We start from the raw sequence: 115,343 nt of genomic DNA on the forward strand, positions 1-115,343 counted from the left end.
CCTGGCCGCCCCACTCGCCGCGCCACCGCCCCCGCCCGGCCGCCGGCTGCGGCTCGGGCCGCCCGGCGGCCACCCCCTGCCCGTCGTGCACCGCGCGCCCACCCGCGACAAGGTCGTCTTCCTCACCTACGACGACGGCGCCGAGAAGGACCCCCGCTTCGTCGACATGGTCCGTGAACTACGGCTGCCCGTCAGCATGTTCCTCACGGACAGCGTGGTGGGCCCGGGCTACGGCCACTTCGCGCGCCTGCGCTCGGTGGGCGCGTCGATCCAGAACCACACCCTCGACCACGCCGCCCTGCGCGGCCTGCCGTACGCCGGCCAGCGCGCCGAGATCTGCGGCCAGCAGAACAAGCTCCGCGCCCGCTTCGGCATCCGCCCCCGCCTCTTCCGCCCGCCCTACGGCACGTACGACACGACCACGCTCCGTGCCGCGGCCCACTGCGGGGTGACGGCGGTCGTGCTGTGGCGGGCGGCGATGGAGGGCGACGGCGAACTGACGTACGCGCACGGCCCCCGCCGCCTGCGCGCCGGGGACATCGTGTCCGTCCCCTCGGGCGAGCCGGCCGGGCTCACGCTGAGAGAGCGGACGACGAGGCTGCTCCGGGAGATCCAGGGGCGGGGGCTGACGGTGGGCCGGTTGGAGGACTACATCTGAGGGCCAGGCGTCTGAGGGATCCTTTTCGGCGCCGGTCCAGGCAAATTCAGCCCGTCCGGCTTTGAGGACGAGGCCGTTCAGGCCGATGGCGGGGTCTGGGGGCGGCAGCCCCCAGGCGCCACGGCAACACCGGTCACCGGCAGCGCCGCTCACCGCCGGCGCCAGTCACCCGAACGCGGCTCGGCCAGCGCAGCGAATTAGCAGTCCGCTTGACCGAGTGCTAATCGCGGTCATAGTCTCGGGTCTGGCACTCCCCACTGGAGAGTGCCAACTACGCGACGGGCAGGTCCGGCACCCGCGACGACGGATCCACCTGGTCGCCACCTCAGACAGTTAACCCCGTGAGATCTCCGAAGGGGGAGGTCGGATCGTGACGACCACCAGCTCCAAGGTTGCCATCAAGCCGCTCGAGGACCGCATTGTGGTCCAGCCGCTCGACGCCGAGCAGACCACCGCCTCTGGCCTGGTCATCCCGGACACCGCCAAGGAGAAGCCCCAGGAGGGCGTCGTCCTGGCCGTGGGCCCGGGCCGCTTCGAGAACGGCGAGCGCCTGCCGCTCGACGTCAAGACCGGCGACATCGTGCTGTACAGCAAGTACGGCGGCACCGAGGTGAAGTACAACGGCGAGGAGTACCTCGTCCTCTCGGCTCGCGACGTGCTCGCGATCATCGAGAAGTAATTCACTTCAAGCACTTTTGCTTGTGAGCTGCGCCCCGGGCCCCCGCGACCTTATGAAGCCGGGCGTCCGGGGCGCAGTTCGTTTCACCCACGTTTTCCGAGAGGGCTGAACCGCTCCCATGGCGAAGATCCTGAAGTTCGACGAGGACGCCCGTCGCGCCCTTGAGCGCGGCGTCAACAAGCTGGCCGACACGGTCAAGGTGACGATCGGCCCCAAGGGCCGCAACGTCGTCATCGACAAGAAGTTCGGCGCGCCCACCATCACCAACGACGGCGTCACCATCGCCCGTGAGGTCGAGGTCGAGGACCCGTACGAGAACCTCGGCGCCCAGCTGGTGAAGGAGGTGGCGACCAAGACCAACGACATCGCGGGTGACGGTACGACCACCGCCACCGTGCTCGCCCAGGCGCTGGTGCGCGAGGGCCTGAAGAACGTCGCCGCGGGTGCTTCCCCGGCGCTGCTGAAGAAGGGCATCGACGCGGCCGTGGCCGCGGTCTCCGAGGAGCTCCTCGCGACCGCCCGCCCGATCGACGAGAAGTCCGACATCGCCGCCGTCGCCGGTCTGTCGGCCCAGGACACGCAGGTCGGCGAGCTCATCGCCGAGGCGATGGACAAGGTCGGCAAGGACGGTGTCATCACCGTCGAGGAGTCCAACACCTTCGGTCTGGAGCTGGACTTCACCGAGGGCATGGCCTTCGACAAGGGCTACCTGTCGCCGTACTTCGTGACGGACCAGGAGCGCATGGAGGCCGTCCTGGAGGACCCGTACGTCCTCATCAACCAGGGCAAGATCTCCTCCATCGCGGACCTGCTGCCGCTGCTGGAGAAGGTCATCCAGGCCGGTGCCTCGAAGCCGCTGCTGATCATCGCCGAGGACGTCGACGGCGAGGCTCTGTCGACCCTGGTCGTGAACAAGATCCGCGGCACCTTCAACGCGGTCGCGGTCAAGGCCCCCGGCTTCGGTGACCGCCGCAAGGCGATGCTGCAGGACATGGCGACCCTCACCGGCGCCACGGTCATCTCCGAGGAGGTCGGCCTCAAGCTCGACCAGGTCGGCCTGGAGGTGCTCGGTTCCGCTCGCCGGATCACCGTCACCAAGGACGACACCACGATCGTCGACGGCGCCGGCAAGTCCGAGGACGTGCAGGGCCGCGTCGCCCAGATCAAGGCCGAGATCGAGAACACCGACTCCGACTGGGACCGCGAGAAGCTCCAGGAGCGCCTCGCGAAGCTGGCCGGCGGCGTGTGCGTGATCAAGGTCGGCGCCGCCACCGAGGTGGAGCTGAAGGAGAAGAAGCACCGTCTGGAGGACGCCATCTCCGCGACCCGCGCCGCGGTCGAGGAGGGCATCGTCTCCGGTGGTGGCTCCGCTCTGGTCCACGCCGTGAAGGTCCTCGAGGGCAACCTCGACAAGACCGGCGACGAGGCCACCGGTGTCGCGGTCGTCCGCAAGGCCGCCGTCGAGCCGCTGCGCTGGATCGCCGAGAACGCCGGCCTGGAGGGCTACGTCATCACCTCCAAGGTCGCCGAGCTCGACAAGGGCCAGGGCTTCAACGCCGCGACCGGCGAGTACGGCGACCTGGTCAAGGCCGGCGTCATCGACCCGGTCAAGGTCACCCGCTCCGCCCTGGAGAACGCCGCCTCCATCGCCTCCCTCCTCCTGACGACCGAGACCCTGGTCGTCGAGAAGAAGGAAGAGGAGGAGCCGGCGGCCGGTGGCCACGGCCACGGGCACGCCCACTGAGCCCAGCAGCTCACGCGCGCTGAGCCCAGCAGCTCACGCGCGCTGAGCCCAGCAGCTCACGCGCGCTGAGCCCAGCGGCTCATCCGCACGCAGAAGGCCCCGGTCCCGCACTCTCGCGCGGGACCGGGGCCTTCCCCTTCGCGGGCTTCACTCGCCGAGTACCCCCAGTTGCTCCAGCAGACCCGCCCGGTCGTAGAGCCAGCGGCTCTCGCAGATCCTGCCGTCCCTGAACCGCTGCCAGGTCATGCCCTGCATGGCAACGTCCTGCCCGGTCGGCAGGATCCCCAGGAACTCGCCCTTGTGCCGCGCGACCCACATCCACCGCGTGCACACCTGGTCGTCCTGGGCCATCTGGTCGTCGATCCGGAAGGTGAAGTCGAAGGCGCCCCGCCACCCCGCATACACCTCGCGCATGCCGTCGACGCCCTGCACCGGCCGCGGATACGACGGATCGTGATCCACATAGTCGTCCGTGAGGTGCTCACCGATCCGCTCCGGCGCCATCCTGCCCATGGCCTCGAAGAAGGTCCGCGCGGCCAGGACGTTCAGCTGCTCGTCGCGCACCACGTCCAGATCGGTGAAGACGGGCGGCTCGTCGCAGAGCGCCACCATCTCCTGGAAGATCCTGTCGGTCTCGGGCAGCTCGGAGTTCCGCATGGCCTCGTCGTACGACGGAAACTCCACGATCTCGATGAAGTGCGACGCGTCGGACCGGTCCTTCCCGATGACGTCGTGCGTCGCCGTCCGCTTCCCCTTGGTCTGCTCGACCCACCTGTCCATCAGCCGGTTCATCTCGTCGAAACGGCTGGTCCTGCAGTCGATGAGCTGTACGAAGGTCATGGCGTCGTGGCCTCCCGGTCATGCTGGGTGCGGCTGGACACCACCATTTTCCCACCGCGACGGCCCGGGCGCCCAGCCCTCGCCAACGCGCCTACTGCGGCCCGTACTTCCGCCCCGTCCGCGAGCTGATCCCCCCGAGCACCCCTCGCGGCACCAGCTTCGCCGCGCCCAGCAGGACCTTGTAGCGGGGGTCGGGAATCGACACCGTCTTGCCCTTCGCCAGATCGTGGAGCGCAGCCGCCACCAGCTTGTCGGCGTCCAGCCACATCCACCCCGGGATGTTGTCCGTGCCCATCCCGGCCCGCTCATGGAACTCGGTCCGCACGAACCCGGGGCACAGCGCCATCAGCCGCACCCCGCTCCCGGCCAGATCCCGCGCCGCGCCCTGCGTGAACTGCACGACCCACGCCTTGGACGCGCCGTAGGTGCCGCGCGGTACGAAGGCCGCCACGGAGGCGACGTTCACGACACCCCCCCGCCCCCGCTCCCGCATCGCCTCCGACGCCGCCGACGTCAGGCGCAGTACCGCCTCGCAGTGCACCTTGAGCATCTTCAGCTCGTCGGCCATGGAGACGTCGAGGTAGCGGCCCTTGTTGCCGAAGCCGGCGTTGTTGATCAGCAGGTCGACCGGGTTCCTGCGGTCGCCGAGGCGGGCGGCGACCGTCTCGATGCCGGTGTCCTCGGCGAGGTCGGCCGTCAGGACCTCCGCCTCGATGCCGTGCCGGTCGTGCAGTTCGGTCGCCTGCTCCCGCAGCCGCTTGGTGTCCCGGGCCACGAGCACCAGGTTGTGTCCGTCGGCGGCCAGCCGCCGTGCGAAGGCCGCGCCGATGCCCGCGGTCGATCCCGTGATGAGAGCCGTTGTCATGGCGCAAGGTTAATGACCCGGAGTCTGCGCGTCCGCTCTCTGCACAGGGCCTCCCAGTCGGTGAAGCCCTGGCGAATACCCGGCAGGTGAGCCGCGGTCAGACCCCGTGCTGGGACACATACTTCCGGGCCGCCGCCAACGACTCCGGATGCAGCGCCGCACCGGCCGCCAGCAGCCGCGGCAGCAGCTTCCGCTCCGTCGTGACCGCCCGGAACTGCAGGGCCACCGTCACGTCGTGATCCGGGCGGTGGATGATCTCCATCGCGTCGCCCGCCCGTATCTCACCCGGCTCGATCACCCGCAGGTAAGCGCCCGGCGCGGCCTTCGCCGTGAAACGCTTCACCCACTGCGTCTCACCCAGATGGCCCTGAAAGGTACGACAGGGAATCCGGCCGCACGTCACCTCCAGCACCACCTCGGGCCCGATCCGCCAGCGCTCTCCGATCAGGGCACCGGACACGTCCAGGCCGGACGTCGTGAGGTTCTCGCCGAACACGCCGTTCGCCAGCGACCGCCCGAGCTCGCGCTCCCAGTCGTCGAGGTCCTCGCGCGCGACCGCGTACACGGCCTGGTCGTCGCCGCCGTGGTGCCGCTTCTCGCACACCGTGTCCCCGGCCAGCCCGCTCCCCCCGACGCCCTTCGGCCCGGGGGCCGCCACCAGGACCGGCCCCGCCGCAGGCTGCTTGTCGATGCCGGTCACGCCGTCGGCGTGATCCGTGTACGGCACCGCCTTCGCGCGGCCCAGATTCACAGACAGAAGCTTCATGACGGCACGGTAGGCGACGTACGTCCAAAGTGTCGTCGCATTATTCGGCGCGTACCCCAAGGTTCGCTTATGCTCGATTCCGTGCTCGAAGCCCGTCACCTCCGCGTCCTGCGCGCCGTCGCCACCACCGGTTCCTTCTCCGCGGCGGGGCGCGAACTGGGCTGCACCCAGCCCGCCGTCAGCCAGCAGATGAAGGCCCTGGAGGCATCCGTCGGCACACCCCTGCTGATCCGCAGCGGACGCGAGATGCGGCTCACCCAGGCCGGCGAGGCGCTGGTGCGGCACGCCGCCGGGATCCTGGCGGGACTCACCGCCGCCGAGGAGGAGGTCGCCGCCATCGCCGGGCTGCGGGCCGGGCGCGTGCGGCTCGTCTCCTTCCCCAGCGGCAGCTCCACCCTCGTCCCGACCGCCCTCGCCGCCCTGCGCGCCGCACACCCCGGGACCCGGGTCTCCCTGGAGGAGGCCGAGCCGCCGAAGTCCGTCGAGCTGCTGCGCGAGGGCGACTGCGACGTGGCCCTCGCCTTCCGCTACGAGGGCGCGGCCCAGGAAGGGGAGTGGGACGACCTCGTCGTACGCCCGCTGCTGACGGACCGTCTCGTCGGCCTCGTACCCGAACGGCACCGGCTCGCGCGCACCGCGTCCTCCGGATCGGTCGCCATCGGGGAGCTCGCGTCCGAGCCCTGGATCGCCGGATGCCCGCGCTGCCGAGGGCAGTTGATCGAGGTGTGCGAGAGCGCCGGCTTCACTCCCCGTATCGACTTCGCCACCGACGACTATCCGGCAGTCGTCGGCCTGGTCGGCGCCGGCCTGGGCGTGGCCGTCCTGCCCCAGCTCGCCGTCGAGTCCGTACGGCCGCGGGGAGCGCGCATGGTGACGCTGGAACCGGCGGTCCGGCGGGAGATCGTCGCGCTCACCTTGCCCGACCTGGCGCAGGTGCCGGCCGTCGCGGCGACGCTGGAACAGCTGGCGCGGGCCGCCGCCCGCTAGGGCCGGAAAAAGGGCACGCCTGTGCGTGCCCTTAGATGCAGAAACGTTCCTTCAGGTGTGTGAGCCGGATTCGCTGCCGGCCGTCGAGGCCGACACCAGCCGGTTGCGTGCCCGCCCCATGAGTTCCTCGCGCTCGTCCTCGGTCAAGCCGCCCCAGACGCCATACGGTTCGCGCACCGCCAGCGCATGTGCCGCGCACTGCGCGCGCACGGGGCACCTCATGCAGACCTCCTTGGCCGAGTTCTCTCGAGCACTCCGAGCCGCACCGCGCTCGCCCTCCGGATGAAAGAAGAGCGAGCTGTCCACCCCGCGGCATGCAGCCAGCAGCTGCCAGTCCCACAGGTCCGCGTTCGGTCCGGGAAGGCGGGAGAAATCTGCCATTGCGTGACCCCTTGTAGCCGTTCTGGGCGGATACGGTGTCTACGACCGTACATCTACGATCTAAGAAGATGAAAATATGACTCATTGCGAATCTAGCCCCAAACGCCATGAAACGGGAAGAAAAAGGGCTGAATGGGGCATGGGTTGTGATGAAACATTGAGGGTCCGTCGTGCATGTCTGCCTCGTGTCCGCCCCCTCACGTAGAGTGCCGAAGACGGCACATGCCCCCGTAACTCTTTCGAGTGACCGTCGTTGAGAGGGCGGAGGCGGTTGAAGGAACAAGCGCTCGGGCACGCGTCCGAGGCGGTCGACCGCACAGGTGACGATTTCGTACCAGCCTGGAGGCTCAAGGTGACGTGCATCAGCTGCGGAGGGCGGCCATGACATCCGTCCTCGTCTGCGACGACTCCCCGCTTGCCCGAGAGGCGCTCCGCCGCGCGGTCGCGACCGTGCCCGGTGTCGAGCGCGTGACGACGGCGGCCAACGGCGAGGAAGTCCTCCGCCGCTGGGGCGCCGACCGCTCGGACCTGATCCTGATGGACGTACGCATGCCCGGTCTGGGCGGCGTCGAGACGGTGCGGCGGCTGCTGTCCGCCGACCCCGGTGCGCGCATCATCATGCTCACCGTCGCCGAGGACCTGGACGGCGTGGCCCTCGCGGTCGCCGCCGGTGCCCGCGGCTATCTGCACAAGGACGCCTCGCGTGCGGAGTTGCGCGCCACGGTGACGCAGGCGCTGGCCGACCCCACGTGGCGGCTCGCCCCGCGGCGGCTGCGGTCCGCCGAGATGGGTGCGGCGCCGACGCTCACGGCGCGTGAGATCCAGGTGCTCGAGGGTATGAGCCATGGTCGTTCCAACGCGGAGATCGGTCGGGAGCTGTTCCTGTCCGAGGACACCGTGAAGACGCACGCCCGGCGGCTGTTCAAGAAGCTCGGCGCGTCGGACCGGGCGCACGCCGTGGCGCTCGGGTTCCGGTGGGGTCTGGTTCGCTGAGAGCTCGGTCCTGCGGACCGTTGCTGTGTGCGGGTCGTTTTGTGGCTGGCCGCGCAGTTTCCCCGCGCCCCTTTGGGGGCGCGGTTGCGAGGCCGGTCAAGGGGCCCTGTCGGCGCCCGGTGCTCGTTTCGCCGCGGATGCCGCATCCTTGAGAATGTGGAGTCTCTCGGGGACGAGTCGGTCGAGCGGAAGGGGAGGGCGCAGGGGATGAGTTCTGCCGCACCTGCTCATAACGCTTCGGTGCACAACGTCGGACACGATGCCACGGACCAAACGGCCGCAAGGCACCATGGACCGATGCGCGAGGACGAGGCGGCTCATGCCCACGGGGCGATCGGAGCGCTCGTCCATCGCGCCGTGGACGGGGACGAGCAGGCCACGCACGATCTGCTCGCGCACGTCCACCCCCTGGCCCTGCGCTACTGCCGCACCAGGCTGTCCCGTCTTCCGGGCGACGCCCGTCACTTCGTCGAGGACCTCGCCCAGGAGGTCTGCGTCGCCGTCCTCCTCGCGCTGCCGCGCTACAAGGACACCGGCCGTCCCTTCGAGGCGTTCGTCTTCGCCATCGCCGCGCACAAGGTCGCGGACCTGCAGCGGGCGGCGATGCGGCATCCGGGTTCCACCGCGGTCCCGTCCGACGAGATGCCGGAACGCCCGGACGACTCCCTCGGCCCCGAGGAGCGGGCGCTGCTCAGCAGCGACGCCGAGTGGGCCAAGAAACTGCTGGCCAACCTGCCCGAGAACCAGCGGGAGCTGTTGCTGCTGAGGATCGCGGTGGGGTTGACCGCGGAAGAGACGGGTCAGATGTTGGGAATGTCACCCGGCGCCGTCCGGGTCGCCCAGCACAGGGCGCTGAGCAGGCTGCGCGCGCTGGCCGAGCAGTAGCGCTCCGTCAGTGCTCCCTTGAGTGCGTCCCAAAATGAACAAGGCTCACTCCGGTTCCGTACGAACATACGAAGCCCAAGGTCGGCCGCAGCCGTGGAATTTGCGCCCCATGCTTCCCGTTAGCATGGACATCCGCACCGATCAAGGCCATTTGGGGAAGGTGTCATGACTGCCAACGTCGACGGAGTGCCCGGTAAATTCGCAACCCTCGGGCTGACCTACGACGACGTGCTGCTGCTGCCGGGCGCATCCGAGGTGCTCCCCAACGCGGTCGACACCTCGTCCCGCATCTCCCGCAACGTCCGTGTGAACATCCCGCTGCTCTCGGCGGCCATGGACAAGGTGACCGAGTCCCGCATGGCGATCGCCATGGCCCGCCTGGGCGGCGTCGGCGTGCTGCACCGCAACCTGTCCGTCGAGGACCAGGTCAACCAGGTCGACCTGGTGAAACGGTCCGAGTCCGGCATGGTCACCGACCCCATCACGGTGCACCCCGAGGCGACCCTCGCCGAGGCCGACGCCCTGTGCGCCAAGTTCCGCATCAGCGGTGTCCCGGTCACCGACCCGGCCGGCAAGCTGCTCGGCATCGTCACCAACCGCGACATGGCCTTCGAGACGGACCGCGACCGTCAGGTGCGCGAGGTCATGACGCCGATGCCGCTGGTCACGGGCCATGTCGGCATCTCCGGCAGCGAGGCGATGGAGCTGCTGCGCCGCCACAAGATCGAGAAGCTTCCCCTGATCGACGAGGCCGGCGTCCTCAAGGGCCTCATCACGGTCAAGGACTTCGTCAAGGCCGAGAAGTACCCCAATGCCGCCAAGGACGGCGAGGGCCGGCTCCTCGTCGGTGCCGCCGTCGGCGCCAGCCCCGAGGCCCTGGAGCGGGCCCAGGCACTCGCCGGGGCCGGTGTGGACTTCCTGGTCGTCGATACCTCGCACGGTCACAGCAGCAACGCCCTCAGCTGGATGTCGAAGATCAAGTCGAGCGTGGACGTCGACGTGATCGGCGGCAACGTCGCCACCCGCGACGGCGCCCAAGCGCTGATCGACGCCGGTGTCGACGGCATCAAGGTCGGTGTCGGACCGGGTTCCATCTGCACCACCCGCGTCGTCGCCGGCATCGGCGTCCCGCAGGTCACCGCCATCTACGAGGCCTCCCTGGCCGCGCGCGCCGCGGGTATCCCGCTGATCGGCGACGGCGGCCTGCAGTACTCCGGTGACATCGGCAAGGCGCTCGCCGCCGGCGCCGACACCGTGATGCTGGGCTCGCTGCTGGCGGGCTGCGAGGAGTCTCCGGGCGAGCTGCTGTTCATCAACGGCAAGCAGTTCAAGTCGTACCGCGGCATGGGCTCGCTCGGGGCCATGCAGTCCCGCGGCCAGGGCCGGTCGTACTCCAAGGACCGCTACTTCCAGGCCGAGGTGTCCTCCGACGACAAGCTCGTGCCCGAGGGCATCGAGGGCCAGGTGCCCTACCGCGGCCCGCTGGCCAACGTGCTGCACCAGCTCGTCGGCGGGCTGCGCCAGACCATGGGCTATGTGGGCGCCGCCACCATCGAGGAGATGGAGTCCAAGGGCCGCTTCGTGCGGATCACCTCCGCCGGCCTCAAGGAGAGCCACCCGCACGACATCCAGATGACGGTCGAGGCGCCGAACTACAGCCGTAAGTAGTCGGCAGCTTCCTTCGAGGGCGGTCCCGGGTGCACCGGGGCCGCCCTTGTCGTACCCGTCGGCGATACTGGAAGACGCTGAACGCATCAGGGAAAGGCCACAGACGTGACTGAGATCGAGATCGGGCGCGGCAAGCGCGGGCGCAGGGCGTACGCCTTCGACGACATCGCCGTCGTCCCCAGCCGCCGTACGCGGGACCCGAAGGAGGTCTCGATCGCCTGGCAGATCGACGCCTACCGCTTCGAGCTGCCCTTCCTGGCCGCCCCCATGGACTCGGTCGTCTCCCCGGCCACCGCGATCCGCATCGGCGAGCTCGGCGGCCTCGGCGTGCTGAACCTCGAGGGCCTGTGGACGCGGTACGAGGACCCGCAGCCGCTGCTCGACGAGATCGCCGAGCTGCCCACCGAGGCCGCCACGCGCCGGCTCCAGGAGGTCTACGCCGCTCCCATCAAGGAGGAGCTGATCGGGCAGCGCATCAAGGAGGTGCGCGACGCGGGCGTGGTCACGGCCGCGGCGCTCTCCCCGCAGCGCACGGCCCAGTTCTCCAAGGCGGTCGTCGACGCGGGCGTGGACATCTTCGTCATCCGCGGTACGACGGTCTCTGCGGAGCACGTCTCCGGTTCGCACGAGCCGCTGAACCTGAAGCAGTTCATCTACGAGCTCGACGTCCCGGTGATCGTCGGCGGCTGTGCCACGTACACCGCGGCCCTGCACCTGATGCGCACCGGCGCGGCGGGCGTCCTGGTCGGCTTCGGCGGCGGCGCCGCGCACACCACGCGCAACGTCCTGGGCATCCGGGTGCCGATGGCGACGGCGGTCGCGGACGTGGCGGCGGCCCGCCGTGACTACATGGACGAGTCCGGCGGCCGGTATGTGCACGTGATCGCCGACGGCGGCGTCGGCTGGTCCGGCGACCTGCCCAAGGCGGTCGCCTGCGGCGCGGACGCCGTGATGATGGGCTCCCCGCTCGCCCGCGCGACCGACGCGCCGGGCCGGGGCCACCACTGGGGCATGGAGGCGGTGAACGAGGAGCTGCCGCGCGGCAAGAAGGTCGACCTCGGCACGGTCGGCACGATCGAGGAGGTCCTGACGGGGCCGTCCCACACTCCGGACGGCTCGATGAACTTCTTCGGTGCGCTGCGGCGGGCGATGGCCACGACCGGGTACAGCGAGCTGAAGGAGTTCCAGCGGGTCGAGGTCACGGTCGCGGACTCGCAGCACCAGCGCTAGCCGCCACGCGGTTACGTCCACGTCAGGGAAGGGCCGATCACTCCGAGTGGGGTGACCGGCCCTTTTGCATGTCCCGTCACAGCCGATGCGCCGCCCCCGTGGGCGCCGCGCCCCGCGTGTCCAGCAGCAGCTGTGCCTTCACGGACAGGCCCTGCAGGTCGTACGTCCGATGCTGCTGGAGCAAGATCGTCAGGTCGGCGTCCGCGACAGCCTCGTACAGGGCGTCCGCGCGCGGGACCGGGCGGTCCAGGACGTTCCAGGACGGGATGTGCGGGTCGTGGTAGCTGACGCAGGCGCCCAGCTCCATCAGGCGGATCGCGACCTCCTGGGCGGGCGTGGACTGCTGGTCGGCCAGGTCGGGCTTGTAGGTGACGCCGAGCAGGAGGATGCGGGCGCCGCGCGCGGACTTGCCGTGCTCGTTGAGCAGGGTGGCGGCGCGCTGGACGACGTAGCGGGGCATCTGGCTGTTCACCTGCTGAGCCAGTTCGACCATGCGCAGGGTGCGGCCGGCGGGGCCGGTGAGGTCCTGGGGAACGGCGTGGCCGCCGACGCCCGGGCCGGGGCGGAAGGCATGGAAGCCGAACGGCTTGGTCTCCGCGCAACGGATGACGTCCCACAGGTCGACGCCCAAGTCGTGGCAGAGGACGGCCATTTCGTTGACCAGGGCGATGTTGACATGCCGGAAGTTGGTCTCCAGCACTTGCACCGTCTCCGCCTCGCGCAGTCCACGCGCGCGTACCACCTTGTCGGTGAGACGGCCGTAGAAGGCCGCGGCCGACTCGGTGCACGCGGGTGTGAGGCCGCCGATCACCTTGGGGGTGTTTGCGGGCGTGAAATCGCGGTTGCCGGGGTCGACGCGGCTGGGGGAGTAAGCCAGGTGGAAGTCGCGGCCGGCGCGCAGTCCGGAGACTTCTTCCAGCAGTGGGCGCAGGACGTTCTCGGTGGTGCCCGGGGGCACGGGCGACTCCAGGATGACGGTGGTGTGCGGGCGCAGCCGCGCGGCCAGGGTGCGGGCTGCCCCCTCCACCTGGCTCAGGTCCAGCCCGCCGTCCGCGCCGCGCGGGGTCTGCGCGCAGATGACGGCGGTGCGCACGCGGCCGAGCTCGGCGGGGCTGGTGGCGTGCCGGAAGCCCCCCGAGAGCATCCGGCGAAGTTCGGCGGGGCTGAGGGAGCCGGCCTCGGGCCCGGTCCGGTAACCGAGCGTGGGGATGCCGGCCGCGACGGCGGCCTTCGCCAGGGGCAGGCCGTGCAGGCCAAGTCCGATGACGGCGAGATCTGAGGGCATGGCGTGGGCCGTCCTTCCCAGTAACCGAAGCGGGGCAGGTGCGCAAGCCCTGTGGACAGATCGAGGGAGCGCAATGTCAGACTAGGAGTAAATATGACCGATTTGCGGCATTGAATGATCGCGTTTCCGTGAGTGTTGTCCACAGGCTGGGGGCGAGTGGTGGCTGAGGCCGGGCAACCCGGTCAGAATTTGGGCATGAGGGGGTATGAACCGGGCTTCGCCCGACGGGTGCGGCCTACGCGATGATGAGCGGGAGGCAGCGGTGAGGACAGCGACACTGGGGCCGGCGGAGCGCGCCGAGTCACTCGCATCAATGGCCGAGCGGGAGCTGGACCTCCTGGTCGTGGGCGCCGGCGTGGTGGGCGCAGGCACCGCTCTCGACGCGGCGACCCGCGGACTGTCCACCGGCCTGGTCGAGGCACGTGACTGGGCGTCCGGCACCTCCAGCCGGTCCAGCAAGCTGATCCACGGCGGCCTGCGCTATCTGGAGATGCTCGACTTCGCGCTCGTGCGCGAGGCCCTGAAGGAGCGCGGCCTGCTGCTGGAGCGGCTGGCGCCGCACCTGGTCAAGCCGGTGCCGTTCCTGTACCCGCTGCAGTACAAGGGCTGGGAGCGCCTGTACGCCGGCTGCGGCGTCCTGCTCTACGACGTGATGTCGATGGCCCGCACACATGGCCGGGGCCTGCCCATGCACCGCCACCTGAGCCGCGGCAACGCCCTGCGCGTCGCCCCCGCCCTGAAGAAGGACGCGCTGGTGGGCGCGCTGCAGTACTACGACGCGCAGATGGACGACGCCCGCTATGTCGCCACCCTCGTGCGTACGGCGGCGTCCTACGGCGCGAAAGTCGCCAACCGCGCGCGCGTGGCCGGCTTTCTGCGCGAGGGTGAACGCGTCGTCGGGGCCCGCGTGCAGGACGTCGAGGGGGGCGGCGAGTACGAGATCCGCGCCAAGCAGATCGTCAACGCGACCGGTGTGTGGACCGACGACACCCAGTCGATGGTGGGGGAGCGCGGACAGTTCCACGTACGCGCCTCCAAGGGCATCCACCTCGTCGTGCCCAAGGACCGCATCCACTCCTCGACGGGCCTGATCCTGCGCACCGAGAAGTCCGTGCTGTTCGTCATCCCGTGGGGCCGGCACTGGATCGTCGGCACCACCGACACCGACTGGGACCTCGACAAGGCCCACCCGGCCGCGTCCAGCGCGGACATCGACTACCTGCTGGAACACGTGAACTCGGTGCTGGCGGTGCCGCTGACGCGGGACGACGTGGAGGGCGTGTACGCGGGACTGCGGCCCCTGCTCGCCGGAGAGTCGGACGCCACCAGCAAGCTCTCGCGCGAGCACACCGTGGCCCACCCCGTGCCCGGGCTGGTCGTCGTGGCCGGCGGTAAGTACACGACGTACCGGGTGATGGCCAAGGACGCGGTGGACGCGGCCGTGCACGGGCTCGACATGCGGGTCGCCGAGTGCGTCACCGAGGACATTCCGCTGCTGGGCGCGGAGGGATACCGGGCGATGTGGAACGCACGTGCCCGGATCGCGGCGCACACGGGGATCCATGTGGTGCGGGTGGAGCACCTGTTGAACCGGTACGGGTCGCTGGCCGAGGAGGTGCTCGAGCTCATCGCCGCGGATCCCGCGCTGGGCGAGCCGCTGCAGTCCGCCGACGACTATCTGCGCGCCGAGATCGTGTACGCCGCCTCGCACGAGGGGGCCAGGCATCTGGACGACGTGCTGACGCGGCGCACGCGCATCTCGATCGAGACGTTCGACCGGGGGACGCGGTGCGCGCGCGACGCGGCCGAGCTGATGGCGTCGGTGCTGGGCTGGGACAAGGAACACATCGAGCGCGAGGTCCAGCACTACGAGAAGCGGGTGGAGGCCGAGCGGGAGTCGCAGCGGCAGCCGGACGACCTGACGGCGGACGCGGCGCGGTTGGGGGCGCCGGACATCGTGCCGCAGTAGCAGCACTCCGGCGTAGGGGCCGGCGGCGGTCGAGGGGAGCCGGCGCCGCGAACGGTGCCGACGGGTCGGCGGGCCGCTCCTCGGGCGCGGCCCCACGCAGCCGGATCGTCGGTGAGGGCGCAGGACGTCACCCGAACGGGCTACAGGGGTCGGGATCTCTGCTCGAACCTCGACCGTTCTGTCAGGTGCGAGGGCAGAACTCGGCGGTGAGCAGCCGGCGTTCGAGACCGGGATCTGCGATCGCCGTCGTGTTCACCCGGAAGGTCAGGACGCGATGCCCGCCGACGGTGGCCGCGGAGCGCACGTAGCTGCCGGATATGCGCCCGTTGTGCCCCCATACGACGGTGCCGCACGGCAGCTTCACAGGGAAGAGTCCCATGCCGTACGAGCCATGCGCGGCACGGGTGTCGAGCATCTCGCGCAGTCGGCGCGGGGGCAGCAGGCGGCCGTCGAGCAGCGCGGCGTAGAAGCGGTCGAGGTCGGCGAGCGTGGTCACCAGCTCGCCGGCCGCGCCTGCCACGCGCGGGTCGAGTGCGGTGACATCGGTCCCGTCGGCTGCGTAGGCGCGGCCGTGCGGGGAGGGGAGCGAGGTGCGGGAGCCGGGGAAGGAGGTGCCGGTCAGACCCAGCGGAGCGATGACGCGGCGTTCGGTCTCGGCGGCGTAGGAGCGGCCGGTGACCTGCTTGATGACCAGGCCGAGCAGGACGTAGTTGGTGTTCGAGTAGGCGTAACCGCCGGAGTGGGCAGGGGGGTGGGTGAGGGCGATGCGGACGGCCTGAAGGGGAGTGACGGGGACGGTGCCCCCGGAGGCGGCGGCGAAGTCGTACAGGCCGCTGGTGTGGGTCAGCAGGGCACGAAGGGTCAGCGCGCGCCCGTCGTTGCCCGCCCCGCGCACCAGGCCCGGCAGGTGCTGCTCCACCGTGTCGGACAGGGACAGGCGCCGCTCGGCGGCCAGTTGGAGGACGACCGTCGCGATGAAGGTCTTCGTGATGCTGCCGGCGCGAAAGTGGTCGGTGCGGGCGATGCCCTGCCCGGCCCGGGCATAGCGGGTGCCGCCGTCCTCGCGGGCCAGCAGGGCCGCGGCGGGGGCCTTGCCCCGGGTGACCAGCAGGGACAGCAGGGCGTTTGTCGCCGGTGCCGTGGAGGTCGACGAGGCGGTGCGTGCCGACGAGGAGGTCGAGGAGGTCGGGGACAGGCCGAGAAGGGCCGGGGACACGAGGCAGAGGACGGTGAGGGACACAGGTATGGCCAGTAGTGTCCGAAGCAGTGGCATCGCCGTTCGCGCCATGCGGGGTCCTTCCCTTGTCGCGGGTCATCATGCCGGGCAAGCGGAACCCGTTATTCACCGGGCCTCGGGTGTGCGGTGCCCGGGCGGCTCGGGCCGTGCGGTCGGGTGGCGACGCGTGAGGCACCCTGGGCGTCGGGCACTTGTCGGGTGAGAGACAATGGAGGCTCTGTCAGGGCGGGTTGTATGAGGGGACGCATGTCGGAGGCGGAGCGGGCGGGGACATCTCGTCAGGACACTCGTCAGGACGACCGTGAGCGTCTCCTCGCGGGGCGGTACCGGCTGGGAGGAGTGCTCGGCCGGGGCGGCATGGGCACGGTGTGGCGTGCCGTGGACGAGACTTTGGGGCGGACCGTCGCCGTCAAGGAGTTGCGGTTCCCGTCGAACATCGACGAGGAGGAGAAGCGGCGGCTGATCACGCGCACCCTGCGTGAGGCAAAAGCGATCGCCCGGATCCGCAACAACAGCGCGGTCACGGTGTTCGACGTGGTCGACGAGGACGACCGGCCGTGGATCGTGATGGAGCTCGTCGAGGGCAAGTCGCTCGCCGAGGTCATCCGCGAGGACGGCCTCCTGGAGCCCAAGCGGGCCGCCGAGGTGGGCCTGGCCGTCCTCGACGTGCTGCGCTCCGCGCACCGCGAGGGCATTCTGCACCGCGACGTGAAGCCGTCGAACGTCCTGCTGGAGTCCGACACCGAGCGGGTCGTGCTCACCGACTTCGGCATCGCCCAGGTCGAGGGCGACCCCTCCATCACCTCGACCGGCATGCTCGTCGGCGCGCCGTCCTACATCTCCCCGGAGCGGGCCCGCGGCCACAAGCCGGGCCCCGCGGCCGACCTGTGGTCGCTGGGCGGGCTGCTGTACGCGTCGGTCGAGGGTGTGCCGCCGTACGACAAGGGCTCCGCGATCGCGACGCTCACGGCGGTGATGACGGAGCCGCTGGAGGAGCCGAAGAACGCGGGACCGCTGAAGGACGTCATCTACGGTTTGCTCACCAAGGACCCCGCCAAGCGGCTCGACGACGCCGGTGCGCGGGCGATGCTCAACGCCGTCATCCATGCGCCGGCGCCCAAGTCCGAGCCTGCGGACGCGACGAAGGTCGTGCCACTGCCGCCGCAGCCCGACGCGCCGGAGAGCAAGGGCCGTTCGGGTGCCGGGGCCGGTAAGCGGGGCGAGGAGGCCGGGGAGCGGTTGCGCGGGGCGCTGCGTTCCGTGCGCAAGGCCGCGGTGAGTGCGGGGGCGGCCGGGGCGGCTGCCGCCCGTAGCAAGTCCGGGAGTGAGACGGCCGCTTCGGGGTCCGACGGGGCGGCGGCCGGTGGGTCGTCCACGGGAGTGGGCGGGGCCGGGGCGTCGTCGAAGGCCGGGGATTCCGGCCGGGCTTCCGGTGCCGGGGCCTCCGGTGCCGGGGCTGCCGGCGTGGGTGCCGGGTCGACTGGCGGTGACCGTGCCGGTGCTGATGCCCGTGACCGATCCGGTGCCGGTGACCGTGCCGGTGAGCGGGACGGACAGGCGGCGAACAGGCAGGGTGCGGGCGGCAGTTCGGGGTGGCCCAAGATGGCGCCGCCGGATCTGCCGGCGCGGCCCGCGCCGAGGGCGCCGCTCACCGATGTGGTGCCGAAGCGGACCTTGGCGATCATCGCGGTGGCCGTGGTGGTTGCCGTGATCGGTGTGGTGCTTGCCCTCACGCTCGGCGACGACGACTCGAACGGTGCGGCGAGCGGTGGCGGTGCCAAGGCATCCGCCAAGGCGAGCGCGAGTTCCGACACCAAGAAGGACGACAGCGACAAGACCCGTACGGACCGGGAGAAGTCGGCGTCGGCCGGGTCGGGTTCCGGGGCGGAGAGCGGGACCACGCCCGGTGCCGGGGCGAGCGCGACCGGCGGGAGCGGTGACGGGGCGGGATCCGGGGGCGGGAGCAAGGCCGCGTCGACGCACAACGGGAGCCAGGGGTACGCGCTCGGGCTGCCCGAGGGATGGAAGTTCCAGTCCACGGGGTCGGCGGGCGACCGGTTCACCGGGCCCGACGGGCAGAAGCTGCTCGTTGCCTGGACGTCCACGCCGAAGGGCGACCCGGTGGCGGACTGGAAGGACCAGGAGCAGTACATGCAGCGCTCCGAGTACAAGAAGATCCGGATAGAGGAGGTGGACTACCGCGGTTGGAACACGGCCGACTGGGAGTTCACCTATGCCGAGGGCGGGACGGAGTACCGGACGATCGACCGAGGGTTCGTGGTGAACGAGCAACTCGGATACGCGCTGATGTACACCGCGAAAGCCGCCAACTGGGACAGTGACCTGCGTAAGGACACGTGGCAGACGCTGACGGACTCGTTCAAGCCGAAGTCGTGAAGTGAGCGAATTTCGGTTTGGGCTCGCCAAGGGCGCGATTGGGCCGTGAGATCCGGCAACCCCTCTTTGCGAGTTGCCTCCGGCACGTATCGTGAGTGCTTGCGGACCGTACGCATCCAGTCGTGCGTCCGGAACGGGACGCAAGGCGAGCGAAATTGACCAACCGGACGGCCGGGGGAGGCAACGTGGACGACTATGCGGGTCGGGTACTGGCCGACCGCTACCGCCTGCCGCTGCCGCCGTCCGACGAGTACGAACTCACCGAGACGCGCGCCTTCGACACCTACAGCGGGCAGGAAGTCCTGGTCCGGCAGGTGCCGTTGCCGGAGGTCGTCGAGGCAGAGGTGCTCGACGCCGAGGGGTTGCCCGACGGTTTCACGGCGCGTGACGCGCGCGAGCGCGGGCCCGGGCGACGGCCCTCGGCGCGTTCGAGCCCGCGGCGGCCCAGCGATCCCGCCGTGCGGCGGGCGGTCGAGGCGGCACAGGCCGCGGCGCGGATCCCCGACCATCCGCGGCTGGACCAGGTCTTCGACGTGTTCGCCGAGGGCGGTTCGCTGTGGATAGTGAGTGAGTTGGTGGGTGCGCGCCCGCTGGCCGCGCTGCTCGCCGAGAAGCCGCTGACGCCGTACCGGGCGGCCGAGGTCGCCTCCGACGTCCTCATGGCGCTGCGGGTGCTGCACGCGCACGGCTGGGTCCACCGGAACATCACCGCCCGCACGGTGCTCGTCTGCGACGACGGCCGGGTGATGCTGACCGGGCTCGCGGTCGGGGCCGCGGAGGAGGCGCTGTGCGGGTATGACCCCGTGCCGGTCGAGGACGGTGCCGGGGACGGCGCCGTCGGGACCTTCGGCGGCGGGGCGGCTTCGGGCGGAGAGTTCGGCGGCCCGGGCGGTCTCGGGTCACCCGGCCAGCACGCCGGGGGAACCGGGGCCGGCGTGGACCCCGAGGCTGCCCGGCGTGCCGCCATAGAGGCACGCGCCACCGAGGGGTTGCCGCTGCCGGCGGCCGAGACGGGCCCCGGGGCGGAAGCCTCGGGCGCCGCACCGGGTGGCGCCCTCGAAACCGGTGGGGACATCAGGGCCGCGCGGGCCGGAGCCATCGCCGCGTATCGGGCGGGCGCCCGTGCGGCGGCCCGGGTGCAGGAGGCGCAGAACGGACGGGCGGCGTTGCCCGCAGGGTTCCCGGCAGCCGAAGGCGACCGCGCCGCCCAGGCCAACGGCTCGGCGCAGCAGCCGTACCACTCCGGCAACGGCATCACCACGCCTCAGGGCCAGATCGCCGACCCGTACGGCACGCGGGCCACGCCCTGGCACGGCGCCGCGCCGCGGAGCGGGGCCGGTGGGGCCGCGCCGGACGAGGGCCGGGACCGTACCGCACTTCCGCAGGCGGGGCCGGGCGCGCAGCCCGGGGCCCCCGGCGCCCCGTATGACACAGGTGTGCCCGCGCCCGGCGTCGGTGGGTACGCGGCGGGCGGCAGGTCCGCTCCGGGGCGTGAGCCGTCCCCTGCTGCGGGTGCCCCCGCTCCCGCTCGCGGCGGCAGCGGCTATCCCGCGCGGGGCCTGCCCGCGCCCGGTGTCGGCGGTTTTCCCGCGCAGGGCACTCCTGCCCCCGGTAGCCCGGGCTCGGCCGCCGCCCGGGGCGTGCCCGTCACTCCTGGCGCGCCCACCCCGCCGCCCGTCGGCGACTCCGCCCACCCCGCGACCCGCTGGGGCGACCTGGTGGCCGGTACTCCGGCCCATCGAGGGCCCACCACCGCGCTCGCCGCGGAGCGGGCACGGCAGGCGCGGATGGCTGTGGTCGGGCCCGTGACCGAGCGGTGGGCGCCGGAACAGGCCGGGCCGGTGCACGAGAACTGGCAGCTGGCGGCGCCGATCGGGCCCGCGACCGACCTGTGGGCGCTGGGGGCGCTGCTCTTCCGGGCCGTACAGGGGCATGCGCCGTATCCGGAGGAGTCGACGGCCGAGTTGGTGCAGATGGTGTGCGCGGAGCCGCCCGCCTTCGCCGAGGAGTGCGGACCGCTCAGGCCGGTCGTGGAGTCGTTGCTGCGTCAGGACCCCACCGAGCGCCTCGACTTCGAGGAAGTGCGCGGCTGGCTGCGTTCGCTCGTGCGGTCCGCGCCCGAGCCGGAGGCCGGTGCGCATGTCGTCGCCGCCCCGCCGGTCGACCCGAACCGGCTGCCGATCGTGCGGCGCCGGGGCGAGCTGGTGCGCAGGCGGCGGGCCGGGCTGCCCGCGCATCACGGGCGGCACAAGCGGGCCAAGCAGGAGGCGGCGCACTCGCCGCGCAGGCTCGGGCGTACGTTGCTGGTGCTCGTGCTGCTCGGCATGGCCGCGGCGATCGCGTACGCCATGCTGTTCATGCCGAAGGCCGACCAGGGCGACGGCGCCACTGCGGACGCCGATCGCACCGGCGCGGCGGGACAGACGAGCGAGGCGCCCGACCAGTCCGCCGACGCGAGCAGCGAGCCGCGTCCCGACCAGACCTCCCCGCCGTCCGACAACAGCCCCTCGGAGTCTGCCGGTTCGACCGAGACGCAGACCAACGGCCCCGAGGTCCCCGACGGCTTCACCCTGCGCAAGGACACGGCCGGGTTCCAGCTCGCCGTGGCCAACGGCTGGGACCGCACGCCGCAGAACGGGCGCGGGCAGGTGGTGTACGCGCACGGTGACTTCGACCTCATCGTCGTACCGGGCCGGGACACCACGGCGCAGTACGGCAGCGACCCCATGGTCTACCAGCGGGAGCACGAGCGGGAGTTGCAGCCCTACCGCGACTCCAGCTGGGCCTCCTCCAGTGGGCTGAAGACCATTCAGGTGGGGGAGCGGACCATGGCCGAGGGGCAGTTCACCTGGACCGACGACCAGGGGCGCGAGATTTTCGTGCGCAATGTCGCGATCCTGATCGACGGGAAGTACCACGTCGTGCAGGTGCGCGGCCCGGAGGCCGAGCGGGACGAGGTGACGCGGTTGTTCGAGCAGGCGTCGGCGACCTATCAGGTCACCGGCTGATTTCTGGTGCAAACCCTGTGTGACAAAGGGTTGATGGTTGCTTCGCCGCGGCGAAAGCGACAACCATCACAGTGGGGTCTCCTTGGCACCCCCGTGGTTCCCGTCGAGTCGACCGGTCCTTAACCTGACCCTGTCAAGAGCATTGCGGGGCAACGTGAATCAGATGCAGGGCCAGCTCATTTCGGGCCGCTACCGGCTCGCCGACGCGATCGGCAGCGGCGGCATGGGCCGGGTGTGGCGTGCGCATGACGAGGTGCTGCATCGGGCCGTCGCGATCAAGGAACTGACCGCCGCACTCTACGTTTCCGAGAGCGACCAGGAGCGGCTGCTCGCCCGCACCCGTGCCGAGGCGCGTGCCGCCGCGCGCATCAACCACTCCGCCGTCGTCACCGTGCACGACGTGCTGGAGCACGACGGCCGTCCGTGGATCGTGATGGAGCTGGTCGAGGGGCACTCCCTGGCCGACGCGGTCAAGGAGAACGGACGCGTCGAGCCGACCGAGGCCGCCCGGATCGGCCTGTGGGTGCTGCGGGCGCTGCGCGCCGCGCACTCCGCCGGTGTCCTGCATCGCGACGTCAAGCCCGGCAACGTCCTGCTCTCCGAGGACGGCCGCGTCCTGCTGACCGACTTCGGCATCGCCCAGATCGAGGGCGACTCCACCATCACGCGCACCGGAGAGGTCGTCGGCTCCGTCGACTACCTCGCCCCCGAGCGCGTCCGCGGCCACGACCCGGGCCCCTCCTCCGACCTGTGGGCGCTCGCCGCGACGCTCTACACGGCCGTGGAGGGCCGCTCGCCCTTCCGCCGGACCTCGCCGCTGGGCACCATGCAGGCGGTGGTCGAGGAGGAGGCCGCCGATCCGCAGCACGCCGGCGCGCTGGCGCCTGTGATCAGCGCCCTGCTGCGCAAGGATCCGGCCACCCGGCCCGGCGCCGCCGAGGCCGAGCAGATGCTGGCCGAGGCGGCGGAGGGACGGCGGCCCAGCGCGGCGCAGGTGTACGTCCCCACGCAGCACACGCGGTACGAGCCGGAGGCGCGCACGGGGTCCGGGCACGCCGGGGCGCCCGTGCCCACCGGGGCGCAGACTTCGGTGACCGGTACGCCGTACCCGCCGATGAACGGGCCCACGACGATCGGCCCGCGGTACGCCACCGCAGGCACCGGCACGGGTGCCGCCCCCACCCGGCCGTCGCGCAGACGCCGTCGGCTGCGCACGGTCGCCCTCGTCGTCGCGATCGCCGCGATCATCGGCGGGGGCACCGCCGTGGTGCTGCACAGGTGGGGTCCGGGGAGCGGTGGCACGCCCGCTGCTTCCTCGCCCGGCTCCACGTCGAGCGAGACGGCGCGCCCGGAGGCCGGCGTTCCGTCGTCCTGGAAGCGCTACGAGGACCCCCTCGGATTCAGCCTCTATCTGCCCGAGGGCTGGGAGCGGGAGGTGGTCGGCAAGGAGGTCGACGGCCTCCAGCAGGTCGACTACACCCCCGACGGCGGCGAGCACTTCGTCCGCATCGCCGTCGACACCTCGCCCGACTTCGCGAACGCCTACGACCACCTGGCCGACCTGGAGCAGCAGGTGGGGGAGCGGCTGGTGTCGTACGAGACGGTGTCCCTGAAGCGGAACCTCTATCGCGACCGCGACGGCTCCCTGTGGGAGTACACGTGGGACGCACAGGCCAAGGACACGCCCTTCCCCGGCCCGCGCCGCGCCATCGACCAGGCGTACATCGACCGGGACGGCACGGAGTACGCGATCTACATGTCCTCGCCCGAGCCGGACTGGGCAACGGCACGCAAGCAGTTCACGGCAGTGCTGCAGGGGTGGCAGGCGAGCGGCGCGGGTAGCTCCTGAGCGGCCCGGGGCCTTGCGGCCGGGAGCTCCGGCGGGCTTGCGGTGCTGCTCGTTGTGGGCGGCCCAGTGGTTCTTGAGGTGCGGGGTGCTCGATGCTTTCGCGGCGTGCCTCCGGTGCCTCGCTGAGTGCGTGGCTGGGGGCGCCTGGGGGCGGGGCCCGAGGCCTCGGGGCACCCTGCTCCCGAGGTTCCTCGCGGCGCGCGGCTCCCGAACTCTGCCGCCGCCGGGGCCCCGAGGGCCCGACACGGCACCCGGCCCCGAGGCCCTCCCGGCACCGGGTACCGAGCCCGTCAAAGCACCCCGCGCCGACCCCACCCGTCAGCCCGGCCCCCAAGCCTCCCGCCCTCCCCGCGAGCATCCCGCGGCTTTTGGAACCCTTTGCTGCTTTGCATAGTTGGCCGATCGGCGCCCCGGAGTCGATCCGTCCGGTGCTGCATGATGGGGCGCATGGGGACCGAGGGAGCCAACTTCCGTGTGATCGCGGGGCGTTATCGCCTCGAGGCGAGGCTCGGTCGCGGCGGCATGGGTGTCGTATGGCAGGCGACCGATCAGTTGCTCGGACGAAGGGTGGCCGTAAAGGAGCTCCCCCTCGACGAGACGCTCTCCGCGGCCGAGGCCCGGCGAGCCCGTGAGCGCACGTTGCGCGAGGCGCAGGCGGTGGCGCAGCTGAGCCACCCGCACGTCATCGTCGTCCACGACATCCTGGAGGACGACGAACGCCCCTACATCGTGATGGAGTTGGTGGACGGCGACTCCCTCGCCGACCGGATGGCGGCGCACGGCCCCGTCGACGCGCCGGAGGCCGCCCGGATCGGCGCCGACCTGCTGAGCGCGTTGCAGACGGCCCACGCGGCCGGCGTCCTGCATCGCGACATCACCCCGGCCAACGTGCTCATCGAGAACGGCACCGACCGCGTCGTCCTCACCGACTTCGGCATCGCCCAGGTGGCCGGCTCGACCACGCTCACCGAGTCCGGGTCCTTCGTCGGCTCGCCCGAGTACACCGCGCCGGAGCGGATGTCCGACTCCAGGACCGGGCCCGCATCCGACCTGTGGTCGGTGGGCGCGCTGCTGTGCGCGGCCCTGAGCGGTGAATCTCCCTTCCGGCGCGACTCGTTGAGCGGCATCGTGCTCGCCGTCGTGTCCGACGAGATCTGTCCGCCCGCGCAGGCGGCGCCGATCCTGCCCGTCGTTCAGGGGCTGCTGGAGCGGGACCCGGCGCTGCGGCTGGACGCGGAGGCAGCCGAGCGGATGCTGCGGGAGTTCCTGGACACGGGGCGCGTGCCTGCGGAGAAACGGTTCGGCAGGTCTGTCGTGCGCCCGGTCGGCGGTGGGGAGAGCTCGTACTCGACGCGCAGCAAACTGGCCACCGTCGTGCTGGTCGCCGCGATGGCGGTCGCGGGGGTGTCGGCCGCGGCCCTGCTGGTGAGCCGGGGCGGGGACGGGGGCGTGGTGCCGCCCAGCTCAACACCGGGGACGTCGGCCGGACCGACCGGACCGACCGGGACACCGAGCGCTTCCAGTCGACCCGGTACGCCGAGTGCCTCCGGCGGACCCGGTACGGCAAGCCCCTCCGGCAGACCGGACACGGCGAGCCCCTCCACCAAGCCCGGCACGGTCACCCCCTCCGGCGCACCGCGCCCCCGCCCCTCCAGTGCTCCCAGCACCCCCACCGCCCCCCTCTCACCCCTCGCGCCGACCAACCTCGGATAAAGCGGAGATAAGTTGCGAGCTGAGTCACGGCTCTGTGACCGGAAAGCATTCCCGCTGGATACCGAGGCGCTTACCGCGATATGGATGGACGTATGAGCAGCAACGGGGGAGCCCCTTACAGGTCCGACGAGCCGACGAGTTTCGAACTGCAACCACCGCAGCCGAACCCGCCCGGCCCCGTTCCTCACCCGGGCAACCCCTACGCGTCGCCCACTCAGGCCGTACCGCAGCAAGCCGTACCGCAGCAGGGTGCGCCCCACCAGCCCGGGCCCCACCAGCCCGCACCCACCGGGCCCGCCCCCTCCGCCCACTCCACCACGCCGCCCACCCCGGACCCCGGCACCGGACGCTTGATAGCCGGCCGTTACCGGCTGCTCGCCAAGCTCGGGCACGGCGGGATGGGTACCGTCTGGCGGGCCAAGGACGAGACGGTGGACCGCGAAGTCGCCGTCAAGGAGCCCCGCGTACCGGATCACCTTCCCGATCGCGAACGCGCCAATGCCTTCGAGCGGATGCGCCGCGAGGCCCGTGCCGCGGCCCGGCTCGACCACCCGGCGGTCGTGAACGTGCATGACGTCGCCGTCGTGGACGGCCAGCCGTGGATCGTGATGGAGCTGGTGCAGGGCCGCACGCTGGGCGACGCCCTGCAGGAAGGCACCCTCGGCGCCCGGGACGCGGCGAGAATCGGCCTCGAAGTGCTCGGCGCGCTGGAGGCCGCGCACGCGGCGGGCATCCTGCACCGCGACGTGAAGCCGGACAACGTCCTCCTCGGCCGCCACGACCGCGTCGTCCTCACCGACTTCGGCATCGCCCAGATCGAGGGCGAGACCAACCTGACCGACACCGGCGGCTTCGTCGGCTCGCCCGAGTACATCGCGCCGGAGCGGGTGCTGGGCCAGCGGCCGGGACCGGCGAGCGACCTGTGGTCCCTGGGCGTCGTCCTGTACGCGGCGACGGAGGGCGTCTCGCCGTTCCGCCGCAGCAACACCCCGGCGACCCTCCAGTCGGTTCTCAACGCCACGCCCGCGCCGCCCGCCTCCGCGCAGGGCCCGCTCGCCGAGGCCATCAACGGCCTGCTCCAGAAGGACCCGGCCCGCCGCCCGAACGCCGCGCAGACGCGTGCGCTGCTGGAGCAGACGGCCAACCCGCCGGCGCCGGCTCCGACGACGCCGATCGTGCGGGTCGCGGAAGGGGCCAAGGGGGGCATCCTCCTGGGGCGCAAGGCGCTGCTCGGCATCGGGGCGGCCATCGTCGCGGGCGCGGTGGCGGCGTACCTGGTGATCGCGGATCCGTTCGCGGGGTCCACGCCGGACGGCTGGACGCAGCGGGCGCACCCGAAGCTGGGTGTGACCCTGAAGGTGCCCGCGACCTACCAGGTCGCCAGACCGGACGCCGACGACACGGACAAGAACTGGGTCACCTACTCCGACTGGAGCGGCAGTATCTGGATCGGTGTGAAACTCGCCCGCAAGTCCGAGGACACCTCGAACCAGATCAAGAACTCCGCGGCGGCCGAGATGTACGCCGACAATGAGGAGTTCAAGGAGCAGGGCAGCTACGACCTCGACATGCCCGAAGGCCCCGAGACCGACACGCAGCAGACCACGTACCAGGGCAAGCAGTCCGCCGAGAACACGGTCGAGTACACCACCGACGACACCGAGAACCCCCGCCCCCGCGAGCTGAAGATCTTCTACTACAAGACCACGGCGGGCGACATGTACAAGGTGACGATCAGCTACCCGGGCAAGGGCGACTTCACGGACCGCGGACGCGAGGTGGCGCGGACGACCATCGCGAACCTGGAGATCGGCAAGCTCTGAACTGGCGAAGTGCCCACCCCGCAAGGTAGGCATGGGACATGAGCGAAGACGGTGGCCGCACCGGACCCAACGGGCGTGTGATCGGCGGGCGTTACCGCCTGGTCCAACGCATCGGCTCCGGCGGGATGGGCACCGTCTGGCGGGCACTCGACGAGCTGGTGGACCGTGAAGTCGCCGTCAAGCAGCCGAGGTTGCCCGGGCACCCGGAGGACGCGGGCCATCAGCGGGCGGCCCACCGCCTCTACCGCGAGGCCCGCGCCGCGGCTCGCGTCGACCATCCGGCCGCCGTCTCGATCCATGACGTCGTCGTGGAGGACGGACTGCCCTGGATCGTCATGGAGCTGGTGCGCGGCGAGTCCCTGCACGAGGTCCTCCAGCGCGGCCCGGTGGAGGCCGCCGAGGCCGCCCGTATCGGCGTCGCCGTCCTCGGTGCCCTGCGTGCCGCGCACGCCGTCGGCATCGTCCACCGCGACGTCAAGCCCGCCAACGTGCTGCTCGGCGCCCACCGCCGCGTCGTCCTCACCGACTTCGGCATCGCCCACATCCAGGGCGAGGAATCCCTCACCGTCAGCGGCGAGTTCGTCGGCTCCCTGGAGTTCATCGCCCCCGAGCGGATGTCCGGCCGCGGCGCCGGCCCCGCCTCCGACCTGTGGTCGCTGGGCGTGCTCCTGTACGCCGCCGTGGAGGGCTGGTCGCCCTTCCGCCGTACGACCCTGGAGTCGACGCTCGCCGCGATCCTCGCCGCCGACCCGCCCGAGCCGAAACAGGCGGGGCCGCTGGGGTCGCTGATCGTGCGGCTGCTGGGGAAGGATCCCGAGCTGCGCCCCGACGCGGAGGATGTCGGCGCCGTGCTGGAGGCGGTCGCGCAGGGGTGGCCGGTGCCGGAGCCCGTCGGGAGTTCGGCGGGGGAGGGGCCGCAGGATGCTTCGGGGCTGCGGGAGTTCACGGAGGATGCGGGGACGATACGGCTCTCAGGCGCGGCGGCTTCCGAACGGGCGGGCTCCGAACGGGCGGGCTCCGAACGGGCGGGCTCCGAACCGGCGGGCTCCGAACCGGCGGGCTCCGAACCGGCACCTTCCGAACCGGCGGCGTCCGAATCGGCGGGCGAGCAGGGGCTGCCGGACTCTGAAGCGGCGCCCGGAGCAACCCCGGACGCGCCCCCGGAAGCAGCACCTGAACCGGCAACCGCCTCCATGACCCCCTCCAGGCCCAAGGGCCGCCCCTGGCTGCGCCCCCTTCCGGTCGCCCTCCTGGGCGTCCTCCTCGTGGCCGGCACCTGGTTCACCACCTCCTCCTTCCTCGTCGACAAGGGCGACGACCCCAAGGAGATGAACCCCGTCCACTCCTCGGCCCCCCTGGCGCCGAGCACCTCGAGCCCCCGCCCCAGCTCCACCCCCACCGCCGGCGCCTGGATCGCGCACCGGGAGAAGGAGATGGACGCCGTGCTGTCCCTCCCGGCCGAGTACAAGGAGATGGCGCGGGAAGGCAGCACCGCCGACCAGCCCCGCCTCGTCGTCTACGACATCGGCCTCGTCCAGGTCCGCCTCACCCTGTGGGACAGGTCGCCCCGCCCATTGCTGGACCAGGCGCAGAACGCGCTCGACACCTGGGACAGCTACAACCACGACGCCAGTGGCCAGTCCACCCGCACCACCTTCAAGGGCTTCGACGCCGTCCAGTCCGACATCACCTACAACAAGGAGGAATCGCCGACCCGCGTCATGCAGCTGTTCGTGGTCACAGGCGACGACCGCATGTACGAGCTGCGCGTCGACATGCCCAAGGGCACGCCCACGGAGAAGAAGGGCACCGCGGTCTTCAAGGGCGCCCGTGACCGACTTGAGATCGGACCGGACCGAGCGCCACCTCCTCGTCCTCGCGCAACGTCCTGATCAGCGCGTTTACTGCCAGTGGACACTGGCAGCATGTGAGCACTCGGTGAATCCCCGTTACCGACGGGTACACAAAGCCTCCGTCGCGGCATACTCTGCGGCTCATGACGGACGCGCAGGCCCCGGCCAAGACCGGCACGAACCCCCTCGCCCCCGCCCCGGAGGGCGCCCGTACCGCCGCCGACGTGGTGACCCCCGAGCTGGTGGCCCAGCTCACCAAGGGCGTGGCCGGCTCCGGCCGTACCGCGAACCACACGCCGTTCACCGGCGAGAAGCTGGCCGACCTGCCCGAATCCACGCCCGAGGACGTGCAGAAGGCCTTCGAATCGGCCCGTAAGGCCCAGGCTGTGTGGGCTCAGGTCCCCGTACGGCAGCGTGCCGCGGTCCTGCTCCGCTTCCACGACCTGGTGCTCGAACGCCAGGCCGAGGTCCTCGACCTCATCCAGCTGGAGACCGGCAAGGCCCGCCTGCACGCCCATGAGGAGGTGCAGGCCGTAGCCGTCGCGGCCCGCCACTACGGCCGCAAGGCACCCTCCTATCTGAAGCCGAAGCGGCACGCGGGCGCCATGCCCACGCTGACCAAGGTCACCGAACTGCGCCACCCGCGCGGTGTCGTCGGCCAGATCGCGCCCTGGAACTACCCGCTGGAGCTGTCCGTCGGCGACGCGCTCCCGGCGTTCGTCGCGGGCAACGCGGTCGTGATGAAGCCCGACACCGAGACCTGCCTGACGGCCCTGTGGGCCCGTGACCTGCTCATAGAGGCGGGACTGCCCGCCGACGTCTTCCAGGTCGTGCTCGGCGAGGGCCCGGTCATCGGCCCCGAGGTCGTCAAGCACGCCGACTACGTCTCCTTCACCGGCTCCACCCGAACCGGCCGCGAGGTCGCCCAGGGCGCCGCCGCCCGTCTGGTCGGCGTCTCGCTCGAACTCGGCGGCAAGAACGCGATGCTGGTCCTTCAGGACGCCGACGTGGAGAAGGCCGCCGCCGGCGCCGTCCGCGCCTGCTTCTCCTCCGCCGGCCAACTGTGCATCTCCATCGAGCGCCTGTACGTCCACGAGTCCGTCGCGGACGCCTTCGTGGAGCGCTTCGCCGCCCGCACCAAGGCGATGCGGCTCGGCAAGTCCCTCGCGTACGGCGCCGACATGGGCTCCCTGGTCGGAGAGCGCCAGCTGGAGACGGTCACCCGGCACGTGGAGGAGGCCGTCGCCAAGGGCGCCAAGCTCGTCGCCGGCGGCACCGCGCGCCCCGACATCGGCCCGTACTTCTTCGAGCCGACGATCCTCGACGGCGTCGAGGCGCCGATGGCCGTCTGCTCCGAGGAGACCTTCGGCCCGGTCGTCTCCATCTACCGTTTCAAGACCGAGGAGGAGGCGATCTACCTCGCCAACTCCACGCCGTACGGCCTCAACTCGTCGGTCTGGACGAAGGACGGCAGCCGCGGCCGTGCGGTGGCCGCCCGCCTGCGCACCGGCACGGTCAACGTCAACGAGGGCTACGCCCCCGCATACGGCAGCGTCCAGTCGCCCATGGGCGGCATGAAGGACTCCGGCCTCGGCCGCCGCCACGGCTCCGAGGGCATCCTCAAGTACACGGAGGCCCAGACGGTCGCCCAGCAGCGGCTGCTGCCGATGGCGCCGTCGCTGGGGATGGACGACGAGAAGTACGCGCAGTTCATGAGCCGGAGCCTGCGGCTGATGAAGGCGTTCCGCTTCCGCTAGATCCCGCTCGACCGCACCGCCGCTGCACCGCTTCACCGCTTTCAATGAGGAGAGCCAGTGCCACAGGAGAACTCTGCCCAGAAACAGGACGACGGCTCCGGATACGACTATGACGTCATCGTCGTCGGGTCGGGGTTCGGCGGGTCCGTAACGGCGCTGCGCCTGACGGAGAAGGGCTACCGCGTCGGTGTCCTCGAAGCCGGCCGCCGCTGGACCCGCGAGACCCTTCCCAAGAACTCCTGGGACCTGAAGAACTACCTGTGGGCCCCCAAGCTCGGCATGTACGGCATCCAGCGCATCCACCTGCTGGGCAACGTCATGGTGCTGGCGGGAGCGGGCGTCGGCGGCGGCTCACTGAACTACGCCAACACCCTCTACGTACCGCCGAAGGCCTTCTTCGACGACCCCCAGTGGCGTGACATCACCGACTGGCAGGAGGAGTTGAAGCCCTACTACGACCAGGCACAGCGCATGCTCGGCGTACGGATCAACCCGACGATGACCCCGTCGGACGTCCACCTGAAGGCGGCTGCCGAGCGGATGGGCGTCGGCGACAGCTTCCACATGGCGCCGGTCGGCGTGTTCTTCGGCGACGGCAAGGACGCCGCGGGGGAGTCGCAGGCCGAGCCCGGTCAAGAGGTGTCCGACCCGTACTTCGGCGGGGCGGGCCCGGCGCGCAAGGCGTGCACCGAGTGCGGTGAGTGCATGACCGGCTGCCGGCACGGCGCGAAGAACACCCTCAACGAGAACTACCTCTACCTGGCCGAGAAGGCGGGCGCGGTGGTCCACCCCCTGACGACGGTCGTCTCGGTCACGGACGACTCGCAGGGCGGCTTCGCGGTGGCGACCCTGCCGACCGACCGTGGGAAGAAGGGCGAGGGCAGGCTGTTCAAGGCCCGCAAGGTGGTTCTCGCCGCGGGTACCTACGGCACCCAGACCCTGCTGCACCGGATGAAGGCCGGCGGTCAACTGCCGCACCTCTCGGCGAAGCTGGGCGAGCTGACCCGCACCAACTCGGAGGCCCTGGTCGGCGCGCAGACCGACAACCGGCGCTACCGCAGGGCGACGGGGCAGCCGAAGGTCGACTTCACTCGCGGAGTCGCCATCACGTCCTCGATCCACCCCGACGAGAACACCCACATCGAGCCGGTCCGCTACGGCAGGGGCTCCAACTCGATGGGCGGCCTGTCGATCCTGCAAGTGCCCTACGTGGACGGCCGTTCACGGGTCGGCGCCTGGCTGGCGAACGCGGCCCGTCATCCCCTCCTCGTCCTGCGCTCCCTGTCCAACCGCCGCTGGTCGGAGCGGACCATCATCGGTCTGGTGATGCAGTCGCTGGACAACTCGCTGACGACGTATCTGAAGCCGGACGGCGTGGGCAAGGGCCTGCTGACCGCCCGCCAGGGCCACGGCGCCCCCAACCCCAAGCAGATCAGGGCCGCCTCGGAGGCCGCCTCGGTGATCGCGGCCGACATCAACGGCTTCGCCGGTTCCAACGTCGGCGAGTTGATGGGCACCCCGCTCACCGCCCACTTCCTCGGCGGCTGCCCGATCGGCGACTCGCCCGAGACCGGCGTACTCGACCCGTATCACCGTCTGTACGGCCACCCCGGCATCTCGGTCGTCGACGGAGCGGCGGTGTCCGCCAACCTCGGCGTCAACCCCTCCCTGACGATCACCGCGCAGGCCGAGCGGGCGATGTCGTACTGGCCCAACAACGGCGAGGCGGATCAGCGCCCGGCGCAGGGAGCGGCGTACGAACGCCTCAAGCCCGTCGAGCCGAAGTCCCCGGTGGTCCCGGCGGAGGCCTTCGGGGCCCTGAAGCTGCCGTTCCTCGGGATGCCGGCGGTGCCGCCGAAGAAGTAGCGGCCGGCGACGCGACAACCGACAACAGAGAAGGACCTGCGCCCCCCTCCGAGCGCAGGTCCTTCTCCGTCTTGCGTAGAGCTTCGGTGAGGCTTAGGCCTCCGCACCGACCTTGCGGCGCTTCATGGCGAACACGACGCCCGCACCGGCGAGGATGGCGACGCCACCGATGGTGCCGATGACCGGGAGGTTGGAGTCGGCGCCGGTCTCGGCGAGGTTGCCGGTGACCTCCTGGACCTCGCCCTGCGGCTTCTTGCCGTCGACGCCCGAGGGCTTCTCACCGTTCGGCTTGGCCGGGTCGACGTCACCCGGGTTGCTGCCCGCGGCGAGCACGGTGAACTCGTAGAACTCACCGTTGCCGTAGCACGCGGCGTCGTCACCCGCGTAGATCGCCTGGCTCAGCGCGAAGGACGAACCGGCCGGGGCGGACGACTTCACGCGCACGCGCAGGTCGAGCGTGGAGGAGGAGTTCGCCTCCAGCTTGTCCAGGGAGGCGACGAAGCTGCCGGTGAAGACGACCTCGCCGTCCTCGTCCTTGTAGAAGTCCTGGTAGCTGCTGGTCCACTTGCCGTCCTGCTTGACCTGGATCTCGGCCATGTCCAGGTACAGCGACTCGTCGACGTTCTCCTCCGCGTACTCGGTGAACGCCTCGATCCAGACGTTCTCCAGGTCCTTGTCGGAGTTGTTCGTGGCGACGAACTCGAAGTTGTGCCAGCCCGAACCCGCGACGATCTTGCTCGGCAGGCCGGAGATCTCGGCCTTGAGGTTGTCGTCGAGGTCGAAGGTCTCGCAGTCCTCGTACGGGTTCCAGGACGGGTCGTCCTCGGGGGTGCTCTCCTCCGGGGCCGGCGTGCTCTCCTCGGCGGCCGGCGTCGACTCCTCCGCGGCCGGCGTGCTCTCCTCGGCCGCGGGGGTGCTCTCCTCCGCGGCGGGCGTGCTCTCCTCGGCGGCCGGCGTCGACTCCTCCGCGGCGGGGGTGCTCTCCTCGGCCGCGGGGGTGCTCTCCTCGGCGGCGGGCGTGCTCTCCGACGCCGTCGGCGTCGCAGTGTCGTCCGTGGCAAACGCAGCCGGCGCGGACAGCAGTGCGATCGGCGATATGACTGCCGTCGCGGCCGCAGCGGCCAGGGCACGGCGAAGCTTCATGAAGACCTCGAAAGTCCGGAGTGCTGCGATGTCGCAGCACGCGCATACAGGGAGGCCTCCGCGTGTGGGGCGCGGGAGTGGCCCTTGGTACGCACGGTTTGATCAGTGACGGCTGTGAATGGTTGCACTGTCACTAACAAGTTTCTTATGTGGCCTGCATCACATGGCCTGCGTCACATTGGGGGCCTCTGCTCGGTGATCCACAGCTGACGTACGCTCAGCCGGCCCACAGCCCGCTGAGAGGAAGAGCGCACCACCGTGACCGACAAGCCGTCCGAGGGACCGAGACCCGCCACCGCCCCGAACAAGCTGTGGAAGACCCTCGGTGCGGCCGTCGCCGTCGCCGTGGTCGCGGTGGGAGTGTGGCCGTCGCTGCTGCCGGGCGACCCTTTGGCCATGGGTGGCCCCGGGACCGCCCCGACGTCGCCGCTCCCGGCGGAGTCCACCGCCCCGAGCGCCGCACCAGCCGGCACCCCCGGCACCCCCACACGCTCCCGGCCCTTCGCGGGCTCCCCGGCCGGGAAGTGGGCCGCCGGCGCGGCCGCCATCGAGGTGCCGAAGGCCAAGGCCGTCGGCGGGGTCTCCGCGGCGCGGATCGAGACGGCGCTGCGGCTGACGAAGGAGTTCCTGGTCGCCTCGAACCTCGATCGCGAGGTGCTGTACGGCGCCGAGCCCAAGAAGGCGCTGGCGCTCATCGACCCCTTGCAGAACGACTACCTCGCCCAGTTGCGGTCCGAGTTGCGCCGTCCCACGGCCGACGCCGATCCCAAGTGGACCTTCACCCGCTTCGACCCGAAGGAGGTAGAGCTCGTGGGCGGAGACGTGCGGCTCCGCGGCCGCATGACGGTCGCACCCGGGGACGGCGCCGGCAAGGCGCTCATCCGGGCCGATTACACCTTTGTGTATGCGGCGGTCAGGGTCGGTGGCGGTGACGAGGTGGCCCGCACGATCGTGCGCCGGGTCGTCACGGTGGACGTATCCGATCCCGTCAAGTACCAGGGAACCGAGGGCCGCATCTGGGTGTTCGACCTCGACGGCGAGATAGCCAACGACGACTGCGAGCGAAGCGATGGGCTGATCCACCCCATGTTCCTGGCCGATCTGTACGACGGACCCACGCCGTCCGGAGCGGCCCGTGATCCGTACGACCGCAGCTTGGGGCTGGAGGAGGGCGAACCCGAGACGGAGTGCGGCACCGTGACCCGCACCTGACAGGGCCCCGGGGGCGCCCGGCGGACATGAGAAGGGCCCCGCGGGACGGAGCCGCGGGGCCCTTCTTTCGTCAGCACCGACGTCAGGGCAGCGTCGGTGCCTGGGGAGCGGCGCCGGGGGGGGGGGTGCGCCGCTGGTCCTGTGGGTCTCGACCTCTGGCAGTGCGTCAGCGCACGGCCGGGCCGAGGAGTTGCTGGTGTCCATGGAGGGACTTGGAGCTTTCTACGCATCGTGCTGGACGGGCTCGGCCGCCGCAACCGCTCGATCCCGGCGTTACTCCTTCTTGCCCTTTCCGCCGGCCGGCCCCGGGCGTCCCCGGAGCCGACCGTTCTCTTGGGTGACCGGGCTGCTGTCCCCTGCCGTCCGGTCACTTTCCTGGAGCGAGGTCCCACGACGCACGGGACGATCCGTACGCCACATCGCTCCAGCGAGCCACGCGTGGTTCTTTCGGGCCCGCCCCTGGCTGGCACGGACACCGGTACCAACGAAGGGGTCCGGGCGGCGTCACGCTCCGACCGGGTGAGAGGGGGCCCGAACTCAGATGCGACCCCGGCACAGTTCGAGCAGCGTCATGGCGAGGGCCGTGCCCGGCTTGCCCAGCGCGTCCCTGTAGTGGCCGAGGACCTCCATCTCCCGGGAGAGGTTCACGCGCCGGCCGCCTGAGGTGATCCGCGCCTCCTGGATCACCGCGGACACGGCCATCCGTTCCTGGATCAGACCGATGATCCGGTCGTCCAGTGCGTCGATGCGCTCTCGGGCGCCGGTGATCACATCGGCCGCCTCGGGGGTGCGGGCGCCGGTCACGTCGATCGCGGTCATTGGGGGCTCCTCGTCTGTTTCAGCCGTCTCAGCCCGTGTCGGTCCGATTCGGCGGGAGGTGCCCCGGAGCGGCATGATCCGCAAACGCCAGGCGCCCCGGACCTTGTCGGCCCGGGGCGCCTGGGAAGTCGCTTGTCAGTTGCTCAAGCAGCACGACCATGGCAGCCGGTGGGCCGGTTGCCATAGGTAAAGAGGAAGGTCGGGTGCGTGAGCATGGGGTCAGTATGCCGTGCCGCTCGGGGGAGTCCAAGGCGGTTCGCATCCTGAGACGGGGCTTGCCCCGGGAGTGGCCCCGCGGACCCCGGTAGACTCGGCTCCACACACACCTCGCTCACCGCCGGAAGGCAACCCGTGTCATCAGCGAACCCCGCAGCCGCCCCCGACACCGTCCTGGTCGTCGACTTCGGTGCGCAGTACGCCCAGCTCATCGCCCGTCGCGTCCGCGAGGCCCGGGTCTACAGCGAGATCGTGCCGAGCACCATGCCGGTCGCCGAGATGCTCGCCAGGAACCCGGCGGCGATCATCCTCTCCGGCGGCCCCTCGTCCGTGTACGAGGAGGGCGCCCCCCGCCTCGACCGCGCGCTCTTCGAGGCAGGCGTCCCCGTCTTCGGCATGTGCTACGGCTTCCAGCTGATGGCGCAGAGCCTGGGCGGGACGGTCGACAACACCGGCTCCCGCGAGTACGGCCGTACCGATCTCCATGTCTCGAAGTCGTCCTCCACCCTCTTCGAGGGCACCCCGGCCGAGCAGCACGTGTGGATGTCGCACGGCGACGCCTGCTCCGCCGCCCCCGAGGGCTTCACGGTGACGGCCTCCACGGACGTCGTCCCGGTCGCCGCCTTCGAGAACGACGGGCTGAAGCTTTACGGCGTCCAGTACCACCCCGAGGTCATGCACTCCACGCACGGCCAGCAGGTGCTGGAGCACTTCCTGTACCGCGGCGCGGGCCTGAAGCCGGACTGGACCACCGGCAACGTCATCGAGGAGCAGGTCGCGGCCATCCGCGAGCAGGTCGGCGACCGGCGCGCCATCTGCGGGCTGTCCGGCGGCGTGGACTCCGCGGTCGCGGCGGCGCTGGTCCAGAAGGCCATCGGCTCCCAGCTGACCTGCGTGTATGTCGACCACGGCCTGATGCGCAAGGGTGAGACCGAGCAGGTCGAGAAGGACTTCGTGGCCGCGACCGGCGTACAGCTGAAGGTCGTGGACGCGGAGGAGCGGTTCCTCAAGGCGCTCGCCGGGGTCTCGGACCCCGAGGAGAAGCGGAAGATCATCGGCCGCGAGTTCATCCGGGTCTTCGAGCAGGCACAGGCCGAGATCATCGCGGACGAGGGCCCGGCGGTGGAGTTCCTCGTCCAGGGCACGCTCTACCCGGATGTGGTCGAGTCCGGCGGCGGCACCGGCACCGCCAACATCAAGTCCCACCACAACGTCGGCGGCCTCCCCGAGGACCTCGAGTTCCAGCTGATCGAGCCGCTGCGCAAGCTGTTCAAGGACGAGGTCCGGATGGTCGGCCGGGAGCTCGGCCTGCCGGACGAGATCGTCCAGCGCCAGCCGTTCCCGGGCCCGGGCCTGGGTATCCGCATCGTCGGCGAGGTGACCAAGGAGCGTCTCGACCTGCTGCGCGAGGCCGACGCCATCGCCCGCGAGGAGCTCACGGCCGCCGGCCTCGACCGTGACATCTGGCAGTGCCCGGTGGTCCTGCTCGCGGACGTCCGCAGCGTGGGCGTGCAGGGTGACGGCCGGACCTACGGCCACCCGATCGTCCTGCGGCCGGTGTCGAGCGAGGACGCCATGACCGCCGACTGGTCGAGGCTGCCGTACGACGTGCTGGCGAAGATCTCGACGCGGATCACCAACGAGGTGCGGGACGTCAACCGCGTGGTCCTCGACGTGACCTCGAAGCCGCCGGGCACCATCGAGTGGGAGTAGACGAGTAGGCCCTAGGTGCGCTTGATCGTGCGCAGGGGCCGGCCGGGCTGCCAGATCTGGACGACGAGGTACTTGTCGTCCTCGATGTAGGTCCTCACGACCTCGGTGAGTTCGGTACGGAAGAGGTGGAACGGCTCCGGCGGTTCCACCTCTTCGCCGTATGCGGCCTTCGTCCCGGGGTCCTCGACCTCGATCGCCCGCCCGGCGATCCGTACGTCACCTCCGCCCATGGACTGCCCCTCCCCGGGGTTCGCCTGGAGCGCGAAGCGCGGGTCGCGGCGCAGGTCGAGGGCCTTGAGCGAGTCCGGCATCATGCCGAGCCACAGCTCACCGTTCAGGAAGCGGACCTCCAGGCCGGTGGTGCGCGGCGAGCCGTCCTTGCGGAGGGTGGCGAGGACGTGGTGCGTGAAGGCGCCGAAGCGCTCCTCCGCGATGCGGGCGAGGTCCGGCTCGGCCGCGGTGAAGGTTGCCCAGTTCGCTGTCATACGGTGAGTGTGGCGCTGATACCTGACATCTGCTGTCGGGTATGCGTCCAACCGGCTCCCGCGGGCGTTGCGTGCGTCATCTTTACAGAACAACTCTGTTTTCCTGCGCTGACCGACGGTAACTTCCGCCTCGTAAGCAACCCAGTGCTGGAGGACAGATGCACGGGACGCCCCTCGGGCCCACCCCGCCCTCGCCCCTGCCGACCGACCGCCTGCAGTTCGCGATGCCGCCCATGCACGAGTCGGTCGAGGACGAGCGCCGGCACCGCAAGGAGCGGCTCGCGGGCGCGCTGCGGATCTTCGGGCGGCTCGGGTTCGAGGACGGAGTCTCCGGGCACATCACCGCGCGCGATCCGGAGTTCAGCGACTGCTTCTGGGTCAACCCGTTCGGGATGCCGTTCAGGCACGTCACCGTCAGCGACCTGGTCCTCGCCAACTCCGAGGGGCAGGTGATCGAGGGCCGCTACCACGTCAACCAGGCCGCGTTCACCGTGCACTCCCAGGTCCACGCCGCCCGCCCGGACGTCGTCGCGGTCGCCCACTGCCACTCGGTGCACGGGCGGGCCCTCGCGGCGCTCGGCGAGCTCCTCGACCCGATCACACAGGAGAGCTGCGCCTTCTACGAGGACCACGCCCTCTACGACGCCTACTCGGGCGTGGCAGTCGACGCCCTGGAGGGCCGGCGCATCGCGACCGCGCTGGGCACGCGCAAGGCCCTCGTGCTGCGCAACCACGGGCTGCTGACCGTCGGCGACTCGGTGGACGCGGCGGCCTGGTGGTTCCTGTCGATGGAACGCTCCAGCCAGGTGCAGCTGACGGCCAGGGCGGCGGGCCGTCCGGTCCTCATCGAGCATCGGCAGGCGGTGGCCACGCGGGAGCAACTGGGCGGGGACCTGGTGGCGTGGATCAACTATCAGCCGCTGTGGCAGGACGTCAGCCGGAGTGAGCCGGACCTGTTGAGCTGACGGTTCGGGAAGTCGTTGAGCTGAGGGTTCAGGGGGGACAGGGGCCTTCCGCGGTCAGCGGTGCCGTGGTCGGTGGGCCGTGATCAGAAGCTCCGGAGGACGACCGCCTTCGTCATCGCGAACTCCTCGTCCGTGAGCACCCCGTCCCGGTGCAGCTCGCCCAACTCCCGCAGCCTGCGCAGGAGTACGTCGTGATGGTCGGCCCGGGGCGGGACGGACGCCGCAAGCTGCGGGCGGTCGGTGGGGTCCGCGACGCCGGGGCGGGTGGACGGGTGCGGCAGACGGGCGGTGACCGCGGTGGCGACCAGGGCGGTGAGCAGGTCGCGGCGTGCGCTGCCCCACAGGTCGAGGGCGTACGGATCCTTCTCCGGCGGCAGCTTGGAGAACACCGTCTCCCGCGTCACGAAGCGCAGGAAGCCGTCCTCGTAGCCGGAGTTGGGCAGCCATTCGACCTGGACCAGGTCGCCTACGTTGATGATGCGCGGGCCGGTCGCCCGCTTGACCCGCTCGGAGGTGTCGGACCAGTCGATCCGCACCTGGACGCCGTCGAAGGACACCGTGCCGTCGGAGGAACGCACGGAGACCGGGACCGGTGGGCCGGGGAGGAGATAGGCCTTGGTCGGTTCCTTGGGGATCTGGTCCAGCAGCAGCGCGCGGCGGATCTCCTCGGCGACGTACTCGGCGACCCCGGCACGGTCGATGTCCACCGTCAGCCGATAGGGGTCGGCGGGCTCGGGGAGCCGGCCGCCGGTCGCCTGGAGGAGCGGGTCGGCGCCCTCGCGCAGCCGCATGCGCAGCCGTCCGCGCTTGCGCTCGGGCTCGAAGCCGATGCTTGCGACGGCTTCCAGGGGTACGGCGATCTCCCCGTACGTCTGCCGGAACAGCGGCACGGAGCGGTGGAGTCCCGGCGTGATCCGGACCGTTGTGCCGTCGAAGGCCCAGGTCCCGTCGCGCTGGATGATCTCGGCCATGGAGAAATTCTCGCAGCCGGGTCAACACGGTGGCCTTGTCTTCACTCGCGCCGACCGGACCTGCCGGGTGGGGCGCGGGCCGGGTGCGGGACAATTCGCTGTCGCGGCGCGGGAGTTGTCGGTCGTTCGGCGGTGGTGCGGCGGTGGTAGGGCGGTGTGCGGATATGGCCGAGGACAGCGATGTCCGAAAACGGTGATGGCCGGTATCTGAGATCGGGCTGCCGATCGGTGGGCCATGCGGCTATAAGGCCATGAGGGTTGTCGGGCCTGTGAAGGGCGTAGCGCCCTGAGGGTCGTGAGTTCGTGAATTCGTGAGTTCGTAAGGGTTGTCGGGAAGGCGGGCGTCGGGCGTGGCGGTGCAGGAGGCTGGGCATGGGGGCGCGGTGGTGGGCGCGCATGGGGGCGGCTGCACCTGTGGGGACTGTCCGCACGGGGCGCGGGCGGGGCATCGGCGTGCGGTCGCCGAGTTCCTGCTGAAGCGGGACGAGTTCGCGGCCGGGCAGGGACTGCCGGCGGCCGTGGCCCACTCGGCCTCCGCCTCCCGGCAGTGGGTCTCCGAGGAGTTGACGCAGTCCGCAGAACTCGTCGCCCAGCGGGGGCGTGCCGAGGGGGAGGCTTGGCTGGCGCGGCTGTGGTCGCGTACGGCGTGCGTGGTCTGGGCACTGGTCGTGGCGTTGCTCCTGGGGCAGGCGTTCACGGCGATCGGCGCGGGCTGGACGGCCGCGCGTACGGCCGGACTGCTGGCCGCGCTGGTGACCGCCGGGGCGCTGACCGCGGCGTCCTGGTTCCACCGGGCGCGGGGTGGGGCGCTGGCGCCGGTCATCGGTGAGGACAACCGGCTGTCCACGTCGCGTGCGGTGGCCGGGGCGTGGGTGCTGTTCGTCGCCTACGCCGTGCTCGTGCTGGTGGGGCAGCTGGCGATGGCGTCCGGCCACGCGGAGCGCGACGCGCTGATCGCCGGCCTTGAGCTGGAGCGTGGCGCGGGTGTCGTGACCGTGCTCGCCGTGGTGTGCGCGATCGCGGTGCTCGTGCGGCGGGTCGTCGGGGTGCGGGTGCTGGGGCAGCGGCTCCAGAAGCTGCGGGCGGATCGGCCTAGGGCGGCGGATCTGCTGACGGATGACGCGGGGCGGGGGACGTTCGCCGACATCCAGTACGTCGTGATCGGTGGGGTTGCGCTGCTGTTCGCGGCGGTGCGGTTGGGGCGGCGGCCGGATCAGTTGCCGGATCTGCCGTGGGGGCTGGCGGTGGTGGTGCTGATCTCGGCGGCCACCTACCTGGCCGGGAAGTATGCGGAAGGGGGGCGGCCGGTGATCCTTTCCGTCGTGCGGGCGCGGGAGGCGGGGGACCTGGACGCGCCTATCCGTACGGGCGACGACATCGAGATTCGGGGGGTCGGGTTCGTGCCGCCGGGCGCGCAGGGAGCGGAACGGTTGTCGCGGATGGTGGTGCGGGTCGGGGCGGTGCATGTGCATGTGCCGTTGGTGCCGGTGAGCGGGGGGTTCAGCAATCCGACGGATGCGGTGCTGACTGTGCCTGTGCCGGTGGAGGTGGAGCCTGGGCGGGTGGAGGTGCAGGTGGTTACTGCGGCGGGGGTGGAGACCAACCGGTATGCGATTGATGTCACTGACTGACGGGGCCTGGGCCTCCGGCGGTTGGGCGGGGGTGCCTGCGGCGGCCTGTGCGGGTTGCGTGGGGGTTCGCGTAGCGCCTGCCGGTGCGTTGTGTGTCGGGGCCGTGCTGGGGGGCGTCCTCGGACCGGCGGTCGGGGGCGGGCAGGGAAGTGTCGTTTCTTGACGCCGGCCACTGCGGGCGAACATCCCCGGCACGTCCCCTTCGCGCCGTACGCCGGTGCGGCGCCGCGAGGGTACGCCACCAGCCACTCCGCGGGGTCGGCGAAAGCGGTGTCTGGGGGGCGACGCAGGGTTTCCTTCGGGCGGGGCAGGTCCCAGAATTCGGGTTGAGCGGCGCAGCCACTGCGTACGTATCGTTTTTTGAGGGGTCACGGCACGGCGGGCGAGAGGCGGCTACGGGCGATGACTCACGGTATGCATACGGACACGCACCCCCCTTACCTCGACGGCGACCGGAACTGGCGGGATACCGCCACCCGCTACGCACTGCTCCCGCTCCGCGTCTTCCTCGGCGTCACCTTCATCTACGCCGGCCTGGACAAACTCACCGACAGCGCCTTCATGAAGGACTCCGGCGCGGGCTCGGTCGGCGACATGATGCGGGCCGTTCGGGACTCCTCGGCGATTCCGGCCATGGTCGACATGGCCCTGGAGAGTCCCGTCGGGTTCGGCTATGCCATTGCCTTCGGTGAGCTGGCCGTCGGGATCGGCACGCTGATCGGGCTGTTCGCCCGTTTGGCGGCGCTCGGTGGGGCGCTCATCTCGCTGAGTCTGTGGTTGACGGTGAGCTGGGCATCCGATCCTTACTACTACGGCAATGACCTGGCCTATCTGATGGCCTGGCTGCCTCTCGTACTGGCGGGCGCCCCCATGTTCTCGGTGGATGCCGGACTTCACAGGCGGCGACGGCAGCGGGACGGGGGCTATCGGTAGCTCGCGCAGTCCTCAGTGGGGTGCTTCCCGGCTCGAGTTCGGGGCCGGGTCCGGGGGCGCGGGGTGGGCTTTGGTCGGAGTGGCGGTGCTGCGGCGTCTGCGTATTCCTCGGGTCATGAGCGCCACCGCGGCTGCCAGGCAGAGGCCGCCGATCACTATGGGGATCACCACGAACCACGGCGTCTCCCATGCGTCGCCCGCGTCTCCGACGTAGATGATGCCCGCGAGGGTCAGGAAGGTGCCGGCGACCAGTCTTCCCGGCTGGAACTCATGACGTAGCACGGGTCACCTCCGCCTGTCCCACGCCGACGCTCAGGTCGAGGTCCAGCGTGCCCGCCTCCTTGGTGCCCTTTGCCGGTGTCAGGGTCAGCTCCTTGTGCTTGCCCGGTGCCACGTCCACGTCCTGCTTGTCGTCACCCGGCAGCTGGATGTCGCCCACCCCCACGTCGATGCTCAACTCCACGGTCACGTCCTTGGGGACGATCACCTTGAGTTGGCCCACGCCCACGTCCGCTCTCGTCGTCACCGTCTGGTTGTCGGTGAGGTTCAGGCGGGTCAGGTCGAGCGTGCCGACGCCGGTGCCCAGGTCGTACTGCTGCCGGACGTCGGTCACGGCCGCCGGGCGCCAGCTTCTCTCTATCCAGTGGGTGCTGATGTCCTTGGGCAGCGCTGCCGAGGCGGCCAGCAGACCCGCGGTGATGATTGCCAGGAAGATGGAGCCCGCTCCCGTGCGACCCAGGAACGCGCTCACCGCTATGCCCAGGCCGAGGACGAGCAGTGCGCAGGCCAGGCCGGTCTGGAGGCTGGTGCCGAGCGCTCGGTCCGCCCAGGTCGCGCTGGTGCCGAGGGCGCCCGCGAGCAGGGCCAGCAGGAACACCCAGCCGCCGATCCAGCGGGGGCCGCGTTGCTTCGGCTGCTGAGGAAGCCGGGCGCGTATGTCCTGGCGGCTGCTCCAGGTCGTGCCGAGGCTGATGTTGACCGCCGCCGCGATGTCGCGGTCGCGGGAGTCGCGGGGGCCCCAGAGATAGCCGGTGCCGCCCTCGTGCGTGCCGTCCTTCACGATGGGCTCGCGCCACCAGGAGGACAAGGCGGCGGGGGCCGGTGGGGCCTGGGCCTCCGGCGGGGCGTCGGCGACGGCCTGGGCGGCGAGCGGGTCGGGGTCGGGGGTGCTGCGGTGCCGCGACCAGTAGCCGGCGCCAGCGAGAAGGAGGGACAGGACCACGGCGAAGGCCAGCACACCGCCGTTCCTCAGCAGGGTCAGCAGGACGCCGCAGCCGACCAGTGCGAACAGCACGGCCGTCAGCGCCTGGCCGTCGACGCGGCCGGTCAGCAGCTTGCGCACCTCGTTCTCGTCCTCGTCGTCGTACGGGACGAAGAGCCAGGCGAAGCCGTAGAAGATGAGGCCGATGCCGCCGGTCGCGGAGAGGACGGCGAGGGTGATCCGGAAGATCACCGGGTCCATGTCGCACTGCCGTCCGAGCCCGGCGCAGACACCGGCCAGCATCTTGTGCCGGCGGTCGCGCCGGAACCTGTGCGGCGGGTCGAGTGCGCCCGCCTCCCCGGACGGGGCTGCTTCTCCGCCTACTCCGCCCGTGCGCTCGCGAGCTTCCTCACCCGCGGCGCTCGCGGGTGCCGCGTCGGACGTGGTGCCCGCGGTGGGCACGGCGTCCGGCTCGGGCACGGAGTCCGCGGCGTCCTGGTGATCTGTCATGTGTCCATGGTGACGGGCGGGTCGGCGTCGCGGGAGTCGGAATGACCCTGGTCGGACCCTGATATCGGCCCTGAGGCAACCGCGGGGAAGCGTTCGAGGCCGTGATTGCCGAAGATCAGGGGAGTATCGGGGGTCGACCCTGATGCTCCGGTGCTCCGACCGTGTGAACATCGATGGCATGCCGGAAGCCGCAGCAGCGCCACTCGTCGAACCGCGGCCGCCGCGCAAGCTCTACCGCAGCAGCGACGGACGCTGGCTCGGGGGCGTGGCGCGGGGGCTCGCCGGGCATCTCGGCCTGCCGGTCATCTGGGTGCGACTCGTCTTCGTCGGCCTGTTCATGGCGGACGGCCTGGGTGCATTGCTGTATGCCGCGTTCTGGTTCTTCGTGCCGCTCGGCGTCGGCGGCGTCGACGCGCAGAAGCCGTCCACCTTCACCACCGAGACCGCGACCGACGGCCGCCGCAGACTCGTCGCCCGCAAGCCGGACAAGGGGCAGATCGTCGCCCTGCTCCTCATGGTCGTGGTGGCGATGGTCTTCGTCGGCAGCGTGGACCTGGGAAGCGGCGCCAAGGCCTACCTTCTTCCCGCCGTGCTCGTCGGCGCGGGCGTCGCCCTGGTCTGGCGCCAAGCGGACAACGCCCGCCGGGCCCGCTGGATGGAGGTCGGGCGGCGTCGGCGCACCCTGACCCTGCTGCGCGCCGCGGGCGGCGTCGTGCTGGTCACGGCCGGCGTCTCCGGCATCTTCGTCCTGCAGGGCTCCGCCGCCCACCTCGGCTCGGTCCTGCAAGCGGCGCTGGCGGTCCTCGTCGGCATAACACTCCTCGCGGGCCCGTACCTGGTCCGGATGACCCAGGACCTCTCCGAGGAGCGCCTGATGCGCATCCGCGCCCAGGAGCGCGCCGAGGTCGCCGCGCACGTCCACGACTCGGTGCTGCACACCCTGACCCTGATCCAGCGCAACGCGGAGAACGCGAACGAGGTCCGCCGCCTCGCCCGCGCCCAGGAGCGCGACCTGCGCACCTGGCTCTACAAACCCGAGGGCACCGGCAAGGACGAGGCCGACGAACCCACCAACCTCGCCGACGCGGTCCGGCGCAACGCCGCCGAGATCGAGGACAAGCACGGCGTCCCCATAGAGGTCGTGGTCGTCGGAGACTGCCCGCTCGACGAGAAAATCGCCGCACAGATGCAGGCCGCGCGCGAGGCTATGGTGAACGCCGCGAAGTACGGTGGCGAGGGCGGCGCCGTGCAGGTCTACGCCGAGGTGGAGGGCAAGACCGTCTTCGTGTCCGTCCGGGACCGCGGTCCGGGTTTCGACCTCGACGCGATACCCGCCGACCGCATGGGCGTCAGAGAATCGATCATCGGCCGCATGGAGCGCAACGGCGGTACGGCCCGGCTGCGGGCGGTGCCCGGCGGTGGCACGGAGGTCGAGCTGGAGATGGAGAGGGCGGAGAAGACGTCATGAGCGACCCGACCGAGGCGAACGAGCCAGTGGAGTCGACCGGCGGGAGCGCGGGCGAGCGACGCGTGCGCGTGGTCCTCGTCGACGACCACCGCATGTTCCGTACGGGAGTCCAGGCCGAGATCGGCAGGACCGAGCAGACCGGCGTCGAAGTCGTCGGAGAGGCCGCGGACGTCGACCAGGCGGTCACGGTCATCACCGCGACCCGTCCCGAGGTCGTCCTCCTCGATGTGCACCTCCCGGGCGGGGGCGGGGTCGAAGTCCTGCGCCGCTGCGCCCCGTTGATGGGCGACGCCGAGCAGCCCGTCCGCTTCCTCGCACTGTCCGTCTCGGACGCGGCGGAGGATGTGATCGGGGTGATCCGGGGCGGTGCGCGCGGGTACGTGACGAAGACGATCACCGGCACCGACCTGGTCGACTCCATCTTCCGGGTGCAGGACGGCGACGCGGTGTTCTCGCCGCGCCTTGCCGGGTTCGTACTGGACGCCTTCGCGTCGACGGACGCGCCGCCGGTCGACGAGGACCTCGACCGGCTCACTCAGCGCGAGCGGGAGGTGCTGCGGCTGATTGCTCGGGGGTACGCGTACAAGGAGATCGCCAAGCAGCTGTTCATCTCTGTCAAGACGGTCGAGTCCCATGTGTCGGCGGTCCTGAGGAAGCTTCAGCTGTCCAATCGGCACGAGCTGACGCGGTGGGCCACGGCGCGGCGTCTGGTGTGACGCCGGGCTCCGGTTCGGCGAGCCGGTTCACACCACGCGCGTGGCCCCTGCGAACGGCATCTCGTCGAGGGGGGCCACCCGGACCGGGGCCGAGGGGTTCGGGGCGTGGATCATCCGGCCGTTGCCGATGTAGAGGCCGACGTGGCTGATGCCGGAGTAGAAGAACACCAGGTCGCCCGGGAGCAGTTCGGAGCGCGAGACGCGGCGGCCGGCGTCGATCTGGGCGTAGGTCGTGCGCGGGAGGGAGAGGCCCGCCGAGCGGTACGCGGCCTGGGTGAGGCCGGAGCAGTCGAAGGCGTTCGGGCCGGTCGCGCCCCAGACGTAGGGGCTGCCGAGTTTGGAGTACGCGTACGAAATGGCCGACGCCGCACGGGCGTTGGGCGCCTGCGCCGTGGCTGAGCCGGGGGCCGTCAGCGCGTCGCGGGTGTCTGTCGAGGAGCGGGCCGCGCGGTTGGTGCCGCCGTTTGCGCTCTGCAGACGGGCGCGCTCCTCGGCGGTCAGTTGGGAGAGCAGGGTGCGGGCGGCGTCCAGCTTGCCGTTGATCGTTTTTCTGTGCCGTTGCAGTTCTGCCTGGCGGGACTGCAACGAGGTCAGTTCGATGCGCGCTGCCCCGCGCAGCTGCTCGATCTCGCGTAGTTGTCTGCGGACGCTCGCGACGGATGCCGCCTGACGGTTGCCGGCACGTTCGGCGAACTCCGCGCCGTCGAGATAGCGGTCGGGGTCGTTGGAGAGCGCGAGCTGGAGGGCCGGGTCGACGCCGCCGTCGCGGTACTGCGCCGCGGCCATCGAACCGAGCGCCTCGCGGGCCGAGTTGAGCTTCTCCGTCTTGCGGGCGGCTTCGTCCTGCAGCGTCCTGATCCGCCGCTCGGCAGCGTCCGCCTTCTCCTTCGCGCCGTTGTACTTCTCGGTCGCGACCTCCGCCTCGTGGTACAGCTTGTCCACCTTCGCCTTCACCTGAGCCGGTGTCAGCTGCGGTTCGGCGTGTCCGGTCCCGTCGAAGCCCGTCGCCGTCGCCGCGCCCGCCAGGGCGATCGTCCATGCCGTGCGGGCCGCACTGCCGCCGACCGAGCGCTGACGGGGCTTTCGGTGCGCTGCCACGTGGACTGCACGTCCTTTCGTACGACCGCCTCGCCCCGCACGTCCGCCCCGACAGCCTGGGGAGCGGACGTATGCCCGCGGGCGGGATACGCGTCCGGCGACGGCCCACACAGGGGGAGCGGGCCGCCGCCGGACCTTTCTCGGCGGTGGTGTCCGACTGCCGCCCCTGGCCCGGGCGGCGGTGGGGAGCCGGTCACCTGGTGGAGGACGCTAAACCTGTGTGTGTCGCGGTGGTAACGCGTTGTGCGGAAGTGCCGGGAGCGGATCGTGCGTGACCGTAAGTGAGCGTGATCGCGGGATAGGGGCGTCTTGTTCACGCTGTGTGCTGACCGAAGTGGTGGAATGAGGGGTGGGTGCGGGCGGCGGGGTGCTATGGGGCGCATATATGCAAGATCGGGGTGGGGGAGGGGGCGGGAGTGGGTGCCTTGATGGGGGCTGATTAGGCTCCGGCCTCATGGACGTACTCATCCACCTCTTCGTCGGTCTGCACATCATCGGTATCGCCGCGTTGCTCGGTGGCTTCTTCACCCAGATGAAGGCGATGGGTCAGGGCACCGCCCGGTTCGTGCCCGCGATGCTGCACGGCGCGCTGACCATGCTGGTCACCGGTGTGATCCTCGTCGGCCTCAACCAGGCGGACGATCAGTCCGTCAACAACATCAAGATCGGTGTGAAGCTGGCGCTGCTGATCGTGATCCTCGGGCTGGTGTATGTGAAGCGGGACGAGGAGACGGTGGACAAGCGGCTCTTCGGGTTGGTGGGGCTGCTGACCATGGTGAACGTCTTCATCGCCGTTCTGTGGACGTGACCTCGGTGTAGCTCAGTACTGCGCCTGCGGTGACCGCCAGCCATGCCGCGACGGCGATCCACAGCAGTGCCTCGCCGGGGGCCTTGAGCCAAGGGACGTCCAATGAGGTGGCGACGGCGAGGGTCGCTGCGGCGGTCATGCCCATGGGGAACACGGTTGCCCAGCGGCGTACGTCGTAGCGCAGCCGTGGCCGGCCGATCTCGGCGAGGAGCAGCACGGCGTACCAGGCCAGGTCCAGGACCAGCAGGGCGATGGTGACTGTGCGCAGGACGTGGGTGTCGTCCTCGTTCCAGAGGTACAGGCTCGGGCTGTCGGCGGACAGGAGCTTCGAGCCGGCGAGGGCGGAGATGGCGAGAGCGCCGCCCGCGACCCAGTGGTCGCCTGCGCCCTCGGTCACCTGCCACAGGTCGAAGCGGGTCAGGGCGATGACGTAGAGCACCAGACCGAGCCAGAACAGCACGAGCGCCGTGTGGGCGAGCCATGCCTCGGACTCGGTCGCGGCGAGGGCTGCGGCCAGGACCGCGAGGCCCTGGGTGGCCACGCAGCCGAGGAAGACCGCGCCGGGCATGCGCGGGTGCCAGCGGCGTGCTGCGGCGATGAGGAGACCCGGCCAGAGCAGGGCCGCCAGGGCCAGGAGGGCCTTGGCGAGGGGTTGCCAGCCGAGGGTGGCGAAGCGGGTGCCGAGAACCGTGGTGGCGGCGACGGCGGTGAGGGCGGCGGGGGTGGCGGCCTCCTTGAGCCACCTGGCGCGGTCCTGGAGGAGCCTTGCGGTGAAGTCGCCGGCCAGGGCCAGCCAGGCTGCGCAGGCGAGGGCGAGGGCGATTCGGGACAGGGTTTCGTAGCCGGCCTGGTGGAGGGCGACCGACAGGATGCCGGTTGCCATGACGGCTGCGCCGGCTGCGGGGGGACGTTGCGACCACCAGGTGTGAAGGGGGGATGCGGAGGTGGTCGTGGGGGCGGGCATGGGGTCGATGCTAGGGAGTGGGTGGGTGCGGGGTGGGTGGGGGGCACGCGCATGGGTGGGGTGAAATGCGCATGTGTGGAGTGGTTGAGCGCCGGGTGCCTCCGGCGGTTGGGTGGGGATGCCTGGGTGGCGGCCCGTTGCTCACCGGTGGGGGTGCGGGTAGCGCCTGCGGTTCGTAGTGGGTCGGGGCCGTGCCGGGGGGCGTCCTCGGTCGGGCGGTTGGCGTGCCTCGAGAGGGGCCGTTTCTTGACGCACGCCGCTGCGGGCGGACCCCCGCGGGCACGTCCCCTTGTCGCCGTACGCGGGTGCGGGTGCGGGTGCGTTCATCCGTGCCACCACGCGCGCGTGACGGTGCGCCACGCGCGCGTGTGTGCTCGTCAGGCCGGGCGGACCACGCTGTGGATCGACGACTCTCCGTCGTAGAAGATCGACTCCTCGCGGACGTACGCGCCGGGCTTCGGGGCGTGGATCATCATGCCGTTGCCTATGTAGAGGCCCACGTGCGTGATGTCGTCGTAGAAGAAGACGAGGTCGCCGGGCTGGGCGCTGGAGACGGAGACCGTGGTGCCGGCGTTGACCTGGTCGTAGGTGACGCGCGGGATGTCGACGCCTGCGGCCTTCCAGGCGGCCTGGGTGAGGCCGGAGCAGTCGTAGGAGTCGGGGCCGGTGGCGCCCCAGACGTACGGCTTGCCCACCTGGGAGCGGGCGAAGGCCAGGGCCTTCTCGGCCTTGGTCGCGTACGAGGAGTCCGACGCGGATGAGTCGGAGGAGGACGAGTCGGACGAGGAGTCCTGGCTCTCCTGCTGCTGGGCCGCCTCCTGGCGCCGGCGCTCGGCCGCCTCTTGCTGGCGGGCCAGTTCCGCCGCCTTGCGGGCGGCCTCCTCCTCCTTGCGCTTCTCGATCGCGGCGAGGCGCGCCTTCTCCTCCGCCGTCAGCTTCGAGAGCAGTTCGCGTGCGTCGGCGAGCTTCTTCTGGACGGTGGACTTGGCCGTCCGCAGGTCGTTCTGCGACTTGGTGAGCGTTTCGAGGCTCTGGGCGGCCTCCTGGCGCTTCTTCATGGTCGCGGACTGCTGGGTGAAGTAGTCGTCGACCGATTCCTTCTGGCGGCCCGTCATGCGGTCCATCAGCTGGGTCTGGTCGAAGTAGTCCTGCGGGGTGTCCGCCAGGAGGAAGGTCGCCGTGTCGGGGGCCGAGGCTCCCGTGCGGTACTGGGCGGCTGCGTTGCGGCCGAGTTCCTCACGTGCGTCGTTGAGCTTCTGGGTGCGCTGGGCGACGTCGTCGAGGAGGGTGTCGACGCGCTTGCGCTGCTTCGCGGTCTTCTCCTTGGCCGCGTTGTACTTCTCGGTCGCCGACTCCGCCTGGCGGTAGAGGTCGTCGACCTTCTTCTCGACCTCCTCGAGGCTCGGCTTGTCGTCCGTCGAGGGGCTCGCGTTGGCCGTCTGGGACAGCAGGGCGACGGAGGTGAGGGCCGCCGTGGCGAGGGCGGGGGTCCGTATGCCTGCTACGCGCGTACCAGCGGGACGCGACTTGCGGTGCGACGCCAAGGGAGGCGACTCCTTCCATGCTCCGCCTACCGAGTTAGCTGTCGGGTTCGGGCGGGTGGTTCGGAAGGGTTGCCCTACGGCCGTTCCCCGGGCGGGAGTCGGGCCGATTCACCCCAAGTTCGGTGGGTCCCCGGCTCCGGGTGCACGGCGGCGCTCCGGACTCGGCGGAGGCCGTGCGGCCCGGCGTCGTTCGCCGGTGGGGGTCGTACGGCCTGTCCGGCACGGTAGCCAACTCGTGTGGCCCCTGTGAAGGTTGATGTTCGATATGCCCGATACATTTTCGTGACCTTGGCGATGTGTGCCGTGGATCGTGGTCGATGTGGGGCTGTTGGTGGTGGGTTGCGGGACTTTCGGGGATTGGGGTACGTGTCGGTGGAATTGGGTCGGTTGGGTTCAGGGGGTTGCGGATCGTAATGGGATGGTTCTGGAGGGTGAGGGGGGTGTTTGGGTGTGCGGGGTTTGAAGATCGGTGGCCCCTGAAACAGGTGATGTTCTCAGGGCGGCGGCGGGCTGTCAGTGGGGAGCCCTAGACTCGGAGAGCGATGAGCAGCCTCTTTGACGACAGCTTCCTGGCGGACCTCCAGGCCCCGCGGGCCCATGCGGAGGAACCCCCGCCGCCGCCCGAGGACGATCACGCTCCGGAGCCGGTTCCGGACGATCTGTTCGGCGGGAAGTTCGACGTGCCGCCGGACCGGGACGACTACTACCGCGACGGTGCCCCGCGCCCGGCCCTCGACGCGGCGGCGCTGCTGGAGGGGCTGAACGAGAACCAGCGTGCGGCCGTCGTCCACTCCGGTGGCCCGCTGCTCATCGTGGCCGGTGCCGGGTCCGGCAAGACGCGTGTGCTCACCCATCGCATCGCGCACCTGCTGGCCGAGCGGAATGTGCATCCGGGTCAGATCCTCGCGATCACCTTCACCAACAAGGCCGCGGGCGAGATGAAGGAGCGTGTCGAGCAGCTCGTCGGCCCGCGCGCGAACGCGATGTGGGTGATGACCTTCCACAGCGCGTGCGTGCGCATCCTGCGCAGAGAGAGCAAGAAGCTCGGGTTCACCTCGTCGTTCTCGATCTACGACGCTGCCGACAGCAAGCGGCTGATGGCGCTGGTATGTCGTGATCTGGATCTCGACCCCAAGCGGTTTCCGCCCAAGTCCTTCAGCGCCAAGATCAGCAATCTGAAGAACGAGCTGATCGACGAGGAGGACTTCGCCGCCCAGGCGACGGACGGCTTCGAGAAGACCCTCGCGCAGGCGTACGCCTTGTACCAGTCGCGGTTGCGGGAGGCCAACGCCCTCGACTTCGACGACCTGATCATGACGACGGTCAATCTGCTGCGCGCCTTCCCCGACGTCGCGGAGCACTACCGTCGGCGGTTCCGGCATGTGCTGGTGGATGAGTATCAGGACACCAACCATGCGCAGTACGCCCTGGTGCGCGAGCTCGTCGGTACCAGTGAGCACCCCGTCGACGTGCCGCCGAGCGACTACGACATCCCGCCCGCCGAGCTGTGCGTGGTGGGTGACGCCGACCAGTCGATCTACGCCTTCCGGGGCGCCACCATCCGCAACATCCTCCAGTTCGAGGAGGACTACCCGGACGCGACGACGATCCTGTTGGAGCAGAACTACCGCTCCAGCCAGACGATCCTGACCGCCGCCAACGCGGTCATCGAGCGCAACGAGTCCCGGCGCCCCAAGAACCTGTGGACCAACGCGGGCGCGGGCGCGCGCATCACCGGCTATGTCGCGGACACCGAGCACGACGAGGCGCAGTTCGTCGCCGACGAGATAGACCGACTGACGGACGCGGGCGACGCGAAGGCCGGTGACGTCGCCGTCTTCTACCGGACGAACGCCCAGTCCCGTGTCTTCGAAGAAGTCTTCATCCGCGTCGGCCTGCCCTACAAGGTCGTCGGCGGGGTTCGGTTCTACGAGCGCAAGGAAGTCCGGGACGTCCTGGCCTACCTGCGCGTGCTGGCCAACCCCGAGGACTCCGTACCGCTGCGGCGGATCCTGAACGTCCCCAAGCGGGGCATCGGCGATCGCGCCGAGGCGATGATCGACGCGCTCGCACAGCGGGAGAAGATCAGCTTCCCGCAGGCACTGCGACGGGTCGACGAGGCGTACGGCATGGCCGCGCGGTCGACGAACGCCGTCAGGCGGTTCAACACGCTGATGGAGGACCTCCGTACGATCGTCGAGTCCGGCGTGGGGCCGGCGACCGTCCTGGAAGCGATCCTCGAACGGACCGGCTACCTGGCCGAGTTGCAGGCTTCCACCGACCCTCAGGACGAGACCCGTATCGAGAACCTTCAGGAACTCGCGGCCGTGGCCCTGGAGTTCGAGCAGGAGTCGGCTGAGGATGAGGCCTCCGGTGGGCTCGCGGCCTTCCTGGAGCGGGTCGCGCTCGTCGCCGACTCCGACCAGATCCCGGACGAGGACGAGGACGGCTCCGGCGTCATCACCCTGATGACCCTGCACACGGCCAAGGGCCTAGAGTTCCCGGTCGTCTTCCTCACCGGCATGGAGGACGGCGTCTTCCCGCACATGCGCGCCCTCGGCCAGACCAAGGAGCTGGAGGAGGAGCGGCGGCTCGCGTACGTCGGTATCACGCGTGCGCGTGAGCGGCTGTATCTGACGCGGTCGTCGATGCGGAGTGCGTGGGGGCAGCCTTCGTACAACCCGCCGTCCCGCTTCCTGGAGGAGATTCCGGCGGCGCACGTGGACTGGAAGCGGACGGGGGCGACCTCGCCCGTGTCGTCCGGACCGGCGGCCGGCGTGGCGGCCTCGCTGTCCTCGTCCCGCTCGCGCTCCTCGGCCTCGGGGGCGTCCGGATTCGCCACCCGGCGAACCTCGGAGAAGCCGGTCGTCCAGCTGGCGGTCGGGGACCGGGTCACGCACGACCAGTTCGGGCTCGGCACCGTGACGGCGGTCAAGGGCACGGGCGGGAACGCCGAGGCGACGATCGACTTCGGGGACACCAAGCCGAAGCGGTTGCTGCTGCGGTATGCGCCGGTGGAGAAGCTGTAGCGCTGACAAGTGTGCGCCCCCGCTGAGGTGTTGAGGAGCGGGGGCGCTGAGCGCACAAGGCGGTTGGCGGTAGCCGAAGGTGTTGGTCGGGCTGCTTACGACGGGTCGAGGCCGTGGCTGCGCAGCCAGGACAGTGGGTCTATCGCCGAGCCGCCGCCCGGTCGCACCTCGAAGTGCAGGTGCGGGCCGGTCGAGTTGCCGGAGTTGCCGGAGTATGCGATCGGGTCGCCGGCCTTCACCGTCGTACCGGAGGCGACGCGGTAGCTGGAGAGGTGGCAGTACCAGGTCTCCGTGCCGTCCATGGCGGTCACGATCATCATGTTGCCGTAGGCGCTGTTCCACTGCGTGCGGACCGTGCCGTCGGTCGCGGCCATCACCGTCGTGCCGTACGAGACGGGGAAGTCGATGCCGCTGTGGATGGACATCCAGTTGATGCCGGACTGGCCGAAATAGGCACTGAGGCCGTGCTGTGCGACCGGAACCGCGAACTTCGGGCGCAGCCGCTCCTTGCGGGCCGCCTCCTCGGCGGCCTTCTTCTTCTCGGCCGCCTGCTGGGCCTTGAGGTCGATGCGCTCCTGCGTACGGCTGGCCCGGTCGGCGAAGTCGTCAGCGCCGGCGGAGAGGCTCTCGAGCTGGGTGTCCAGCTTGTTGTTCGCCGTGGACGGCTTCACGGCCTCGGCGTCCGAGGCCAGCGTGGAGGATGCTTCCTTGTCGTCGGTGAGGCTGCCGACGGAGGCGGCGGCGATTCCCGCGACACCCATCACGCACGCCGAGGGCACAGCGACCGTCAGCAGCGCGGAGCGCTTGGGGGGCGTGCGGCGGCGGGAGCGAGCCCCGCTGCGGGAGGCGGCGCGCGGGGAGGGGGCCGGAGCGGTCTCCTCCTGGTCGTCCAGGAGGGGCGTCACGGCGGGGAGTTCGCCGGTGGCGGTCAACTCGGCGTCGCCCTCGGCGGAGGCGTCGTACGCCGTCGGGTCCAGATGTTCGAAGTGCGCGGTCGCCTGCTGATCGAAGGATTCTGCTGAGTGCTCGTACTCGTCGATCGCCTGCGAGCTGGTGTCGATGCCGCCGTCGGAGTTCCACTGCGTGGCGTCGTACGCGCCCGTGTCGTAGGCCTGGGTGCCCCATTCCCAGTGCTGGGTCTGGTCGGCCGGGGCGCCGGACTGGTCGGGCTGGAGCCAGGCGTTCGCGTCCCACTGCCCCGAGGCGTCGTGGCCGTTGGCCTGCTGGGGGACGAAGGCGAGCCGCTCGTGTTCGGTCGTCCAGGCGGTGGTGTCGTACGCGCCGGTGTCGTAGGCGGCGTGGTGCTGGGCCGCGTAGGCGTCGTAGTTCACGGTGTGGTGGCTGCCCGTGGCCCACTGCGTGGTGTCGTACGCGCCCGTGCTCTCGCCGGGAAGGCTGCCGAACAGGGGGTCCGCGTCGAAGGTCGTGGTGGCGTGTCCGGTGGCGCCGAATCCGGTGGCGTCGTAGGTGCCGTACGTGGTGGAGTCACCGTAATGGGCTTCCTGGGCGCCGTACGACGCGTAGTGCGCCGAGGCGGCATCGGAAGCCGAAGTCGGGGAGGTCATGGTCCCCGACGGGTGACGATCGTTCACCAACTTCTCTCTCGCCTCGACAACAGGGGCTGCCAGAGCAGTGCGGCGACTGTACCCGGCGGTATGCGGGCACGACAATCTTCGGCAGGTTTCGCGCGCGCAGGAAACGGGCATTCGGCCGTGTTTTGGCGGACTGCGGGCGGGAGTTTGGCCTTGTGTTCGAAGATTGTTCGACGTTTGGTCAGCTGTCCTGAAGTCGTGTGGCGAGTGCGATCAGGTCGTCGGGTGGCTGTCGGGCGGGGGCGGCGGGATGGTGCGGGATGGTTACGCCACTGTCAGGCCGCCGGTCTGGGCGGTGGCCTCGGCTCCGGTTCGTGCGGTGTCGAGGGCCTGCCGGATCCCGATCGCCACGGCGGGGTGCACGGGCAGGGCGAGGTGTCCGATGCCGGTGACGCGGACGTTCTGCGCCATCAGGTCCGGATGGTCGATACAGGCCGTCTCCAGCGGGTCCATCAAGTGATCGAGGTCGCTCCAGAAACTCACGAAGTGGGTACGGCAGCCGGGCGCGGGCCGGGCCAGCTCATCGAGGACCGGTGAGCCGGGGCGCATCTGACGCACGATCGGGTGCGCGTTCGCCAGCGGAACGACACGGGTGCCGGAGTGCGGCGTGCCGAGTGTGACGAGGGTGCGGACCCTGAGGTCGCCGCCGAGGCACTGCACGTAGTAGCGCGCTATCAGCCCGCCGAGGCTGTGCCCGACGACGTCCACCTGCCTGCTGCCGGTGCGCTCGCAGATCTGCTCTATGTGCCGGCCGAGCAGCTCGGCGGCGGTGCGGATGTCGCAGGTCAGCGGGGAGTAGTTGAGCGACTCGACCTGGTGCCTGCCGTGCTGGGCCAGGCTGCGGCGCAGCAGGACGAAGACGGAGCGGTTGTCGATGAAGCCGTGCAGCAGGACGACGGGGGGATTGGTCTCCGTCGGCAGCTGGGCGGTGTCCTGCGCGGGGAGCTGCGGCGTGGGGCGGCGCTCCTGTGCGATGCCGGACGGGTACAGCAGCACGTGTCCGGCGAGGATCGCGAGCTCGAGGGCGGTCGCCTTCAGCAGGGCCAGGGAGAGGCCGGCGAGTCTGCTCGGGAGCAGGCGTCGGCAGAGCGGGAGAAAGGGGAGTACTGCCCCGGTGACCTTCATGGCCGACCTCCTTGCGGCACGCGGGAGGACGGCTCCGGCCCCCGTGTGCCCTCATGGGGAGTCGCGGTGGAGGTGGCCGGCGAGGCATGAGGAAGGCGCGTGGGGTGAGCGAGGCGCGAGAAGTGGGTCGGTCGGGTCGGCCATGGTGCACCGATGACCTGACGGGGCTCCCTGCCGGTGTGGCGACGAGGCTCCCCGCTGTCGTGCCTTACCTGCCCTACGTGCCCTTCGTGCCAGCGTCGATGCGCCGCACCGCCACGTCGCGCGGCCTGCGGCGCGGTGGTGCGGCGACCTCGTTGCGGCTCCCGTTGCGCTTGGTCCCGCTGCGACGCGTGTACCGCAGACCGCTGCGGCGCGTGTGCCGCAGAGATATGGAACGGTGCGCGGCGAACGTGTCCCACCGTGTGATTTCCCCCTCGCTCTGCTCCGCGAAACTGCCGGTTGCGGGATGCTGGAGATAACGTTCGTTTACTTGCTCGGGCAGTGTGGCCCGGGACGTCCGTGCCGCGAGGGTGCGTCCGGCGCTGTGAGCGGCGGAAAAGTGCGATACGCGCACCATGTATGACATGTGCGGCGAGTGCGGCATAACTCATACATGAGCGGTGCTTGTCGGTACGGATGGATGTAGTCGCTTCATGGAGGCAGTGATGGGTGTGGCAGCCGGTCCGATCCGCGTGGTGGTGGCCAAGCCTGGGCTCGACGGCCATGATCGAGGGGCCAAGGTGATCGCGCGGGCGCTGCGCGACGCCGGTATGGAGGTCATCTACACCGGGCTCCACCAGACTCCCGAGCAGATCGTCGACACCGCGATCCAGGAGGACGCCGACGCGATCGGTCTGTCCATCCTCTCCGGCGCCCACAACACCCTGTTCGCCGCCGTGATCGAACTCCTCAAGGAGCGCGATGCGGACGACATCCTGATCTTCGGCGGCGGGATCATCCCCGAGGCGGACATCGCCCCGCTGAAGGAGAAGGGTGTCGCGGAGATCTTCACGCCGGGGGCGACGACTCAGGCGATCGTGGACTGGGTGCGGGCGAACGTAAGGCAGCCGGCTGGAGCGTAGGGCGCTGCTCTGCGCGGGTTCGCCGGGTTGGCCGTTGGCTGGGGGCTCCGCCCCCAGACCACCCGTCGGCCTGAACGGCCTCGTCCTCAAGCGCCGGACGGGCTGGATCCGGACGGGCCGGACGGCATCAGCTCCTCGATCATGGCCGCCCGCAACCGCAACGTCGTGACCAGCCGCTGGAACGCCTCCGCCCAGTAACTTCCCGCCCCCGGTGACGCGTCCTCCGGCTCGTCCGGCACCGCCAGCAGGCCGTCGAGGCGGCCCGCCTCGGTCGGGTCGAGGCAGCGCTCGGCCAGGCCCATCACTCCGCTGAAGCTCCATGGATAACTCCCCGCGTCCCGCGCGATGTTGAGCGCGTCGACCACCGCCCGCCCGAGCGGCTCGGCCCAGGGCACGGCGCAGACTCCCAGCAGCTGAAACGCCTCGGACAGGCCGTGCGTCGCAATGAACCCGCCGACCCATTCGGCCCGTTCGGCGGAACCCAGCGTGCCGAGCAGCTTCGCGCGCTCTGCGAGGGACACCGCACCCGGACCGCCGGCTTCGGGGGCCGAGGGCGACCCGAGGAGTGCCCTTGCCCACTCGCCGTCCCGCTGGCGCACCGCCGCCCGGCACCACGCCGCGTGCAGCTCGCCCTGCCAGTCGTCCGCCACCGGCAACGCCACGATCTCCCGAGGCGTACGTCCGCCGAGCCGCCCAGGCCACGTGCCGAGCGGCGTCGCCTCCACCAACTGGCCGAACCACCACGACCGTTCACCCCGGCCCGCCGGAGCCTTGGCCACGACACCGTCGCGTTCCATACCCGCGTCGCACTCGTGCGGCGCCTCCACGGTGATCGTCGGGGTCTCGCCGGTGTGATCGAGGGCCACACACGTCCCGGCCCGAACCGCCATCCGCGCCGCGAGTGCCGAACCCGGCAGCGCCGACAGCAACTCCGCCGCCGTCGCCCTGACATTGCGGCTCCGGTCGGCCAGCGCCTGCTCCAGGAACGGCTCGTCCTGCGGGCCCAGACCACTGCGCAGCGAGTCCAGGAACATCAGCCGGTCCTCGGCTCGCTCCGTCGCCCACGTCGTGGCCAGCAGCTCGCGGGCGGCAGCGGGCTCACCCGACCGTATCGCGGAGAGCAGGGCCACCCGTTCGGCGAACAGTCCTTCCTGCCAGAGCTGCTGGACTTCGGCGGGGTTGTCCAGGTGCGGGAGCGCCGCGCCGCCGCCCGGGGTCGCGCGCAGGGCGAACCGCCAGTCCGGGTTAAGCCGGGCGAGCCACACCGCCCGCGGGCCGGCGAACGTCAGCGCCGCCGGGCGCAGGTCCGTCCGGCCCCGCGCCGCGTCCAGCAGCGCGGGCAGCAACTGCGGGGGCGGCGCGAAACCGCGGTCGTTCGCCGTCGCGAGCCACTGGGGCAGCAGCTCCATGAGGTCCGGCGCCGTGCCTCTGCGGCCGCCGCCGACGCCGGGACGGTCGGTCAGCAGCATCCCCAGCCTGCGGGCGGCCGCCGAGGGCAGTGCGGGGCGAGGGTCCTCGGGAGCCGGCCGCGGCCGCTGCGCTGCCAGGGTCGGCCGCATCCCCGCACGCCGTCGTACGGTCTCCACGGCCGCCGTGTCGAGCAGTGCCAGCGGTGCTTCCTGGCCCGGTGCGCAGCCGGGAGGCGTACGCCGGTCCGTGCCGAGGAGCGCCGCGGTGACCAGTTCCTCCCAGGCGCTCGGCGGCGAGTCCACGGGAACCGAGGGGCTGTTCATCAGGGTCGTACCTCTCTGCCTTCGTGCTGAGTGCCGTGGAGTGATGACAGGGGCCTTGGGGCCGGGAGCCCTTGGGGCAGGGGGGTGGGGCGGATCCGGTGCCGCTCAGCACAGCTGCACCGCCTCTCCCTGCCCCTCCGACCAAGCCGTCAGCGGGGTGAAGCCGCGGTGGCCGCACTCGCCGAACACCTTGACCGGCGCGCCGCCCGACAGCGCGACCAGGCGCCAAAAGCCCGGACGGGCACGGGCGGCCGGCGTCAGTGGCAGGGCCGAGTCCGTGTCGGCATCGGCCAGTTGCCACGCATCGCCGTCCGGGGTCGGTACGACCCGGTCCAAGGTCACCGGGACGGCGTCCAGCCACGGGTCGTCACGGAGCGCCTCGCCGTAACGGGCGGTCGCCTCGGTCGTCGTCACACCCGGCGGCCGTAGCGTCGCGGGAGCGGGCGGTGCGAACTGCTCGCCCAGGGCCGCCCGCAGCTGCCCGGCACCCGGGTACGCCGACACCTCCGCCTCCAGGGCCAGCCCCACCGGCAGCGCCAGCTCCGGGGCGCGGCCGGCGGCGCCATAGGAGAGGAGCAGTGCGGTGCGGCCCGACTCGGAGCCGTGCAGCCATATCCGGCGCGTCGTCAGCTTCGTGTCCGCCGTGTCGTACTGGGCGAGGACCAGCCAGCGGTCACGGATGGGCGGGCCGTCCGCCGAGGCGGGCAGGCCGATGCGGGAGCGGACCGTGTCCCCCAGGGCGCCGGGCAGTCGCTCTCGGCGCAGCCAGCCCTGATCGAGGAGGTGGAGCAGCGCGCAGTCCTCCAGCAGACGCACCGGCCAGCCGGGGCCTGACGCCGGGATCGCACCCAGTTCCCTTACCCGCGCGGCCAGTCCGGGAGCCTGCGCGTCGACCATGCGGGCAGCTGTCTCCTCCCACATCCCGTACCCCGCCTGTTCCGCGCCGGCCAGGCCGCCGCGCAGCAGGTCCGCCAGGCGCTGCTCCAGCTCCGTGGCCCCCGCCGTGACGCGCATGGCCCGGCGCTCCGCGCGACGCCGCGCCGCCTCCGGATCAGCCGACGCCGTCGAGGAACCGGAGGCGCCCGCCGTCCGCTTCTCGTCCGCGCGCTGCCTTCTCCCCTTTATCCATTCCTCCGCCCAGTCCGGCGGCCGTTGCGCCGGCGGCACCGCGCCTGCTCCGCCCGCCCAGAGCAGCAGCAGCCCGAGCGCGTGCTTGCACGGGAACTTCCGGCTCGGACAACTGCACTTGTACGCGGGCCCGGATGCGTCCGCGATGTCGATGACCGTCTGATACGGCTTGCTGCCACTGCCCTTGCACAGCCCCCACACCGTCCCCTCGTCGGAACTCCCCGCCTCGGACCACGGCCCTGCCGCGCCGAGTTTGCTTCCCGCTTTGCGTGATGCGGCGTCAGGTGCCAGTGCCAGCACCTGGTCCGCGGTCCAGCGCACCCCCTGCTGAGTCATGCCATCGAAGGTAGATCCCACCACTGACAATCGGCCGGGGCGGACGATCCGCGAGTGCCGCTGCGGGCGCGTTTGTGCAGGTCGGAACGCGTTGTCAGTGGCGTGGTGCAACGTGGATGCCAGATCCGAAACGGCTGAACCGGCCGAGCTGGAGGGGGACTTTGCCATGTCTGTTTCCGTAGAACCGAAATCCGTGGAGGCGGCGGAGACGGAAGCGGCCGAGGTGTTGCGACCGCACGCCGAGAACGCCTTCGCCCATGAACTCGCCGCGCTGGCCGAGCAGGACGATCGCCCGCGCCCGACCCGCTGGAAACTGTCGCCGTGGGCGGTTGCCACCTATCTGCTCGGCGGCACGCTGCCGGACGGCACGGTGATCACGCCGAAGTACGTGGGTCCGCGCCGCATCGTCGAGGTCGCCGTCACCACGCTCGCCACGGACCGCGCCCTGCTCCTGCTCGGCGTGCCCGGCACCGCGAAGACGTGGGTTTCCGAGCACCTCGCCGCGGCTGTCAGCGGCGACTCGACGCTGCTGGTGCAGGGCACGGCGGGCACGCCGGAGGAGGCGATCCGCTACGGCTGGAACTACGCGCAGCTGCTCGCCCACGGACCGAGCCGTGACGCCCTCGTGCCCAGCCCCGTCATGCGGGCGATGGCGGAGGGTATGACCGCGCGCGTCGAGGAGCTGACCCGTATTCCGGCGGACGTGCAGGACACACTGATCACGATCCTGTCGGAGAAGACACTGCCGATACCGGAGTTGGGGCAGGAGGTGCAGGCGGTCCGCGGATTCAACCTGATCGCCACGGCCAACGACCGCGACCGCGGGGTCAACGACCTGTCCAGCGCTCTGCGCCGCCGCTTCAACACGGTCGTGCTGCCGCTGCCGGAGAGCGTCGAGGCCGAGGTGGACATCGTCTCCCGCCGCGTCGACCAGATCGGCCGCTCGCTCGACCTGCCGGCCGCGCCCGACGGCATCGACGAGATCCGCCGTGTCGTGACCGTTTTCCGCGAGCTGCGCGACGGGGTGACCGCCGACGGCCGCACGAAGCTGAAGTCGCCGAGCGGCACGCTGTCCACGGCCGAGGCGATCTCCGTCGTCACCAACGGTCTCGCCCTGGCCGCCCACTTCGGTGACGGAGTGCTGCGCTCCGGCGATGTCGCCGCGGGCATCCTCGGCGCCGTGGTCCGCGACCCGGCGGCCGACCGGGTGGTCTGGCAGGAGTACCTGGAGGCGGTCGTGCGAGAGCGGGACGGCTGGACGGACTTCTACCGGGCGTGCCGGGAGGTGAGCGTGTGAACGAGGACGACCTTGGGTGGGGTCGACCGAGCGGCGGGTCGAAGTCCGGCGGGTCCGTGGCGGCGGATTAGGGGGACGGGGATGGTCGGGGTGGCGCCAGGCGGTGGTCCGACGGGTGGGGCGGGGAGGGTGCGGTCGTCGGCGTCGTCCGGCGGCTGTGCAGGAGACGGGGATGGTGCTGTGAGAGATGACGGGATGCGTCGGGAGCTGAGCGCGGACGGGCGGTCGGCGGGCGCGGCGGTGCGGGCGGCGGTGTCGGACAGTTGGGGACCGAGGGGGACGGTGTGACTGGCGTGGACAGGTCCGGTGGCGAGGGGCGGGCTGTCGGGCCGCTGCTGCTCGGCGTGCGGCACCACGGGCCCGGGTCGGCGCGGACGGTGCGGGCGGCGTTGGACGCGGCGCAGCCTCGGGTCGTGCTGATCGAGGGGCCGCCGGAGGCCGATGCCCTGATCGCGCTCGCCGGTGACGAGGACATGCGACCGCCGGTCGCCCTCCTCGCCCACGCCGTGGACGAGCCCGGCCGCTCGGCCTTCTGGCCGATGGCCGAGTTCTCCCCGGAGTGGGTCGCGATCCGCTGGGCCTTGGAGCACGAGGTGCCGGCCCGCTTCATCGATTTGCCGGCTGCGCACACGTTGGCGTGGGGGAGAGATGAGGAGTCGGCACGTCTCGATGAGGACGGGGGGCCGACGCACGCCGGCAAGGACGGTGGGCCGGTGTCGGCCGACGAGGACGCGGGGCCGGCGCCGGCCGGCAACGGGGCCGATGAGCCCGACGAGGAGCAGGCCGACGGGAGCGGCGCCGCTCCGGCCGTCGACCCTGCCTCCCGCGCCGACGGACCTGGCCCTGGCTCCGGCCCCGGTGCCGATGTCCGGGTCGACCCCCTCGCCGTGCTGGCCGATGCCGCTGGTTACGACGATCCCGAGCGCTGGTGGGAGGACGTCGTCGAGCACCGGGGGGTGGGAGACGGGGATGCGTTCGCGCCGTTTCTCGGGCTCGAGGAGGCCATGGGGGCGTTGCGCGAGGCGTACGGGAGCGGGGGCCATGAGCGGGATCTCGTGCGGGAGGCGTATATGCGGCTCCAAGTGCGCGCCGCGCAGCGGGAGTTCGGGGACGATGTCGCCGTGGTGTGCGGGGCGTGGCACGTGCCCGCGTTGCGGCGGAAGAGCACCGTGGCCGCCGACAAGGCGCTGCTGAAGGGGCTGCCCAAGGTCAAGGCCGATATGACCTGGGTGCCGTGGACGAACCGGCGGTTGGCCAGGGCCAGTGGGTACGGGGCGGGGATCGACTCGCCGGGGTGGTACGGGCACCTTTTCGGCGCGCCGGACCGGCCGGTCGAGCGGTGGATGACCAAGGTGGCCGGGCTGCTGCGGGACGAGGACCAAATCGTGTCCTCGGCGCACGTCATCGAGGCCGTGCGGCTGGCGGAGACGCTGGCGGCGATGCGCGGACGCCCGTTGCCGGGGCTGGGCGAGATGACCGACGCGGTGCGGGCCGTGATGTGCGAGGGCTCGGACGTGCCGCTCGCGTTGGTGCGTGATCGGCTGATCGTGGGGGATGTGCTGGGGGAGGTGCCGCGGTCGGCGCCGACGGTGCCGTTGCAGCGGGACCTCGACCGGATCCAGCGGCGACTGCGGCTCAAACCGGAGGCGTTGGAGCGGGAGTTGGAGCTCGACCTGCGCAAGGAGAACGACGCCGAGCGCAGCAGGCTGCTCCACCGGCTGCGGCTGCTCGGCGTGGAGTGGGGTGAGCCGGTCGCGTCGCGGGGGAGCACGGGGACATTCCGGGAGACGTGGCGGCTGCGATGGGAGCCCGAGCTGTCCGTGCGGATCGCCGAGGCCGGGGTGTGGGGGACCACGGTGTTCGCCGCGGCCACGGCCAAGGCGGAGGCGGACGCAGTCGCCGCGCAGGGGCTCGCCGACGTCACCGCACTCGCCGAGCGCTGCCTGCTGGCCGAACTGCCGGACGCGCTGCCTGTGGTGATGCGGATCCTGGCCGACCGGGCGGCTCTCGACGCCGACGTGGGCCATCTCGCCCAGGCGTTGCCGGCGCTGGTGCGGTCGTTGCGGTACGGCGATGTGCGGGGCACGGACACCAGGGCGCTCGCAGAGGTCGCCGCGGGGCTCGCCGAGCGCATTTTCGTCGGCCTGCCCCCGGCGTGTGCCGCGCTGGACGCGGATGCCGCCGAGGAGATGCGGCGCCATGTTGACGCGGTGCATGGAGCGGTGGGGTTGCTGGGCGATGCGGTGGCGTCGGCGCGGGGCGAGGGCGTCGCGGAGGGGCCCGGCACTGCTCCGGGCGACTCGGGCGCGCTCGGACACGGCGATCTGCGCAACCGTTGGCACGGCGTGCTTCGGGTGCTGTCGGTGCGGGACACCGTGCCCGGCGTCATCAGGGGGCGTGCCGTGCGGCTGCTCCTGGATGACGGGGAGTTGGCACAGGAGGAAGCGGCGCGGCTGATGGGCCTCGCGTTGTCGCCGGGGACACCGCCGGGGGACGCGGCTGCGTGGATCGAGGGGTTCGTGGGCGGTGGGTCCGGCGGCGGGATGTTGCTGGTCCACGACGAGCGGCTGCTCGGGCTGGTCGATACGTGGCTGACGGGGGTGTCGGCGGAGGCGTTCACGGACGTACTGCCGCTGCTGAGGCGGACGTTCTCGGCGTATGAGGCCGGCGTGCGGCGGACCTTGGGTGAGCTGGTCCGGCGAGGGCCGGGGGAGCGGGGCAGCAGGGAGGCCGGCGGCTCCGGCATACCCGGCTTCGGCGCCGAGCTCGATGTCGAGCGAGCGGATGCCGTGGTGCCGGTGGTGCGGTTGCTGCTGGGACTGGACCGGGCGGAAGAGGACGCCGAGGGCAACGTCGGAGCGAACAAGCTGGTGGGGGCCACGGGATGACGACTGGCGGAGTGACGGAACCGAGGGAGCGTGCCGGAGCGGTGGGCGCTGTCGGGCCATCGCACGGGTTCGCGGCGCAGGGGCGGCGAACGACCACGACCGTGCCGGTGATGCCGCTGTGGGAGCGGCCTCGTGAGGGAGCGTGCCGATGATGACCGAGGCGATGGATCCGGCCGGCGAGCGGCTGCGGCGGTGGCGGATGGTGCTGGGCGGGGACAACGCCGACGGCACCGGGTGCGCGCTCTCCGGTAAGGACGCCGCGATGGACGGGGCGCTCACCGCTCTCTACGGCAAGGGGGACAAGTCGTCGGCGGGGAGGGACCGTTCGGCGGGGCTGGGGGCGTCGGCGCCGTCCGTGGCGCGGTGGCTCGGGGACATCCGGACGTACTTCCCGTCCTCCGTCGTGCAGGTCATGCAGCGGGACGCCATCGACCGGCTCGGGCTGTCCACGCTGCTGCTGGAGCCGGAGATGCTGGAGGCGGTGGAGGCGGACGTGCACCTCGTGGGCACGCTGCTCTCGCTCAACAGGGCGATGCCGGAGACCACGAAGGAGACGGCACGGGCCGTCGTGCGCAAGGTCGTCGAGGACCTGGAGAAGCGGCTCGCCACCCGCACGCGGGCCACCCTCACCGGCGCTCTGGACCGCAGTGCCCGTATCAACCGGCCGCGCCACCACGACATCGACTGGAACCGCACGATCGCGGCCAACCTCAAGCACTACCTCCCGGAGTACCGGACGATCGTGCCGGAGCGGCTCATCGGGTACGGGCGGGCGTCGCAGTCCGTGAAGAAGGAGGTCGTTCTCTGCATCGACCAGTCGGGGTCGATGGCGGCGTCGGTGGTGTACGCGTCAGTGTTCGGGGCCGTGCTGGCGTCCATGCGGTCCATCAACACGCGGCTCGTCGTCTTCGACACCTCCGTCGTCGACCTCACCGACCAGCTCGACGACCCCGTTGACGTCCTGTTCGGAACGCAGCTCGGCGGCGGCACGGACATCAATCGGGCGCTCGCGTACTGCCAGTCGCAGATCACCCGGCCCGCGGAGACGGTGGTCGTGCTGATCAGCGACCTCTACGAGGGCGGTATCCGGGACGAGATGCTCAAGCGGGTCGCCGCGATGAAGGCTTCGGGGGTGCAGTTCGTGGCGCTGCTGGCGCTGTCGGACGAGGGGGCGCCGGCCTACGACCGGGAACACGCGGCGGCGCTCGCCGCGCTGGGCGCACCGGCCTTCGCCTGCACGCCCGACCTGTTCCCGGAGGTGATGGCGGCGGCCATCGAGAAGCGACCGATACCGGTGCCGGACATGGTGTGAGGGGGACGGGAAGAGAGGGCGAGGGGAGAGGCTGAGAGAAGGGGCGCGAGGACTGCACGAGGAGGGGGCCGAGGAGGGGGCTGAGAAGGTCGAATCGCCCGGAATGGCTGGCGATTTGTCGACCTGGTGACGTCTGACTTGAGCCAGCAAAAGGGACATGAGGTGCATCGGTAGCGGAGGGCTTGCGCAACATCGGGAGGACCGTGCGAGTATCGGACGCCTGTTCAGCGGTGCGCCGCGCTCCGCTCGTCCGTACCGCGTCGCATCGACTCGCTGCTCATCACGCGTACTTCGTTCCGCCGCACGGGAGGACTCCCCGTCTTGACTTGGCCGGCCACGTTGCCCGGTGCCGCTCTGCGTGTCCTGCGCACTGCGGCCGGGTGGCGTGCGCTGCAGCTGGTTCTGCTGGTGGGCGGCGTGCTCGCGATCGGGCTCCTCTGCGGAGAGCGGGCGTATGCGGCCGACGGGGTTCCGGCGGGGACGGCCGCCACCTCGTCGTCCTCGGGCTCGGCACCCTCCGCCGTCGTCGGGGCCACAGCTTCGGCGCTGGAGGGTGAGGGAATCGGGACGTCGGCAGGGGGCGCGGTCGAGCGGTTGGTGAGCGGCCTGGCGGACGCGGGAGCGCGTGCTGCGGCCGGCCCGGCATCGTCGACGGCTCCGGCAAGTCCGCAGCCCTCGGTGAGTCCGCGGCCTCCGGCAACTTCGCCGTTCTCCCCAGCTGCGCGGCCCCCGGCTGTCAGCGATCCGGCGCCCCATGCTCCGGCTGCCGGAGCCTCCGCTCCTGGTGTCCCGGCGCCCCATGCTCCGACTCCCTCCGCACCGGCTCCCGATGACCTGGCCCCGGGCGCCCGGGCTCCCGGCGCCCTGCCGCCCTCCGGCCACGCCCCCCGCGGACAGGGGGGTGACGGCAACGCCACCCCCGCGATCCCGCACCCCGCCGAGGACCAGGCCCTCCGCCCAGTGACCGAGCGTGTCATCCAGGGCGTGGGTCATCGCGCCGTCGCGCCGGTCGGGGACGTGGTCGAGTCGGTGACCGGCGCGTTGGCCGAGGTGCAGGCGCAGGTGCCGCCGCTGGCAGCGCTCCCGGCGTTCCCGGCGCTGCCCGCGGCGCCCGAGTCGCCGGCGTGGCCGAGTTGGCCCAGCTGGCCGGGGCTGGAGTTCCCCGGATTCCCGGTCCCGGACCTTCCCGGCGCCGGCCTTCCCAGCCTCCCCGACGTCCCGGGCCTCCCCGGTCTCCCTGCCCAGCCCGGCCAGACATTGCCCGCGCCCGGAGCTGAGACGCCCCACCCGGTCGCCGACGTGCCCGAGGCCGTTGACGGACAGTGGGACGAGGGGCGTACCGGCAGGGAAGTGGGCGTCGAGTACGGCCCCCGGTTCGTCGCTGATGTCGCCGCGTCCCATGCCTCGACGTCCGGTGGTGCGCGCACGACCGCGCCTTCGCGTTACGCCCCCGTTCCTCAGGCGCCGGTCGATCACCCGGGTGGTGTGCCGGGGAACCGCTCGGTGGGGGACAACAACCCGTCACGGCACGGGGACGCGCACGTCGTCTCGTTGAACGGGCGGGCGCCGCTGCGGTTGGTGCCCGGCGCTGCCGCCCGCGTCGAGGCGGACGAGATCCAGGACAGGCACCGGGACATTCCGGTTTCCCCCGCTTAGGCCAGTAGGCCGGCCTTCCCCACCGTTGGCGGAAGCCGCCGGAGCCGGAGCCGTGCCCGGTACCGCTGGTCCTCAACTCCCCGGATCGGCGACCGGAGCCGGTGCCGCACTGTCCCCAAACCGTCCGAAGTCCCGGAGTTCCTCGACTCTCCGATCCTCCAGGGCCTTCGGAGCCCAAGATCTAGGGATCCGACGCACGTATGAACAAGAACATTCGCCGTTCGATCGTCATAGCCGCCGGTGTCACCGGCGCGTGGGCGCTCGGTTCGGCCGCCGCCAGCGCGGACGAGCTGCACGCCCCCACTCTCTCCGTACCGGACGCGACCACCGACGCGACTGAGGCCGCCGACAGCGCCGGCGCCCCCGGGCTGCTCGGCGCGGTCACCGACACCGTCGACGGCGTCGTCTCCGACGTGACGAACACCGCCACCGGCTTCACCAACGTCACCGACGGCGCCACCAGCGCGGTCACCGAGACCGCCAGGACCGCACCCGCGAACACGGGCGGCGCCGAGCAGGCGCGCCGCTACGTCGACGCCAACGTGTCGGTCCCGGCGGCCACCAAGGCCACCCGGGCCACCACCGCCACGAAGGCAAAGGCAAGGAGCGCCGCCGAGGTCATTCAGGGCGCCAAGGCCGCCCGCGCGGACAAGACGGCGGCCCAGGCTGCCGTGCAGGCCGAGGCCCACGTCTCCGCGGCTGCCGCCGCTGCCGTCACTGACCTCAGGAGCGCACCCCAGCACACCCCACAGCTCCCGGGCACGCCCGACGCCCCCGGCACCATCGACTACCTCTTCGGCCCCCTGGCTGCCTTCGCCCCCGAGCTGGAGCAGGCGCTCGCCGCCACCCAGACGAAGCTGAGGGGCACGCAGGAGGAGGCGCAGGGCGTCGAGGACGTCGTACGGACGAGGGCGCAGTACGCAGTGGCCGGTGCGGGCCGCACGGGGGCGGGCGCCCAGGCCGCCGCAGCCGAAGTCCAGGGCAGGGCCACGGGGACGACGGCGGCCGCACAGGCCACCGCCACCGGCAAGGCCACCGCCGCCAAGAGGGCCGCCGAGGCCTCCGTCGCCGGCGTTCCGAGCCACGTCACCGGCACGGTCGGCGGTGTCGAGCAGCGGGTCGTCGGCACGGTCAGCGCCGTCCCCGGCACGGTCACCCCGGTCGTCGCGCAGACCGCTGACGCGGTCGTCCCGCCGATCGCGACCCAGGCCGTGAACGGCGTACTGCCCGTCGCCGGCCAGGCGGTCGAGGGCGTCGTCCCGACCGCCGAGCACGCCGTCTCCGGTGTCGTCCCCACCGCCACCCACACCGTGGCCGGGGTGACGCCGGTCGCCACGAACGCGGTGGACAGCGTCCAGTCGGTGGCCGGCGGTGCGGTGACCGGCGTGCGGCCGGTCGTCGGGCAGGCGGTGGACGGCGTCGTCCCGGTCGCCCACGGCGCCGTGGCCGGTGTCGACCGGACCGCCGGGCACACCGTCGACGCCGCGACCGCGCTGGCGTACGGCGTCGTCGCCGACGTGCAGCCCGTGGCCGGGCAGGCCGTCGCGGGCGTCCAGCCGGTCGCCGCCGATGCCGTGCAGGGGGGCCGGCCGGTCGTCGGCGGGGTCGTCCAGGGCGTGCAGCCGACGGCCCATGGCGTGGTCGGCGACGTCCAGCACCTCGCCCATGGCACGGTCGGCGACGTCCGGCCCATCGCCTCCGGCGTCGGCGCCGACGTGCAGCCGGTCGTGCGGGGTGCCGTCACGGACGTACCCCCGTACGCCACCGGTCTCGTCGGCCAGGTCACCGCGGACGTCACCGGTGCGGTCCTGCCGCCCGTCGCCGACACCGCCGTGCAGGGTGTCGTGCCGATCGCCGGGCAGGCCGTCGCGGATGCGGGCGGGCTGGCGTACGGCGTGGTCGGCGACGTCCACCCCTTCGCGGGCGGTGTCGTCGGCGACGTCGACCCGCTCGTGCACGGAGTCGCCGGGCAGGCCGTGCCCCTCGCCGAGGGCGTCACCCAGGAGGTGCCGCCGTTCGCGTACGGCGTCACCGGTGCCGTGCAGCCCGTCGTCGACACGCTCGTGGACACCGTCCAGCCGGTCGTGCGGGGCGTCGGCGGCAGCGCCACGACGCTGGCGTACGGCGTGGTCGGCGACGTCCACCCCTTCGCGGGCGGTGTCGTCGGGGAGGTCGACCCCTTCGTGCACGGAGTCGCCGGGCAGGCAGCGCCCTTCGCCGAGGACCTGACCGGCACGGTCCGCGACTCGGCGGGCCCGCTGGCGGGCAACGCCGCCGCCGGTGTGCAGCAGGTCGGCCGGTCGGTCACACCGGATTACGCGCAGGACCTCCAGCGCGATCTCCGGAACGAGGTCCGGCACGACCTCCCCCAGAGCGGCGCGTACCGCATCTGACGCACCGCTCCCCAGCGACTCCGCGGGGCAGACGGCCCGGGCGGCCGAAAGCCGTCGGCCGTGCCGACCGGAACCCCGCGGACGGGCCTGGTGATCCCCATTGGGGTGGGGATCACCGGCCCGGAGCCCACAGGGGCGGGCCATTCGTGCCCCTACGGGCGGCTCCAGGGACCTCACCGGGTCAACCCCAACCCGGTGAGGTCCTTCCGTCTCGCGTTCCGCGTTCCTCACAGTCGGCACGCCGTGCCAGTGATCCCCGCTGATCACGGCATCATGTGACAGGTATCACCGCTCAGGTGTGACCCTCGATTTAGGGGGCTCCTTCAAGCAGCGATAACCTGCGAGACGGACATGCCGCGCGCTCGGACACCGTGTGCGCCTCCCTTGTGACAGCGGACGTCACGTTGCCCTTCGCGGCACGCCCACGCATCCAACGAACCGCGAGATCACTGATAGGGACGGAAGCGCGTGGACCTGTTCGAGTACCAGGCGAGGGACCTCTTCGCCAAGCACGATGTACCGGTGCTGGCCGGTGAAGTCATCGACACGCCTGAGGCGGCCCGCGCAGCCACCGAGCGTCTCGGTGGCAAGTCCGTCGTCAAGGCCCAGGTGAAGGTCGGCGGCCGTGGCAAGGCCGGTGGCGTGAAGCTCGCCGCCACCGCGGACGAGGCCGTCGCCCGCGCGACGGACATCCTCGGCATGGACATCAAGGGCCACACGGTCCACAAGGTGATGATCGCCGAGACGGCCCCGGAGATCCTGGAGGAGTACTACGTCTCCTTCCTCCTCGACCGTGCCAACCGCACCTTCCTCTCCATCGCCTCCGTCGAGGGCGGCATGGAGATCGAGGAGGTGGCGGCCACCCGCCCGGAGGCCGTCGCCAAGATCGCCATCGACGCCATCGACGGCGTGGACGAGGCCAAGGCCCGCGAGATCGTCGAGGCCGCCAAGTTCCCGGCCGAGGTCGCGGACAAGGTCGTCAACGTCCTGATCACGCTGTGGGACACCTTCATCAAGTCGGACGCCCTCCTCGTCGAGGTCAACCCGCTCGCGAAGGTCGCCTCCGGTGAGGTCATCGCCCTCGACGGCAAGGTGTCGCTCGACGAGAACGCCGAGTTCCGCCACCCCGAGTACGAGGAGCTCCACGACAAGGACGCGGCCAACCCGCTCGAGGCCGCCGCCAAGGAGAAGAACCTCAACTACGTCAAGCTCGACGGTGAGGTCGGCATCATCGGCAACGGCGCGGGTCTCGTCATGAGCACCCTGGACGTCGTCGCGTACGCCGGTGAGAACCACGGCAACGTCAAGCCGGCCAACTTCCTGGACATCGGCGGTGGCGCCTCCGCCCAGGTCATGGCCAACGGTCTTGAGATCATCCTCGGCGACCCGGACGTCAAGTCCGTCTTCGTCAACGTCTTCGGTGGCATCACCGCCTGTGACGAGGTCGCCAACGGCATCGTCCAGGCCCTGAAGCTCCTCGAGGACCGCGGCGAGAACGTCTCGAAGCCGCTCGTCGTCCGTCTCGACGGCAACAACGCCGAGCTCGGCCGACAGATCCTCACCGACGCCAACCACCCGCTGGTCCAGCGCGTCGACACCATGGACGGCGCGGCCGACAAGGCCGCCGAACTGGCCAACGCCGCCAAGTAAGCACTCAGGACGAGGACACAACACACCATGGCTATCTGGCTCAACAAGGACAGCAAGGTCATCGTCCAGGGCATGACCGGCGCCACCGGCATGAAGCACACCAAGCTCATGCTCGGTGACGGCACCGAGGTCGTGGGCGGCGTGAACCCGCGCAAGGCGGGCACCTCCGTGGACTTCGACGGCACCGAGGTACCGGTCTTCGGTACCGTCAAGGAGGCCATCGAGAAGACCGGCGCCAATGTCTCCGTCATCTTCGTGCCGGAGAAGTTCACCAAGGACGCGGTCGTCGAGGCCATCGACGCCGAGATCCCCCTGGCCGTCGTGATCACCGAGGGCATCGCGGTGCACGACTCCGCGAACTTCTGGGCGTACGCGGGCAAGAAGGGCAACAAGACCCGCATCATCGGCCCGAACTGCCCCGGCATCATCACCCCGGGTCAGTCGAACGTCGGCATCATCCCGGGTGACATCACCAAGCCGGGCCGTATCGGCCTGGTCTCGAAGTCCGGCACGCTGACGTACCAGATGATGTACGAGCTGCGTGACATCGGCTTCTCGACCGCCGTCGGCATCGGTGGCGACCCGATCATCGGCACCACGCACATCGACGCGCTCGCCGCGTTCGAGGCCGACGCCGACACCGACCTGATCGTCATGATCGGCGAGATCGGCGGCGACGCCGAGGAGCGGGCCGCGGACTTCATCGCGAAGAACGTGACCAAGCCGGTCGTCGGCTACGTCGCGGGCTTCACCGCGCCCGAGGGCAAGACCATGGGCCACGCCGGCGCCATCGTCTCCGGTTCGTCCGGCACCGCCCAGGCGAAGAAGGAGGCCCTGGAGGCCGCCGGCGTCAAGGTCGGCAAGACGCCGACCGAGACGGCGAAGCTGGCTCGCGAGATCCTCGGCGGCTGACCTTCACCGGCGCCGAAGCGCACCATCCGGTGGGCCCGTTCCCTGCGTGGGGGCGGGCCCACCGGCGTTTCGCAGCTCACTGTGGTTGCGGTGCGAGTCTCTCCGGGCCGTGCTGCATCTGTGCCCGCAGTTTCGCGCGCAGCCTCTGCTCCCTCTCCGACAGCGGACCCGGCGCCACCCTCGGCGGTACGCCGAGCACTGTCTCCCCGGGCGGCACCGGTGGCTCGTACTGGGTCGGGGCCGTGCGCAGCGTCAGGGCCGTCGTGCCGATGAGGGCCACGGTGAAGGCGATCGCCGCGCGGGTCCAGAAGCGTGCCCGGCGCTCACTTCCGTCGCGTACCACCGCCGGTTTGGCCGCCCGCAGGCGCTCCGTGGAGGCCAGGTCCTCCAGGCGGTAGTGGAGTTCGGTGGGGTCGGACAGGTCCGGGAGGCGGGCGGCGACCGCGGCGCGGGCGTTGAGGAGACGGTTCGCGGTCGCCGGTGTGGTCGCCTCCGTCTCCGCCGCCGTCTCGGGCAGGTCGAGGCCGACACCGTCGTACAGGAGCAGCGTGCGGCGCTGGGGCGGGGTGAGTTCGAGGAGTACGTTCAGCAGGGCGCGGTCGGACGCGTTCGAGGGTGGGGGTTCGGGGTGCCGGTAGCGCGGGCGGAACCGGTGCCAGGGGGAGAGGGCGAAGTCGTACGCCGTCGCCCGCACCCAGCCCGCCGGATCCGGGTCGCGGGCCACCTCGGGCCAGCGCTGCCAGGCGAGTTCGAAGGCCCGCTCGACCGATTCGCGCGCGAGTTCGCGGCGCCCGGTGAGCAGGTAGGTCTGCCGAACCAGGGCCGGGGCGCAGAAGGCGTAGAGCGCGTCGAACGCCTGGGCGGGGGAGAGGGGGCGTTCGGCCCGGGCTTCGGGGGGCGGTGCGGCCTCGGCGGGGTCGGCTGCCGGTACGGCAGTCCGCACGGCTGTGTCCGCGCGCTCGAGGGCACCCTGACCTACCGTCATGTCGCGCCCTCCCATGGCGTTCTGAGCCTCTGTCTCTTCCGGTGACTTCTTCGCCGACTTCTCCGCCGTCTCCTCCGCGAGCGAGCCGAGCAGGTGCGCGTACGCCTCCCTCCGCTGGCCGCGTGGTGTCGTACGGCCGCTCTCCCAAGCGCGTACTGTCTCGCGGCTGACGCCCACCCGTGCCGCGACCTGAGCCTGCGTCAATGAAGCGGCCTCGCGCAGGCGTCGGCGTTCCTTGGGCGGGGGCAGCGGGGATGCGGGGGTCTGCGTCACAGTACGCCCCTTCGTGCGAAAAAGTACATAAACGTATATTGAGCGACACTTCGGAGGTTCGCCTGTTACGACGGGAAAGCGCGTGTCGTTGGCAGCATTGCGGGCGTGATCGAGATGACCGCTCGTCGAACGCCCCTGTCGTCCCTGCTCACTCGGCTTCGGCACCGCACGCCCGGACTCGGCGCGAGTCTCCTGGGCGGCGCGGTCGCTGCGGGGCTGGGGCTCGGTGTGATCGCCGTGGTGGTGATGGTGCTGTGGGTCAGTTCGCCGTACCCGGACAAGGGGCCGGGAGGCGCATTGCAGGTCGCCGCCGTGCTGTGGCTGCTGGCGCACGGTGCCGAACTGGTCCGCACCGACACCCTCTCCGGGCTCCCCGCGCCGGTGGGCGTCACGCCGTTGCTGATGCTCATGCTGCCGGTGTGGCTGGTGTACCGGGCGGCGCGGGACGCGGCGGCGGACGGCGGTGACGGGGCGCCGCTCGTGTCGGGCCCTACGGCGTGGGCGGGCGTCGTGCTCGGGTACCTCGGGGTCGGGGTGGGGGCCGCGGTGTACGCGGCGGGCGGTGAGCTGCGGCCCTCGTGGTGGTGGACCGGGTTGTGTGTGCCCCTTCTCGCGATGGCGGCGGCGGGGGTCGGCGTGTGGACGGCGTGCGAACGGCGGCCCGAGGCGGCCCACGGTGTGCTGGGCGTGATGCCGACACGGGTACGGCGGCTGGTTCCCGAGGCGGAGGCGCCCGCCCGCCTTGGTGCGGCGGCCCGGGCGGCCGGGGCCGGTGCGGCGGCGCTCGTCGCGGGTGGGGGGTTGCTGGTGGCCGGGTCGCTGGTGTGGCACGGCGCGGCGGCGCGGGGGTCGTTTCTGCAGCTGACGGAGGGGTGGTCGGGGCGGTTCGCGGTGCTGTTGCTGTGCGTGGCGCTCGTGCCGAACGCGGCGGTGTGGGCGGCGGCGTATGCCCTCGGGCCGGGGTTCGTGCTCGGGGCGGGGCATGCGGTGGGGCCGCTGTCCTCGGCGCCGGCGCCGTTGCTGCCGCCGCTTCCGCTGCTGGCGGGGGGGCCGGACCCGGGGGTCGGGGGGCCGGATCCGGTGCGGTGTGGGGGGTCGGGGGGTGGTTCGGTGGGCGCGGTCGGGGTGGTCGGGGGTGGTTCGCGGCGGGGGTCGGGGGGCGGCCCCGGCTCGGGGCTCGATCCGGGTGGGGGGCGGCCGGGCTGTGGCCTGGGCGCCCGGGCGGACCGGGCCGGGGTTGCCCGGCTGGCGCGGTGGTCTGCGGTGGGGCGCGCAGCTGGGTGGTTCGCGGCGGGGTGGGGCGGCGGGCTCGGGGCTCGATCCGAGGGTGGGCGGGCGCCGGCCGTGGCCTGGGCGCCCGGGCGGACCGCCGGGGTTGCCCTGCTGGCGGCCGTGTTCTGCGCGGTCGTGGTCGCCGAGCTGGCCGCGCTGTCGGGTGGGCCGCTGGGGAGAGGGGCGCTTGCGGAGTTCGGGCCGGTGTGGTGGCAGGTGGGGGCGGCGACGTTCGGGTGGGTTTCGGTGGTGGCGGTTCCGGTGGCTGTGGTGGTGCGGGGGTGGCGTTGCCACTTGGGGCGGCGGGCGGGGCGTCTTGGTGAGACCGAGGGGGCTCGGATCGGTCGGCCTCGAGTGGAGGTGGCGGCGGGCGAGGCGGCCGGGCGGCCGGTCTTCGTGCAGGACGGGCCGTTCACGGCGTTGGTGCAGGACCAGGACGGTCAGGGGGGTGTGGCTGACGAGGACGGGGCCTACGGGGGTGAGGGGCAGGGGGTTCCGTACGGGGCGTATGACCATGACACGACGTTCGAGCCGGACGACTTTTCGCCTGCGGGGGTGGCGGATGCGGGGGTGGCGGAGCCTGAGCCTTCGTCTGAGCTGGAGTCGGCGTCGACGTCGGCGCCCTCGCCGTGGAGCGACGATGACTCGCGTGAGGCGCGTTGGGCGGCGATGAAGGATGCGGCGGACCCGCCGGAGGCCCCCGAGGAACGGGCGTCGCCGTGACGTAGGGGGGTCTCGCCCCCGCCGCCCCCTACCCTTCCCGTCCTTGAAGGGACCCCGCCCCTTCGACCCCGGACCTGGGGGCTGCCGCCCCCGGACCCCCGCCATCGGCCTGAACGGCCTCGTCCTCAAACGCCGGACGGGCTGAAATACCCGGACCGGCCGCCGAGAGGCATGCCCCTCAGGCTCGCAGCCCCCAGCGGGTGGGTGGGGGTTGGGGATGGTGCAGGTCTCGTCCTCGAACGCCGGACGGGCTGAAATACCCGGACCGGCCGCCGAGAGGCATGCCCCTCAGGCTCGTAGCCGCCAGCGGGTGGGTGGGGGTTGGGGATGGTGCAGGCCTCGTCCTCGAACGCCGGATGGGCTGAAGTGCCTGGGTCGGCGTCGAGAGGTACCGTCCGTGGGCTCGCAGCCCCCAGCGGGTGGGTGGGGGTTGGGGATGGTGCAGGCCTCGTCCTCGAACGCCGGACGGGCTGAAGTGCCTGGGTCGGCGTCGAGAGGTACCGTCCGTGGGCTCGCAGCCCCCAGCGGGTGGGTGGGGGTTAGGGATGGTGCAGGCCTCGTCCTCGAACGCCGGGCGGGCTGAAGTGCCTGCACCGGCGTCGAGGAGTGCCGTCAGTGGAGGGGCGGCCGGCGTTCCTCACTCCCCCGTCCCCAGAACCCCCCGCAGCTCCTCCGGCAAATGCTCGTTGCACGCCTGCTTCGCCGCGGTCGTCAGGGCGTCGTTCGTGCAGGTGTAGTAGTCGCTGTAGACCATCTGGGCCGTGAAGCCGGCGGCGACCACTGCGATGGCGAGGGAGGCTGTGACCAGGCCGCTTACTGCTGCTGTGGTCTGGGGGCGGCCGGTGGGGCGCGGGGGTGCCGGGGTGTTCGGGTCGGGGGTGCGGGGCTTGGCCCGGAGGCTGCTGATGCCCCAGTAGAGGGCCAGGGCGCCCAGGAGCAGGGCCACGTACGGCCAGCTGAAGAGGGCGAAGAAGAAGGCCCACATGCCGGACAGCAGCGCGTAGCGAGCGCGGCGCTGGACGGGGTCGGTCGGGTCCCAGCGCGGGCCGGAGCCGGGGCCGGGACCGCCGGGGCCGTCCTGGCCGCGTCGGGAGTTGTCGCCGAAACCGTCGGGGGAGCGGCCCGGCTGGCGGTCGCTCCACTGGTTGCCCCAGGGTGAGCGGCCGCTGCCCTCGTCGGAGTCCTGCGAGCCGTCCTCACCCGACGGGCGGCGGCGTGGCTGCCACGGGCGGTCCGGGGTGCCCTCCGGCGGCGGTGCGAAGGGGTTGTCGTCCTGCCCCTGGCCGCTGCCCCGCTCGTCGCCGTTCTGTCCGCCCGAGGGCGCGTCGGGCGGTGAGGTGGGGCGCTCCCGCAGCAGCACGCCGCTGTGCTCCCCTCCCTGCACCGGGTGCGGGGGGAGCGTGAGGAGTCGCAGACTGCGGTCCGGCATCAAGTGAGCGTCTTCCCCTAGGTGATAAGGCTGGCTGTTCTGAGCTGTCACACAAAGAACGCACCGCACGACGACCGCGTTCCCGAGCCCGCTCGCCCCAGACGCTACCTTCCGGCCACGCCCCCGTCCCGTGGGGGCCTTCCGGTGTGCCGGTATCGTTGCTGACGGTCGGCTGCTTCGTAGACTTCCCCGTATCCCGGGGCGCGATGCATTCGTATGAACGTACAGATGTGAGACGTACGGACGCGAACCTACATGCCGTCGGCCGTATGAAGAACGCACCCCCGAGAAAGGGCCCCACCGTGGCCGCCAAGCCCGTGGCCAAGCGCCTCGTCGTGCTGGTCTCCGGATCCGGCACCAATCTGCAGGCGCTGCTCGACGAGATCGCCGCCGTCGGTTCCGAGGCGTACGGCGCCGAGATCGTGGCCGTCGGCGCCGACCGCGAGAACATCGAGGGGCTCGCTCGGGCCGAGCGCGCGGGACTGCCCACCTTCGTGCGGAAGGTCAAGGACCACGGCAGCCGGGAGGAGTGGGACGCGGCGCTCGCCGAGGCCGTATCCGCCTACGAGCCTGATCTCGTCGTCTCCGCCGGGTTCATGAAGATCGTGGGGAAGGAGTTCCTCGCGCGCTTCGGCGGGCGGTTCGTCAACACCCACCCCGCGCTCCTGCCCAGTTTTCCCGGCGCCCACGGCGTCCGCGACGCGCTCGCGTACGGCGCCAGGGTCACCGGCTGCACCGTCCACTTCGTCGACGACGGCGTCGACACCGGGCCGATCATCGCTCAGGGGGTGGTCGAGGTCCGGGACGAGGACGACGAGAGCGCTCTGCACGAGCGCATCAAGGAAGTCGAGCGAAGGCTGCTCGTCGAGGTCGTGGGGCGGCTCGCCCGCAACGGCTATCGCATTGAGGGACGAAAGGTAGTTATCCAGTGACCGCCGAGAGCAACAAGCGGGCCATTCGACGGGCGCTCGTCAGCGTCTACGACAAGACCGGTCTGGAAGACCTCGCGCGCGGCCTGCACGAGGCGGGCGTCGAGCTCGTCTCCACCGGCTCCACGGCCGCGAAGATCGCCGCGGCCGGTGTCCCGGTCACCAAGGTCGAGGAGCTCACCGGCTTCCCCGAGTGCCTGGACGGCCGCGTCAAGACGCTGCACCCGCGCGTGCACGCGGGCATCCTCGCCGACCTGCGCCTGGAGGACCACCAGCGGCAGCTCGCCGAGCTGGGTGTCGAGCCGTTCGACCTCGTCGTCGTCAACCTCTACCCGTTCCGCGAGACCGTCGCCTCCGGCGCCACCCCCGACGAGTGCGTCGAGCAGATCGACATCGGCGGTCCGTCGATGGTGCGCGCCGCCGCCAAGAACCACCCGTCGGTCGCGGTCGTCACCAGCCCGTCCCGTTACGCCGACGTCCTCGCGGCCGTCCGCGACGGCGGCTTCGACCTCACCACCCGCAAGCGGCTCGCGGCCGAGGCCTTCCAGCACACTGCGGCGTACGACGTTGCCGTCGCGAGCTGGTTCGCCTCCTCCTACGCTCCCGTCGACGAGTCGCAGTTCCCCGACTTCCTCGGCGCCACCTGGGAGCGCGAGAACACCCTGCGCTACGGCGAGAACCCGCACCAGCCGGCCGCCCTCTACGTGGATGGCGACGGCGGCGGTCTGGCCAAGGCCGAGCAGCTCCACGGCAAGGAGATGTCGTACAACAACTACACGGACACGGACGCCGCCCGCCGTGCCGCGTACGACCACGCCGAGCCCTGCGTCGCGATCATCAAGCACGCCAACCCCTGCGGCATCGCGGTCGGCGCGGACGTCGCCGAGGCGCACCGCAAGGCCCACGCGTGTGACCCGCTGTCGGCGTTCGGCGGCGTGATCGCCGTCAACCGTCCGGTCAGCAAGGAGATGGCGGAGCAGGTCGCCGAGATCTTCACCGAGGTCATCGTCGCGCCCGACTACGAGGACGGCGCCCTAGAGGCCCTCGCCAAGAAGAAGAACATCCGCGTGCTGCGCTGCCCCGAGGGCCCCGGCAACCCCGTCGAGATCAAGCCCATCGACGGCGGCGCCCTCCTCCAGGTCACCGACCGCCTCCAGGCCGACGGCGACGACCCGGCCAACTGGACGCTGGCGACGGGCGAGGCGCTGTCCGCCGAGGAGCTGGCCGAGCTCGCCTTCGCCTGGAAGGCCTGCCGGGCCGTGAAGTCCAACGCGATCCTTCTCGCCAAGGACGGCGCCTCGGTCGGCGTCGGCATGGGCCAGGTCAACCGCGTCGACTCCGCGAAGCTGGCCGTCGAGCGGGCCGGTGCCGAGCGCGCGCAGGGGGCGTACGCCGCGTCCGACGCGTTCTTCCCGTTCCCCGACGGCCTGGAGATCCTGACCGAGGCCGGCGTGAAGGCCGTGGTCCAGCCCGGCGGTTCCGTCCGTGACGAGCTGGTCGTCGAGGCCGCTCAGAAGGCCGGCGTCACGATGTACTTCACGGGGACGCGGCACTTCTTCCACTGAGCCGACATGGGTGAGGGGCGGGCCGTACCTGCGGCCCGCCCCTCACCCGCGTCTGCCGCTCTTACGTCGAACCGCGCAGCGCCGCCCAGGTGTTGGGCCCCACCTCGCCGTCGACCTCCAGCCCCTTGTCGCTCTGGAAGAGCCTGACCGCGGACTCCGTGTCCGCGCCGAACTCTCCGTCCACGCCCGAGCCGCCGACGCTGTAGCCGCGCTTGCTGAGCATGCACTGCACCTGGACGACGCGCTGCCCCTTGTCGCCCCGGTCGGTGAGTTCGGTGCCGGAGTAGTGGGTGCAGTCCGAGATCCAGGGCGGGACGGTGGGCGTCGTGGCGGTCTTGGTGGGGGTGGCGGTCGGGGTGCCCCCGCCGTTGCCGCTGCCGCCCGCGTCGCCGCCGGAGGGGGTGGCGGCCTGGTCGCCGGGCGTGGCCTGCGTTCCGGCCGCGCCGCCGCCGTCGGAGGCGCTCGGGTCGGCCGACTCGGCGGTGGCCGACGCCTTCGCGCCGGTGTCCTTCCCTTTCCCCTCCCCTTTCTCCTTGTCGCGGGAGGGAGCCGAGGAGGAGCCGGGGAGGGAAGCGCCCCGAGCGCCGTCGGGGGCGGTGCTGCCGGCCGGCGTGGCCGCAGCCGAAGCCGTTTCGTCGACGGACGGGCCGGTGAGGAAGAAGGCACCCGCGGCGACCGCGCACACGGCGAGACCCGCGGCGCCGGCGAGGTATGCCCTCCGCTTGCGCCGCTTGCCGTCGTCCTCGGGGGCGGGGACAGCCGTACGCTCCCCCGGCAGCCGCAACTGGACCGTCTCCTGGGAGGTCCGCGAGGTCTGCGAACTCAGGGGTGCCCGGGCGGTCTCCTGGACGGAGACACCTTCCAGTACCTCGCATGCCTGCCGTCGGTCCAGCAGCCGGGCGCTCAGCGGCTCGTGCCAGACGGCTGCGCCGCCGTGACCGGCTGCCGTGGCGGCGGCGGTGAGCTGCCGCGGAGTGGGGCGCCCGGCGGGATCCTTGGCGAGACAGGCGCTCAGAAGGGCGGCCAACGCGGGTTCCACGGCGGAGAGTTCGGCCATGATGTCCTGCTTGGGCTCCTCGAACGCGACCCGGTGCATCACGTCGACGCCCGTGCCGTCCCCGAACGGGGCGTGCCCGGTGGCGGCGTAGGTCAGGCTTCCTGCCAGCGAGAAGACGTCGGAGGCGGTGTCGCAGCGTCCCTCGCGCAGATACTCGGGCGACATGAAGGCAGGCGTGCCGACCCGGCTCCCGGTCGACGTGATCGCGCTGCTGTCGGCGGCCTGCGCGATGCCGAAGTCGATGACGTGGGCGCCCGCCAGGGACAGGATCACGTTGGACGGCTTGAGATCCCTGTGTACGACGTCCGCGGCGGCCAGCGCCGACAGGGCCTGCCCCATGTCCCCGACCAGCCGCCACACCCCGGCGCGCTCCAGCTTGCCGCACTCACGCACCGCTTCGGCGAGGTTCAGGCCGGGCAGGTACTGCGTCGCCATCCACAGCAGCGAGTCGTCGAACCCGGTGCCGAGCAGCTGCGGCGTGCGCGGCGTGTGGACCCGACCGTGCACGGCGGCCTCCCGCTCGAAACGGCGCCGGAAGCGGGGGTCTTCGGCGTACTCGGGGCGGATCACCTTGACGGCGGCGAGGCCGGGGGTGTTGGCGGCGGGGCGGGCCAGGTAGACGTGGCCCATACCGCCGCTGCCGAGCAGTCCCAGCGGGACGTAGGGGCCGATGCGGGCGGGGGCGCTCGGCTTCAGCGGGGTGGCGCCCGCCTGTGTCAGGGCAGCGTCGACTGCCGCCGGGGTGGGTGATGGCATGGGCTGCCGCTGGTCGGTCATGGATCCCCCGAGTGCTGCTCTTCCCCAACGGCCACTCGTGTCCCGTCAGTTGGTGTGAGGCTACCGCGTGAGGCGGCAGGGGGATGGGCGCTCGCGGCCTTCGGGTCGTGCTCCAGGACGGCGCCCGAGGGAGCCCGCCCTCGGCCCGTTCCAGGACGATGACGGTGGGCCCGTCCAGCTCCGGGTGATCCGGGTGGTCCGGGTCGTCCACGGTCAGCGTTTCGTACATATGGACCGCGGACCTGGTGACCGCCTGCCGCACCGACCGCAGGGGCTCCACCAGCTGCTCGACCGCCGGCAGCGGGGCGTGTGGTTCGCCACGCAGCCGGGGTTCGCACAGGGCGGTCAGGACCGCGAAGTGCCGCTTGGTGCGATCGAGGGCGAAGGCCGGGGTCGTGACGGAGCCGGAGAGTCCGGTGCGCGCCACGCCGCGAATCGCGTGGCACGGTGCCCGGACGTCGAAGGCGAGCAGATCGCCCGCCGCGGGCAGGACAGACCACGAAGGTTGCCCGCGGTGTGGCGCGTCCGCGAGTCGGGAGCCTAGCCGTCCACTTCGTACTGTCCGACCTCAAGGAAGTACCGCAGTTCCTCCGGCGTACCGTCGATGACGTCTTCCGCCGCCGCGCGCAGGGCGTCGCTGATGGTCGGGTCGGCCAGGATGCGGGCGACGCGGACGCGGTCGTCCTCGGCGCGGGCGAGGCGGTAGCCGGTCTCCAGGAAGGCGCGCAGGGCCTCCGGAGTGTTGGCGTCGAGGGCCTCGTTGGCCTCCCTGATGACCGCCTTGTCGGTCTTCGGATCGGCGGTGCCGAGGATGCGGGCGATGGCCACGCGGTCGTCCTCGGCCTGGGCGATCCAGCGGCCCGTCTCTAGGAAGTACCGCTGGTCCTCGATGGTGCCGTCCATCGCCTGCTGCGCGGCGGCGTACACGGCCCGGCCGGTGTCGGGGTCGGCGATGATGCGCATGATGGCGACGCGGACGTCGTCGTCGGACATGTCGTCGACGTTCGGGCCGTCGACGGCGGAGGCGGTTGCCACGGTGGCGGCGGTCGACGGAGCCGCATCGGCTGCGAAGGCAGGGGCGGCCAGCAGGAGTGCCGGGGTCAGGGCGGTTGCCACGAGGGTCAGGGCGATACGGCTCGGTCTCACGCGTGAACCTTCCTTGCAGGATCGGGCTTGCAGATTCAGGGACCCGGGGCTTCGCGGCTCCGGTACTTGGCGCAGAGCCATCTTCCTTGGGTTCGCACGTGAGTTCACTGCAATAACCGAGCAGCCTTCAGGTACTGGTCGCTGCCTGACAAACGCGGGCACGCGCAGCGGCCTCCGGCCCTCCCCCGAGGGAGCCGGAGGCCGCTGCGCGTGCCGGCAGCAGGCGCTCAGCAGGTGCGCAGACCCGGGATCGCCCCGTAGTTCACGCCGCCGGACACCTTGTTGGCGGGGAACCAGCCCCAGCCGCCGTTGCTGACGTTGGTGTCGGCCTGGGTCCACAGCCACCAGTCGTTGCGGGCGTCGCCGACCGGCGGGTTCTCCTGGCCCGGGAACTTCTTCTGGCAGACGAACCAGTTGTCGCCCGCGTTCAGCCAGCCCGCGACGTTCCCGTTGAACATCACGTTGCCGCCCTGGTAGTTGTGGCAGTAGCGGGAGTTGTTCGGCCCGCTGCCCCAGCAGCCGTTCGGTGCCGCGAAAGCCCCCGCCGGCGTCAGGGCCACGGCGCCCGTGGCGAGTACGGCAACGGCTCCCAGCGAGGCGAGCATGCGCTTCATGGTCGGTGTCCCTCCGGAATTGCCACCCCCGTTGGTGGACAGGAACACCGTGGCGCCGACCGGCCCCGAGCGGTACCTGAGAACTCTCAGGGTCCCTTCTTCGCGGGCGGCGTGTACTCCTTGAGGTAGTGGGCGACGCGGGTGGCGTAGTCGCGGTACTTCGGGGGAACTCCGCCCGCGTCGTTCACGACCTTGGTCGAGGTGCGGTAGGCGGCGGCCAGCAGCACCTTGCGGTCGCCGGAGAGGCCCCTCCGGTTCAGGAGCGGCTCCATGTAGCAGAGGTAGCGGCCCACGGCGGGGATGGACTGGGCCGGCGTGAGGGGAGGCTCGGGGGTCTCAGTCGCCGGGACACCGTCCGCGCGGATCCACCAGCGCAGCAGACTCGGCGTCCAGCGGGCGATGCCGTACTCGCCCTCCTTGCCCACGGACGGGTCGGAGAGGTCCGGGTCGAAGTCGCTCTCCGCCTTCAGCAGGGCGGCGATCAGCGCGGGGGTGACCTCGGGCCGGACGCAGTCGTGGGCGGAGTCGACGATGAGGCGGCGGTAGGCCACCGGGACGCCCTTGTCGGTACGGAGTTCGGAGGCGCCGTAGGTGGCGGCCGTGACCCTCGTGGTCTCGCGCCCCGGCCCGCCGGCCCCGCTTCCGCCGCCGTCGGCGCCGGTGTCCACCCAGCTGCTGACGCCGTAGCCGAGGGTCGCCATCGCGACCACGGCGGTCGCGGCCGTCAGCATCGTCGTACGGCGGGAGCGCCGGCGGGGGAGGAGCGTCCGCGGCAGGCGCGGCGAGCTGCCCGTGCCCGCCGCGGCGCCCACCCGCCGCAGCAGCGCCTGGGTGTCGATCCGGTCGCCGTGCGTACGGGTCAGACAGTCCCGCACGATCTCCCGCCAGACGTCCGGGAGTTCGGGCGACAGGCGCAGTTCATCGGTGCCGCGCGCGTAGGCGGCGGCAGCGTCGCGGCGGGTCGACGGGGTGGCGCCGGGCAGTGGGAAGGAGCCGGTGAGGACCAGATGCGCCAGCACGCCGAACGCCCAGACGTCCGCCGACGGGCGGATACGGCGGCCGCGCTCGCCGATCTCCGACCAGAGCAGCTCCGGCGGCGTGTAGTCGGGCGTCGAGAACGCGGGCGTGTACGCGTGCGTGCCCTCCAGTTCCGCCGCCATGTTGAAGTCGGCGAGCCGGGCCGAACCGTCCCTCATCAGCAGCACGTTGGCCGGCTTCAGGTCCCCGTGCACCCAGCCCGCGTGATGCAGCTGCGCCAGCCCCTCGCAGATCTGCGCGAGCAGGACGGGCCCGGCGGCGGGGCGCGGCTCCGCCGTGAGCAGCGCGGACAGGGAGCCCTGCGCCTTCTCCAGTACGAGGATCGTGGCGCCGTCGAGGGCGGGACGGGCCGGGTCGTCGACGGTGAGGGTGTCGTACATCCGGATCAGCCGTGGCTGCTTCAGCCGGCGGTGCAACTCGACCTCGCGCTCGATGAGTTCGCGCAGGTGAGTGAGCTGGCGGGGGGTGCCGGTGCCGGTGGGCAGGAACTTCAGGGCGACCGTCTTCGGCAGGGCATCGTCGTCTCCGACGCGCCTGCCCTCGTACACACTCCCGAACGCCCCCGTGGCGATCGGCTCCCGCACCTCCCACACGCCCACCCGGTACCCCTTCGGCACCGGCACGGCGTACGGCTCGGTCACCGGGCCACCCGGCCGGACGCCGACGCCGACGCCGACGCCGACGCGGACGAAGCCAAGAGCGAGGGAGCTGGCGGCGACGACTCGCGCAGGACGACGAGATCGTCCTCCCGCACCAGGTCGAACCGGAGCGCCAGCGAGACCAGCGACTCCTTCTTGCCGTTGAGCCGCGGACCCGTGTCCGCCGTCTCCGGGCCGGGCTTGAGCCGCAGCTTCACGGCGAGGTAGTCGATGTTCCACTGGACCGAAGTGCGGGACGCGGCGGGCCAGTTGGGGCGCAGCCGGTCCACGACCTGGTCGACCGTGGGCAGCGGGGCGTGCGGTTCGCCGCGCAGCCGGGGCTCGCACAGGGCGGCCAGGACCGCGAAGTAGCGCTTGGTGCGGTCGACCGAGAAAGCGGGGGCGGTGGTCGCGCCGTCCAGTCCGCCCTCGGAGCTGAGGTAGTCGTGGCGCGGCGCCCACACCTCGATCGGCAGCAGATCGCCCGCCGCCGGGAGCACGATCCGCGAGAACTCGAAGGGGATCGGCGCGTCGAGGCGCCCCGGCCCGACCTTGATGTGCTCGCCCGCGCCCTCCGGGTTCTCCACGACGTACGTCTGCTCACGGCTGAGGTTGCTCAGTATCCAGAAGGCGCCCTGCGCGGTGATCTCACCGGCTCTGCGGGACACCCCGTCGTGCGCGATCGTGAGGTCGTTGTCGGAGGCGGAACGGCCGAAGCCGAGCCGCTCACCGGGCGCCAGCCGGAGCTGGGTGCGCTCGGTCTCGTCCTCCGTGGTCGGCGGAGGTACCACGATGATGCTGTACAAGGTGCGTCTCCCCGTGCCTGACGGCTACCCACGTCAGAGTAGGGCGACACAGCGAGGCCGTGCCCCCCTCGTACGAGTGAGACACGGCCATCGGCTGTGTTTGGCGTGAAGTGATTCCCGCCCAACGGAACCTCGGGTGAGGTCAGTTCTGTACGACCATGGTGCTCGCGGCCTTGTCGTGCCAGCCCTGCTGGCGGCCCGACTTGTCCCAGAACGGGGACAGGTAGACGAGGAGCTGGCCGATGCCGCAGGCCAGGCTGCCGACGATCGGGATGATCCAGCGGATGAACGAGGAGCCCAGGCCGGGCTTCTGGCCGGTGTCGGCCTTCACGACCCGCAGGCCGACGGCCATCTTGCCGAGGGTGGCACCCACCAGACCGACCATCAGCCACTCGTACAGCAGGCCGATCACCGCGAAGACACCGAACACGGCGCCGACGGAGGCCACGATGTCGGAGCTGGCGTCGTTCACGCAGGAGCTGTAGTCGACGGCGTTGGGGTCACATTCGTTGGCCGCGCTGAAGGAGCCCGCGACACCGACGGCGGCGAGGACGATGTAGATGACGGTGAACGCCACACCGTCGATCAGCCGGGCACCGAAGCGGCGGCCCATGGACGCCACACGGGGAGGCATGCCCGAACCGCCGGGGTAACCCGGCTGCTGCGGATAGCCGTAACCGCCCTGCGGGGGCACGCCCTGCGGCGACTGCGGGTAGCCGTAACCGGCCCCACCCTGCGGGTAGGGGGGCTGACCCGGCTGGGGGTAACCGGGCTGCTGTCCTTGCTGGGGGTACCCATAGCCCTGATTCGGGTCCTGCGGCTGACCGTAAGGTGGGTTGGGCGAGCCGAAACTCATGGCCGGATTCCTCCGTTGCGAATGCGGGGACGATGCGGCATTGCGCGGAGGAACTTCACGATTTGAGCGGTTTTGCCCCCCGAACACGTTCCGCGAAACTGCGCCGTTCATCGTTCTAGGTACCGTGCGATTTTGTCCAGTCTGAGGCGGAACCTGTTGTGCAGATGCAATCTTCGGGATCTTGCAAGGGCGATGTGCGTCACGGGTCAGGCGTCCGATTGGAACACCGAGGGCGTCATCCGGGAGGATGGGGGTCATGACCGCCCAGATTCTCGATGGCAAGGCCACCGCAGCCGCGATCAAGTCCGATCTGACCGCCCGCGTGGCGGCGCTGAAGGAGAAGGGCATCACGCCCGGCCTCGGCACGATCCTGGTCGGGGAGGACCCCGGCAGCCAGAAGTACGTCGCCGGCAAGCACCGCGACTGCGCCCAGGTCGGCATCGCCTCCATCCAGCGCGAACTGCCCGCCACGGCGACGCAGGAGGAGATCGAGGCGGTCGTCCGCGAGCTGAACGAGGACCCGGCCTGCACCGGCTACATCGTCCAGCTGCCCCTGCCCAAGGGCATCGACGAGAACCGGATCCTGGAGCTCATGGACCCGGACAAGGACGCCGACGGCCTCCACCCGATGAACCTCGGGCGCCTCGTCCTGAATGAGCCGGCCCCGCTGCCCTGCACCCCCAACGGCGTCCTCACCCTGCTGCGCCGGTACGGCGTCGAGATCAAGGGCGCCGAGGTCGTGGTCGTCGGCCGCGGCGTGACCATCGGCCGGCCGATGCCGCTGCTGCTGACCCGGCGCAGCGAGAACGCGACGGTGACCCAGTGCCACACCGGCACGCGGGACCTGTCCGCACACCTGAAGCGTGCGGACATCATCATCGCCGCCGCGGGCTCCGCCCACCTGGTCCGCCCCGAGGACGTGAAGCCCGGCGCCGCCGTCCTCGACGTCGGGGTCTCGCGCAGCGCCGAGGGCAAGATCGTGGGCGACGTCCACCCCGGCGTCGCCGAGGTGGCCGGCTGGATCTCCCCCAACCCCGGTGGCGTGGGCCCGATGACGCGGGCGCAGCTGCTGGTCAACGTGGTCGAGGCGGCGGAGCGCAGTGTCGGCTGAGGGCGGCGTCGGCAAGGCGCAGCAGATCGAGGACGTCGAGGAGATCGAGGTCCGGGATCCGGTGAGCGCACCGGACGCGGAGGGTACGCCACGGCGCACCACCCGCCGCTTCCCGCTGTTCACCAAGGACACGGCACGTCCCGAGGGCGGCGGCCGCGCCGCTCCCAGTGACGCCCCGGCGCCCGCCCGGCAGTGGCCGGTCCTGCTGGTGCTGGGCATGGTCGCGGTGGGTCTGCTGATCACCGCGCTCGACGTGTTCCGGGTCGGCACCCTGGTGATCGGCAGCGCCCTGCTGGTCGGCGCGGTGCTGCGGTGGCTCCTGCCGAGCGTCGGCATGCTCGCCGTACGTTCCCGCTTCACCGACATAGTGACGTACGGCGTGCTGGGCCTCGTGATCGTGCTGCTGGCGTTGATGGCGCAGCCGGACCCGTGGCTGAAGATCCCGTTCCTGAAGGACGCCCTGCATTTCACGGTGGACAGCTGAGGCCTCCCGGCCTCGAAGGCCACTCGGCGCGACGGCGGCCCGTCCTCTCCCCCGAGGAAGGACGGGCCGCCGTCTGCGTCAACCCTCGGGCACGGCGAAGGGGCTGTTCAACGCCTGTCAGTGCGCTGTGGCACGGAAGTGACCGTTCCGCTACGTCGGGAACCAATGCGCCGCCCGGTGTCGTCACCCGATCGGATCTCGTTCGGAGGTGAGCGATGGGTGCGTGGCAGCCGCTGCCCGGCGATCTGCCGCCGGAGGTGCGGCACTTCGTGGAGCAGTTGCGGCAGCTCAAGGACCGCACGGGCCTGAGCCTGGTCGCGCTGGGCGCGCGTACCGCGTACAGCAAGTCCTCCTGGCAGCGCTACCTCAACGCCACCCAGCCCCCGCCCAGGCAGGCGGTCGTCGCGCTGTGCCGCGTGGCGGGGACCGGCAGGGACGAGGCGGAGCGCTTCGGGGTGCGGTGGGAACTGGCCGTACAGGCATGGCCGAAGCCTGCGGTGATGCCGACGAAGGTGGAGCCCGGGGCGCACGGGATGCACGGGCCGCGTGAGGCGGGCGAGGAGCGCGAGGACTACGAGGACGACCTCAGCGAGGACTACGAGGACGACCCCACCCTGCCGTGGTGGGACGCGCCGCCGAAGGAACCGGAGCCGTCGTCGAGTTGGCTGCTGGTGGCCGCCGTCGTGCTCGCCGTGGTTCTGGTCCTGACGGCGCTGATCGGGGCCCTTGCGCTGGGGTGAGCCCGGTGGGACTGTCGCGTCCGGCTTGCCTGAATGCGGCGCCTGTGACGGGGGTGATCGTTTATGTGCTTTCTATGTGTCGATGTGTTGACAAGTTCGCGCATTTGCGAGGAAGTCGTTCAACGGGCGGGCTAGCGTGGTCGTCCGGGACGCATCGGGGTCGTCCCACGTGTTGGCAAGGGCTTACTACCAGGGTTGCGTCGGCCGAGGAGGGTCGCCGGTGGAACACTGGATGCCATTCGATGGGCGTGCAACGGTGCATGCCCACGGTCCCAATGCTCCCGTGCGCCCCCACCCCGGGAACTGAGATCCTTACTGGGCGCATCCCTGTGGGTAGCCACATCGGGGACTCGGCAGAGGGCACCACGCGCGGGGGAACGCGAGAAACACCAGCACGAACCGGGGGGAAGAGGGGGAAGCAATGCCTCGTTGGAGGGCCTTGCCGGATGAACTCGATCCGCAGGTCAGGGAGTTCGCGAGCCAGCTGCGCCGGCTTGTGGACCGCAGCGGTCTGAGCATCGCGGCGTTGGCCGACCGCACGGGATACAGCAAGACGTCCTGGGAGCGGTACCTGAACGGGCGGCTGCTCGCGCCCAAGGGCGCGATCGTGGCGCTTGCCGAGGTCACGGGTACGAATCCGGTTCACGTGACGACGATGTGGGAGCTCGCCGAACGGGCCTGGAGCCGCTCGGAGATGCGCCACGACATGACCATGGAGGCCATCCGGATCTCCCAGGCCCGCGCGGCGCTGAGCGAGTTCGGGGCGCCCCCGGCGAGCGCCAAGGAGGGCGCGAAGGCGGGCCGGACGGCGCGCAAGAGCGGGAGCGCGACGGCGACGCCCGGCATCGCGGGTCCGGCAGGCGTGGCACCGACGGTGCCGCCGGTGCCTGCACAGCCGACGGCGCCCGAGGTGCGGGATTCGGCGGTGCGGGACTCCGCGGTTCGCGATACACCGGCGCGGGATTCCTCCGTACGGGACTCGGTCCGGGATTCCCAGGTCCGCGATTCCTCGGTACGGGACGCGCCGGTACGGGACTCCGGCGGAGGTGGCGTCCGGGAGGGCGACGCCGACTCCGGGGGCAACTCGTGGGGGTTGGCGGGGTATCGAGGTCCGGCGACGGGTGGCCGTACGTCGGGGGCGGTGCCGTCGGGAGCGTCCGGGGCGGCTGCGACGTCCGGGGCGTCCGCCGCGTCGGGGTGGGCGCAGGGGGCGCCCCAGCCGTACGGCGAGCCCCCGCAGGGCCCCCGTCCCGGAGGCGGGTCCTTTGGTGGTGGCGGTGGCAAGCGGCGGCTGACGATGTTCCTCGCGGGGGTCGTCGGCGTGCTGGTCGTGATCGCGGCGGTGTTCTTCTTCACCGATGCCGGCCGCGGGCAGAAGGGCGACGAGGCCGCCAACTCGCCCTCTCCGTCCGCGACGACCGACCCCGACCTGCCGGCCGGCGTCAAGTGCAGCGGTGACTCCTGCACCGGCAAGGACGCGGAGAGCATGGGGTGCAGCGGTGACCTCGTGACGACCGCCAAGACCGCGACCGTCGGCACGGCCGTGGTCGAGGTGCGCTACAGCAAGACGTGCGGTGCGGCGTGGGGGCGTGTCACGCAGGCCACGCAGGGGGACGAGGTGGTGGTGAAGGTCGGCAAGACGAAGGAGACCGGCACGATCACCGCCGTCGGCGACACCATCGCGTACACGCCGATGGTGGCCGTGAAGGACGCGGGCGAGGCCACTGCCTGCGCGACGCTGGCCGCCGGTCAGGAGGGGTGCACGCAGTAGCGGGGCACTCGAAAGATTCGCGGAGCGGCATCTCGACGCGGGTCAGGCCATGGCGGCCTGGCCGGCGTCGGGCGTTCGCGACGGGCCGACGGATCGGGGCGACCGGGGCGCCAGCACCCCTCGTAGGCTCCGGTCGACGAGCTCACCGCGTTCCGGCCGGTCCGGCGGAGACCGTAGGCTCTGGGCATGGTGGGTATGCAGCGGGACGGGGCCGTACGAGGGCCGGGGCGCCCACGCGAGGAGCGGGTCACCGGAGCCGTCCTGACCGCGGTCGTGGACCTGATCACCGAGCAGGGGATCGGGGCGGTCACGATGGACGCCGTCGCGTCCCGCGCCGGGGTGAGCAAGCCCGCCATGTATCGGCGGTGGCCCACCAAGCAGGATCTGATCATCGCGGCCGCGGAGACCCGTCTCGGTGTCCTGTCGGTGCCTGATCTGGGTGACTTCCGGGCCGAGCTGCGTTTCGTGCTCACTGCTCGCCTGGAGGCCTACCGGCTGCCGGGCACGGACCGGCTGATCGCGGGCTTCATCGGTGCGGCGGCCGAGGCGGGCGCGGTACGAGGTCAGTACGCGGAGTACACCGAGCGGATCACGAGTGAGACAAGGCGCATTCTCGAACGCGGGATCGACCGAGGTGACGTGGGCCCGGACACCGATGTCCGGGCGGCGGCCACGTTGGTGGCCGCACCGCTGATCTTCCGGCTGATCGGTGAGCAGGAGATGCCCGACGCCCGCTTCGTGGACACCCTGGTCGATCTCGTCGCACGCGCTGTCGGCCCGGGCGACTGACGGCCTTCGGTCGCGGTTTCGGGCTCCACATTTCATTCCGTCAGGTCCCTTGCCTCCCCATGCCCTAATAGCGATACTGCCGGTAACGATTTTAGGGCCACGCCAGCACCTCGTTCCGGAGGAATCTCATGGACAGCGCCGTCACCACCCCCGCCCCCGCCCTCGACAAGCCGCTGATGCACTACGGCAAGCGCACGCTCGACCGCCTCGCGCCGGACGCGTCCCAGCCCGACTACCGGCTCCTGGACATCTGCCCGCTCACCCCGCACATCGGCGCCGAGATCCAAGGCGTCGACCTTTCTCTCCCGATCGGCGAGGACGTCGCGGAGGAGATCAGGCAGGCCCTGCTGGAGTGGAAGGTGCTTTTCTTCCGCGACCAGCACGGCTTCGACCCGCAGTCCCAGCTCACGTTTTCCGGCCTGTGGGGCAGGCCGGAGGCCAACCCGTTCTTCCCCAAGGGCAACACCGCCGGAGTCTCCCGTCTGGCCAAGGACGCCATGGCCATGGGCACCGAAAACATCTGGCACAGCGATCACTCGTTCATGGCCGCGCCGGCACTCGGCTCCGTCCTGCGCGCCGTTGAGGTCCCGTCCGCCGGCGGCGACACGATGTGGGCGGACATGGCGGCCGCCTACGACAACCTCACCGAGACCATGAAGGACCGCATCGAAGGCCTCACCGCGGTGCACGACTGGGTGCCCAGCTGGGGATCGCTGATGACCGAGGCCCAGCTCGCCGCGCATCGCGAGAACCTGCCGGCCGTCGAGCACCCGGTGGTCGTCTGCCACCCGCGCACCGGCCGCAAGCTGCTCTACGTCAACGAGCCCTTCACCACCCGGATTGTCGGCCTGTCGGACGTGGAGAGCCGCGAACTGCTGGGCGAGCTCGTCCTGCAGGCCCGTATCCCCGAGTACCAGGTGCGCTTCCGCTGGCAGCCGGGCTCCGTCGCGATCTGGGACAACATCGCCACCCAGCACTACGCGATCAACGACTACTTCCCGCAGCGCCGTGTCATGGAGCGCATCGCCATCGCCGGTGTCCCGCTCTCCTGATCGAGCTCCCGGCCCCTCCTCCTCTCCCCATCAAGTCTCCGCGGAGCCCTTGTGACCGACACCGACGTCGCACCCGCTGTGCCCGCCGGCCCCCCGAAGGCGCCGAGCAGAACGCGACGCCGCGCGTGGATCGTCACGGCGCTGCTCGTCGTCTTCATGATGATCAATTTCGCCGACAAGTCCGTGCTCGGTCTGGCCGCGGAGGAGATCCGTCAGGACCTCGGCCTGTCCGCATCGGCCTTCGGACTCGCCAGCAGCGCGTTCTTCCTGCTGTTCTCGATCTCCGGTGCCGCGGTGGGGCTGCTCGCCGACCGCGTACGGCCGAAATGGCTGCTGCTGATCATGGCCGTTCTGTGGTCCGTCTCCCAGGCGCCACTGGCCGTCGGCGGAGGGCTCGCGGTGCTCATCGCCTCACGTGTTCTCCTCGGCGCCGCCGAAGGGCCTGCCTACCCGGTCGCCCAGCAGACGACCCTGTCCTGGTTCCCCAACCACCGGCGCAACCTGCCCGGGGCGCTGATCGTCCTGGGGATCACGCTGGGGGTCCTGGTCGCCGCTCCCGTGCTGACGTGGTTGATCAACCATCACGGCTGGCGCTCGGCCGTTGCCGCGGTGGCGCTGGTCGGCGTGGTGTGGACGCTGCTGTGGATTCCCTTCGGCGGAGAGGGACCGTACGCGACCACGTCGGACAACGACTCCCCGGCCGAGGCGGCCTGCGACGACGGGCCGGGGGCGACCAAGGGGACCGGGGCCGGGGCCTCGGGCCAGGCACAGCCCAAGATGCCGTACCGCCGGATCCTTGCGACCCGCACCTGGATCGGAGTCACGATCGGCTACTTCAGCACTTACTGGGTGATCGCCTTCGCTCTGGTGTGGCTCCCCTCCTACCTCCGTGACGGGCTGGGCTACTCCTCGGCCGTGTCGACACAGCTGCTGATGCTGTTCTGGGGTCTGAGCGGAATCCTGGTGCTCGGACAGGCGGGCCTGACCGGATGGATGCTGCGCCGCGGAATCGCGAGCCGGTGGGCCCGCGGTGGGGTCGGCGGCGCCCTTCTGCTCGTCTCCGGTGTTTCCTGTCTGGCCCTGCCCGTGGCCCCGGCCGGTGCTGTGACCGTCGTGCTGCTGGTCGGCGCCGTCGGCCTCGCCGGGGCGATGGGCAGCATCGCCGCCACCACCATCATGGAGCTGGCTCCTGCCAATCGTCGCGGCGGCGCCCTGGGCATCATGAACGCCGTGGTGACCACCGCCGGTCTGATCGCCCCGACGCTGATCGGCAGCCTCGTGGACACCCATGGAGCGGTGGGCTACCAGTACGCGGTCCTGATCACCGGTGCCTTGCTCCTGGTGGGCGGAACCGCCGCCGTCACGCTGATCAACCCCGACCGCGACGCCCGCCTGCTCTCTGTGTGACGACACATACGGGCCCTGTTTCTTGCTGAACGCACGGGGCAGGCCCCGCCCCGCCCTTCCCACTCCCGACCTTCCGCAAGGGACGACGTTGAACTCCAGCGCCCTCGACACCTCCTTCCTGGACCGCACCGTGGCCGACGTACGCGGCAACGCCAAGTCCTGGTCCACCACCCCGCTCACCGAACGCATGGCTCTCCTGGAGCGGTTGCAGCCGCGCGTCATCGCGCGTGCGGCCGAGATGGCCGCTGCGGGCTCCCGGGCGAAGGGGTACGGACCGGACTCCCCCTGGGCGGCGGAGGACTGGATGGGTGGCCCCTGGGCCCTGGTCCAGAACACCGCGGCGCTGCTGCACGTCCTGCGCCGGATCGCAGCGGGCAGGGATCCGCTGGACGCCAAGGCTGTCCACGAGGAGAACAGCCGCACCCACGTGGACGTATTCCCCGCCACCGGCTGGGACACCCTGCTGCTCAACGGGTTCCGGGCGCAGGTGTGGATGCGCCCCGGCGTCACGGCGGAGCAGGCGCGGGAGCGCGCCGCGGGAGAGTACCGGGGCAGGCAGGGAGACCCGGCCGTGGCCCTGGTGCTGGGCGCTGGCAACGTCGCCGCCATCACCGCGCTCGACATCCTGCACAAGCTCTACGCCGAGGGCCAGGTCGTCATCGCCAAGATGAACCCGGTCAACGCCTATCTGCGCCCCCACTTCGAGTACGTCTTCGCCGAGTTCGTCGAACGGTGCTGGGTGCGCTTCGTCGACGGCGGCGCGGCCGAGGGCGCCTATCTCACCCGCCACGACGGCATTGACACCATCCACGTCACCGGCAGCGACCGCACCCACGACGCCATCGTCTGGGGCACAGACGAGGACGCGGAACAACGCCGCCGTGACGACCTCCCCCTGATCGCCAAGCCCTTCAGCAGCGAACTGGGCGGCGTCAGCCCGTGCATCGTGACGCCGGGCCCGTGGAGCGACGCCGACTTCCGCTTCCAGGCCGAGCACACCGTCACCAGCAAGATGAACAACTCCGGCCACAACTGCATCGCCAGCCAGCTCCTGGTCCTGCCGCGCGACTGGGACGGCACCGAGCGGCTGCTCGACGAGATCCGGCGGGTACTGCGCGATCTACCCCCGCGCACCGACTACTACCCCGGCGCCGCAGGCCGTCTCGCCGCGGTACGCGAGGCCCACCCGCAGGCGGAGACGCACGGCGACAATTGCCGGCTGCTCGTCCCCGACATCACCGACCACCACGACGACGTCCTCATCACCGACGAGGTCTTCGGCAGCGCCCTGGGCGTCGTACGCCTGCCCGGCGCGACCCCGGCCGAATTCCTGCGCCAGGCAGTCGACTTCGCCAACGACACCCTGCCCGGCACCCTCGGAGCCACCCTGATCGTCCACCCGAGGACCGAGAAGGCCCACCGGGAGACGGTGCGCACCGCCATTGCCGATCTGCGCTACGGCACCCTGGGCGTCAACTGCTGGTCGGGCGTCGGCTTCCTCCTCGGCTTCACCCCCTGGGGCGCGTTCCCCGGCCACAACCGCCAGGACATCGGCAGCGGCATCGGCTTCGTGCACAACGCGTTCATGCTCGAAGACATCGAGAAGACCGTGCTGCGCGCCCCGTTCACCCCCGCGCCGCGAGGTCTGTTCACGGGCGACCCCTCGCTGTCCCCGCGCCCGCCGTACTTCGTCACCCACCGCACCGCCTTGTCGACGGTGGAGCGCCTCACCCGCTTCACGGCGGCGCCGAGCCTGACGAAACTGCCCGCGCTCTTCGCCGCCGCGCTGCGGGGCTGACCCCGACCGCCCTCGGTCCTGCCGACCCCCGTATCCGCCACGCCTTTGGCGCCCGCCGAAGCATCCCCAACGGAGACCTCATGCTCAATCTCGCCGCCGTCCTGGAGGACAGCGCCCGCACCGTGCCCGACCGCACCGCAGTCGTGCTGGGCACCCAGCGGCTGACCTACGCCGAGCTGGACACGGCCGCCCGCCGCGTGGCCAACCTGCTGCGCTCGCGCGGCATCCAGCCCGGTGACAAGGTCGCACTGTCCTGCCCGAACCTCCCCTGGTTCCCGATCGCCTACTACGGCATCCTCAAGGCCGGAGCGGTGGTCGTCCCGCTCAACGTGCTGCTCAAGAGCCGGGAGATCGCGTACCACCTCGCCGACTCCGAAGCGAAGGCGTACTTCTGCTTCGAGGGCACCGCGGACCTCCCGATGGGGCAGGAGGGCTGGTCCGGCTTCGGTGAGACCCCCGGCTGCGAGGACTTCTTCCTGATGACCGCCGCCCCCACCGCGGACTCCCCGATCGCGGGCGCCGAGACCCTGACCGCGGCCCTGGCCGACCGGAGCGCGGACTTCGAGACGGCGGCGACCGACTCCTCCGACACCGCGCTCATCCTCTACACCTCCGGCACCACCGGCCGCCCCAAGGGCGCCGAGCTCACCCACTCCAACCTGATGCTCAACGTCCTCACCTGCCACAAGCTGTTCGGCGAGATCGAGCACGACGTCCACCTGATCACCCTGCCGCTCTTCCACTCCTTCGGCCAGGTCGTCCAGATGAACGCCGGCATCGCCTCCCGGGCGACGCTCGTGCTGCTGCCACGCTTCGACGCCCGCTCCGCCCTGGCCCTGATGCAGCGTCATGCCGTCACGTTCTTCGCGGGAGTTCCCACGATGTACTGGGCCCTGCTCGAAGAGGAGGCGCGCGATGTCGACCTGTCGCTGATCGCCAAGAACCTGCGGATGGCTGGGTCGGGAGCCTCGGCGCTGCCGGTCGAGATCCACCGCCAGTTCCGTGAGCGTTTCGGGGTCACCATCATGGAGGGGTACGGCCTCTCGGAGACCAGCCCGGCGGCCACCTTCGTGCCGCCCGGCGAGGAGGTGCGTCCGGGCTCCATCGGGCGCCCCGTCTGGGGTGTCGAGGTGGACCTGGTCGACAAGGACTGGACACCGGTCCAGGGCGCAGACGCGATCGGCGAGATCGTCATCCGCGGCCACAACATCATGAAGGGGTACTACAACCGACCCGAGGCGACGGCCGAGGTGATGCGCAACGGCTGGTTCCGCACCGGTGACCTGGCCCGCCGAGACGCCGACGGATGGTTCTACATCGTCGACCGTGCCAAGGACATGATCATCCGCGGTGGCTTCAACGTGTACCCGCGGGAGATCGAAGAGGTACTGCTCACTCATCCCGCCGTGAGCATGGCGGCCGTCATCGGCGTGCCGCACGACCGCCACGGCGAGGAGATCAAGGCGTGCGTGGTCCGCACCCCGGGATCGACGCTCACCGAGGAGGAGCTGATCGACTGGTGCAGGGACGAGATGGCGGGCCACAAGTACCCTCGCCTCGTGGAGTTCCGCAACGTCCTGCCCACCAATGCCACCGGCAAGATCCTCAAGCGCGAGCTGAGGGACCCGCAGGACCACGCGACCGGCGCGGCTCGATAAGCACCCAGGCATTCGTTCCCCCGTTTGGTGTCCCGCAGCCAGCTCGGCCGACGGTGAGTGTCTGTACGCGGCCGCGAATGACAGTCAGGGCGTCCTGGGCCCTCCGTCTCGCGACGCAGATGGCTGTTGTCCCATGGTGGAGGGCATGGGCAACTCCAGGGCGTATCCCATCCTCAGAAACAGCAGGCCGGCGGATACGTACGCACTGGCTCAGTTGATGCCCTGGCAGAAGCCAACCGTCCTTCTGGCTGCCGAACTGCAGACGGCCGAGGACGTGTTGCGGATGGCGGACGTACGGCCGAACGCTCATTACGAAGCCGAGGGCGCCGCGTTTGATCCGGAGCGGTGGAGCCACGAATACCGGGCGGGATACGTTGCCGACGGGTACGCGCGAGTTGTTGCTTCCGTTCTTCCCGGACGTCGACATGCCGGTGGATGAGCGGGGCATGAGCGGCGCGACCATTCGAGTGCGGACCTGGCAGGGGCGAAGTTGTACGGATGTCCCTCATGTGCCGGCACCCGGCTGCCGTACGGGGTCCGCCGCGGTCGGGGTCTGGCCGGCGTCGCAACGCGGGGGGTGGCTCCAGGGACCGATAGGGGGCGTCGGCGGCGGTCGCGAGGTACCGGTCGGCTTGCCCCCGACAGCGCTTCTGTTGCGTGAGTTGGACGGACCGGTGACATCCGGCCGGGCAGTGGTCGGGCGAGCCGGTAGAGGCTGCTTGGGCGCTCGGCCGGTCACGGCAGTTCTTGCTCAGTCCAGATGGTCTTGCCTCGGCGGCCAGGACGGGTGCCCCAGCGCTGGGTCATCTGTGCGATCAGGTAGAGCCCGCGGCCGCCTTCGTCGGTGTCCTCGGCGTGCCGCAGTTGCGGGGAGGTGCTGCTGGTGTCGGAGACCTCGCAGATGAGGGACCGGTCGCGGATCAGGCGCAGCCCGATCGGGCCGTGGGAGTAGCGGATGGCGTTGGTGACCAGCTCGCTGACGACCAGTGAGGTGGCGTATTCGAGGTCGTCCAGGTCCCAGGTGTTGAGTTGGTCGACGGCGAGTTTGCGTGCCTGTGCCACGACCTCGGGTGCTGGGGGCAATGTCCAGGAGGAGACCTGGCCGGGGCCGAGGGCGCGGGTTCTGGCGAGGAGGAGGACCGCGTCGTCCTGGCGGTTTTCCGGGGTCAAGAGGTCGAGTAGGGCATCGCAGATCTGCTGCAGGGAGCCGGCGTCAGATGCCAGGGCGGTGCGGATGCGGTCCAGTCGTTCCCCCCTTTGGCGGGGGGTGGGGTCCAGGGCTGCGTTGTTGAGGACTATGAGGGTGCCTTCGGGCAATTCCCGCTGGACGGTTCGGTAGGTGGGGAGGCCCTGTCCGAGGGCTGGTCCTTGGGGAATGTCGGCGAGTTGCACGGCGCCGTCGGGGAAGGCGAGGGCCGGAGGCGGATGGCCCGCCCCAGCCATGCTGCACTGCCGGGTCGCAGGGTCGTAGACCACGTACAGGCAGGTAGTGCCGACGGTTCGGCCGTCGGCGCCGTCATGCCGGGGCTGTTGGCCTCCGAGCCGGGTGACGAGTTCGTGCAGGCGCTCTAGGAGCTCGTCGGGCTCCAGGTCCAGTGCGGCAAGAGCTCCGATGGCGGCCCGGATTTCGCCCATGGCTGCCGCGGCGCGGATTCCGCGGCCCGGGGTGTCGCCGGCCGTCAAGGCGATTCGAGCGCCGGACAGGGGGATCACGTCGAACCAGTCGCCGCTGGGGCCGGAAGGGAGGTAACTGTGCGCGGTCTCCACGGCGGTGTGCGCAGGTACCTCGGGCGGCCGCAGGCTGAACTGGAGGAGCTGGCCGGCGGAGTGTTCGCGGCTGTAGAGCCGGGCGTTGTCCAGACAGACCGCGGTACGTGCGGCCAGCTGCACAGCTTGTGCCAGGTCGTCGTCCTCGTACGCGTCCGGGCACTGCGCCCGGTAGAAGCAGACCAGGCCCAGCACCACGCCCCGCGCGGACAGGGGAACCACCATCATCGAGTGCACCCCGGCATCACGCAGCGCGTGGGCCCGGACAGGGTCCAGGGCGAGCCACCCGGTGTCCTGGTTCAGCCGTCTCATCAGCCGGGGCTGAAGAGCGGCCATGCTTCTGCGGTACGGCGTGCCCGCGGGAAACACATTCGCTTCTCCCACCGGGGGTGTACTCGGCTCTTCGGCGTCATCGAGCGCACGCCAGGCCGCCCTTCGCAGAGGGAGATTCTCGATGAGCCGTCCGGGTCTGGGCGCCTCGCCGCGCAGAACCAGGTCGAGAAGGTCCACCGTCACGGTGTCGGCCAGCTCCGGGACAGCGACGTCCGCCAGGTCCTGCGCCGTGCGGAAGAGATCCAGGGTATGGCCGATACGGGCCGCGGCCCGATCCAGCAGGGCGAGTCGAGCCTGAGCCCGGTAACGGTCTGTGACATCGACGATCGCGCCCGCCACCCCCAGGGGCCGCCCCTGCGGGCCCTCCAGCCGGAACCACGACACCGATGCTGTGACCAGGGTGAACGGCTCATGCCTGGAACGTACCGTCAACAGGACATCGCGAATCGGTCTGCCTGTGTCCAACACCCCGCGGACCATGTTCTCAATGGCGTCCGCCCGCGCGACGCCGAGACCCCGGAGAACGTCGATGAGCCTGCGTCCGAGGAACGCCTCAAGTGGGAAGGCGCGAATGTGCCGGGCTGCGGAGTTGTACCGGACCAACCGCAGCTCGGTATCCAGGACATGCAGGCCCACCTGGGGTTCGGAGAACAGAGCCGCGAGGACCGCATCATCCAAGTCGCGGCCGGTCGTGTCCTGCGGAGTGTTCACGGTGCCCCATCCAACCCGCTCGCGGACAGCACCTTGATCGGGATGGTGGCCAGGCCGAACGAGATGGCGCCGGCCCAGACAGGGCGGGGCATGACGAACCTCCATTAGGAGCCTCGAACGTCAGCCTACCGAGGGCGGCGGAACGTGGCACGTGGGCCTGTGTGTCCGGCACCGTTCGACGAGGGAGCCCGACGGACTACGCATCGGATGGGAAGTCCAGCTGTCCTCCGCTGGCACGCAAGGCCCCGCAGCGTCCGCGCCCGCGAGCATCGAGGGCTCGGGAACCCTGCCGACCGGAGGAAGCCGGGGTCCGCGTACGGGCCGGCGAAGGCGCACGACCCCAACGTCGACCGCCTGGTCGCGGTCAAGGTTCCCACCGGCGACGCGGGCAGCAGTCGGCAGATGGCCCGGTTCGCCCGTGAGGCCGCGGTCGCCGGCGGCCTCGCTCAGCCGAACATCGTCACCCTCCGCGACTCCGGCTTTGCCGCGCACAACGGGCAGCGACGGCCGGCACGACGTCACCGCAACCGGCGTCCTGCGGCGCCTGGCCTCCCTTCCCGGAATCACGGTCCTTGCTCTGGACCTGGCTGCCGCCCTTGCTGTCGCGCGCCCAAAGACGTGGGCTGCGGCGCATAGTCACTACACGGCGCAGCCCACCCCGGACCGTCCCGACGGCGCGATCATCGCCACCACCGCCCCGCACCGGTGGGCAGGAGCGCCGGTCCGCGTACTGGACCTCACTCCCTGACCACAACAGAAGACGTATGAGGCCCCGCCGGATTCCGGCGGGGCCGCAGTGCTTCACCGGGTATCGCGCAGGTGATCGCGCCGGGCGGTGACGAGCCTCGCGCCACCGCGCGCGGTCGGCCAGCCCGTGAGGATCGGCATGACCCGTGGCGAGGACGCGGCGATGTTCGCGAGTTCCGCGAGCGCGTCCCCGCCGGCTCACCGCCCGGTTTGCCAAGGTGATGCTCTCAGAGATCCGCGACCCGGCCGGTGGCTGCTCGGGGTGGCCCTGCCGCGCTGGGGTTGCGGCTACCAGGACTGCGAGGCGGGTGTCCTGTGGTCGAAGCCACCGGGCTGAGGGGTGCGTCCGCTGCGGCTGAGCTCCAGGAACCGAGCAACGGACAGATCCAGGTACAGCGGCAGGCCGTGCGAGCGGTCGGCGACGACCTGCCGGATGTTCTCGCCGATGAGGGGCCGGCCGTCGCGGGTGAGGCGACGGAAAGGGGGCGTGAAAAGATTTCGGGTCGGACAGGAATGGCCGTCGGCAAAGTGGGCACGCGCACCGTACCCCCACGGGAGTCCGGCAAACCGGTACCCCCACCCGGCGGCCGCCCGCGTCCCCTCTCCCGGACAGGGCGGCCGCCGCTTTGTGCGCCGGTGGTGGCTTTCTGTGGGCCGGGCCACACGGACCCGGCCGTGCGAGATCCCGGAGGCGCGATAGCCTGACCGGTGGATCTCTCGACGCCAAGAGATCGATCATCTCTACGTCCCGCACCCCGGGGCAGGGATGCCCTCACCGCCAGCTGTCATACGGAGAACGCCATGACCCGCACTCCCGTGAACGTCACCGTCACCGGCGCGGCCGGCCAGATCGGTTACGCCCTGCTCTTCCGCATCGCCTCCGGCCAGCTGCTCGGCGCGGACGTGCCGGTCAAGCTGCGCCTCCTTGAGATCACCCCCGCGCTCAAGGCCGCCGAGGGCACCGCCATGGAGCTCGACGACTGCGCGTTCCCGCTCCTTCAGGGCATCGACATCTCGGACGACCCGAACGTCGCCTTCGACGGCGCCAACGTCGCGCTGCTCGTGGGTGCCCGCCCCCGCACCAAGGGCATGGAGCGCGGTGACCTCCTGGAGGCCAACGGCGGCATCTTCAAGCCGCAGGGCCAGGCCATCAACGCCCACGCCGCGGACGACATCAAGGTCCTGGTCGTCGGCAACCCGGCCAACACCAACGCCCTCATCGCGCAGGCCGCCGCCCCGGACGTACCGGCCGAGCGCTTCACCGCGATGACCCGCCTCGACCACAACCGCGCGCTGACCCAGCTCGCGAAGAAGACGGGCTCGACGGTCGCCGACATCAAGCGTCTGACGATCTGGGGCAACCACTCCGCGACCCAGTACCCGGACATCTTCCACGCCACGGTCGCCGGCAAGAACGCCGCCGAGGTCGTCAACGACGAGAAGTGGCTGGCCGACGACTTCATCCCGACCGTCGCCAAGCGCGGTGCGGCGATCATCGAGGCCCGCGGCGCCTCCTCCGCGGCCTCCGCCGCCAACGCCGCCATCGACCACGTCCACACCTGGGTCAACGGCACCGCCGATGGCGACTGGGTCTCCATGGGCATCCCGTCCGACGGCTCGTACGGCGTCCCGGAGGGCCTGATCTCCTCCTTCCCGGTCACCACCAAGGACGGCAAGTACGAGATCGTCCAGGGCCTGGACATCAACGAGTTCTCCCGCGCCCGCATCGACGCCTCCGTCAAGGAGCTCGAGGAGGAGCGCGAGGCGGTCCGCTCCCTCGGCCTCATCTGACGGGCGCGATCCGACACTCACACCGATCCCCGGGCGGCACGGCTGCCCGGGGATCGGTGCGTCCGCGCCCCGGCCCCCTCGCAGTCGGCCGGTTCAGCGCCCTACGACCAACTCGGCCAGGTCCAGAAACGCGTTCAGCGTCGGCGTACGCAACTGCTCCAGTTCCCGGAAGCCCGGGGAGTGCAGGGCCTTGTCGAACGGGACGGCGACCACCTGGTCGGCACCGATGTCGAAGCGGCCGGGAAGGTCGGCCGGTACCGGTCGGCTGGAGACCCCCTCCACCTGCGTCACCACGACGATCGCCTCGTCCGCCAGCTGACGGCGCCCGCTGCCACGCAGCTGGTCGAGCACCCGCCAGGCGGCGTCGAGGAACCAGCCTGCGCTGCCGCAGCACAGGACCAGTCGGTCGGTCAGATCGAGGACGGTGTCGGCCGATCGGTCGAGCCGCAGGGGGGCCCAGTCGGTGAGGACGAAGGAGTAGTACGGCGCGGTCCGCGCCAAGGCATGCGTGTACGCCTGGGTGTGGGCGAGGTTCGGGGGGACGTGGCCCGGCGGGTGCGCGGCGACTTCCAGGCCCGACGACAGGTGCGTGGTGCGGGCGCGGACCTCCTCGTACGAGGCCTCGGCGGGAAGGTCGGCCAAGTCGCGCACGGTGGCGGGGTTCCGGCGGGTGAGGAAGGAGCCGAGCGCGCCCTCGTCGGCCGCTCCGTCGAGGGCCAGTACGGGTTCGCCCCGGACGGCGGCGAGGAGGGAGCCGAGCGCCATGGTCGTGGTGGCCCGGCCGCTGTAGTGATAGGCGCCGACCAGCGTGAGCCGCCTGGCTCGGTGCAGAGGCGTCCGCAGCCGGGCCAGCCGGGCCTCCCGCTCGCGGCGGGCGGAGCCGAACCGGGGTGGGCGGATCGGCGGAACTCCGGTGGGGGGCACGGTGGTCCGCGGCAGCGCGAGTGGTGCGTCCACCGCCGGCCTGGCTGCGGAGGGTGACCGGGGCGTGGGAGCGCGTTCGGCGCGGGACTGGGCGATGTAGTTGGCCAGGACGTCCGCGACCTCGCCCGCGGAGGGCCGTTCGGCCGGATCCGGGTCGAGGCAGCGCAGCACGACCTGCCGCAGCCGCGCCCAGGTGTCGCCCTGCCACAGGTGCATGCCCTCCGGACCGGGAACATGCCGGTGCAGCTCCCGGCCCGCCTTGCTGCTGACCAGCTGGAGCAGATCGCCCAGCGCTCGCACGTTGTCCTCGGGCGTGGGTGCGGGGCCGGCACCCGCGTAGCGGCCGGCGACGGCGCAGTCGGACAGGTCGCCGAGTAGCACGGTGCGCCGTAGCACGAAGATGTTCTCGGCGCTGAGGTCCGCGGGGACGATCTCGTGGAGGTGGCAGAGGGCCACGGCGCTCGCCAGATGCCAGCCGACCAGGAGCGCGGTGAGCTTGTCGAAGGGGGCGGTTCTCGTCGCGTGGGCCTGGTTGAAGATCTCCGCGAGCCGCGGCGGCGGCTGGGTCCCGGAGTCGTCGTGGATCGGGGCCGTCGCCAGCCAGAGCCGGCCGCTGCTGTTGTCGCGCCCCTGCGCGAGCACGGCGGGGGCGTACTGCCGGTTCAGCCGGAGCAGTGCCTCGGCCTCCAGCGAGATCAACTCATGTGCGCCGACGGGCAGATCGAGCCGGGCGGTGCGAACCATGGCGCGGGTGCCCTGCCGATGGATGCCGTCGTACTCCACCGTCCGCCGCAGCCGTCGTCGGCCGTGGAGCCGGTAGGGGCCCAGCTGCCGGGGATCGTCGTCGGTCAGCGGCTGCCAGCCGTCCGCCGTGGGGCCACTGCGGCCCGGCTCTCGCTCCAGCCCGTGCACGTCCCGGTCGAACGACACCCCGAACCGGGTCAGCAGTCTGCGCTCGACATTCGTGAACGGCCGGTGTGAGCCCGGAAGTTGGGCGGAGCCGTCAGGATGGGCGAGCCAGGCGGGGAAGTCGGGGGAGACGCCGGCGAGTTGTTCGAGGCGCCGCCCGATGCTGCGGCTGGTCCTCAGGAGCTCGGACTGAGGGACCGCGTCGAGGAGCGCCGACCGTGATGTGTCGGAGAAGTCGAACACCTGGTGCTTGGCGGGCAGCGGCCCGGATACCGGTGCGGGATGCGGCCGCATGAGGCCGCCGAGGAAGACCTCCGCGAGATGTGAGGTTCGCGCCTGCCACGGGACCGCCGTCTGGACCAGCCGCATGACCGGCACGGTGAGCGGCGACACGGCCGCCAGATGGGCGGCGAGCCGGTAGGCCTCCGGCGTGGCCGCGTCCCGGAAGTGTTGCAGGTCCCCTTGGCCGGCGGATGCGGCGACGGTGCCCGACCGGTGCGGCCGGGCCAGCATCGGCAGCTCGACCGTGGCGCCGGGCGAGGCGAGGAGGTGGGCCCAGTCCCGCAGGGAGGCGGCCGTCGGCTCCAGGACCGGCACCGGCACGCCGTCGAAGCGGGCGAGGTCGGGCGGCAGTACAGGATCGGTGATCTCCCAGGAGGTGTTGGCACCGCCGATCCGCCGAGTCGTGGCCTGCCACCGCTCCGCGTGGATGCCGGACCCTTCCCACAGGCCGGGCGGCAGGGTGTGCAGCACGGCGGCCGGACCGCGGGAGGCCCAGAAGGACAGCAGGTCGTGCAGGGCACCGCTGCGCCAGGAGCCGCCCATGCCATCGCTGATGACGAGGACGAGGGTGCGGCCCGACGGGTCGCCGACCGAGCTCAGCGGCACCGGAGTGCTGTCGGGCCGGAACGGACGGGCGTGCAGGCGCGGCTCGGAGACGCTGCGGGCGTCGAGGCCGAGGACGCGGGTGGTGGCGAAGGCGCCCAGGCGTTCGAGCAGGGTGCGCAGTTCGGCGCCCAGCCGGTGCCACAGCAGCATCGACAGACCGTCGTCGACGAGCAGTGCCAGATGCAGCCAGCGCTCCTGTACGGGCCGCAGCACCACGTCGGGCAGCAGGGTTTCGGCGAGCTCGGCGGCGGTGCGTTCCTCGTCGATCTCCCGCCGGTGCGGGCTGGCCTGCCTGCGCCGCAACGGTCGCAGCGCTCGCCCCAGTTCGAGCTCGCGGGTCAGTGCCTTGTCCTCCGGCACCCGGACGGGCAGCGCCTTGCCCGGTTCGGGGTCCTGGCGCAGTCGTATCCCGGGAAGGGGCGGCGGGGTCTGCCGGGCGGCCGCGTAGAGGGACGGGGCGGTGAGGTCGGGCAGGTCGGGGTCGTCGGGGTCGGGGTCCGGTGTGGACCGGGGCGGCGTGGCTCCCTCCGGTTCGACGGTGGGCGGTGGTTGCGGCGCCGGCTGCTCGACGCGGGCGAGCCGGTTGAGCGGCGCGTCGTCCCCACCGGGCATTCGCCCGGCCAGCCACAGCACGTCGAGCACCTGGTCGGCGTCCAGTTCCTGTCCGGAGGCCGCCAGCACCCGCAGAGCCGCGACGAGCCGCGACCCACCCCCACCCACGCTCACGACGCGCCCGTCCACACCGCCGTCACAGCGCCCCGGTCAGCTGGTGCAGCACGGCGTCCAGCAGTCCCTCCGCGTCCAGGTCGACACCACCGGTACGCAGGAACACCGCGTTCAGGAGCTGGTCGGTGGCCAGTTCGCCTGGGGCGCGGCGGCGCAGGAAGGCCTCGATGAGTTCGTCCGCGTCGTGCAGGGCCTCCTCGCCGAGGTGGGCCGTGACGATCGCGCGCAGCCGCGCCTCGTCGGGGACCGGCAGGGCGAGGCGGACGCATCGGCGCAGGAAGGCCGGCGGGAACTCGCGCTCGCCGTTGCTCGTGATGACCACGACCGGGAACTCGGCGCACTGCATCCGGCCCTGGTGAACCGTCACCGAGCCTCGGTGGTCCGAGGTCTGCACCTCGACATCCGCCATGTCCTCGGGGAGCCGGGTCAGTTCGGGGATGTCGAAATAGCCTTCCTCGAAGACGGTGAGCAGGTCGTTGGGCAGGTCCACGTCGCCCTTGTCCATCTCGTCGATCAGCAGCGCCCGCGGTGTGGCCGAGGGCACCAGGGCCGTACCCAGCGGGCCGAGCCGGATGAACGTTCCGATCGACGGCTCGCTCTCGCCCCGGTCGCGGCTGAGCGTGGTTTCGCGCAGGCGGCCGATCGCGTCGTACTGGTAGAGCGCCTCGCGTACGGTCGACCGGCTGTTGATGGACCAGCGCAGCAGTTCGCCGAGCCGCAGCTCGTGCGCGACCGCCCGGGCCAGCGACGACTTGCCGGTGCCGGCCGGCCCGGTGACCAGCAGCGGGCGGCGCAGATGCAGGGCGGCGTTGACGACGTCGGCGTGTTCCGGCTGGATCAGGTACGGCAGTTCGGGGCGCAGGGCCGGAGCCGGGCTGAACCGGCGCCACGGCGGCGCCGAGGGCAGGGTGATGGCGCGAGGGACGCCGTCGCCGCGGAAGAGGCGCCAGTCGGCCTCGGAAGCGGAGGTCATGCGCTCTCCTGTGGTTCGCTCAGGTGCAGTCGGGGCACCGTACGGTCGGCGTCCGCCCAGGCCAGAACCGGGCGGCCGGGGAAGTCGGGGGCGCGGGTGCCCCGGGCGTTGGCCCGGTAGACCCGCACTCCGTCGGGCAGTTGACGGGTGGCGACGTCCGCCATGTGCTTGGTGACGTGCGAGGGGGTGTCCCGGCCGCGGTCCCACACCACCACCGGTATGCCCACGGCGAGACAGATCTGAACGATGGCGTCGCGCGGCCCCGGGGGCACATCGACGGACACCCGGACCGTGTCGAGCCGGCCCATCAGCTCGTAGTAGACCTGATGCGGGTCCTGCGACGCGTCCGAGACGACCAGGGTCTCTCCGGAGTCGAGCCGGCTCCACCGCTCACGCCAGTCGGGTAGGAAACGCTCGTGCCGGCGCAGGAGTTCCGGACAGTGCACGACCAGCGGGAACTCCACGCCGAGCATGCCCGGGACGACTTCGCCGGGTACCTGGGCCGCCCATTCGTCGATCGGCAGGTTCAGGTCGGCACGGTCCACGAGCACCTCCACCAGCGGCCGTCCGACGTCACGGTCCGAGGGGATGAGGGACTCCATGACACGCAGCAGTTCACGCGCCGCCTCGGGCGCCGAGTACGAGGCGGCGCTGTCGACCGACACCTGCCGGGGCCCGGTGCCCTCGTCGCACCAGATGCGCAGCCGGTGCCGCCCCCGACCGGCCCGCGCCACCTGGACCAGGACCCGCTTGCGCCGGACACTGCCGCGCAGCATGCGGGCCCAGTCCTGGGCGTCCGAGCGCCGCTCCCTGACGGCGGCGCCCGGGATACCGAGCCGGCCCGCCACGCCGTCCGACCACAGGCGCAACTCCGCCTGCCGGGGCGCCGGGCACAGCGCGGCGACGTACTCGACGACCCGCAGCATGGCCGGCACCCGTGTCTCGCCGTCGTCCGAGTGCCCGTCTCCGGGCAGCTTCTCCAGTTCGTCCAGCAGGACGTCCAGGGTGGCGCCGTCGGTCAGGGCGGCGACCCGCTTGGTGGCTTCGCGCACCGCCTCGGGCAGCCGGTCGAGCACCGCCCGGTCGACGTTGCGCAGGAGTTGGTGGAGCCGACGGTGCTCGCGCGGTGAGAGCAGCAGCGGAGTCTCCGACAGCCGGCCGGCGACCAGCACGCGGTTGGTCGCCATCGGGTCCCTGGGGCGCAGGATCTCGGTGAAGGCCGCCAGGGCGCGGCGATCGCGGAGCAAGAACGCCGCGAACTCCTCGATGGGGGGCGGGCTCACCGGGCTGCCCTGGGCGACGCCGCATGCTAGGGCCAGCTGGCGGGCGGTGTCACCGAGCGAGTACGGCGACGGCAGGGCGTTCCCGATCGCCGTCACGAGCATGCCGAAGGCGGGGTCGTCCGGATCGGCGGGCTCGGTGCCCTCCTCGACGAGGACGCCGAGGGGCCGCAGCTCGGCCTCGACGTGCTGCCAGGGAATCGCCCAGCTGCGTCGGACCATGTGCTGCGGGCTGTGCGGAAGCGGGGCCCCGCCGGGATCGCACGGCGGCATGAAATGAGCCGCGAGGAGTCCGACCACGGCTCCGTCCTCCTCGCACCACAGCGGGCCGCCGCTGTAGCCGGGGCCGACCGCCATGCCCGTGGCCTTGCCGTCGAGGTAGCCGACGGAGCCGTCGAGGGCGGCGACGCGTAGATCGGCGAAGGTCGCGCTGTGCCCGCTGCCGTGCCAGGCCCGCACCTGCTGACCGGGAACCATGGCCGTACGCCGGTCGGCTGCGGGCATGCCGACGGGCGGCGCGTCGATCCGCAGCACCGCAAGATCGCCGAGCCACTCCCCGTCGCCGTCCCGCACGGCCGTGCCCTCGCGCGTGCGTGGGGCGATCCAGTGCGCCACGCGTGCGGGGTATCGCTCCGTCTTTCGCGCCCCCTGCACCTCGACGAACAGCGGCTCGAGCCCGGGCGGCCGGGTCTCGAACAGCGCTCTGCCCATTGCGTCGTTGACGACATGCGCGCAGGTCAGCATCGCGTCACCACCGAGTACGACTGCCGCACCGGCCGTCTTTCCGTCAGACGTGCGGCGCACCGACGCGACGCGGGATCTCCCCTCGGTGTCCGGCGCCGTCCCGACCGGCCTGAACCAGTCCACCATCACTCCGCGCCGGGTGACGGCTTCCAACTGGCGGTGACGGTGAGGTGCGCCTGCCCGTTGCCACCGACGATCCCGAGCTTGAGGTCCTGGCCGACCTGGACGCCGAACGTCACGCTGAGCTCGCTCGGTGGATCCGGCACCGACGAGGCCACGTCGTGCACCTCCTGCAGCAGCGGCCCGAGCGGCCTGAGCGCCCCGCGCAAGGTCGCCGCGGCGAGGTTGGCGACGGCGGCCCGCCCTCCCGTGGCGACGGGGACGGCCCGTCCCATGCCCTCGGGCAGGTCGTCGTCCTGCGCGGGGGGTGGTCCGGTCACCGCTGCTGGAGTGAGGAGAAACCTCACGGCCGTTCCGTCGTCGAACTCTGATTCCAAGAAGGTGGACACCGCAACATTATGTCCTGAACTCCCGTGACAGGAGGCCAAGTTCGTCACTCACCGCGGACCGGGTCCCTGGGCGCAAGGCCGGTGCAGGCGCTGCGCAGGAAACGTGAGCGGAAGGGGGTGAGACCGCGACTTCGGGTGTCTCGCGTCACACGTGTGTCCTATGCTGGTCGATCCTGACGAGACCAACTCCTGTGCAGGATGGGGCAGTTGGTCGCGCCATGACAGGGCAACCTGCCATGACGGGTTCCTGAATCGGGGGACGATCCATGACCCAGCCGAAGCTCCCGCCCCAGCGGGAGCAAGTGCCGAGATCCGGGCCGCGCCGTCCGGTCGACCCGGCGCGGAGTGAGGCGTGCCGGCTGCTCTGCGCGGGGACGTATCTGCACGTCGGTTACCGGGACGCGGTGATCGACGAACTGTACGTGCACCGCGAGCGGTTCGCCGCGCCCTCCTACGGCTTCGACGCGGCCCGCGTCCTCGCCCACGCCCTGCGTTCCCGCCGCCAGGAAGTGGCGTGGTCGGCGGCGATGATCGCCCTGTGGGTGGTCGTGGCGGCGCTCACCAAGTTCCACATCTCCGTGGTGATCTGGCCGATTCTCCTGATCGCGCTGGGCCGCCGACTGGGCGGCAGCCGCGACATCGACGGGAAGTTCCCGCAGTTCGCCATGTTCCGGCGGCTCCTCGCCTTCGTACTGCGCTGGTACGGGCGTATCACCCTGGTCTTCGTGTACGTCACCCTGCTCCGGCTGCTCATCGCCGGTCCGGACGAGTACGCGTCCGACTCCTACGGCGATTCCGGTGGCCCCTTCCTCGACTCGTCGGACGGCGCCGACCTCGGCAACCCCTTCGACCTGCTGAACGCTGCCCTCGCGGAACCCAACCGCTTCACCGCCGCATGCCTGCTCGCGCTGCCGCTGCTGCTGGCCCTGCTCAGCGTGGGGCAGCGGGGCCAGTTCGCCCGCACGATCGCGGGCGAGCTGTCCAAGCAGCGTTTCCCGAACGTCACCGACGACCCGGCCGAGGCGGCATCCGCACCCCGGTTCGGCGAACTGAGCCGGCGTATCCGCCAGGAGCAGCACGCACCGCTCATCCTCTACGCGAAGGCCGACCCGTTCCGTGGCGCGGGACTGCCCTTCGAACCGTGGTCCCTCTCGATCGAACTGCGCCCCCGCACGAACGGCGACGGGGACTCCCCCCTCCACGCTCTCAGGAAGACCGACGCGACGCCCGCTGAGCCGCTCGACAACGCCACGGTCCTGGAGAAGATCAAGCCGCTGGTGGAGCAGTTGCGCGAGCCCTCGGCGCGCACCTCCCCGCAGGCCTCCGACGCCGTGCTGGACCGGCTGCGCGAACTCGTCGTGGACGAGTGCGTGTTCCTGCCCGCGGAAGGGCTGCCGGGGCGGATGGCCTTTCCGTACACCGAGGACACGTATCTGATGCACCGCGCCGACGCGGTGGAGGAAGGCGGCGAGCAGCGTCGGCACTTCCTGCGGGTGCGTGTCGGCGGGTGGGACGAGGAGATCGTCGTCACCGTCTTCGTCCGCGTCCACACCCAGGGCGGGATGCTGATGCTCGAAGTCGCCCCGCATGTACTGCCGCCGGTCAACGGACTGTTCGCGACCGCCGACAGGAAGGCGCACGAGCATCTGCACCGCGGCGGCTTCGGCCGTTACGTCTTCGCGTTGCTGCGCATCCCGGCCGCGACCGGCGACGCCCTGCGGGTCCTCGCCCGCGCCGTCGCCCAGACGTGGCGGCAGCTCACCGACGTCCACGCGGACACGCTGCCGGACGGGCCCGGTGCCTCCGTGCGGGAACTGGGCGCCGACGACCGGGCGACCCTCTTCCAGGAGATGGACATCGCCCGCTACCTCAAGTCCATCCAGGACCGGATCGCGAGCGGGGTGGGCGAGGCGCTGTGGAACGCGGGGTACGAGGTCGCCGAGTTCGAGCAGAAGGTCACCAACGTGTTCAACAACAGCGGGACCTTCGTCGGCGGCAACGTGCAGGGCAACGGGATCGCGATCGGCAAGGACAGCAAGGCCAACTCGCCGGCCGGCAAGCCGCCCCCGGCCGCGTCGGCCGGTGCCGGTGGCGCGTCGAAGTAGCGGGTCGAAACAGCGCGTCGAACAGCAGCAGACAACGGAGGGACCACATGAACCAGCCGCCAGCGGCCGAAGGACCCGGCTCCGGTACGTACGTCGGGGGATCCGTCACCGGCAACGGCATCGCGGTCGGTGCCGGTGCCAGTGCCGCGTACACCTCGATGTCGGCCCCGGCCGACGAGTCGCATCAGGCCTTGCTGAAGGCCGTCCGTGACCTCAGCGAGGACCTGAAGAGGTACCCCGCCACCTCCGAGACGCAGGAGCTCTCCGCCAGTCTGGAGGAGACCGAGCGGCAGGTGACCGCCACCGGTCGCGCCCAGCCCGGCGTCCTGGACCGGCTCCGCACCGCACTGGAGGCGGCGAGCGGCGTCCTCGGCGCGATCACGTCCGCCACCGCCCTCGGCACGGCCGTGGCCGGCCTCATCGGGGGCTGAGCGATGCGCGGCGGGGGCGCCGGCGAGGTCCGGTGGAACAAGGACACACAGTCGTGGGAGCGGGTGGGCGCGCGCGGTCACTCGGCTCCGCCTCCGCCGCCCGACAGGCCACCGACGGCCGGGGGGCCGGGGGAGTGGCCCGCCGGGGAACCGGTGGGCGGGGCGTCGGCGCCCGCCCCGGGCTCCGACTGGCCGCAGGCGCCGGTCGCACCGCCCGGGGCCCCGCGTGGCCGCCGGAACAGGGTCATCGCCGGCGCGGTCGGCGCGGCGGTCGCGGTCACCTCACTGGCGACCTGGCTGGCGGTCGACCAGGCAGGGGACGACGACAAGGCGGGCGGCGCCTCGTCGAGCACGGCGACGTCCGACGGACAGGCCGAATCGCCCTCGGACACCTGGTCCGACCCGGCTCCCACCTCCGAGGACCCGTTCACCGCAGCCTCCGAGTCGCCCGAGGTACCCGACGGGTTCCGGGCGGTCGAGGACCCCTCGGGCTTCTCCGCCGTCGTCCCCGAGGACTGGACCCGCAGCGAGCAGAAGGGCGGAGCCGTCGTCTTCTACACCTCACCCGACGAGCTCGGCCTGCTGCAGATCTTCGAGGTGGTCGAGCCGGGCTACACCCCCGACGACGCCCTCGACGTCGCCGTCGACAGCCTCTCCGGGCAGCCCGGCTTCACCCAGATCAGCCGGGGAGCCGTTCCGGACGAGACGTATGCGAGCGAGCTCGTCTACGAGTACGACAGCGAAGAACTCGGCGAGCGGGTCAAGGCCGTCGACCGGGTCTTCCAGACCGACGACGGACGCCTGTACGCGATGGTCGTGCGGGGCACGACGCAGGACTGGTCCGCGACGCAGGAGACGCTGGAGAAGGTCAGGGCGGCGTTCACTCCGAGCTGAGGCGCCGTCAGCCGCGGTCAGGGGGAGGGCAGCCGCTTCTCGAACCAGTGGCTGGCATAGACGTTGTCGTCATACGCCGGGATGTCCGTGTATCCGCAGGCCCGGTACATCGCCTGCGCCTCGGTGAGCGCGGCGTGCGTGTCCAGGCGTACGGCGGTCAGGTGCCGTGCGGCGGCCTCCTGTTCCAGGGCGCCGAGCAGACGGCGGGCGAGGCCCAGACGGCGGGCGTCGGGGTGCACCCAGACATGGCGGATCTCGCCGACGCCGGGTTCGAGGCGCCGTAGCGCTCCACAGCCCACGGGGCGGCGCTCCTCGTAGGCGACGAAGAACGCGCCGGCCTCGCCGGACACCTCCTCGGGCCGTACGAGGTCGTCCTTGTCGAACCCCTCGGGGAACCGCTCGTCGAGGTCGGCCGCGTAGGCGTCCAGACAGGCCCGGGCGTCCGGTGCGGCGCCGTCGACGAGGTCGACGGTGATGCCCGCGAGGCGCAGCAGCCGCTGGGTGGTGGCCATCGCCCCGGTCAGTTCGGTGCGCTGCGGTGCGCTCAGGCCTGCCAGCAGCCCGGCCGCGGCCACGCCCGCCCGCCGGTCCTGCTCCGCCACCTCCACCCGGCCGGCCGGGGTCAGCTCGATCATGCGTGACCGGTTGTCCCGCGGGTGCGCGCTCAGCCTGACCATGCCCTGGGCTTCCAGCGCCTTGGCCATCCGGCTGAGATACCCGGCGTCCAGACCGAGCCGGCTCCTGAGCTCCCGCAGGGACGCGCCGTCCCCGATCTCGAACAGCAGCCGGGCCTCGCCGAGCGGGCGGTCCTGGCCGAGGTAGTGGTCGTCCAGTACGCCGATGCGGCGCGTGAAGTAACGGTTGAAGCGGCGGAAGGCCGTCACATGGTCCGTCGACACTGGCTCCATATTTATTTGACTTTAGTCAAAGACCTCCCCGGCGTCCATACCTCGGCCGGGCCGCGAACCTGCCGCTGCGCAGCGCCGGGCCGAGGTGCATCCTGAGAAGTGGTCCTTCAGCGGTCTTCTCGAACGAAGGAGCAGGTCATGCCATCCCTGCATTTCCACGTGAACTCCTCGATGAGCCCATCCGAGGTCATGGGGGTACTGACCAACTTCAGCCCCACCCGCGTCGAGGAGTGGCCCTCCATCGACGCCGAGCACTTCCAGGTCCACGAGCGCGGAGACACCTGGGCCGAGGTCACCGAGGGGAACGAGAAGTCGTGGGAGCGCGCACGCTACGAATGGGACCCGTCAACGAACCACGTCACCGTCACCACGCGCGACTCGGTGCCCTTCGGCTCGGGCGGATGGGAGTTCCAGATGACTCCCACGGATGAGGGCACGCGCATCGACGTCGATCTCGAACGGCATCCCACCTCGTTCAAGGCGAAGATGATGTCTCCGATCATTCCCTTCGCCGGGCCGGTGTTCCGCAAGTCCTTCAAGGAGCCCCTGCACACCATGTAGCCACCTCGCCAAGGGCAGAAGCTGCGGCACCCGCGCCGCTCACGGTTCCTGGAGGACCAGGCGGTGCAGCCCCTTGCGGTCGTAGTAGCGGGTCATGGCGAAGCCGAAGAGCAGAGCGACGACGAGGCCGATGGCGATCATGGTCCAACCGCGGGTCAGGCCGGCCTCGGCGCGGGCGTCGAAGTAGAGGATGGCGCGCACGCCGTCGGTCACCTGGCGGAACGGTTCGAACAGGGCGAGGAAGCGGTAGAAGTCGGGG

At 71.2% G+C, this 115,343-nt stretch carries 86 protein-coding genes, 2 pseudogenes and 1 riboswitch (2 of these 89 running past the window's edge); of the genes and pseudogenes, 53 read left to right on the forward strand and 35 right to left on the reverse strand.

All coding sequences use genetic code 11. The features are described 5' to 3' along the window. The 3 genes from AB5J55_RS25695 to groL all read left to right on the forward strand — a co-directional run. Positions 1 to 658: the 3' portion of a polysaccharide deacetylase family protein gene (locus AB5J55_RS25695; RefSeq protein ID WP_369272893.1), read on the forward strand. Its footprint begins 185 nt before the window's first position; 658 of the gene's 843 nt are visible here — the last part of the coding sequence; the start codon falls outside the window, past its left edge; the stop codon is at positions 656 to 658. Positions 659 to 1,028: 370 nt separating this feature from the next. Continuing rightward, positions 1,029 to 1,337 carry a co-chaperone GroES gene (gene groES, locus AB5J55_RS25700; protein WP_003998759.1) on the forward strand — a complete coding sequence of 103 codons (309 nt, stop codon included), beginning with the start codon at positions 1,029 to 1,031 and terminating at the stop codon, positions 1,335 to 1,337. Positions 1,338 to 1,455: 118 nt separating this feature from the next. Next, the gene (groL, locus tag AB5J55_RS25705; RefSeq protein WP_369272894.1) at positions 1,456 to 3,081 is read left to right on the forward strand and encodes a chaperonin GroEL; all 1,626 of its coding nucleotides are present in this window, start codon (positions 1,456 to 1,458) and stop codon (positions 3,079 to 3,081) included. A 147-nt stretch (positions 3,082 to 3,228) separates the two neighbouring features. Here groL and AB5J55_RS25710 read toward each other — a convergent pair whose 3' ends face one another. The 3 genes from AB5J55_RS25710 to AB5J55_RS25720 form a co-directional block, all read right to left on the reverse strand. Further along, positions 3,229 to 3,921, reverse strand: coding sequence for an ester cyclase (locus AB5J55_RS25710; RefSeq protein ID WP_369272895.1), 693 nt, complete (start codon positions 3,919 to 3,921; stop codon positions 3,229 to 3,231). A gap of 91 nt (positions 3,922 to 4,012) precedes the next feature. Then, positions 4,013 to 4,786 (reverse strand): SDR family NAD(P)-dependent oxidoreductase, encoded by a 774-nt coding sequence (locus tag AB5J55_RS25715; RefSeq protein WP_369272896.1) that lies wholly within the window; start codon positions 4,784 to 4,786, stop codon positions 4,013 to 4,015. Positions 4,787 to 4,883: 97 nt separating this feature from the next. Beyond that, entirely contained in the window at positions 4,884 to 5,552 is a 669-nt protein-coding gene (locus AB5J55_RS25720; protein WP_369272897.1) for an MOSC domain-containing protein, read from the reverse strand. A gap of 81 nt (positions 5,553 to 5,633) precedes the next feature. Between AB5J55_RS25720 and AB5J55_RS25725 the strand changes: the two genes are divergently transcribed. Continuing rightward, a complete protein-coding gene (locus AB5J55_RS25725; protein WP_369272898.1) occupies positions 5,634 to 6,539 on the forward strand; it encodes a LysR family transcriptional regulator in 906 nt (301 codons plus the stop codon). Positions 6,540 to 6,590: 51 nt separating this feature from the next. Here AB5J55_RS25725 and AB5J55_RS25730 read toward each other — a convergent pair whose 3' ends face one another. Then, complete coding sequence (locus AB5J55_RS25730) at positions 6,591 to 6,920, reverse strand: WhiB family transcriptional regulator (protein WP_369272899.1); 330 nt, start codon at positions 6,918 to 6,920, stop codon at positions 6,591 to 6,593. A 381-nt stretch (positions 6,921 to 7,301) separates the two neighbouring features. On the opposite strand from AB5J55_RS25730, the gene AB5J55_RS25735 reads away from it, so the two are divergent. The 4 genes from AB5J55_RS25735 to AB5J55_RS25750 all read left to right on the forward strand — a co-directional run bounded on the left by AB5J55_RS25735 (position 7,302) and on the right by AB5J55_RS25750 (position 11,696). Beyond that, entirely contained in the window at positions 7,302 to 7,913 is a 612-nt protein-coding gene (locus AB5J55_RS25735; RefSeq protein WP_003948568.1) for a response regulator transcription factor, read from the forward strand. A 297-nt stretch (positions 7,914 to 8,210) separates the two neighbouring features. Continuing rightward, complete coding sequence (locus AB5J55_RS25740) at positions 8,211 to 8,798, forward strand: sigma-70 family RNA polymerase sigma factor (protein ID WP_328424507.1); 588 nt, start codon at positions 8,211 to 8,213, stop codon at positions 8,796 to 8,798. 165 nt (positions 8,799 to 8,963) lie between these two features. Next, positions 8,964 to 10,466, forward strand: coding sequence for an IMP dehydrogenase (gene guaB, locus AB5J55_RS25745; protein WP_369272900.1), 1,503 nt, complete (start codon positions 8,964 to 8,966; stop codon positions 10,464 to 10,466). Between the two features lie 105 nt (positions 10,467 to 10,571). Continuing rightward, on the forward strand, positions 10,572 to 11,696 hold the full coding sequence (locus AB5J55_RS25750) for a GuaB3 family IMP dehydrogenase-related protein (RefSeq protein WP_369272901.1): 1,125 nt from the start codon (positions 10,572 to 10,574) through the stop codon (positions 11,694 to 11,696). A 76-nt stretch (positions 11,697 to 11,772) separates the two neighbouring features. On the opposite strand, the gene AB5J55_RS25755 is transcribed toward AB5J55_RS25750, so the two are convergent. Further along, positions 11,773 to 12,981, reverse strand: a complete 1,209-nt coding sequence (locus tag AB5J55_RS25755) for a nucleotide sugar dehydrogenase (RefSeq protein WP_369272902.1) — start codon at positions 12,979 to 12,981, stop codon at positions 11,773 to 11,775. 262 nt (positions 12,982 to 13,243) lie between these two features. Here AB5J55_RS25755 and AB5J55_RS25760 point away from each other — a divergent pair, with 262 nt between their 5' ends. Continuing rightward, the gene (locus tag AB5J55_RS25760) at positions 13,244 to 14,950 is read left to right on the forward strand and encodes a glycerol-3-phosphate dehydrogenase/oxidase (RefSeq protein ID WP_369272903.1); all 1,707 of its coding nucleotides are present in this window, start codon (positions 13,244 to 13,246) and stop codon (positions 14,948 to 14,950) included. A 181-nt stretch (positions 14,951 to 15,131) separates the two neighbouring features. On the opposite strand, the gene AB5J55_RS25765 is transcribed toward AB5J55_RS25760, so the two are convergent. Then, entirely contained in the window at positions 15,132 to 16,223 is a 1,092-nt protein-coding gene (locus tag AB5J55_RS25765) for a serine hydrolase domain-containing protein (RefSeq protein ID WP_369276291.1), read from the reverse strand. 210 nt (positions 16,224 to 16,433) lie between these two features. Between AB5J55_RS25765 and AB5J55_RS25770 the strand changes: the two genes are divergently transcribed. From AB5J55_RS25770 to AB5J55_RS25805, 8 genes are all read left to right on the forward strand, one after another. Continuing rightward, positions 16,434 to 18,584 carry a serine/threonine-protein kinase gene (locus AB5J55_RS25770; RefSeq protein ID WP_369272904.1) on the forward strand — a complete coding sequence of 717 codons (2,151 nt, stop codon included), beginning with the start codon at positions 16,434 to 16,436 and terminating at the stop codon, positions 18,582 to 18,584. Positions 18,585 to 18,769: 185 nt separating this feature from the next. Continuing rightward, positions 18,770 to 21,592, forward strand: a complete 2,823-nt coding sequence (locus AB5J55_RS25775; protein WP_369272905.1) for a protein kinase — start codon at positions 18,770 to 18,772, stop codon at positions 21,590 to 21,592. 163 nt (positions 21,593 to 21,755) lie between these two features. After that, positions 21,756 to 23,441 (forward strand): serine/threonine-protein kinase, encoded by a 1,686-nt coding sequence (locus AB5J55_RS25780; RefSeq protein ID WP_369272906.1) that lies wholly within the window; start codon positions 21,756 to 21,758, stop codon positions 23,439 to 23,441. A gap of 447 nt (positions 23,442 to 23,888) precedes the next feature. After that, positions 23,889 to 25,154: a protein kinase gene (locus AB5J55_RS25785; RefSeq protein ID WP_369272907.1), complete on the forward strand. Its 1,266-nt coding sequence runs from the start codon at positions 23,889 to 23,891 to the stop codon at positions 25,152 to 25,154. Positions 25,155 to 25,246: 92 nt separating this feature from the next. Beyond that, the gene (locus AB5J55_RS25790) at positions 25,247 to 26,977 is read left to right on the forward strand and encodes a serine/threonine-protein kinase (protein ID WP_369272908.1); all 1,731 of its coding nucleotides are present in this window, start codon (positions 25,247 to 25,249) and stop codon (positions 26,975 to 26,977) included. A 38-nt stretch (positions 26,978 to 27,015) separates the two neighbouring features. Further along, positions 27,016 to 28,869: a protein kinase gene (locus AB5J55_RS25795; protein WP_369272909.1), complete on the forward strand. Its 1,854-nt coding sequence runs from the start codon at positions 27,016 to 27,018 to the stop codon at positions 28,867 to 28,869. 104 nt (positions 28,870 to 28,973) lie between these two features. Further along, a complete protein-coding gene (locus AB5J55_RS25800) occupies positions 28,974 to 30,587 on the forward strand; it encodes a succinic semialdehyde dehydrogenase (protein WP_369272910.1) in 1,614 nt (537 codons plus the stop codon). Between the two features lie 57 nt (positions 30,588 to 30,644). Beyond that, a complete protein-coding gene (locus AB5J55_RS25805; protein ID WP_369272911.1) occupies positions 30,645 to 32,453 on the forward strand; it encodes a GMC oxidoreductase in 1,809 nt (602 codons plus the stop codon). 93 nt (positions 32,454 to 32,546) lie between these two features. Here AB5J55_RS25805 and AB5J55_RS25810 read toward each other — a convergent pair whose 3' ends face one another. Continuing rightward, positions 32,547 to 33,596 carry an LAETG motif-containing sortase-dependent surface protein gene (locus tag AB5J55_RS25810; RefSeq protein WP_369272912.1) on the reverse strand — a complete coding sequence of 350 codons (1,050 nt, stop codon included), beginning with the start codon at positions 33,594 to 33,596 and terminating at the stop codon, positions 32,547 to 32,549. A gap of 258 nt (positions 33,597 to 33,854) precedes the next feature. On the opposite strand from AB5J55_RS25810, the gene AB5J55_RS25815 reads away from it, so the two are divergent. Continuing rightward, positions 33,855 to 34,808 carry a hypothetical protein gene (locus AB5J55_RS25815; RefSeq protein ID WP_369272913.1) on the forward strand — a complete coding sequence of 318 codons (954 nt, stop codon included), beginning with the start codon at positions 33,855 to 33,857 and terminating at the stop codon, positions 34,806 to 34,808. 537 nt (positions 34,809 to 35,345) lie between these two features. Here AB5J55_RS25815 and AB5J55_RS25820 read toward each other — a convergent pair. After that, entirely contained in the window at positions 35,346 to 35,702 is a 357-nt protein-coding gene (locus AB5J55_RS25820; RefSeq protein ID WP_369272914.1) for a chorismate mutase, read from the reverse strand. A gap of 276 nt (positions 35,703 to 35,978) precedes the next feature. Here AB5J55_RS25820 and guaA point away from each other — a divergent pair, with 276 nt between their 5' ends. Next, positions 35,979 to 37,556 (forward strand): glutamine-hydrolyzing GMP synthase, encoded by a 1,578-nt coding sequence (guaA, locus tag AB5J55_RS25825; protein ID WP_369272915.1) that lies wholly within the window; start codon positions 35,979 to 35,981, stop codon positions 37,554 to 37,556. A gap of 11 nt (positions 37,557 to 37,567) precedes the next feature. Here the strand turns inward: guaA and AB5J55_RS25830 are convergent, their stop codons facing one another. Beyond that, positions 37,568 to 38,041, reverse strand: coding sequence for a pyridoxamine 5'-phosphate oxidase family protein (locus AB5J55_RS25830; protein ID WP_369272916.1), 474 nt, complete (start codon positions 38,039 to 38,041; stop codon positions 37,568 to 37,570). 158 nt (positions 38,042 to 38,199) lie between these two features. Between AB5J55_RS25830 and AB5J55_RS25835 the strand changes: the two genes are divergently transcribed. Further along, positions 38,200 to 39,006, forward strand: coding sequence for a class II aldolase/adducin family protein (locus AB5J55_RS25835; protein WP_369272917.1), 807 nt, complete (start codon positions 38,200 to 38,202; stop codon positions 39,004 to 39,006). Positions 39,007 to 39,089: 83 nt separating this feature from the next. On the opposite strand, the gene AB5J55_RS25840 is transcribed toward AB5J55_RS25835, so the two are convergent. Beyond that, complete coding sequence (locus AB5J55_RS25840) at positions 39,090 to 39,977, reverse strand: DUF4429 domain-containing protein (protein WP_369272918.1); 888 nt, start codon at positions 39,975 to 39,977, stop codon at positions 39,090 to 39,092. Positions 39,978 to 40,327: 350 nt separating this feature from the next. Between AB5J55_RS25840 and AB5J55_RS25845 the strand changes: the two genes are divergently transcribed. After that, a complete protein-coding gene (locus tag AB5J55_RS25845; protein WP_369272919.1) occupies positions 40,328 to 41,608 on the forward strand; it encodes a hypothetical protein in 1,281 nt (426 codons plus the stop codon). A 402-nt stretch (positions 41,609 to 42,010) separates the two neighbouring features. Further along, entirely contained in the window at positions 42,011 to 42,541 is a 531-nt protein-coding gene (locus tag AB5J55_RS25850; RefSeq protein ID WP_369272920.1) for a DoxX family protein, read from the forward strand. A gap of 12 nt (positions 42,542 to 42,553) precedes the next feature. Here AB5J55_RS25850 and AB5J55_RS25855 read toward each other — a convergent pair whose 3' ends face one another. Continuing rightward, entirely contained in the window at positions 42,554 to 42,823 is a 270-nt protein-coding gene (locus AB5J55_RS25855; RefSeq protein WP_369272921.1) for a hypothetical protein, read from the reverse strand. Further along, the gene (locus tag AB5J55_RS25860; RefSeq protein ID WP_369272922.1) at positions 42,810 to 44,252 is read right to left on the reverse strand and encodes a PspC domain-containing protein; all 1,443 of its coding nucleotides are present in this window, start codon (positions 44,250 to 44,252) and stop codon (positions 42,810 to 42,812) included. Before AB5J55_RS25860 ends, AB5J55_RS25855 begins: the two co-directional genes overlap by 14 nt. 178 nt (positions 44,253 to 44,430) lie before the next feature. Between AB5J55_RS25860 and AB5J55_RS25865 the strand changes: the two genes are divergently transcribed. Both AB5J55_RS25865 and AB5J55_RS25870 read left to right on the forward strand, forming a co-directional pair. Next, complete coding sequence (locus AB5J55_RS25865; protein ID WP_369272923.1) at positions 44,431 to 45,720, forward strand: PspC domain-containing protein; 1,290 nt, start codon at positions 44,431 to 44,433, stop codon at positions 45,718 to 45,720. Further along, entirely contained in the window at positions 45,717 to 46,436 is a 720-nt protein-coding gene (locus tag AB5J55_RS25870) for a LuxR C-terminal-related transcriptional regulator (protein ID WP_369272924.1), read from the forward strand. The genes AB5J55_RS25865 and AB5J55_RS25870 overlap by 4 nt, the downstream gene beginning before the upstream one ends. A 27-nt stretch (positions 46,437 to 46,463) precedes the next feature. On the opposite strand, the gene AB5J55_RS25875 is transcribed toward AB5J55_RS25870, so the two are convergent. Continuing rightward, positions 46,464 to 47,534, reverse strand: coding sequence for an NlpC/P60 family protein (locus tag AB5J55_RS25875; RefSeq protein ID WP_369272925.1), 1,071 nt, complete (start codon positions 47,532 to 47,534; stop codon positions 46,464 to 46,466). Positions 47,535 to 47,988: 454 nt separating this feature from the next. Between AB5J55_RS25875 and AB5J55_RS25880 the strand changes: the two genes are divergently transcribed. Beyond that, positions 47,989 to 48,342, forward strand: a complete 354-nt coding sequence (locus tag AB5J55_RS25880) for a hypothetical protein (protein ID WP_369272926.1) — start codon at positions 47,989 to 47,991, stop codon at positions 48,340 to 48,342. Here AB5J55_RS25880 and AB5J55_RS25885 read toward each other — a convergent pair. Further along, on the reverse strand, positions 48,320 to 49,306 hold the full coding sequence (locus AB5J55_RS25885) for a tellurite resistance/C4-dicarboxylate transporter family protein (RefSeq protein ID WP_369272927.1): 987 nt from the start codon (positions 49,304 to 49,306) through the stop codon (positions 48,320 to 48,322). The two genes, AB5J55_RS25880 and AB5J55_RS25885, sit on opposite strands and share 23 nt — an antisense overlap. A 377-nt stretch (positions 49,307 to 49,683) precedes the next feature. Continuing rightward, complete coding sequence (locus AB5J55_RS25890) at positions 49,684 to 50,850, reverse strand: NlpC/P60 family protein (protein ID WP_369272928.1); 1,167 nt, start codon at positions 50,848 to 50,850, stop codon at positions 49,684 to 49,686. Between the two features lie 8 nt (positions 50,851 to 50,858). Continuing rightward, positions 50,859 to 51,027, reverse strand: a riboswitch (cyclic di-AMP (ydaO/yuaA leader). Positions 51,028 to 51,392: 365 nt separating this feature from the next. Between AB5J55_RS25890 and pcrA the strand changes: the two genes are divergently transcribed. Next, complete coding sequence (pcrA, locus tag AB5J55_RS25895; RefSeq protein WP_369272929.1) at positions 51,393 to 53,879, forward strand: DNA helicase PcrA; 2,487 nt, start codon at positions 51,393 to 51,395, stop codon at positions 53,877 to 53,879. A gap of 95 nt (positions 53,880 to 53,974) precedes the next feature. On the opposite strand, the gene AB5J55_RS25900 is transcribed toward pcrA, so the two are convergent. Next, positions 53,975 to 55,444, reverse strand: coding sequence for a M23 family metallopeptidase (locus AB5J55_RS25900; RefSeq protein ID WP_369272930.1), 1,470 nt, complete (start codon positions 55,442 to 55,444; stop codon positions 53,975 to 53,977). Positions 55,445 to 55,735: 291 nt separating this feature from the next. Then, positions 55,736 to 56,596, reverse strand: coding sequence for an esterase/lipase family protein (locus AB5J55_RS25905; RefSeq protein ID WP_369272931.1), 861 nt, complete (start codon positions 56,594 to 56,596; stop codon positions 55,736 to 55,738). A gap of 647 nt (positions 56,597 to 57,243) precedes the next feature. Here AB5J55_RS25905 and AB5J55_RS25910 point away from each other — a divergent pair. Further along, positions 57,244 to 57,660, forward strand: a complete 417-nt coding sequence (locus AB5J55_RS25910) for a cobalamin B12-binding domain-containing protein (protein WP_369276292.1) — start codon at positions 57,244 to 57,246, stop codon at positions 57,658 to 57,660. Positions 57,661 to 57,746: 86 nt separating this feature from the next. Here the strand turns inward: AB5J55_RS25910 and AB5J55_RS25915 are convergent, their stop codons facing one another. Further along, positions 57,747 to 59,393 carry a DUF5691 domain-containing protein gene (locus AB5J55_RS25915; protein WP_369272932.1) on the reverse strand — a complete coding sequence of 549 codons (1,647 nt, stop codon included), beginning with the start codon at positions 59,391 to 59,393 and terminating at the stop codon, positions 57,747 to 57,749. A gap of 105 nt (positions 59,394 to 59,498) precedes the next feature. After that, entirely contained in the window at positions 59,499 to 60,857 is a 1,359-nt protein-coding gene (locus AB5J55_RS25920; RefSeq protein WP_369272933.1) for an SWIM zinc finger family protein, read from the reverse strand. A gap of 166 nt (positions 60,858 to 61,023) precedes the next feature. Between AB5J55_RS25920 and AB5J55_RS25925 the strand changes: the two genes are divergently transcribed. The 7 genes from AB5J55_RS25925 to sucD all read left to right on the forward strand — a co-directional run bounded on the left by AB5J55_RS25925 (position 61,024) and on the right by sucD (position 72,965). Further along, the gene (locus tag AB5J55_RS25925; RefSeq protein ID WP_369272934.1) at positions 61,024 to 62,154 is read left to right on the forward strand and encodes an AAA family ATPase; all 1,131 of its coding nucleotides are present in this window, start codon (positions 61,024 to 61,026) and stop codon (positions 62,152 to 62,154) included. Positions 62,155 to 62,447: 293 nt separating this feature from the next. Further along, a complete protein-coding gene (locus AB5J55_RS25930) occupies positions 62,448 to 65,042 on the forward strand; it encodes a DUF5682 family protein (protein ID WP_369272935.1) in 2,595 nt (864 codons plus the stop codon). Positions 65,043 to 65,193: 151 nt separating this feature from the next. Beyond that, a complete protein-coding gene (locus tag AB5J55_RS25935; RefSeq protein WP_369276293.1) occupies positions 65,194 to 66,354 on the forward strand; it encodes a VWA domain-containing protein in 1,161 nt (386 codons plus the stop codon). A gap of 960 nt (positions 66,355 to 67,314) precedes the next feature. Continuing rightward, positions 67,315 to 68,010 carry a hypothetical protein gene (locus AB5J55_RS25940; RefSeq protein ID WP_369272936.1) on the forward strand — a complete coding sequence of 232 codons (696 nt, stop codon included), beginning with the start codon at positions 67,315 to 67,317 and terminating at the stop codon, positions 68,008 to 68,010. 200 nt (positions 68,011 to 68,210) lie between these two features. Then, the gene (locus AB5J55_RS25945; protein ID WP_369272937.1) at positions 68,211 to 70,403 is read left to right on the forward strand and encodes a hypothetical protein; all 2,193 of its coding nucleotides are present in this window, start codon (positions 68,211 to 68,213) and stop codon (positions 70,401 to 70,403) included. Between the two features lie 468 nt (positions 70,404 to 70,871). Then, positions 70,872 to 72,053, forward strand: coding sequence for an ADP-forming succinate--CoA ligase subunit beta (gene sucC / locus AB5J55_RS25950; RefSeq protein ID WP_369272938.1), 1,182 nt, complete (start codon positions 70,872 to 70,874; stop codon positions 72,051 to 72,053). A 27-nt stretch (positions 72,054 to 72,080) separates the two neighbouring features. Next, the gene (sucD, locus tag AB5J55_RS25955; protein ID WP_369272939.1) at positions 72,081 to 72,965 is read left to right on the forward strand and encodes a succinate--CoA ligase subunit alpha; all 885 of its coding nucleotides are present in this window, start codon (positions 72,081 to 72,083) and stop codon (positions 72,963 to 72,965) included. A gap of 76 nt (positions 72,966 to 73,041) precedes the next feature. Here the strand turns inward: sucD and AB5J55_RS25960 are convergent, their stop codons facing one another. Continuing rightward, the gene (locus tag AB5J55_RS25960) at positions 73,042 to 74,223 is read right to left on the reverse strand and encodes a helix-turn-helix domain-containing protein (RefSeq protein WP_369272940.1); all 1,182 of its coding nucleotides are present in this window, start codon (positions 74,221 to 74,223) and stop codon (positions 73,042 to 73,044) included. Positions 74,224 to 74,319: 96 nt separating this feature from the next. Here AB5J55_RS25960 and AB5J55_RS25965 point away from each other — a divergent pair, with 96 nt between their 5' ends. After that, complete coding sequence (locus AB5J55_RS25965; protein ID WP_369276294.1) at positions 74,320 to 76,218, forward strand: DUF6350 family protein; 1,899 nt, start codon at positions 74,320 to 74,322, stop codon at positions 76,216 to 76,218. A gap of 637 nt (positions 76,219 to 76,855) precedes the next feature. Here AB5J55_RS25965 and AB5J55_RS25970 read toward each other — a convergent pair. After that, the gene (locus AB5J55_RS25970) at positions 76,856 to 77,647 is read right to left on the reverse strand and encodes a hypothetical protein (protein ID WP_369272941.1); all 792 of its coding nucleotides are present in this window, start codon (positions 77,645 to 77,647) and stop codon (positions 76,856 to 76,858) included. Positions 77,648 to 77,949: 302 nt separating this feature from the next. Between AB5J55_RS25970 and purN the strand changes: the two genes are divergently transcribed. Together purN and purH are read left to right on the forward strand one after the other, a co-directional pair. After that, positions 77,950 to 78,579, forward strand: a complete 630-nt coding sequence (gene purN / locus AB5J55_RS25975; protein WP_369276295.1) for a phosphoribosylglycinamide formyltransferase — start codon at positions 77,950 to 77,952, stop codon at positions 78,577 to 78,579. Continuing rightward, on the forward strand, positions 78,576 to 80,141 hold the full coding sequence (gene purH, locus AB5J55_RS25980; protein ID WP_369272942.1) for a bifunctional phosphoribosylaminoimidazolecarboxamide formyltransferase/IMP cyclohydrolase: 1,566 nt from the start codon (positions 78,576 to 78,578) through the stop codon (positions 80,139 to 80,141). The genes purN and purH overlap by 4 nt, the downstream gene beginning before the upstream one ends. A gap of 61 nt (positions 80,142 to 80,202) precedes the next feature. On the opposite strand, the gene AB5J55_RS25985 is transcribed toward purH, so the two are convergent. The 7 genes and pseudogenes from AB5J55_RS25985 to AB5J55_RS26015 form a co-directional block, all read right to left on the reverse strand. Then, the gene (locus AB5J55_RS25985; protein WP_369272943.1) at positions 80,203 to 81,975 is read right to left on the reverse strand and encodes a protein kinase; all 1,773 of its coding nucleotides are present in this window, start codon (positions 81,973 to 81,975) and stop codon (positions 80,203 to 80,205) included. Positions 81,976 to 82,204: 229 nt separating this feature from the next. Next, a pseudogene (locus AB5J55_RS25990) lies at positions 82,205 to 82,468 on the reverse strand (FHA domain-containing protein); the annotation flags it as partial. Between the two features lie 47 nt (positions 82,469 to 82,515). Continuing rightward, positions 82,516 to 83,121 carry an ALF repeat-containing protein gene (locus AB5J55_RS25995; RefSeq protein WP_369272944.1) on the reverse strand — a complete coding sequence of 202 codons (606 nt, stop codon included), beginning with the start codon at positions 83,119 to 83,121 and terminating at the stop codon, positions 82,516 to 82,518. A gap of 227 nt (positions 83,122 to 83,348) precedes the next feature. After that, a complete protein-coding gene (locus tag AB5J55_RS26000) occupies positions 83,349 to 83,735 on the reverse strand; it encodes a hypothetical protein (protein ID WP_369272945.1) in 387 nt (128 codons plus the stop codon). An 86-nt stretch (positions 83,736 to 83,821) separates the two neighbouring features. Further along, entirely contained in the window at positions 83,822 to 85,414 is a 1,593-nt protein-coding gene (locus AB5J55_RS26005; RefSeq protein WP_369272946.1) for a protein kinase, read from the reverse strand. Next, entirely contained in the window at positions 85,411 to 86,217 is an 807-nt protein-coding gene (locus tag AB5J55_RS26010; protein ID WP_369272947.1) for an FHA domain-containing protein, read from the reverse strand. Before AB5J55_RS26010 ends, AB5J55_RS26005 begins: the two co-directional genes overlap by 4 nt. A 142-nt stretch (positions 86,218 to 86,359) precedes the next feature. Then, positions 86,360 to 87,073, reverse strand: a complete 714-nt coding sequence (locus AB5J55_RS26015; RefSeq protein WP_369272948.1) for an RDD family protein — start codon at positions 87,071 to 87,073, stop codon at positions 86,360 to 86,362. A gap of 256 nt (positions 87,074 to 87,329) precedes the next feature. Here AB5J55_RS26015 and AB5J55_RS26020 point away from each other — a divergent pair, with 256 nt between their 5' ends. From AB5J55_RS26020 to AB5J55_RS26065, 10 genes are all read left to right on the forward strand, one after another. Then, complete coding sequence (locus AB5J55_RS26020) at positions 87,330 to 88,184, forward strand: bifunctional methylenetetrahydrofolate dehydrogenase/methenyltetrahydrofolate cyclohydrolase (protein WP_369272949.1); 855 nt, start codon at positions 87,330 to 87,332, stop codon at positions 88,182 to 88,184. Then, entirely contained in the window at positions 88,174 to 88,668 is a 495-nt protein-coding gene (locus AB5J55_RS26025; RefSeq protein WP_369272950.1) for a DUF3017 domain-containing protein, read from the forward strand. Before AB5J55_RS26020 ends, AB5J55_RS26025 begins: the two co-directional genes overlap by 11 nt. A gap of 215 nt (positions 88,669 to 88,883) precedes the next feature. Then, the gene (locus tag AB5J55_RS26030) at positions 88,884 to 89,408 is read left to right on the forward strand and encodes a helix-turn-helix domain-containing protein (RefSeq protein ID WP_369272951.1); all 525 of its coding nucleotides are present in this window, start codon (positions 88,884 to 88,886) and stop codon (positions 89,406 to 89,408) included. Between the two features lie 439 nt (positions 89,409 to 89,847). Next, positions 89,848 to 91,179 carry a DUF2690 domain-containing protein gene (locus AB5J55_RS26035; RefSeq protein WP_369272952.1) on the forward strand — a complete coding sequence of 444 codons (1,332 nt, stop codon included), beginning with the start codon at positions 89,848 to 89,850 and terminating at the stop codon, positions 91,177 to 91,179. A 186-nt stretch (positions 91,180 to 91,365) separates the two neighbouring features. After that, positions 91,366 to 91,968, forward strand: coding sequence for a TetR/AcrR family transcriptional regulator (locus AB5J55_RS26040; RefSeq protein WP_369272953.1), 603 nt, complete (start codon positions 91,366 to 91,368; stop codon positions 91,966 to 91,968). 128 nt (positions 91,969 to 92,096) lie between these two features. Then, positions 92,097 to 93,020 carry a TauD/TfdA dioxygenase family protein gene (locus AB5J55_RS26045; RefSeq protein WP_369272954.1) on the forward strand — a complete coding sequence of 308 codons (924 nt, stop codon included), beginning with the start codon at positions 92,097 to 92,099 and terminating at the stop codon, positions 93,018 to 93,020. 51 nt (positions 93,021 to 93,071) lie between these two features. Further along, on the forward strand, positions 93,072 to 94,427 hold the full coding sequence (locus tag AB5J55_RS26050; protein WP_369272955.1) for an MFS transporter: 1,356 nt from the start codon (positions 93,072 to 93,074) through the stop codon (positions 94,425 to 94,427). A gap of 88 nt (positions 94,428 to 94,515) precedes the next feature. Beyond that, positions 94,516 to 96,225 carry an aldehyde dehydrogenase family protein gene (locus tag AB5J55_RS26055; RefSeq protein ID WP_369272956.1) on the forward strand — a complete coding sequence of 570 codons (1,710 nt, stop codon included), beginning with the start codon at positions 94,516 to 94,518 and terminating at the stop codon, positions 96,223 to 96,225. 80 nt (positions 96,226 to 96,305) lie between these two features. Then, positions 96,306 to 97,883 carry a long-chain fatty acid--CoA ligase gene (locus AB5J55_RS26060; RefSeq protein ID WP_369272957.1) on the forward strand — a complete coding sequence of 526 codons (1,578 nt, stop codon included), beginning with the start codon at positions 96,306 to 96,308 and terminating at the stop codon, positions 97,881 to 97,883. 145 nt (positions 97,884 to 98,028) lie between these two features. Beyond that, entirely contained in the window at positions 98,029 to 98,322 is a 294-nt protein-coding gene (locus AB5J55_RS26065) for a hypothetical protein (RefSeq protein ID WP_369272958.1), read from the forward strand. A 296-nt stretch (positions 98,323 to 98,618) separates the two neighbouring features. Here AB5J55_RS26065 and AB5J55_RS26070 read toward each other — a convergent pair whose 3' ends face one another. After that, positions 98,619 to 100,694 carry a SpoIIE family protein phosphatase gene (locus AB5J55_RS26070; protein ID WP_369272959.1) on the reverse strand — a complete coding sequence of 692 codons (2,076 nt, stop codon included), beginning with the start codon at positions 100,692 to 100,694 and terminating at the stop codon, positions 98,619 to 98,621. A gap of 544 nt (positions 100,695 to 101,238) precedes the next feature. On the opposite strand from AB5J55_RS26070, the pseudogene AB5J55_RS26075 reads away from it, so the two are divergent. Then, positions 101,239 to 101,442 (forward strand): annotated as a pseudogene (locus AB5J55_RS26075) (hypothetical protein); the annotation flags it as partial. A gap of 800 nt (positions 101,443 to 102,242) precedes the next feature. Beyond that, positions 102,243 to 103,232, forward strand: coding sequence for a malate dehydrogenase (locus AB5J55_RS26080; RefSeq protein WP_369272960.1), 990 nt, complete (start codon positions 102,243 to 102,245; stop codon positions 103,230 to 103,232). 93 nt (positions 103,233 to 103,325) lie between these two features. Here the strand turns inward: AB5J55_RS26080 and AB5J55_RS26085 are convergent, their stop codons facing one another. From AB5J55_RS26085 to AB5J55_RS26100, 4 genes are all read right to left on the reverse strand, one after another. Beyond that, positions 103,326 to 106,679 carry an SAV_2336 N-terminal domain-related protein gene (locus AB5J55_RS26085; protein WP_369272961.1) on the reverse strand — a complete coding sequence of 1,118 codons (3,354 nt, stop codon included), beginning with the start codon at positions 106,677 to 106,679 and terminating at the stop codon, positions 103,326 to 103,328. Positions 106,680 to 106,701: 22 nt separating this feature from the next. Beyond that, positions 106,702 to 107,652: an AAA family ATPase gene (locus AB5J55_RS26090; RefSeq protein WP_369272962.1), complete on the reverse strand. Its 951-nt coding sequence runs from the start codon at positions 107,650 to 107,652 to the stop codon at positions 106,702 to 106,704. Continuing rightward, positions 107,649 to 109,736 (reverse strand): trypsin-like peptidase domain-containing protein, encoded by a 2,088-nt coding sequence (locus AB5J55_RS26095; RefSeq protein WP_369272963.1) that lies wholly within the window; start codon positions 109,734 to 109,736, stop codon positions 107,649 to 107,651. Before AB5J55_RS26095 ends, AB5J55_RS26090 begins: the two co-directional genes overlap by 4 nt. Before the next feature lie 65 nt (positions 109,737 to 109,801). Beyond that, a complete protein-coding gene (locus AB5J55_RS26100; RefSeq protein ID WP_369272964.1) occupies positions 109,802 to 110,116 on the reverse strand; it encodes a CU044_2847 family protein in 315 nt (104 codons plus the stop codon). Between the two features lie 335 nt (positions 110,117 to 110,451). Between AB5J55_RS26100 and AB5J55_RS26105 the strand changes: the two genes are divergently transcribed. The 3 genes from AB5J55_RS26105 to AB5J55_RS26115 are packed head-to-tail and all read left to right on the forward strand — an operon-like array spanning position 110,452 to position 113,615. Further along, complete coding sequence (locus AB5J55_RS26105) at positions 110,452 to 112,290, forward strand: hypothetical protein (protein WP_369272965.1); 1,839 nt, start codon at positions 110,452 to 110,454, stop codon at positions 112,288 to 112,290. Between the two features lie 47 nt (positions 112,291 to 112,337). Next, a complete protein-coding gene (locus AB5J55_RS26110; RefSeq protein WP_369272966.1) occupies positions 112,338 to 112,721 on the forward strand; it encodes a hypothetical protein in 384 nt (127 codons plus the stop codon). A gap of 3 nt (positions 112,722 to 112,724) precedes the next feature. Further along, positions 112,725 to 113,615 carry a hypothetical protein gene (locus tag AB5J55_RS26115; RefSeq protein ID WP_369272967.1) on the forward strand — a complete coding sequence of 297 codons (891 nt, stop codon included), beginning with the start codon at positions 112,725 to 112,727 and terminating at the stop codon, positions 113,613 to 113,615. Between the two features lie 17 nt (positions 113,616 to 113,632). Here the strand turns inward: AB5J55_RS26115 and AB5J55_RS26120 are convergent, their stop codons facing one another. Beyond that, a complete protein-coding gene (locus AB5J55_RS26120) occupies positions 113,633 to 114,523 on the reverse strand; it encodes a GNAT family N-acetyltransferase (RefSeq protein ID WP_369272968.1) in 891 nt (296 codons plus the stop codon). Between the two features lie 138 nt (positions 114,524 to 114,661). On the opposite strand from AB5J55_RS26120, the gene AB5J55_RS26125 reads away from it, so the two are divergent. Then, a complete protein-coding gene (locus tag AB5J55_RS26125; RefSeq protein ID WP_369272969.1) occupies positions 114,662 to 115,084 on the forward strand; it encodes a hypothetical protein in 423 nt (140 codons plus the stop codon). Positions 115,085 to 115,123: 39 nt separating this feature from the next. On the opposite strand, the gene AB5J55_RS26130 is transcribed toward AB5J55_RS26125, so the two are convergent. Further along, on the reverse strand, positions 115,124 to 115,343 hold the 3' portion of the coding sequence (locus AB5J55_RS26130; protein ID WP_369272970.1) for a DUF3533 domain-containing protein. The gene runs 1,064 nt beyond the window's last position; 220 of the gene's 1,284 nt are visible here — the last part of the coding sequence; its start codon lies beyond the right edge, outside the window; it ends in the stop codon at positions 115,124 to 115,126.

The sequence above is a fragment of the Streptomyces sp. R11 genome (genome assembly GCF_041051905.1).
Lineage (GTDB): Bacteria > Actinomycetota > Actinomycetes > Streptomycetales > Streptomycetaceae > Streptomyces.

What these genes read in the sequence shown, in the direction of transcription:
- AB5J55_RS25835 (WP_369272917.1), top strand. Translation starts at nt 38,200, where the DNA reads ATGCACGGGACGCCCCTCGGGCCCACCCCGCCCTCGCCCCTGCCGACC.
- AB5J55_RS26090 (WP_369272962.1), bottom strand. Translation starts at nt 107,652, where the DNA reads ATGACCTCCGCTTCCGAGGCCGACTGGCGCCTCTTCCGCGGCGACGGC.
- AB5J55_RS25970 (WP_369272941.1), bottom strand. Translation starts at nt 77,647, where the DNA reads ATGCCGGACCGCAGTCTGCGACTCCTCACGCTCCCCCCGCACCCGGTG.
- AB5J55_RS25920 (WP_369272933.1), bottom strand. Translation starts at nt 60,857, where the DNA reads ATGACTCAGCAGGGGGTGCGCTGGACCGCGGACCAGGTGCTGGCACTG.
- AB5J55_RS25755 (WP_369272902.1), bottom strand. Translation starts at nt 12,981, where the DNA reads ATGCCCTCAGATCTCGCCGTCATCGGACTTGGCCTGCACGGCCTGCCC.
- AB5J55_RS25715 (WP_369272896.1), bottom strand. Translation starts at nt 4,786, where the DNA reads ATGACAACGGCTCTCATCACGGGATCGACCGCGGGCATCGGCGCGGCC.
- AB5J55_RS26020 (WP_369272949.1), top strand. Translation starts at nt 87,330, where the DNA reads ATGACCGCCCAGATTCTCGATGGCAAGGCCACCGCAGCCGCGATCAAG.
- AB5J55_RS25840 (WP_369272918.1), bottom strand. Translation starts at nt 39,977, where the DNA reads ATGGCCGAGATCATCCAGCGCGACGGGACCTGGGCCTTCGACGGCACA.
- AB5J55_RS26110 (WP_369272966.1), top strand. Translation starts at nt 112,338, where the DNA reads ATGAACCAGCCGCCAGCGGCCGAAGGACCCGGCTCCGGTACGTACGTC.
- AB5J55_RS25865 (WP_369272923.1), top strand. Translation starts at nt 44,431, where the DNA reads ATGCCGGAAGCCGCAGCAGCGCCACTCGTCGAACCGCGGCCGCCGCGC.
- AB5J55_RS25800 (WP_369272910.1), top strand. Translation starts at nt 28,974, where the DNA reads ATGACGGACGCGCAGGCCCCGGCCAAGACCGGCACGAACCCCCTCGCC.
- AB5J55_RS25880 (WP_369272926.1), top strand. Translation starts at nt 47,989, where the DNA reads ATGGACGTACTCATCCACCTCTTCGTCGGTCTGCACATCATCGGTATC.
- AB5J55_RS25860 (WP_369272922.1), bottom strand. Translation starts at nt 44,252, where the DNA reads ATGACAGATCACCAGGACGCCGCGGACTCCGTGCCCGAGCCGGACGCC.
- AB5J55_RS25780 (WP_369272906.1), top strand. Translation starts at nt 21,756, where the DNA reads ATGCAGGGCCAGCTCATTTCGGGCCGCTACCGGCTCGCCGACGCGATC.
- AB5J55_RS25820 (WP_369272914.1), bottom strand. Translation starts at nt 35,702, where the DNA reads ATGCCGCTCCGGGGCACCTCCCGCCGAATCGGACCGACACGGGCTGAG.
- AB5J55_RS25885 (WP_369272927.1), bottom strand. Translation starts at nt 49,306, where the DNA reads ATGCCCGCCCCCACGACCACCTCCGCATCCCCCCTTCACACCTGGTGG.
- AB5J55_RS25730 (WP_369272899.1), bottom strand. Translation starts at nt 6,920, where the DNA reads ATGGCAGATTTCTCCCGCCTTCCCGGACCGAACGCGGACCTGTGGGAC.
- AB5J55_RS26030 (WP_369272951.1), top strand. Translation starts at nt 88,884, where the DNA reads ATGGGTGCGTGGCAGCCGCTGCCCGGCGATCTGCCGCCGGAGGTGCGG.
- AB5J55_RS25945 (WP_369272937.1), top strand. Translation starts at nt 68,211, where the DNA reads ATGAACAAGAACATTCGCCGTTCGATCGTCATAGCCGCCGGTGTCACC.
- AB5J55_RS26080 (WP_369272960.1), top strand. Translation starts at nt 102,243, where the DNA reads ATGACCCGCACTCCCGTGAACGTCACCGTCACCGGCGCGGCCGGCCAG.
- pcrA (WP_369272929.1), top strand. Translation starts at nt 51,393, where the DNA reads ATGAGCAGCCTCTTTGACGACAGCTTCCTGGCGGACCTCCAGGCCCCG.
- AB5J55_RS25925 (WP_369272934.1), top strand. Translation starts at nt 61,024, where the DNA reads ATGTCTGTTTCCGTAGAACCGAAATCCGTGGAGGCGGCGGAGACGGAA.
- AB5J55_RS25810 (WP_369272912.1), bottom strand. Translation starts at nt 33,596, where the DNA reads ATGAAGCTTCGCCGTGCCCTGGCCGCTGCGGCCGCGACGGCAGTCATA.
- AB5J55_RS26015 (WP_369272948.1), bottom strand. Translation starts at nt 87,073, where the DNA reads ATGAGTTTCGGCTCGCCCAACCCACCTTACGGTCAGCCGCAGGACCCG.
- AB5J55_RS25785 (WP_369272907.1), top strand. Translation starts at nt 23,889, where the DNA reads ATGGGGACCGAGGGAGCCAACTTCCGTGTGATCGCGGGGCGTTATCGC.
- AB5J55_RS26125 (WP_369272969.1), top strand. Translation starts at nt 114,662, where the DNA reads ATGCCATCCCTGCATTTCCACGTGAACTCCTCGATGAGCCCATCCGAG.
- AB5J55_RS25720 (WP_369272897.1), bottom strand. Translation starts at nt 5,552, where the DNA reads ATGAAGCTTCTGTCTGTGAATCTGGGCCGCGCGAAGGCGGTGCCGTAC.
- AB5J55_RS26000 (WP_369272945.1), bottom strand. Translation starts at nt 83,735, where the DNA reads ATGAAGCGCATGCTCGCCTCGCTGGGAGCCGTTGCCGTACTCGCCACG.
- AB5J55_RS26065 (WP_369272958.1), top strand. Translation starts at nt 98,029, where the DNA reads ATGGGCAACTCCAGGGCGTATCCCATCCTCAGAAACAGCAGGCCGGCG.
- AB5J55_RS25915 (WP_369272932.1), bottom strand. Translation starts at nt 59,393, where the DNA reads ATGAACAGCCCCTCGGTTCCCGTGGACTCGCCGCCGAGCGCCTGGGAG.
- AB5J55_RS25740 (WP_328424507.1), top strand. Translation starts at nt 8,211, where the DNA reads ATGCGCGAGGACGAGGCGGCTCATGCCCACGGGGCGATCGGAGCGCTC.
- AB5J55_RS26045 (WP_369272954.1), top strand. Translation starts at nt 92,097, where the DNA reads ATGGACAGCGCCGTCACCACCCCCGCCCCCGCCCTCGACAAGCCGCTG.
- AB5J55_RS25790 (WP_369272908.1), top strand. Translation starts at nt 25,247, where the DNA reads ATGAGCAGCAACGGGGGAGCCCCTTACAGGTCCGACGAGCCGACGAGT.
- AB5J55_RS25985 (WP_369272943.1), bottom strand. Translation starts at nt 81,975, where the DNA reads ATGACCGACCAGCGGCAGCCCATGCCATCACCCACCCCGGCGGCAGTC.
- AB5J55_RS25910 (WP_369276292.1), top strand. Translation starts at nt 57,244, where the DNA reads ATGGGTGTGGCAGCCGGTCCGATCCGCGTGGTGGTGGCCAAGCCTGGG.
- AB5J55_RS26115 (WP_369272967.1), top strand. Translation starts at nt 112,725, where the DNA reads ATGCGCGGCGGGGGCGCCGGCGAGGTCCGGTGGAACAAGGACACACAG.
- guaB (WP_369272900.1), top strand. Translation starts at nt 8,964, where the DNA reads ATGACTGCCAACGTCGACGGAGTGCCCGGTAAATTCGCAACCCTCGGG.
- AB5J55_RS25770 (WP_369272904.1), top strand. Translation starts at nt 16,434, where the DNA reads ATGTCGGAGGCGGAGCGGGCGGGGACATCTCGTCAGGACACTCGTCAG.
- AB5J55_RS25795 (WP_369272909.1), top strand. Translation starts at nt 27,016, where the DNA reads ATGAGCGAAGACGGTGGCCGCACCGGACCCAACGGGCGTGTGATCGGC.
- AB5J55_RS26120 (WP_369272968.1), bottom strand. Translation starts at nt 114,523, where the DNA reads ATGGAGCCAGTGTCGACGGACCATGTGACGGCCTTCCGCCGCTTCAAC.
- AB5J55_RS26105 (WP_369272965.1), top strand. Translation starts at nt 110,452, where the DNA reads ATGACCCAGCCGAAGCTCCCGCCCCAGCGGGAGCAAGTGCCGAGATCC.
- AB5J55_RS26040 (WP_369272953.1), top strand. Translation starts at nt 91,366, where the DNA reads ATGGTGGGTATGCAGCGGGACGGGGCCGTACGAGGGCCGGGGCGCCCA.
- sucD (WP_369272939.1), top strand. Translation starts at nt 72,081, where the DNA reads ATGGCTATCTGGCTCAACAAGGACAGCAAGGTCATCGTCCAGGGCATG.
- AB5J55_RS26060 (WP_369272957.1), top strand. Translation starts at nt 96,306, where the DNA reads ATGCTCAATCTCGCCGCCGTCCTGGAGGACAGCGCCCGCACCGTGCCC.
- AB5J55_RS25905 (WP_369272931.1), bottom strand. Translation starts at nt 56,596, where the DNA reads ATGAAGGTCACCGGGGCAGTACTCCCCTTTCTCCCGCTCTGCCGACGC.
- AB5J55_RS25710 (WP_369272895.1), bottom strand. Translation starts at nt 3,921, where the DNA reads ATGACCTTCGTACAGCTCATCGACTGCAGGACCAGCCGTTTCGACGAG.
- AB5J55_RS25765 (WP_369276291.1), bottom strand. Translation starts at nt 16,223, where the DNA reads ATGCCACTGCTTCGGACACTACTGGCCATACCTGTGTCCCTCACCGTC.
- groL (WP_369272894.1), top strand. Translation starts at nt 1,456, where the DNA reads ATGGCGAAGATCCTGAAGTTCGACGAGGACGCCCGTCGCGCCCTTGAG.
- AB5J55_RS25830 (WP_369272916.1), bottom strand. Translation starts at nt 38,041, where the DNA reads ATGACAGCGAACTGGGCAACCTTCACCGCGGCCGAGCCGGACCTCGCC.
- AB5J55_RS25935 (WP_369276293.1), top strand. Translation starts at nt 65,194, where the DNA reads ATGACCGAGGCGATGGATCCGGCCGGCGAGCGGCTGCGGCGGTGGCGG.
- AB5J55_RS25850 (WP_369272920.1), top strand. Translation starts at nt 42,011, where the DNA reads ATGACTCACGGTATGCATACGGACACGCACCCCCCTTACCTCGACGGC.
- AB5J55_RS25870 (WP_369272924.1), top strand. Translation starts at nt 45,717, where the DNA reads ATGAGCGACCCGACCGAGGCGAACGAGCCAGTGGAGTCGACCGGCGGG.
- AB5J55_RS25900 (WP_369272930.1), bottom strand. Translation starts at nt 55,444, where the DNA reads ATGACCTCCCCGACTTCGGCTTCCGATGCCGCCTCGGCGCACTACGCG.
- AB5J55_RS25735 (WP_003948568.1), top strand. Translation starts at nt 7,302, where the DNA reads ATGACATCCGTCCTCGTCTGCGACGACTCCCCGCTTGCCCGAGAGGCG.